The sequence below is a fragment of the Staphylococcus hyicus genome, from assembly GCF_000816085.1.
Classification (GTDB): domain Bacteria; phylum Bacillota; class Bacilli; order Staphylococcales; family Staphylococcaceae; genus Staphylococcus; species Staphylococcus hyicus.
Genome location: NZ_CP008747.1, coordinates 1 through 115,343, shown reverse-complemented (window position 1 = coordinate 115,343; position 115,343 = coordinate 1). Strand labels below are relative to the sequence as shown.

At 34.8% G+C, this 115,343-nt stretch carries 94 protein-coding genes, 2 tRNA genes, 1 pseudogene, 1 riboswitch and 1 other annotated feature (1 of these 99 running past the window's edge); of the genes and pseudogenes, 17 read left to right on the top strand and 80 right to left on the bottom strand.

The window, feature by feature from the left end; genetic code table 11:
- The 3 genes from SHYC_RS00470 to SHYC_RS00460 form a co-directional block, all read left to right on the top strand.
- Positions 1-600, top strand: partial view of an exotoxin beta-grasp domain-containing protein gene (locus tag SHYC_RS00470; RefSeq protein WP_039643540.1) — the 3' portion only. It extends 87 nt beyond the left edge of the window; the window shows 600 of its 687 coding nt (coding positions 88-687); the start codon falls outside the window, past its left edge; its stop codon occupies positions 598-600.
- A gap of 182 nt (positions 601-782) precedes the next feature.
- Positions 783-1,493 (top strand): exotoxin beta-grasp domain-containing protein, encoded by a 711-nt coding sequence (locus SHYC_RS00465; protein ID WP_052257754.1) that lies wholly within the window; start codon positions 783-785, stop codon positions 1,491-1,493.
- 204 nt (positions 1,494-1,697) lie between these two features.
- Positions 1,698-2,411 (top strand): exotoxin beta-grasp domain-containing protein, encoded by a 714-nt coding sequence (locus SHYC_RS00460; RefSeq protein ID WP_039643538.1) that lies wholly within the window; start codon positions 1,698-1,700, stop codon positions 2,409-2,411.
- A 410-nt stretch (positions 2,412-2,821) separates the two neighbouring features.
- Here SHYC_RS00460 and SHYC_RS12210 read toward each other — a convergent pair whose 3' ends face one another.
- The 4 genes from SHYC_RS12210 to SHYC_RS00445 all read right to left on the bottom strand — a co-directional run bounded on the left by SHYC_RS12210 (position 2,822) and on the right by SHYC_RS00445 (position 6,572).
- The gene (locus SHYC_RS12210; RefSeq protein WP_158484605.1) at positions 2,822-2,989 is read right to left on the bottom strand and encodes a hypothetical protein; all 168 of its coding nucleotides are present in this window, start codon (positions 2,987-2,989) and stop codon (positions 2,822-2,824) included.
- A 29-nt stretch (positions 2,990-3,018) separates the two neighbouring features.
- The gene (gene nrdG / locus SHYC_RS00455) at positions 3,019-3,552 is read right to left on the bottom strand and encodes an anaerobic ribonucleoside-triphosphate reductase activating protein (RefSeq protein WP_039643535.1); all 534 of its coding nucleotides are present in this window, start codon (positions 3,550-3,552) and stop codon (positions 3,019-3,021) included.
- Positions 3,539-5,401, bottom strand: coding sequence for an anaerobic ribonucleoside-triphosphate reductase (nrdD, locus tag SHYC_RS00450; protein WP_039643533.1), 1,863 nt, complete (start codon positions 5,399-5,401; stop codon positions 3,539-3,541). The genes nrdG and nrdD overlap by 14 nt, the downstream gene beginning before the upstream one ends.
- A gap of 244 nt (positions 5,402-5,645) precedes the next feature.
- Positions 5,646-6,572, bottom strand: coding sequence for a lactate/malate family dehydrogenase (locus tag SHYC_RS00445; RefSeq protein ID WP_039643531.1), 927 nt, complete (start codon positions 6,570-6,572; stop codon positions 5,646-5,648).
- Between the two features lie 157 nt (positions 6,573-6,729).
- On the opposite strand from SHYC_RS00445, the gene SHYC_RS00440 reads away from it, so the two are divergent.
- Positions 6,730-6,927, top strand: a complete 198-nt coding sequence (locus SHYC_RS00440) for a DUF6440 family protein (RefSeq protein WP_039643529.1) — start codon at positions 6,730-6,732, stop codon at positions 6,925-6,927.
- Positions 6,928-7,444: 517 nt separating this feature from the next.
- On the opposite strand, the gene SHYC_RS00435 is transcribed toward SHYC_RS00440, so the two are convergent.
- The 3 genes from SHYC_RS00435 to SHYC_RS00425 all read right to left on the bottom strand — a co-directional run bounded on the left by SHYC_RS00435 (position 7,445) and on the right by SHYC_RS00425 (position 10,392).
- The gene (locus SHYC_RS00435; RefSeq protein ID WP_039643527.1) at positions 7,445-7,816 is read right to left on the bottom strand and encodes a membrane protein; all 372 of its coding nucleotides are present in this window, start codon (positions 7,814-7,816) and stop codon (positions 7,445-7,447) included.
- Positions 7,817-7,842: 26 nt separating this feature from the next.
- A complete protein-coding gene (locus tag SHYC_RS00430; RefSeq protein ID WP_052257753.1) occupies positions 7,843-9,237 on the bottom strand; it encodes a DHA2 family efflux MFS transporter permease subunit in 1,395 nt (464 codons plus the stop codon).
- A gap of 261 nt (positions 9,238-9,498) precedes the next feature.
- Positions 9,499-10,392, bottom strand: coding sequence for a 5'-nucleotidase, lipoprotein e(P4) family (locus SHYC_RS00425; RefSeq protein ID WP_039643525.1), 894 nt, complete (start codon positions 10,390-10,392; stop codon positions 9,499-9,501).
- Positions 10,393-10,747: 355 nt separating this feature from the next.
- On the opposite strand from SHYC_RS00425, the gene SHYC_RS00420 reads away from it, so the two are divergent.
- The 4 genes from SHYC_RS00420 to SHYC_RS00405 all read left to right on the top strand — a co-directional run bounded on the left by SHYC_RS00420 (position 10,748) and on the right by SHYC_RS00405 (position 16,277).
- Entirely contained in the window at positions 10,748-11,248 is a 501-nt protein-coding gene (locus SHYC_RS00420; RefSeq protein WP_039643523.1) for a hypothetical protein, read from the top strand.
- A gap of 93 nt (positions 11,249-11,341) precedes the next feature.
- Positions 11,342-13,570, top strand: a complete 2,229-nt coding sequence (aryK, locus tag SHYC_RS00415) for a transcriptional regulator AryK (protein WP_052257752.1) — start codon at positions 11,342-11,344, stop codon at positions 13,568-13,570.
- Between the two features lie 138 nt (positions 13,571-13,708).
- Positions 13,709-14,896, top strand: coding sequence for a M20 family metallopeptidase (locus tag SHYC_RS00410; RefSeq protein WP_039643521.1), 1,188 nt, complete (start codon positions 13,709-13,711; stop codon positions 14,894-14,896).
- Entirely contained in the window at positions 14,889-16,277 is a 1,389-nt protein-coding gene (locus SHYC_RS00405; RefSeq protein WP_039643518.1) for an MFS transporter, read from the top strand. Before SHYC_RS00410 ends, SHYC_RS00405 begins: the two co-directional genes overlap by 8 nt.
- Before the next feature lie 40 nt (positions 16,278-16,317).
- On the opposite strand, the gene SHYC_RS00400 is transcribed toward SHYC_RS00405, so the two are convergent.
- Together SHYC_RS00400 and SHYC_RS00395 are read right to left on the bottom strand one after the other, a co-directional pair.
- The gene (locus SHYC_RS00400; RefSeq protein WP_039643516.1) at positions 16,318-17,265 is read right to left on the bottom strand and encodes a S41 family peptidase; all 948 of its coding nucleotides are present in this window, start codon (positions 17,263-17,265) and stop codon (positions 16,318-16,320) included.
- A 15-nt stretch (positions 17,266-17,280) separates the two neighbouring features.
- Complete coding sequence (locus tag SHYC_RS00395; protein WP_039643514.1) at positions 17,281-18,135, bottom strand: GIY-YIG nuclease family protein; 855 nt, start codon at positions 18,133-18,135, stop codon at positions 17,281-17,283.
- A 222-nt stretch (positions 18,136-18,357) separates the two neighbouring features.
- Here SHYC_RS00395 and fabG point away from each other — a divergent pair, with 222 nt between their 5' ends.
- Positions 18,358-19,116 (top strand): 3-oxoacyl-ACP reductase FabG, encoded by a 759-nt coding sequence (gene fabG / locus SHYC_RS00390; protein ID WP_039643512.1) that lies wholly within the window; start codon positions 18,358-18,360, stop codon positions 19,114-19,116.
- Positions 19,117-19,225: 109 nt separating this feature from the next.
- Here the strand turns inward: fabG and sbnI are convergent, their stop codons facing one another.
- From sbnI to SHYC_RS00335, 11 genes are all read right to left on the bottom strand, one after another.
- Positions 19,226-19,990 (bottom strand): bifunctional transcriptional regulator/O-phospho-L-serine synthase SbnI, encoded by a 765-nt coding sequence (gene sbnI / locus SHYC_RS00385; RefSeq protein ID WP_039643510.1) that lies wholly within the window; start codon positions 19,988-19,990, stop codon positions 19,226-19,228.
- Positions 19,950-21,161: a type III PLP-dependent enzyme gene (locus SHYC_RS00380; protein ID WP_052257858.1), complete on the bottom strand. Its 1,212-nt coding sequence runs from the start codon at positions 21,159-21,161 to the stop codon at positions 19,950-19,952. The genes sbnI and SHYC_RS00380 overlap by 41 nt, the downstream gene beginning before the upstream one ends.
- 71 nt (positions 21,162-21,232) lie before the next feature.
- Positions 21,233-22,006 carry an HpcH/HpaI aldolase family protein gene (locus SHYC_RS00375; RefSeq protein ID WP_039643508.1) on the bottom strand — a complete coding sequence of 258 codons (774 nt, stop codon included), beginning with the start codon at positions 22,004-22,006 and terminating at the stop codon, positions 21,233-21,235.
- A complete protein-coding gene (gene sbnF / locus SHYC_RS00370; RefSeq protein ID WP_039643506.1) occupies positions 21,987-23,756 on the bottom strand; it encodes a staphyloferrin B biosynthesis protein SbnF in 1,770 nt (589 codons plus the stop codon). The genes SHYC_RS00375 and sbnF overlap by 20 nt, the downstream gene beginning before the upstream one ends.
- Positions 23,743-25,428, bottom strand: a complete 1,686-nt coding sequence (locus tag SHYC_RS00365) for an IucA/IucC family protein (RefSeq protein WP_039647408.1) — start codon at positions 25,426-25,428, stop codon at positions 23,743-23,745. The genes sbnF and SHYC_RS00365 overlap by 14 nt, the downstream gene beginning before the upstream one ends.
- On the bottom strand, positions 25,418-26,686 hold the full coding sequence (locus SHYC_RS00360; RefSeq protein WP_039643504.1) for an MFS transporter: 1,269 nt from the start codon (positions 26,684-26,686) through the stop codon (positions 25,418-25,420). The genes SHYC_RS00365 and SHYC_RS00360 overlap by 11 nt, the downstream gene beginning before the upstream one ends.
- A complete protein-coding gene (sbnC, locus tag SHYC_RS00355; protein ID WP_039643502.1) occupies positions 26,679-28,439 on the bottom strand; it encodes a staphyloferrin B biosynthesis protein SbnC in 1,761 nt (586 codons plus the stop codon). Before sbnC ends, SHYC_RS00360 begins: the two co-directional genes overlap by 8 nt.
- 43 nt (positions 28,440-28,482) lie before the next feature.
- Positions 28,483-29,493, bottom strand: coding sequence for an N-[(2S)-2-amino-2-carboxyethyl]-L-glutamate dehydrogenase SbnB (gene sbnB, locus SHYC_RS00350; RefSeq protein ID WP_039643500.1), 1,011 nt, complete (start codon positions 29,491-29,493; stop codon positions 28,483-28,485).
- Positions 29,494-29,605: 112 nt separating this feature from the next.
- Positions 29,606-30,592, bottom strand: coding sequence for a 2,3-diaminopropionate biosynthesis protein SbnA (sbnA, locus tag SHYC_RS00345; RefSeq protein WP_052257751.1), 987 nt, complete (start codon positions 30,590-30,592; stop codon positions 29,606-29,608).
- Between the two features lie 251 nt (positions 30,593-30,843).
- Positions 30,844-31,545, bottom strand: coding sequence for a response regulator transcription factor (locus SHYC_RS00340; RefSeq protein WP_039643498.1), 702 nt, complete (start codon positions 31,543-31,545; stop codon positions 30,844-30,846).
- Positions 31,542-34,055: a sensor histidine kinase gene (locus SHYC_RS00335; RefSeq protein ID WP_039643496.1), complete on the bottom strand. Its 2,514-nt coding sequence runs from the start codon at positions 34,053-34,055 to the stop codon at positions 31,542-31,544. Before SHYC_RS00335 ends, SHYC_RS00340 begins: the two co-directional genes overlap by 4 nt.
- A 272-nt stretch (positions 34,056-34,327) precedes the next feature.
- Between SHYC_RS00335 and SHYC_RS12580 the strand changes: the two genes are divergently transcribed.
- The 5 genes from SHYC_RS12580 to SHYC_RS00315 all read left to right on the top strand — a co-directional run bounded on the left by SHYC_RS12580 (position 34,328) and on the right by SHYC_RS00315 (position 40,631).
- On the top strand, positions 34,328-34,405 hold the full coding sequence (locus SHYC_RS12580) for a potassium-transporting ATPase subunit F (RefSeq protein ID WP_082021564.1): 78 nt from the start codon (positions 34,328-34,330) through the stop codon (positions 34,403-34,405).
- A gap of 17 nt (positions 34,406-34,422) precedes the next feature.
- Entirely contained in the window at positions 34,423-36,093 is a 1,671-nt protein-coding gene (gene kdpA, locus SHYC_RS00330) for a potassium-transporting ATPase subunit KdpA (protein WP_039643494.1), read from the top strand.
- Positions 36,090-38,084, top strand: coding sequence for a potassium-transporting ATPase subunit KdpB (gene kdpB / locus SHYC_RS00325; protein ID WP_039643492.1), 1,995 nt, complete (start codon positions 36,090-36,092; stop codon positions 38,082-38,084). Before kdpA ends, kdpB begins: the two co-directional genes overlap by 4 nt.
- Before the next feature lie 14 nt (positions 38,085-38,098).
- A complete protein-coding gene (gene kdpC / locus SHYC_RS00320; RefSeq protein ID WP_039643491.1) occupies positions 38,099-38,680 on the top strand; it encodes a K(+)-transporting ATPase subunit C in 582 nt (193 codons plus the stop codon).
- A gap of 517 nt (positions 38,681-39,197) precedes the next feature.
- Positions 39,198-40,631 carry a C3-binding domain-containing protein gene (locus SHYC_RS00315; RefSeq protein WP_039643489.1) on the top strand — a complete coding sequence of 478 codons (1,434 nt, stop codon included), beginning with the start codon at positions 39,198-39,200 and terminating at the stop codon, positions 40,629-40,631.
- 391 nt (positions 40,632-41,022) lie between these two features.
- Here the strand turns inward: SHYC_RS00315 and SHYC_RS12205 are convergent, their stop codons facing one another.
- The 18 genes from SHYC_RS12205 to SHYC_RS00230 form a co-directional block, all read right to left on the bottom strand.
- Positions 41,023-41,199, bottom strand: coding sequence for a hypothetical protein (locus tag SHYC_RS12205; protein ID WP_158484603.1), 177 nt, complete (start codon positions 41,197-41,199; stop codon positions 41,023-41,025).
- Positions 41,200-42,504: 1,305 nt separating this feature from the next.
- Positions 42,505-43,767 carry a salicylate synthase gene (locus tag SHYC_RS00310; protein WP_231912787.1) on the bottom strand — a complete coding sequence of 421 codons (1,263 nt, stop codon included), beginning with the start codon at positions 43,765-43,767 and terminating at the stop codon, positions 42,505-42,507.
- Positions 43,768-43,861: 94 nt separating this feature from the next.
- Positions 43,862-44,905 carry a saccharopine dehydrogenase NADP-binding domain-containing protein gene (locus SHYC_RS00305; RefSeq protein WP_039643485.1) on the bottom strand — a complete coding sequence of 348 codons (1,044 nt, stop codon included), beginning with the start codon at positions 44,903-44,905 and terminating at the stop codon, positions 43,862-43,864.
- Positions 44,906-44,908: 3 nt separating this feature from the next.
- Entirely contained in the window at positions 44,909-46,642 is a 1,734-nt protein-coding gene (locus tag SHYC_RS00300) for an ABC transporter ATP-binding protein (protein WP_039643483.1), read from the bottom strand.
- Between the two features lie 34 nt (positions 46,643-46,676).
- Positions 46,677-48,431, bottom strand: a complete 1,755-nt coding sequence (locus SHYC_RS00295) for an ABC transporter ATP-binding protein (protein ID WP_039643481.1) — start codon at positions 48,429-48,431, stop codon at positions 46,677-46,679.
- 29 nt (positions 48,432-48,460) lie between these two features.
- Positions 48,461-49,915 carry an ABC transporter ATP-binding protein gene (locus tag SHYC_RS00290; RefSeq protein ID WP_039643479.1) on the bottom strand — a complete coding sequence of 485 codons (1,455 nt, stop codon included), beginning with the start codon at positions 49,913-49,915 and terminating at the stop codon, positions 48,461-48,463.
- Positions 49,908-50,639: an energy-coupling factor transporter transmembrane component T gene (locus tag SHYC_RS00285; protein ID WP_231912786.1), complete on the bottom strand. Its 732-nt coding sequence runs from the start codon at positions 50,637-50,639 to the stop codon at positions 49,908-49,910. Before SHYC_RS00285 ends, SHYC_RS00290 begins: the two co-directional genes overlap by 8 nt.
- A complete protein-coding gene (locus SHYC_RS00280; RefSeq protein ID WP_039643477.1) occupies positions 50,636-51,214 on the bottom strand; it encodes an MptD family putative ECF transporter S component in 579 nt (192 codons plus the stop codon). Before SHYC_RS00280 ends, SHYC_RS00285 begins: the two co-directional genes overlap by 4 nt.
- A gap of 11 nt (positions 51,215-51,225) precedes the next feature.
- Positions 51,226-54,006 carry a condensation domain-containing protein gene (locus tag SHYC_RS00275; RefSeq protein ID WP_231912785.1) on the bottom strand — a complete coding sequence of 927 codons (2,781 nt, stop codon included), beginning with the start codon at positions 54,004-54,006 and terminating at the stop codon, positions 51,226-51,228.
- Entirely contained in the window at positions 54,003-54,695 is a 693-nt protein-coding gene (locus tag SHYC_RS00270; RefSeq protein ID WP_039643474.1) for a VOC family protein, read from the bottom strand. The genes SHYC_RS00275 and SHYC_RS00270 overlap by 4 nt, the downstream gene beginning before the upstream one ends.
- 2 nt (positions 54,696-54,697) lie before the next feature.
- Positions 54,698-56,812, bottom strand: a complete 2,115-nt coding sequence (locus SHYC_RS00265) for a bifunctional Gfo/Idh/MocA family oxidoreductase/class I SAM-dependent methyltransferase (RefSeq protein ID WP_039643472.1) — start codon at positions 56,810-56,812, stop codon at positions 54,698-54,700.
- 3 nt (positions 56,813-56,815) lie between these two features.
- Positions 56,816-62,824, bottom strand: coding sequence for a non-ribosomal peptide synthetase (locus tag SHYC_RS00260; RefSeq protein WP_231912784.1), 6,009 nt, complete (start codon positions 62,822-62,824; stop codon positions 56,816-56,818).
- 21 nt (positions 62,825-62,845) lie between these two features.
- Positions 62,846-64,435, bottom strand: a complete 1,590-nt coding sequence (locus tag SHYC_RS00255) for a (2,3-dihydroxybenzoyl)adenylate synthase (RefSeq protein ID WP_039643469.1) — start codon at positions 64,433-64,435, stop codon at positions 62,846-62,848.
- Complete coding sequence (locus SHYC_RS00250; protein WP_052257750.1) at positions 64,428-65,129, bottom strand: 4'-phosphopantetheinyl transferase family protein; 702 nt, start codon at positions 65,127-65,129, stop codon at positions 64,428-64,430. The genes SHYC_RS00255 and SHYC_RS00250 overlap by 8 nt, the downstream gene beginning before the upstream one ends.
- Positions 65,119-65,853, bottom strand: a complete 735-nt coding sequence (locus tag SHYC_RS00245) for a thioesterase II family protein (protein ID WP_052257749.1) — start codon at positions 65,851-65,853, stop codon at positions 65,119-65,121. Before SHYC_RS00245 ends, SHYC_RS00250 begins: the two co-directional genes overlap by 11 nt.
- A 323-nt stretch (positions 65,854-66,176) precedes the next feature.
- Positions 66,177-69,299: a type I restriction endonuclease subunit R gene (locus SHYC_RS00240; protein WP_039643467.1), complete on the bottom strand. Its 3,123-nt coding sequence runs from the start codon at positions 69,297-69,299 to the stop codon at positions 66,177-66,179.
- Positions 69,283-70,482: a restriction endonuclease subunit S gene (locus tag SHYC_RS00235; RefSeq protein ID WP_039643465.1), complete on the bottom strand. Its 1,200-nt coding sequence runs from the start codon at positions 70,480-70,482 to the stop codon at positions 69,283-69,285. The genes SHYC_RS00240 and SHYC_RS00235 overlap by 17 nt, the downstream gene beginning before the upstream one ends.
- On the bottom strand, positions 70,472-71,983 hold the full coding sequence (locus SHYC_RS00230; protein ID WP_039643463.1) for a class I SAM-dependent DNA methyltransferase: 1,512 nt from the start codon (positions 71,981-71,983) through the stop codon (positions 70,472-70,474). The genes SHYC_RS00235 and SHYC_RS00230 overlap by 11 nt, the downstream gene beginning before the upstream one ends.
- A gap of 160 nt (positions 71,984-72,143) precedes the next feature.
- Here SHYC_RS00230 and SHYC_RS00225 point away from each other — a divergent pair, with 160 nt between their 5' ends.
- Positions 72,144-73,538, top strand: coding sequence for a PIN domain-containing protein (locus tag SHYC_RS00225; protein WP_039643461.1), 1,395 nt, complete (start codon positions 72,144-72,146; stop codon positions 73,536-73,538).
- Positions 73,539-73,791: 253 nt separating this feature from the next.
- On the opposite strand, the gene SHYC_RS12430 is transcribed toward SHYC_RS00225, so the two are convergent.
- The 13 genes from SHYC_RS12430 to SHYC_RS00160 all read right to left on the bottom strand — a co-directional run bounded on the left by SHYC_RS12430 (position 73,792) and on the right by SHYC_RS00160 (position 83,904).
- Complete coding sequence (locus SHYC_RS12430; RefSeq protein ID WP_039643459.1) at positions 73,792-74,016, bottom strand: hypothetical protein; 225 nt, start codon at positions 74,014-74,016, stop codon at positions 73,792-73,794.
- Between the two features lie 400 nt (positions 74,017-74,416).
- On the bottom strand, positions 74,417-74,809 hold the full coding sequence (locus tag SHYC_RS12425; RefSeq protein ID WP_082021508.1) for a hypothetical protein: 393 nt from the start codon (positions 74,807-74,809) through the stop codon (positions 74,417-74,419).
- 227 nt (positions 74,810-75,036) lie between these two features.
- On the bottom strand, positions 75,037-75,516 hold the full coding sequence (rlmH, locus tag SHYC_RS00210; RefSeq protein WP_039643457.1) for a 23S rRNA (pseudouridine(1915)-N(3))-methyltransferase RlmH: 480 nt from the start codon (positions 75,514-75,516) through the stop codon (positions 75,037-75,039).
- Positions 75,517-75,912: 396 nt separating this feature from the next.
- Positions 75,913-76,311, bottom strand: a complete 399-nt coding sequence (gene arsC, locus SHYC_RS00205) for an arsenate reductase (thioredoxin) (RefSeq protein WP_039643455.1) — start codon at positions 76,309-76,311, stop codon at positions 75,913-75,915.
- 17 nt (positions 76,312-76,328) lie between these two features.
- Positions 76,329-77,618 (bottom strand): arsenite efflux transporter membrane subunit ArsB, encoded by a 1,290-nt coding sequence (arsB, locus tag SHYC_RS00200; RefSeq protein WP_039643452.1) that lies wholly within the window; start codon positions 77,616-77,618, stop codon positions 76,329-76,331.
- Entirely contained in the window at positions 77,615-77,935 is a 321-nt protein-coding gene (locus SHYC_RS00195; RefSeq protein WP_039643450.1) for an ArsR/SmtB family transcription factor, read from the bottom strand. The genes arsB and SHYC_RS00195 overlap by 4 nt, the downstream gene beginning before the upstream one ends.
- 112 nt (positions 77,936-78,047) lie before the next feature.
- Entirely contained in the window at positions 78,048-78,830 is a 783-nt protein-coding gene (locus SHYC_RS00190) for an MBL fold metallo-hydrolase (protein ID WP_039643447.1), read from the bottom strand.
- A 25-nt stretch (positions 78,831-78,855) separates the two neighbouring features.
- Positions 78,856-79,632 (bottom strand): two-component system regulatory protein YycI, encoded by a 777-nt coding sequence (locus SHYC_RS00185; protein ID WP_039643445.1) that lies wholly within the window; start codon positions 79,630-79,632, stop codon positions 78,856-78,858.
- Positions 79,629-80,966 carry a YycH family regulatory protein gene (locus tag SHYC_RS00180; RefSeq protein WP_039643443.1) on the bottom strand — a complete coding sequence of 446 codons (1,338 nt, stop codon included), beginning with the start codon at positions 80,964-80,966 and terminating at the stop codon, positions 79,629-79,631. Before SHYC_RS00180 ends, SHYC_RS00185 begins: the two co-directional genes overlap by 4 nt.
- Entirely contained in the window at positions 80,956-82,788 is a 1,833-nt protein-coding gene (walK, locus tag SHYC_RS00175) for a cell wall metabolism sensor histidine kinase WalK (protein WP_039643441.1), read from the bottom strand. The genes SHYC_RS00180 and walK overlap by 11 nt, the downstream gene beginning before the upstream one ends.
- Before the next feature lie 12 nt (positions 82,789-82,800).
- Positions 82,801-83,502, bottom strand: a complete 702-nt coding sequence (gene yycF / locus SHYC_RS00170) for a response regulator YycF (protein WP_037565202.1) — start codon at positions 83,500-83,502, stop codon at positions 82,801-82,803.
- 247 nt (positions 83,503-83,749) lie between these two features.
- Positions 83,750-83,823 (bottom strand) — tRNA-Asp (locus tag SHYC_RS00165).
- A 6-nt stretch (positions 83,824-83,829) separates the two neighbouring features.
- A tRNA-Glu gene (locus tag SHYC_RS00160) sits at positions 83,830-83,904 on the bottom strand.
- Positions 83,905-84,205: 301 nt separating this feature from the next.
- Between SHYC_RS00160 and SHYC_RS00155 the strand changes: the two genes are divergently transcribed.
- The gene (locus SHYC_RS00155; protein WP_039643439.1) at positions 84,206-84,472 is read left to right on the top strand and encodes a YrhK family protein; all 267 of its coding nucleotides are present in this window, start codon (positions 84,206-84,208) and stop codon (positions 84,470-84,472) included.
- A 95-nt stretch (positions 84,473-84,567) separates the two neighbouring features.
- On the opposite strand, the gene SHYC_RS00150 is transcribed toward SHYC_RS00155, so the two are convergent.
- The 22 genes and pseudogenes from SHYC_RS00150 to hutH all read right to left on the bottom strand — a co-directional run bounded on the left by SHYC_RS00150 (position 84,568) and on the right by hutH (position 104,399).
- Positions 84,568-85,854, bottom strand: a complete 1,287-nt coding sequence (locus tag SHYC_RS00150; RefSeq protein ID WP_039643437.1) for an adenylosuccinate synthase — start codon at positions 85,852-85,854, stop codon at positions 84,568-84,570.
- Positions 85,855-86,158: 304 nt separating this feature from the next.
- Positions 86,159-87,559 (bottom strand): replicative DNA helicase, encoded by a 1,401-nt coding sequence (gene dnaB / locus SHYC_RS00145; RefSeq protein WP_039643435.1) that lies wholly within the window; start codon positions 87,557-87,559, stop codon positions 86,159-86,161.
- Positions 87,560-87,857: 298 nt separating this feature from the next.
- Positions 87,858-88,304 (bottom strand): 50S ribosomal protein L9, encoded by a 447-nt coding sequence (gene rplI, locus SHYC_RS00140; protein ID WP_039643433.1) that lies wholly within the window; start codon positions 88,302-88,304, stop codon positions 87,858-87,860.
- Positions 88,301-90,268 (bottom strand): DHH family phosphoesterase, encoded by a 1,968-nt coding sequence (locus SHYC_RS00135; protein ID WP_039643431.1) that lies wholly within the window; start codon positions 90,266-90,268, stop codon positions 88,301-88,303. Before SHYC_RS00135 ends, rplI begins: the two co-directional genes overlap by 4 nt.
- A gap of 11 nt (positions 90,269-90,279) precedes the next feature.
- Positions 90,280-91,218 (bottom strand): DUF2232 domain-containing protein, encoded by a 939-nt coding sequence (locus SHYC_RS00130; RefSeq protein WP_231912783.1) that lies wholly within the window; start codon positions 91,216-91,218, stop codon positions 90,280-90,282.
- Between the two features lie 304 nt (positions 91,219-91,522).
- The gene (metX, locus tag SHYC_RS00125; RefSeq protein WP_039643427.1) at positions 91,523-92,488 is read right to left on the bottom strand and encodes a homoserine O-acetyltransferase MetX; all 966 of its coding nucleotides are present in this window, start codon (positions 92,486-92,488) and stop codon (positions 91,523-91,525) included.
- Positions 92,489-92,561: 73 nt separating this feature from the next.
- Positions 92,562-92,663, bottom strand: a riboswitch (SAM riboswitch).
- A gap of 58 nt (positions 92,664-92,721) precedes the next feature.
- Positions 92,722-93,051 carry an AzlD domain-containing protein gene (locus SHYC_RS00120; protein ID WP_039643425.1) on the bottom strand — a complete coding sequence of 110 codons (330 nt, stop codon included), beginning with the start codon at positions 93,049-93,051 and terminating at the stop codon, positions 92,722-92,724.
- The gene (locus tag SHYC_RS00115) at positions 93,048-93,740 is read right to left on the bottom strand and encodes an AzlC family ABC transporter permease (RefSeq protein ID WP_039643423.1); all 693 of its coding nucleotides are present in this window, start codon (positions 93,738-93,740) and stop codon (positions 93,048-93,050) included. Before SHYC_RS00115 ends, SHYC_RS00120 begins: the two co-directional genes overlap by 4 nt.
- A gap of 298 nt (positions 93,741-94,038) precedes the next feature.
- Positions 94,039-94,422 (bottom strand): gas vesicle accessory protein GvpU, encoded by a 384-nt coding sequence (gvpU, locus tag SHYC_RS00110; RefSeq protein ID WP_039643421.1) that lies wholly within the window; start codon positions 94,420-94,422, stop codon positions 94,039-94,041.
- 18 nt (positions 94,423-94,440) lie between these two features.
- Positions 94,441-95,754 carry a hypothetical protein gene (locus SHYC_RS11770; protein WP_052257748.1) on the bottom strand — a complete coding sequence of 438 codons (1,314 nt, stop codon included), beginning with the start codon at positions 95,752-95,754 and terminating at the stop codon, positions 94,441-94,443.
- A 5-nt stretch (positions 95,755-95,759) separates the two neighbouring features.
- Positions 95,760-96,611 carry a hypothetical protein gene (locus tag SHYC_RS00100; RefSeq protein WP_039643419.1) on the bottom strand — a complete coding sequence of 284 codons (852 nt, stop codon included), beginning with the start codon at positions 96,609-96,611 and terminating at the stop codon, positions 95,760-95,762.
- A gap of 70 nt (positions 96,612-96,681) precedes the next feature.
- A pseudogene (locus SHYC_RS00095) lies at positions 96,682-96,993 on the bottom strand (gas vesicle protein); the annotation flags it as partial.
- Between the two features lie 25 nt (positions 96,994-97,018).
- Positions 97,019-97,309: a gas vesicle protein K gene (locus tag SHYC_RS00090; protein ID WP_371129317.1), complete on the bottom strand. Its 291-nt coding sequence runs from the start codon at positions 97,307-97,309 to the stop codon at positions 97,019-97,021.
- Positions 97,248-97,553, bottom strand: coding sequence for a gas vesicle protein (locus SHYC_RS00085; protein ID WP_037565174.1), 306 nt, complete (start codon positions 97,551-97,553; stop codon positions 97,248-97,250). Before SHYC_RS00085 ends, SHYC_RS00090 begins: the two co-directional genes overlap by 62 nt.
- An 18-nt stretch (positions 97,554-97,571) precedes the next feature.
- The gene (locus SHYC_RS00080) at positions 97,572-98,381 is read right to left on the bottom strand and encodes a GvpL/GvpF family gas vesicle protein (protein WP_039643415.1); all 810 of its coding nucleotides are present in this window, start codon (positions 98,379-98,381) and stop codon (positions 97,572-97,574) included.
- A 1-nt stretch (position 98,382) separates the two neighbouring features.
- The gene (locus SHYC_RS00075) at positions 98,383-98,637 is read right to left on the bottom strand and encodes a gas vesicle protein GvpG (protein WP_037565170.1); all 255 of its coding nucleotides are present in this window, start codon (positions 98,635-98,637) and stop codon (positions 98,383-98,385) included.
- On the bottom strand, positions 98,637-99,404 hold the full coding sequence (locus SHYC_RS00070) for a GvpL/GvpF family gas vesicle protein (RefSeq protein WP_039643412.1): 768 nt from the start codon (positions 99,402-99,404) through the stop codon (positions 98,637-98,639). The genes SHYC_RS00075 and SHYC_RS00070 overlap by 1 nt, the downstream gene beginning before the upstream one ends.
- Before the next feature lie 98 nt (positions 99,405-99,502).
- Positions 99,503-99,781, bottom strand: a complete 279-nt coding sequence (locus SHYC_RS00065; protein WP_231912782.1) for a gas vesicle protein GvpO — start codon at positions 99,779-99,781, stop codon at positions 99,503-99,505.
- 84 nt (positions 99,782-99,865) lie between these two features.
- Entirely contained in the window at positions 99,866-100,213 is a 348-nt protein-coding gene (gene gvpJ, locus SHYC_RS00060) for a gas vesicle protein GvpJ (RefSeq protein ID WP_039643410.1), read from the bottom strand.
- Positions 100,214-100,304: 91 nt separating this feature from the next.
- Positions 100,305-100,793: a gas vesicle protein GvpQ gene (gvpQ, locus tag SHYC_RS00055; protein WP_039643408.1), complete on the bottom strand. Its 489-nt coding sequence runs from the start codon at positions 100,791-100,793 to the stop codon at positions 100,305-100,307.
- 515 nt (positions 100,794-101,308) lie between these two features.
- A complete protein-coding gene (gene serS, locus SHYC_RS00050; protein ID WP_039643406.1) occupies positions 101,309-102,589 on the bottom strand; it encodes a serine--tRNA ligase in 1,281 nt (426 codons plus the stop codon).
- Positions 102,590-102,645: 56 nt separating this feature from the next.
- Positions 102,646-102,831, bottom strand: a binding site (T-box leader).
- A 65-nt stretch (positions 102,832-102,896) separates the two neighbouring features.
- Entirely contained in the window at positions 102,897-104,399 is a 1,503-nt protein-coding gene (gene hutH, locus SHYC_RS00045) for a histidine ammonia-lyase (RefSeq protein ID WP_039643404.1), read from the bottom strand.
- A gap of 272 nt (positions 104,400-104,671) precedes the next feature.
- Here hutH and SHYC_RS00040 point away from each other — a divergent pair, with 272 nt between their 5' ends.
- Positions 104,672-105,484, top strand: a complete 813-nt coding sequence (locus SHYC_RS00040; RefSeq protein ID WP_039643402.1) for an NAD(P)H-hydrate dehydratase — start codon at positions 104,672-104,674, stop codon at positions 105,482-105,484.
- 43 nt (positions 105,485-105,527) lie between these two features.
- On the opposite strand, the gene gyrA is transcribed toward SHYC_RS00040, so the two are convergent.
- The 7 genes from gyrA to dnaA all read right to left on the bottom strand — a co-directional run bounded on the left by gyrA (position 105,528) and on the right by dnaA (position 115,343).
- Positions 105,528-108,200 carry a DNA gyrase subunit A gene (gene gyrA, locus SHYC_RS00035; protein WP_039643400.1) on the bottom strand — a complete coding sequence of 891 codons (2,673 nt, stop codon included), beginning with the start codon at positions 108,198-108,200 and terminating at the stop codon, positions 105,528-105,530.
- Positions 108,201-108,236: 36 nt separating this feature from the next.
- Positions 108,237-110,168, bottom strand: a complete 1,932-nt coding sequence (gyrB, locus tag SHYC_RS00030) for a DNA topoisomerase (ATP-hydrolyzing) subunit B (protein WP_182736139.1) — start codon at positions 110,166-110,168, stop codon at positions 108,237-108,239.
- Between the two features lie 12 nt (positions 110,169-110,180).
- Positions 110,181-111,296 (bottom strand): DNA replication/repair protein RecF, encoded by a 1,116-nt coding sequence (gene recF / locus SHYC_RS00025; RefSeq protein ID WP_039643396.1) that lies wholly within the window; start codon positions 111,294-111,296, stop codon positions 110,181-110,183.
- A complete protein-coding gene (locus SHYC_RS00020; RefSeq protein WP_081858172.1) occupies positions 111,293-111,532 on the bottom strand; it encodes an RNA-binding S4 domain-containing protein in 240 nt (79 codons plus the stop codon). Before SHYC_RS00020 ends, recF begins: the two co-directional genes overlap by 4 nt.
- Before the next feature lie 101 nt (positions 111,533-111,633).
- Positions 111,634-112,332 (bottom strand): DsbA family protein, encoded by a 699-nt coding sequence (locus SHYC_RS00015; RefSeq protein ID WP_039643395.1) that lies wholly within the window; start codon positions 112,330-112,332, stop codon positions 111,634-111,636.
- A 356-nt stretch (positions 112,333-112,688) separates the two neighbouring features.
- Complete coding sequence (gene dnaN, locus SHYC_RS00010) at positions 112,689-113,822, bottom strand: DNA polymerase III subunit beta (RefSeq protein ID WP_082021506.1); 1,134 nt, start codon at positions 113,820-113,822, stop codon at positions 112,689-112,691.
- Between the two features lie 180 nt (positions 113,823-114,002).
- A complete protein-coding gene (gene dnaA / locus SHYC_RS00005; RefSeq protein WP_039643393.1) occupies positions 114,003-115,343 on the bottom strand; it encodes a chromosomal replication initiator protein DnaA in 1,341 nt (446 codons plus the stop codon).

The following is a 115,343-nucleotide window of genomic DNA, read 5'->3' as shown; positions in this document are numbered from 1 at the left end:
GCTGCAGAAAGCTTTAACTCTGGCGTACATATTATCAATAACGATACTGCCTCATTACATTCATATTATCAACAAGCTTATTATGAATTTAATAATGTTTCGGGTACGAAAAATGGTAAATCTCTCGTCGTGAAAAATGGAAATCAAACTATTGATATTACAATACCTGAAAGTGCACAACAATTTCAAAATGGTCAAGTTTCTAATATCGATGTGTTTGCCGTAAAAGAATACAATGATACAAAACTTCCATCTATCGGTGGAATTACACAAAACACAAAACCACTGATAGATGGCCCTATCACGCCTAAAATCTCATTACGCAAATCCAATGATACAGGCATTTTCACAGATGATGTCCATTTATCAATTGAAAAACAAAATGTATCTTTAAAAGAGTTGGATTTTAAACTTAGACAACAACTTGTTGAACATGATGGTTTATATGCTAACGGTTACAAGCGTGGCAACATCTTTATTAGAATGAAAGATAATGTAAGACATGACATTGATTTGAGCGATAAATTGCCTGTGTCTCAAATGGGCACAGTCATTGATGCCACACAAATTGATCATATTCACGTAGAAATGAAATCATAAAACCGGCACGCACACGTGTATTTCAACTATCGCATTTTAAATTTATCGGATTTTTTATAGTGACGTACATTCAATGTAACGCTATTTAAACACTTTCTCATAAAGGCACATGATGCGTGATTGGTCGTAGTATTCATATGCGTACCGCGCATCACTTGACCTATCATAAAGGAGCTAAAAATATGAAATTATCTACAATTGCTAAATCAGCATTGGCACTTGGTATTTTAACAACAGGAATCATGACAACAAACGTACAATATGCACAAGCAGAGCATCACGATGATGCACGTCCAAGAATTGTTAATTCAGAAAACAAATTCTTACATGAGTATTATTCACGTCCTTATTATGAATATAAAAAAGTATCTGTATTTAAAAAAGGCAATAAAGCTTTTCTTAGATCAAAAGGCCGTCTCACAAACATTTTGTTATCTGGAGATGAGAAAAATGCATACGCGAATGGCAAAGTACATAATTTAGATGTATTTACTGTTCAAGAAGAAGGCAATCAACGTGTGCACTACTCCGTGGGCGGTCTTTCAAGAACAAATTTTACAAGCAATCCGAATTGGATCACTAAAGTTGCCGTTTCATTATATAAAACGACTGAAACAGCACAATTGGATTACCACTATAATATTAGTTCAAACAAACAGCAACTGACTTTAAAAGAATTAGATTTTAAATTAAGACAAAATCTTATTAAAAATGCTGAGTTGTATGAAAATGGCTATAAATACGGAGACATTACCGTAAAAATGAAAAATGGAACACGCCACGTGATCGATTTAACGCAATCATTACAGTATAAAAGAATGGGCGTGTTAATTAGTCCAGAAGATATAGAGCATATCGATATCCATATAAAGAAAATCGATATCAAGTTGTAATTTCAGAGCATTACACACACGCTCTGTGATTGTTCTATAAGCTAACTTTTTTATATAATTAGTAGATTATTTAAATAAACGTTATGTATAGTTAAACGTTATTTAATTTTAAAAATTAAAGTCCTCGCTTATACTAAAGGGGATTGGTCGTATTTTAAGTTTTCCATTTACTATCACTTTGTACAACATAAAGGAGCTAAGAATATGAAATTATCTACAATTGCTAAAGCAAGTTTAGCATTAGGAATTTTAACAACAGGAATTATGACAACAAACGCTCAATCTGTAAGTGCAGCAACGCCAAAAGCAGAAACTACACAAAGTAAAGAGACAGCTTTCGAAAAAGTTAAAGCGTATTACTCAAATGGTTATACAGAATTACGTAACGTAAACGCTTATGCAGCACCTAAGCGTGAAAATGTGGTTGTCGTTAAAGACAATACAAAAACAACAGCGATTAAACTTAAAGGCATTGATCAAGATCTTTACACTGCGAATTTAACAGGTGTTGATGTATTCGTTGTAAACGAAAATAATCCTAATAGTAAAATCGTTAAAACGACTGGCGGTATTACGAAGACTAATAAAGCGCAATATTTTGATTATGTCGCAAGCCCTTCAATTACCGTGGCGAAAAAAGGCGCGAATGGTAAACCTGCTTTATTAGGTTCATTCCCATACCTTATTTCTAAAGAACAAATTTCGCTGAAAGAATTAGATTTTAAAATCAAAAAATTATTGATTCAGCAATACGGTTTATATGAAAATGGTCTCAGCAACGGTAAAATTCGAGTTGTAATGGATACTGACAAAAAGAATGACTACTACACATTCCAATTAAACAGAGTTTTAGAAGAACACCGTATGGGTGTTGTCATTGATCCAACTAAAATCAAAAAAATTCTAGTCACAATGTAAGATCAAGACTTAAACCATACCGTAAAGCAGTGCCATGCTATCAAGTTGCCCCCTTGATTGGCACATTTACAAGGTATACTCAGCAACACCTTTTAATACACATCAATCACATGTAAGAAACAAAGAACAAGTGATAGCACACTGGAACTGTTGCTTGATATTCACAAATCAAACAATTTAAGTGTATGAATAAACTTCTAATATAAATATAAATTGATAATGTTTTAAAAAGCAGTGCTATCGTTACAGAGCCCCCCCTCGTAACGATAGCCTGTTTTAACGTTATTCATGTCAAAAAGTCATCATTTTTATCTTGAGCACATTTGAAATGGCAACGTTATGACTAAAAATATAACCCAGGAAATTTCATGCATAGTCGGTGTACAGCTCATATAGTTTGATGCCTTCTATCAGTAACGCGACCCGCTATCCTTACTCATTTTAATAAATCTAAAGACATACACGATACCTACAATGAGAAAAATAATACTGAATAACCATGATTGTTTCACGGTAAACACTACTGCGCCAACGATAAACAATATACCTAATAATAATGTCAAATATTCTCTTTTCATAAAAATCTCTCCTTTTATATTATTTTATATTATTCAATATATATCGCTATGCGTTGGTTTTCCAAAGATTTCCGTACATCGATGACGCGCTGATTGAGTGAGCCTTTATACGCTAAATTAGGTTGATATAATGATTGTATAAATAATCCGTCGACCAACACATCGGTAAGGGACAATAATTGATGTCTTGGACCTGTATCATTTTTCAAATATTCGAATAGGAACCCCGTCCAGACCCATAATGTTTTACGATGTCCAAATTTTTCACGAAACGCACGCGCCACTTTTAACGTAATATCAATATTACAAAATGGCTCCCCACCTAAAATACTCAGGCCTGAAATGTAATCGGGTTCGCAGTAGGTCAAAATTTCTTCTAAAATCGCGTCAGAAAAAGTTTCACCATAATTAAATTTTTGAGCTGCAACGTTATAACAGCCTTCACATTGAAATGGGCACCCTGACACATACAGACTTACGCGTACCCCTTCTCCATCGACAAAGCTATGTTGTTCGATTTTCGCAATGTATCCTTGTCCATCTACAATATCAAGAACGGTCATGATCTTTGCCATCTTTCATATGTTTCACCCGAGCACTAATTTCTTTTTGACGTCCTTCAATGACAGGTCGTTGAACAGGATTACCTAAATACCCACATGTCCGTTTGACCACATCAATCGTTTTAGGGTCACTATTACCGCAATGTGGACACGTATAACCTTGCGCTGTCGTTTCAAAATCTCCTTCAAACCCACATTCATAACAACGATCAATAGGAATATTCGTTCCTAAATAGCCCACTTTATCATACGCATAATCCCATACCGCTTCTAGCGCTTTTAAATTATGGTTTAACTTTGGATATTCGCAATAGTGAATAAACCCACCACTTGCATAATACGGATAGTCTTTTTCAAAATCAATTTTCTCAAAAGGCGTTACAGCTTTTCGCACATCATAATGAAAGGAATTTGTATAATAACCTTTATCTGTAATGTCCGGAATCGCACCAAATTTTTCAAAATCTAATCGACAAAAGCGGTCAGTTAATGATTCACTTGGCGTGCTATAAATACTAAACCAAATATCCGTATCTTCAGTCCATTTTTGTTGATAATCTTTCATTTCCTTTAAAATATCTAGTGTAAAGGCTTTGGCTTCAGGATTTGTTTCCCAATCCGGACCGTAAAAGACCGTCGCCACTTCATATAAGCCGATGTATCCCATTGATACTGTAGCGCGACGATGTTTAAACACATCTGATACGGGTTCGTTATGCTGTAATTTATATTTAAACGCCCCACTCTTATATAAAATCGGCGCATTTTCTGGCGTTGCTTGAAGCACACGTTCTAAGCGGTAAAGTAATGCTTCATGTAGGACATCCATACGTTCATGAAATATTTGCCAAAAAGCCAGTTTGTCACCGTTTGATTCTATCGCAATACGTGGTAAATTCAGTGTCACAACCCCTAAATTACAACGACCATTATTTTCAAAATGGCCTTCAGCATCGCGCCAAGCTTGTAAAAATGAGCGACATCCCATAGGCGCTTTAAAATCACCTAATATATTCACTAATGCTTCATAATTTAAGACATCCGGATACATCCGTTTTGTTGAACATTCGAGTGCCAATTGCTTAATATCGTAATTCGGATCGTTTTCACTAAAATTCACGCCTTTTTTAATTGAAAAAACGAGTTTGGGAAAAATCGCCGTCATGCGTGTTTTACCTAATCCTTTAATGCGCGTTTTTAATATCGCTTGTTGGATTTTACGACTCAATGTATCCGTTCCAAGCCCAAATCCTAAAGTTACAAAAGGCGTCTGTCCATTCGACGTATATAACGTATTAATTTCATACTCTAAACTTTCAATCGCATCACCGATGTCTTTGGTCACTTGTTGGTCAACGTATGTTTCAATCGCATCGTCTTTAACAAATTGTGCTGCCACTTTTCTATGATGTGTTTCGTTATGACGTGCATATGTACTGAGCAATTCATCGACGCGGTCAACTGTACAGCCCCCGTACTGACTACTTGAAACATTCGCGATGATTTGAACCAGTTGTGCCGTCGCGGTTTGAATCGATTTTGGAGATGTCACATTCGCATTTCCAATTTCAAAGCCATGTTGTAACATCGATTTGGCGTCAATGAGACAACAATTTGTTAATGGTTGAAATGGATGGTAGTCTAAATCATGAAAATGAATGTCACCATTTATATGTGCTTCTGCCACACGTTTCGGTAATAAATGTTCTAATGCATAAGACTTTGACACGACCCCCGCTGTCAAATCGCGCATCGTTGAAAACGTGTTACTATCTTTATTCGCATTCTCATTCACGACTGTTGGATCTTTCGTGATGAGTCCTTGTAAAGCCCGTTCCAATTGTTTCATAACATCAACCCTTTCTATATATTGTGTCTACATACAATCTAAGACACTATATATTGTATTTCAAACAAAAATCAGACTGTTAACATAACTGTCAAAAGTTTGTTAATAATCATTGAACTTTGCAAAGCGAACAATTCAAAAATAATTAAGATTATAACAAGTGCTAAAAATAACTTTGACGTACAATATAAAAAAACAGTTAACATCCGAATCGTCGGTGTTAACTGTTCTTCTTTATAGAAAATTAACGTTGATTTTTAATATTTATCGTTGCTTTAATGTAATTTTTCGCAGCTTCAAAATGATGTTGTTCCGCTTCATCTAGGGAGATGTTAAACACACGGTCGACACCTTGGCGATGCGTTAATGTTGGTAAACTGATGGCCAGCTGATCGTGTTCATGAAGCGATGTAATTGGCATCACTGATTTTTCATTCAACATTAAACTTTTAACTAAGTTCACTGTCGTTTTAGAAATGGCGACATTGGTCCAACCTTTACTTTTCAACACATCAAAGGACACTTTATCAATTTGCTGAGAAATCGCTTCTTTATTTATCCGCGGTTTATCTGACAGTTTTTCAAATTCTTCAAGTGCCATGCCTGCAATTGTTACTTTACTCCAAACTGGTACGGCATGTTGCCCGTGTTCACCAATTACAAAACCTTCCACACTTTTCGGATCAATATCATAGTGATCGGCGATGAGTGTTTTGAAACGCGCTGTTTCAAGTAACGTTCCTGTACCCATTATTTTCTCATTTGGATACGCGTTCGCTTGTGTCGCAATATACGTCATCGCATCTACAGGATTAGATATAAAAATGACCAGCGGTTTCGTTGTCACACGATACAATTGATTCATAATATCTTCAATTAATGAAATATTCCCTTTTGTCAACGCGGTACGGTCAGGAATATCAGGATCCATTGGTACACTCGCAGTGACCACTACCACATCTGCATCTGATAAATCAGCATACGTTCCGTGGTGAATGTGAATATGATTCGTACTTGATAATCCTTGTGCATGGTGATGATCAAGAACTTCACCATCTGCCAATGCGGTATTAGCGTCAATCACGACGATACTCGAAAACAAATTCGCATATTGAATATCTGTCAGAAATTGACTCCCCACTTTACCAATTCCTATAATACCTAACTTCATTTTACCCTCTCCTTTATTTAACGATTTTAAGTGTTAAAGTACATTTTAATATAATATTGGTAGAAATTAAAACAAAAACATATCCTAACCGCTCATTGCTAGTTTCAGTATATGATACGATATTGTAGAGACGATACACGTAAAAGGAGGTATTAATATGTTTAAAAACGATAAAAACGAACGGTTTCACGTAGAAAAATGTAGTCACTCCAAAGGGAATAGCTGTTATATCTTAACGGATAAAGAAACCGGTATTCAGTATTTGTCCAATTGGACTGGAGCCGGTGGCGGCATCACTCCTTTATTGGACAAAAATGGACACATCTCAAAAGTAGATCCCTCCACTTTAACTTAATGTGCACGTTTACGACTTCAATCGCTCCAATTTCATGTCATAATATACGGATGAACGATTGTGTGACAAAGAAGGTGGTGCATGACTCGTCAAAGTACAGTATTGACTGTGTTTTACTTTTCCTCATACAAAAACGCCCTATAAAGTTTTCACTTTTTAAGTGACTGCTTTATAGGGCGCATATCATCCATCGTGAAATGAATGTTGTTTGCTCTTCTGATAACTGGAACTTCCTTGTCCCAACCCTTGATTTATTGTTACGATATTTCGAGTTTTTGCACGCTTCTTTAGCCATCTCTCGTGTGAATGATTTTATTTATTCAAGTCGTTTAATCACACTCGTCACCAAAACAGTGACGGTCTCCCCAATGTTTTCAACGTTTTAAATTTATTTACCCCTTTGGTTCAGTATACATCCCATCAATCGCCCTTGTGTGTTTAAAATAATGAGTCTATCGATATCATATATAGCGATGTGACACTTTAAGAATCGCCTTCTTTATTGAATCCCCTGAAATTAGTGCTTACGATTTAGTGCTAAAACTTCAATCAAACTCAGCACGTTCATCACAAAATATTTAGATGCTGCTTTTGCACCTTTAAAGCCGTGGCCAGCTTTGAAATGATGAAATATCGCAGCTCCCATTACGATATTGATCATAATTGTGCCAAGCGTTACTAACTTTCGACCTAATTTACCGAACACAGACGTAAATAAAAATATTGACCCTATTAATTCAAATAGACCGGCCAAATACATAGAACGACGAGATAAATTAAAGCCTTCTTTAAACTCCTTCGCCATATGGTCATCACCTTTAATTTTTGGCAAACTGCTTTTCAAAATATCATAACCTACCATAGCATTAACAACATGTCTTACTATCATTATAGTTCCTCCTCATATCAATACATTTATTTATTTTTATCAAGAAAAAAGGCAAGAATAGCCCCTAACAACGCGATGCCGGCTACAATGTAATATGTGACATTGAGCCCTGTTATCGCACCTTCTATACTACCCGTTGAGAATGACTTACCTAATTGTGTCATTAGCGTTACTAAAATACCGGTACCAATCGCAGCTGATACTTGTCTAATGGTATTGTTCATGGCTGTTCCGTGCGCCACGTACGCGCTTGGTAAGGCATTTAGAGCTTGTGTTGTCATAGGTGTCATAATCATGGCGTTACCTAACATAGTGATAGAAAATACCAAAGCAACATATAACTGATGTGTCTCTAAGTTGAATTGTGCAATCAGTAAAGCGCCTATCATAATGGTAACCATCCCCGCGATACTTAATAACCGGCCACCCAATTCATCAAAAAGCCGACCTGTAATTGGAGATAACAAACCCATCACTAATCCACCAGGTAATAAAATAAGCCCCGTTTCTAATGAAGACCATTTCATCATATTTTGCATATAAATAGGTAATATCGTTAAATTACCAATAAATAACATAAACATTAGAGAAACAAGAATCATTGAAACCGAAAAATCTTTATATTTAAAGATGCGAACTTCTAATAAAGGTGAACTTAATTTCAATTGGCGTTGAACGAATAACACTAGTGCAAGTACCGCAAGAATAATCGTCACATATACAGCGGGATGTAACCAACCTAAATTGCCAGCAGCACTAAAGCCATACAAAAGACCACCAAACCCTAACGTTGAGAACAACACCGATATCATATCCAACTTGGGATCACTCAACGTAGTCATATTTCGTAAAGAGACAAAACCAAAAATAATGTCAAAAATAGCAATGACTAAAACAATCACAAATAAATAACGCCAGTTGAATGTGTTTGCTAACCATCCGGCTACTGTAGGTCCAATCGCCGGTGCAAAGCCGATGACTAAACCAAACATTCCCATCGCGAATCCCCGCTTATCTTGTGGAAAAATCAAAAATAGTAACGTTTGTGTTAGAGGCATCAAAATACCTGCACCTAAAGCTTGAATACTTCTTCCAATCAGCAACATCGGAAAATTAAGACCAATCATACAAATCAACGTACCTACAATTAAAAAGCCGACTGCAGTAAAAAATAAAGGTCTTAAATTAAATTTATTGATTAAAAATGCAGTGATTGGAATCATAATACCGTTTACTAACATAAAAATAGTCGTAATCCATTGTGCTGAACTACTCGTGATACTAAAGTCTTGCATCAATTTAGGTAAAATCGTCGTGAGTAACGTTTGATTTAATACACCGATAAATGCCCCTATGAGCACCACTGACATCACGCGTATTTTTTGCCCTTCTTTTAACTGCAAACCACCCTCACTCTCCATACTCTCCCCCCTTCCCCTTAAAAGGAATCAACTATCACTTATTTCATTCGGAATCAATTCCGTTTGTCAAACAAATTATTTCACTATGCACTAAAAATTTCCAGCACATCGATTAAACGCTATTTTAATGCGTCACAAACCTTTTCACGAACTATAATGAAATTGTTTTTTGCAAAAAAAAGCATATAGCTGCTCCATTATGGAACAACTATATGCTTCTGAACGATAAGCTATTTAAGTATAAAGTTGTGATACTAACGCTTATTCACCTTGATATGTTTTAACTTTATTTGTTTTTACATCAAAGTATTGTAATGATTGCTTACGTTTTTCAACTTTTTGTTTCGCAGGCATGCTGTAGTCATTATTGTATAATGTCGCTTCCCAACTGCCATACATTGGATTCGGGAAAATAATGTATTTACTTCCAAAATCATCTTCATGTTGACGAACCAATTCATCACGTGATTTTTGAGTCGCTGCTTTCGGTTCTTCAAAATCGAGTAAATTATCACCAAATAACATGACTAAGTTATAGTCTGTGCGCACTTGATCACGACGTGCTTCTTTACTCTTATCGCCCGCTTTTTTCAACAATACATGCTTTTTATCTGCTTGAGGTAACTTTGCTTTTTTCAAATTCTTAATTGTCGCATCTAAATCTTTTTCATGTGAACGGTCAGACACGTAAAAGATTTCAACATCGTGTTTATCCGCATAAGTCAAAAAGTCTTTTGCCCCATAAACCGGTTTCGCTTGCGCACTCTTCACCCATTCATGCCAACCTGTTGGATAAGCTGTACCGTTTAATGCGCTCGCTGCTTGGTACGGCGAGTTATCTAGTACTGTTTCATCAATATCTAGTACAATCGCTAATTTTTTGCCACCTTTATGGTGTTTAATCTTTTTGCTTAATGTTTCTTTCGCACTATTATACCCCTGCGCATATAGTGCTTTAGCTTCTGCCGAATTTTGATACCAAGCGACACTCATCACATTTTGTTCGCTCAATTGTTTTACATAATCTGATTCAGTTTGCGTTTGTGTTTGTTGCGTAGGCGCCTGTTCCGCTCCCGCAAACGTATCGGTTGGAACAGTTGATGTCATCATTCCGAGTGCTAAAAGTACAGATGCTGTCTTAGTCCATTTGTTCATATTATCTAATCACCTTTTTATGTATATTGTATAAAAGTATAACAATTAATTATTGTCTTATACGCTTATATCATAAGTGTTTTTAAAATAAAGCTCAACAATTATGTGCGTATTTTTATTATATTTAAGAATACTGAATGGTTTCATATTTGAAGGGTATTTCTTACATTTCCTTTAAACAGGAATACAAGTGAAACTTCACATATCGATCTATATGATAAGCTAATAATGATAAAATGGTTTTGCTGTCATTTATGTTTTGATGAAATCTGTTCTGCCACACACATTAAACAACAAAACAGCCAAATTACATATCTTACCTTGATTTTACAACGATTGAGAATGGAGCATCCCAATGAATATAATCTTAAGAAATTTATCACTAACATTTGATTTAGAAAGCGAAACACCATTCTTTCAAGTTTCAATCCCTCATCGCATAAGGTTTGATGCTGATATGATTAGTAAACCTTTAGTGACCACAATCGTGAATCAGTTGTTTGACACCCCAGATACAACACATTGTTCATTCCTAAGTAAGTATCTTTCCCCGATTCATACTAGAGAAAAAACACGTGTAGGCCGGTTTTTTAATATTATAAATTGGCGTGAAGACGTCCACGTCGGTGAAGATACATATATCATATCAACCTTTTACAAACTTACGAATGAAGCTTTGATAGATTATCTACTATACGTTCCTCGTTCATTTATAAATCCTTATATCATTTTTTATAACAATCATCATATCGTATATATCAGTAGTGATGTATTAGATGTCATCAGCTGTTCAGAAGAAGTGATTAAAAACTATAAAGCTAAATATGCCGACATCATGGATACTGATTATGAATAATGGATTTATCATTTTTTATGAAGCATAACGATTCACTTCTTACAATCTACAACATGTTAAAATGAAAGTAACAAATAAAGAGTGAGTGATACGATGACTAACTACCATATTTCGTTCAATGCATTACATCCACGTACCCTGTATAAAAGTAGTGGAATCACATTTGTTTTTGTGCTTGAGGGACGTCTTCAATGTCTTTTTAACAATACTAATATCGATATTGAGTCCGGCAAAGTTTTACTTTTAAATCATCGAGATAAGCTTATTATTAATGATTTAGATGGCGACTTTATGCAGTTTAATATGAATTTACAATTTATCGATCATGTGATTGATGGACTTCCTCTATTTGAACCCGATCCATCTGACGATTCGATGAAATGGATTAAGAACTTTCTCGCTAAAATCGGCATTATGTACTTACGAAAAAACAAATATTTCAAACTGCTCATTGAACAACAAATGATTGAACTTTTGTTGTTAATGGTGAAATATATCCCTCAAAAAGATATGGAACACGGTATGGCGACGACTGAAGATATGCGCTTGAATCGCGTCTGCCAGTATATCGAGCATCATTTTAATGAAGAGATTACACTACATGATATGGCGGAATATGTGAATCTGTCTCCAGCTTATTTATCAAAATTGTTTACAAAAAAATTGAACATGGGCTTTTTACAATACTTAAACAAAGTACGCTTAGATCATGTCATTCTAGACTTAATTCATACGGATAAACCCATGATAGAGATTGCGCTTCAAAATGGTTTTAGTAATTCTGCACTCTTATCTCGTACGTTTAAAAAACAGATGAACACAACACCAACGCAATATCGTGAGGTACATCAAATTCATGTACAACCTAAGCCACACACGAGCGTCTCTAAAAAGGAACTCATTTTAAATTTATCTCGCTATGTTATGAATGATCAACAACATTTGGTTCAAAATCCTGAAATCGGTAAACATATTCAAATGACCCTTCACCCAACGGATGAAACGATTCATCATTTTAAACATATCATTCAAATTGGCAATATGGAGGCACTTTTAAGCGCGCACGTCCAACAACAATTAGTGACCTGTCAGTCTGACATCGGTCTGACGCACGTCTTAATTCATGACCCTTTGTCGAGTCCAAATTTGATTTTAAACGAAGTTATTACGGATGAATCTATTTCAAATTATCAGCGCTACAACAAGGTGGATGCGTGTATTGATTTTTTAAAACAATACCGTATCGGTTTAATTATGACACTATCACCGTTTGATGACTTAGATGCCTATCTCGATCAACTTAAAGCGTTTTTAATGCATATTGTGATGCGTGATGATTCCTTAGTGCACTTAAATTTAAAACTATATATTAAACATGTAGACTTACATGTTTATCAAAAAGTCATTCATTGTGTTGAACGTTTTATCCCGAATGTAAAACGTATCGTTCATCTAGACCTTTATTATCCGCAAAAGGCCCTGAATATTCTTCAATATGATACTTCGCATATTGAGCATGTGAGTTTCGATGCGAACCAAAATGATTTGGTTAATTTTGATATTACAGATGATGAGCTTTTTGAAAATACAAAACATCATATTATTGATAAGGCCAATGAAGTGAAAGCCTTTTTAAATCAACATCACATTGAAAAACCTCTTATTCTACTTAATTGGAATACGTTAACAGGTGATACGCATCTCACAAATGGTGAATATTTTAGAGGCGGCATTATTTTTGAACAGTTTTTACGCTTAAACAAAATGATTGATACGATTGGGTATTGGCTTAATTATGATTTACATACATTACATGTGAAAAATGAAAAAGAATATATGAATAGTATTGAACTTTTCCATCAATACAATAGTAAACGACCTGCGTTTTTCACAAGTCATTTATTTAAAAAACTATCATCGCAAGTGTTATTTCATGACCATAATTGTATTGTTGTAGGTCGGCCAGAACATTTTCAAATCATTGTTTATGATGCGGAACATTTTAATCCGTATTTATCACTCAACTCACCACTGCCATTTCTTGAAAATAAAGACGTCGCCTTAACAGTTAAACATCTTTATTCTGGACTTTATCGTCTCAAACATTACACTCTAGATAAAGAACATGGCGCCTTATACCAAGTTTGGCAATCGTATAATACACGTACAGGCATCGATGCGGAATCCATTGCCTATATCGACCGGTTATCTTACCCGAAATTAGAAGTTAGCGAAAAATTCGTCACCCAAGATTTAACCTATAATCTGAAATTATTAACAAATGCGATTCATCTCATAGATGTAAAAAAGTATATGGATTAGGACAAAAATAGTTTATCTGTTTTTGTCCTATCTCTTTTTTTATGTTGAAAACAATGAGAATAGTATAGTGAAATGATATATAAGGGAAATAAATATGATACTTAATCTTTTAAAATAGAGTTAAGGAGATGAACCATTATGTGTGAAAAATTAATTCAAAAATTGACCAAAAAAGAATCAAAAATGATTGAAATTCGTCGTTATTTACACCAGCATCCCGAACTCTCTTTTAAAGAAGAACAGACGTCTAAGTATATAGCCGACTTTTATCAAGATAAAGATGTGACGATAGAAGAAGGTATTGGTGAGCGCGGTATCAAAATCACCATTGATTCCGGACGTCCTGGTAAAACGTTAGCCATCCGTGCCGACTTTGATGCGTTACCTATCGAAGAAGATACCGGCTTACCTTTTGCCTCCCAAAATAAAGGCGTTATGCATGCCTGTGGTCATGATGCGCATACCGCTTACATGTTAGTGCTCGCAGAAACATTAGCTGAAATGAAAGACCACTTCACGGGCAAAGTGGTAGTCATCCACCAACCTGCAGAAGAAGTACCTCCAGGTGGTGCCATTGGCATGATAAAAGATGGCGTATTAGATGGTGTTGACCATGTATTAGGTGTCCACGTCATGAGCACGATGGAAACAGGTACTGTGTATTATCGTCCTGGTTATGTCCAAACAGGCCGTGCCTTCTTCAAACTCAAAGTAATCGGTAAAGGCGGTCATGGCTCGTCACCACATGCGGCAAACGATGCGATTGTCGCAGGTGCAGAATTTGTGTCTTCAATTCAAACGGTCGTATCACGACGCCTCAATCCATTTGAAACAGGGGTTATTACAATCGGATCATTTGACGGTAAAGGCCAGTTTAACGTCATTAAAGATCATATTACGATTGAGGGCGACGTGCGTGGTTTAACCAACGACACCAAACGCACAATTGAAAAAGAAATTAAACGCATTACACACGGCTTAGAAGTCATGTACGGGGTGACATGCGAGCTAGAATATCAAGATGATTACCCAGCATTGTATAACGACCCCGAATTCACAGAATATGTCGCAAAAACATTAAAAAACGCAGACTTAGATTTTGATGTCGCATTGTGTGAACCTCAACCCCCTTCCGAAGATTTTGCATATTATGCCCAAGAGCGTCCGAGCGCATTTATCTATGTAGGTGCTGCACCTGAAGAGGGTGAAATGTATCCGCACCATCATCCAAAATTTAATATTAGTGAAAAGGCATTACTTACATCAGCTCAAGCTGTAGGAACTGTCGTATTAGACTACTTAAAAGGGGATGACGACCATGAATAACGCGCAGCCATATAAAGGGAATAATAGATTAATTTTAGGGATTGTACTTGGTGTCATTACGTTCTGGTTATTCGCTCAGTCATTGGTGAATGTTGTACCGCCATTACAAAAAAGTTTTGACGCTGACATAGGAACAATTAGTATTGCCATTTCAGTCACTGCCCTTTTCTCAGGGATGTTTGTCGTAGGTGCGGGTGGCTTAGCCGATAAAATTGGGCGCGTCAAAATGACCAATATTGGCCTTTTACTCAGCATCATTGGCTCAACGTTAATTATCATTACAAACTTTCCATTGCTACTTATTTTAGGTCGTATTATTCAAGGTTTTTCAGCAGCGTGTATCATGCCATCTACACTTGCGTTAATGAAAGCCTATTTTGAAGGCGCAGAACGTCAACGTGCCTTAAGCTATTGGTCCATCAGCTCTTGGGGCGGTAGCGGTATATGTTCACTCTTTGGCGGTGCAGTTGCTACAACGTTAGGATGGCGTTGGATTTTCATCTTTTCTATTATTGTCGCAATTTTATCGTTTGTATTAATTAAAGGCACACCTGAATCTAAATCTGAATCCACTGCAATTTCAAAATTTGATGTTAAAGGCTTAATCATTTTAGTCGTGATGTTATTAAGCTTAAATGTTGTCATTACAAAAGGTGCCACTATTGGATTTACATCCCCATACTTTTATGGATTAATTGCGATCGTCATCGTTTCATTCTTGTTATTCATAAAAGCAGAAAAAAACGTAAACAACCCGTTAATTGATTTTAAATTATTTACCAATAAACCGTATACAGGGGCTACAATTTCAAACTTTTTACTTAATGGCGTTGCAGGCACACTGATTGTCGCTAATACTTTTGTACAACAAGGATTAGGTTATACATCCTTACAAGCAGGATACTTAACCATTACGTATTTAGTCATGGTCCTATTAATGATTCGTGTTGGAGAAAAAATTTTACAAAAAATGGGTGCTAAAAACCCAATGTTACTCGGTACATTTATCGTTGTGATTGGTGTGGGCCTAATTTCTTTAACCTTCTTACCTGAAACGATTTATATCATCGGTTGTGTCATCGGTTATTTATGTTTTGGTTTAGGCCTCGGTTTATATGCGACACCATCAACAGACACTGCGATTTCAAACGCACCTGTTGATAAAGTCGGTGTAGCGTCTGGTACTTACAAAATGGCCTCATCACTTGGGGGCGCATTCGGCGTCGCGATAAGTGGTGCCGTTTATGGGATTGCCGTCGCTGCAACAAACGTATTTCAAGGCGCAATGATAGCTTTATGGGTCAACGTTGCGATGGGTATTATCGCATTTATTGCGATTGTTTACGCCGTTCCAAATGATGATCCACGTAAAGTAAAATAATAGATAAAAACCAAGCGATGACCAAAATCATCACTTGGTTTTATTTTAATTTTAACCACTTTGTAGCATCTTCTTCAGGATTATTAGATTTTACATCAGGAATAATTGGATTATTTTCATAAACATTTCCTTGTTTATCCTCAAGGCGATGTGTTGTTAAATTCATTAATGTACCATCATATAATTTTATAGTCGTATTAGCTGATGTATATCCTCCAGAATTTTCACCAAAATATTTTATATTTTTAGCTCCTTTGAATGCTAAAGCTGTTATTTCACCTGAACTCGCAGTTTTTTTATTTATTAGAATAGCAATCGGTACGTTTTTAACTTTTTCTACATTATTTAATTCAATCGGCGTTCCCCCGTTTTCAGTCTGGCTACCGTCTAAATTAACATCTGTTTTATTATCGTCACCATCAACATACGTCAATAATGTACCATTTTTTAATAAGGGAGATATACTTGCTATCATCGGACCCATATCTCCGCCATAGTTATCTCGTAAATCAATAATAATACCTTTATAGTTTTCACGTTGAATTGCTTTGCTAACCTCATTAGCATAGCGTTTGCCCTCTTTTTCATTCCCCATAAAACCAGGTAATTTAATGGTCAAAATATCATTCTTAAGTGTAATCTTAGGATATTGGGTCTCACCACTTTGAGACATTTTTTCTTTTTTAGTATACAAAAATGAATGCTTAGCTCCAGCAACCTTCAAAGCTTCTTCTAAATATGTATGTGTGTCTTTATAATCTTGTGCCTTCTGGGTGTCATTTAAAGCTTTGTCTTTTGCACGTTCCCACTTGTCACCTTTCGCGTACAGACCATGTATATCCATTTGATTAATTGCGATTTTTACATATGATTGCGTGGAAGGCGCCACAATATATAAATTAAACAATGGACCAATTTTAAGTAATGCTATAAAAATCAAACTAAAAAATAACAATGTTGATAAGCCTATTACAATTAATTTTTTCACAGCACTTTCTCCTTGTTAATTATGATTCATTCCATGTTGTTTACTATCTAGCACATTTTTCCAGTAGTTTTCACGCTCTAAAATGACTTCAACTTTGGTTTTTGTATCGAAAATTTCTAAAATGGAATATTGAAAATGGTTTATAATATGATCTTTACTTTTATTTTCTAAAATATGATGGAATTCCTTGTTACCACCGGTTAAATCACTTAAATGCGCATAACACGACCATCGTTGCCATAACCCATCTGTGTTTCCGGATGCTGAACCGACATACAACTGACCATTACTTAAATCAGTAATGACATACACGCCTTTAACATAACTCAAGGCCTCTCTCCAACTTGGCTCATTATGTTGAATGATTTGTTGCAATTCTTTGTGTTTTAAGCACACATTTTGATACCCATTAAAATGCCCTAATTTAGTGCTAGGGGCAACTTCATAGACTTCTGGATTAAGTTGCTCTTGGATCGTTTCATAACGACGATTATACACATCACGCCCTATAGGTTTGTCTATTTTAACAATTAATCGCTTAATATACTGGCTATTTTCTTCCATTAATGTGAGATGATAACCGACATCATCAAACACTTCAGGTAGCTTCTTTTCAACTTTATAAAGTCCTCCGAATATAAAATATTGCGGCCCGTATGGATAATATTGTGCGAGCGCAACTAAATAATCGGCATGGTTTAAATTGTTGTTCGTTTGTTTCGTTTTCCATGCGTTCATAATAATCCACTCTTCACTATCTTCAAGGAGAAAATCCCATGCTCGTTTTGAAACGTCTGCCGCATTCATATTGAATTTTATTTTTGTACGTTTCTCATCTGGAATTTTTAAAAAATCTTTTAACTTTATCATGACCCATATACCCTTTCTGCAATATAAAACAAAATATTATAATATCATTCACTCCAATTATTTTATCAGATATATGACTTTCATCAATGATTTTTAAGGCATTTTCATTAGAAAACAACATAGAAATTCACGCAATATCCATACCATTTTTACCCTTTTTATTACATAATTTAAGTGTAGGTTACATGTGAAACAATGAATTAAAAAAGGAAGTGACTGAGGATGATAAGTTTATCACAACACATCGCGCTCGTTACGGGTGGCGCAAATGGGATTGGAAAAGGGATTGCCGAAGCTTTAGCGAAAGCCGGTGCAACGGTGATTATTGGCGACATTGATGAAGTCAACGGACAACAAACCGCACAATCTCTCAATGGGCAATTTTATCACTTAGATGTGACTGATAAGAAGAATATTGATACAGTAGTTGATACAATCATAGCGGAACATGGAAAAATTGATATATTGGCCTCAAATACTGGTGTATATCCACAAATTGAAATTGAAGAGTTAACAGAAGCGGATTGGGATAACATCCAAAATATCAACTTAAAAGGCACATTTCTTGTGACACAAGCGGTGCTCAAACAAATGAAACAGCAGAATTATGGTCGCGTGATTCTTACTTCTTCTGTGACGGGTCCAATCACAGGTTATCCTGGATGGGCACATTACGGTGCGACGAAAGCTGGACAACTTGGCTATATGCGCAGTGCCGCTCTTGAATATGCAAAGTACGGTATTACAATCAATGCGGTGCAACCAGGTAACGTACTTACGGAAGGTCTCAAAGCACAAGGTGAAGCCTATTTAGAAGGGACACGTAATATCATTCCAACCCATGAATTAGGAGAACCTGCAGATATCGGTTATGCCGTAGCATTCTTTGCAGCGCCTGAAGCGAAATTTATTACTGGTCAAAGTCTCGTTATTGATGGTGGGCAAATCTTGCCAGAGGAACCCGATGCCATTAAAGATTAATAAGTCATATTTTTACATCCTAAAGACCGTTAATTAAACACGAATCGTCTACACTACATGCGCGTTCAGCACCATTAATGTGTAGACGATTCGTCTCTCTTTATTTATATTATTGTTCCACAAGGTACACTTTTTCAGTGTAACAACGCGTGTTCATCATTTTGTTTTTCAAAAAGCGATACCACGCTAAATGGACGCTTCCTTTATCATGACTTTTTAAAATCTTTAGTGGGACTTGAAGGTTTAAGCACCGTCCCGAAATATTAAAGCGGGTCACACCCGCAGGAACTGTTTCTCCACGCTCCACAACGGTTTCTATTTCCTCAATGTCTAAGGGCTGATACTTCATCATCACATAAGCACCGTCTGCGCAAACCCCTTCACAATGTGCGACGCGTTCTACTGCACATGCATCGGTATAACTTTCAACTACTTTATCCCATGCCTTGAACTTTTCATTCCCAAGATCTTTGCGATATAAATACTGTTCATAGGAGCCTTTACACATCGTAATAAAAGGACGTTCAGAGCGAATTTCAGTCGTCCATGGTAACGCATCATCGTGCTGTAAATGAGACCACCAATTTCCAAATGGCACTTTATGATGCCATGTTTCAATTGAATATTGTGTTTCACTAATTATTTGCACGGGGACTAACTGACATCCTAATGCTTTCAAACTCGTATATCGATGCACACCATCGATGACCATATATTTACCGCTTCGAATTTGTATCGCTAAAATGGGATGACGTATAAACTGATCTGCTTCAATACTAGCTTTGGTCTTTTCAAGTCGACAAGGTTCAAATGTTTCATGTAAAACAATTTGGTCAATGGGAATGAGTTTTAAATTTTGATACATTTGCTTCATCTTCTTCCTCCTTTGTATCTTGCAAGTAGACGAATTCAGGGTGCGGATGGCTTAAAAAATCATGATGTGAAATCGACCAACCATATGCCCCAGCATATTGAAAGACAACCACATCTCCCATCCTTACTTGAGGCGTCATGCGATCTTTTGAAAACACATCTTTCGGGGTACATAACTGACCGACAAACGTCACTTGACTCTGTGTTAGCGTGGGTCGTTGGAAAGTATACGGAAAGGCGTCCACCTCACATATTTCTAATGGATGGTTATGTTGCCAAGAGACCGGCAGTCTAAAGTGCTGCGTACCTCCTTTTAAAATGGCATAATGTGTGCCGTGCACCTGTTTTATATCAATGACTTCAGTCGCATAATAGCCCATATGCGCGGTTAGATAACGTCCACATTCAAAGTTGACTGTTATGCTCGACATTGCTTCTTGCGCAATGACTTCGTGTAGCCCCTGATTGAAAGCGTCCCAATCAAATTGTGCCTCTAAATCTTGATAGTTCACCCCTATGCCTCCACCGACATTTAGGTGTTGCAATGGAAAGTGGTGTTTTCCCGCCCATTGTTTGGCCTTTGTAAAGTATAAACGCATCATTTGAACATGGAGTGACGCGTCTAAATTGTTAGATATGGAATGAAAATGAAAGCCTTCTAACGTGATACGTGGTAATTCTAGTGCACGTTGAATGACTGTATCCACTTCTTCTTCAGAAATTCCAAATTGTGTTGGACGCCCCGCCATATGTAAGGTCGCATTTGGAAATGGACCTGATAAATTTACACGTAATAAAACAGGCATGGTCATATCATGTTTCTCTAAACGTGCATTTAAGCGCTCCAATTCTTGTACACTCTCGATATGAAGTCGCTTAATTCTCCGGGTAATGGCTATATCAAGTTCTTCATCTGTTTTACCGGGACCACCGAAAATAATGCGATTAGGCTTTAATACCGCACACCCTTTGTCAATTTCTCCTTGAGAAGCAACTTCAAATCCTGCTACGTAGGGTTCAATGGCTTGTAAAATGCGTGACTCACTGTTCGCTTTCATCGCATAATACATGTCACAATTTTTAGGCAGTGACGCTGTAATTTGTGAAATATGGCGTTGTAGCGCATCTAGGTCGTAAATGTAATGACATACGGATGATCCGGATACCTTCATTTCTCTTAAAAATTGGTATATGTAGTCTTTTTTAAGTAATGTTCGGTTTTGATTTTCTACGTGTTTTGGGTTCACAAAGGTTCACCTCCTTTATAAGATAAAAGGTCTTGTTTTAAGTGACGGTAAAATTTGCCACGGTCATCACCTAATACAAAGGCTTTCACCCCTTTGTCTTTCCATGCCTTAAATTGAGCGTGTTCACGGGGTAGTGCGATAAATGCTTTATGATGATGTGTCGTAATTTTATACATATAGGCTGTCGCTTTTTGCACAACTTCATCTGTCGTTTGCCAAGGTTTACCAAAAGACTGAGATAAGTCTGCGGCGCCTTCGATGATCATGTCTATACCGTTGACACTGGCAATATCATCTAGTGCGTTGAGTCCTTTTTGACTTTCAATCATCGCAATCACCACAATACTATTATTGGCTTCAGCCATATAGTCTGTAAGCGACATTTCTCCGAAGCGCGGCATACGACCGCCATTTAAACTGCGCATGCCTTCTGGATAATAGCGACTTAGCTTAACAATTTCTTCAGCGCGTGCTTTACTCTCCACATGTGGAACGATAATGCCACGTGCACCCATATCCAACACTTTAATAATATCCCGTTCTATAGATTGCGTTACACGGACAATCGCTATGATGCCAGCTGTTTCAGCCGCGCGAATCATATGTTCAAGGGTTTCATCATTAATGGCCGTATGCTCAGTATCGATAATGACGAAATCATAACCACTCGCTGCTATCATTTCAATAACTAGCGGATGCGGAATCGAATTAAATAAGCCGTATACTGTTTCGCCTCGTTGCAGTTTCTCTTTAAGTGATAGCGCCATCATGGTGAATCACTCCTAACGGGTTCGTTACGTGATGAATGCGCAGTTCATTATCTTCACGGAGTCGACGTGTCGTTAATTTTTCAACTTGAATCGTTCGTTCAAATAAATCGAAATGCTGTTGAAGCGACAAGTTGGGATGTGTGCGTAAATAATCTTGGATGCAGTCATACACCATGTGCCACTGATCTGATTCAGATAGGTTGTATGCCTCATCCATAAATAAAATCTGCCCTGCGATATTGATAAAGAAAAAAGCATCCAGTACAAAATCTCTAACGAGTTGTACATCATCGGTTTCTATAAATGAGTTACGATTGATGCGTTGATGTGCTTCCGGTGTGTCTTGAAGTTGAGGGTTTTTAGCAATGTCGCTTAATAACGCACGTTTAAAACGCACACCATCATGGAAATCTTTAATGGCTACACGTGTTGGCCAACCCTTGTCATGAATAAGCATCATATTTTGCGCATGAGATTCTAAAGCTATACCATGCGTATACAACATATGTATTAATGGACGCACCGCAACGTTGATAAATTGTCGCATCCAATTATCAGCACCGTATCGTTGTATCCAACCATCGATGACCGGGCGTTCAACTGTGTCTTTACTATAAAGCGCATGAAATGGTATCGCCTCTTCACTTGCTTCTAAATAATGATATATATTTTCACGCCATATCACGCCTAATGCACCATAAGTTGCCGTTTTCTTGTCTTCTGGCAAATGCTGTTGATCATACGACATACCCAGTACCTCTCCTAGAAACACTGTACGTAATTGGTCTCGCAAATAGGGATCATGTGCTTGAATATGTTTCAACCAATCTGTAATATTGGCCGCATTTTCAATTGTATGCGGAGCAAGTACCCGCTTCGTTGACGTATTGGTAATATTAAGCGGAACTTTAATATAATATTTATCGGTTTCGACAGGTGACAACGTACGTATCGATTGCTGTGGCACATAGGCTTCTCGAGATTTCCCAAGAAATATAATGTCACCATTTAACCACGCTTCAGCAAAATGATTGGCGATCATATGGTCAAACTGCCACGGATGTACGGGTAACCATACATAATCTGAGACGTTTTCGACGTGTTGACGTAAAGTGTCAGTGAATTGATCAACCGTTTCTTGACCAAGCTGATGTTGCAAAATTTGCTCAGGCACAATAGCTTGAGAAATCGTTTGTTGGACGTGATGTTTAGGTACGGCAATCCATGTTAAATGAATCGTGGGTTGAAAATCAGGCCCATATTTCAAATTTTCTTCAAGGGTAAATCCAAGGCGTGACTTATAACTTGGATGATACGTGTGTCCTTCCATCGCATAGGATTCGAGCGCATTAAACGTTTTAGGTACGGCTTTATGATGGTTCAATTTATACGTAAGCGCTTGGCAATCTTTCAATTCTGTTTGTATGAGTTCACCGATAAATTGCTCGATTTTCTGTGTATCTTTTGTGAATGTATATTGGACATCTCTCAATAATTGCGCATAATTTAATGTCGGACTTTCGGTTCCATCTGCACACACTTTCATAATTTGAGACGTGAGTTGTAAACGATCAAAACTCTCTGTCACACGTACATCAAAATGATAAGATGCATGTTCACCTTTTATTTCAACATGATGCATATTGCCTTTAAGATGCGTCATAGTATACACGACAATCTTTTCATAAATTAACGACGTGATGAGTTGTGCCATGATACGTGTTTTTACACGTTGTTCAATTGAATGCATCAAATGATGAGACCTCCTCTACATGACGAATTGGATTCGGGATATTAATATAAATTGGATTTTCACTGCAATTTTTGATTTTACTCATAAAGTTCGCTTTAGCAGAAAACGTTTCAGAAGCTAATACATCTTCTACATAATGTTGTATCTTGTTATCTGTCGTCCAAGATTGGCATTGTGCGCGTACCACTCGCCATAATTGCGCTTCATTTCCAGTCGCCTTTCCAAGTGTCGACACCAAATGACCGAGATGGTTCACAATCACATAATATTTAAAGCGATGCCATGCAGTCTCATGCGTTTCGACAACTGGACTATTCGAATCTACAATTTGGGGAACGAGATGCGCTCCACGTGCGAGCTTTTCAGATAAACATACCCCTTCTAGATCACGTACATAGCACACTTTAGGGATACCTTCTTGAAACTGGATTAACGTATTTTGAACATGTCCTTCTAAACTAATACCGGCCGTCGCAAAAAGTGTGAGCATCGGTTGAATCATCACATCTAAATAGCGCTGTAACCAAGTTTCGACAGATAAACCACTTTGTTGAACGCGATCGTACAACATGGAATGTGTGGCATTTGGAATCGTTTCAAAAAGACTGGCAAGAACGTGAATGTCTTTGTTTTCGTCATAATCATTGATACCTTCACGGACGATTAACGCCGTTTCTGTAATCCAATCTTTGTCACTTGAAGACGTCTCGAGGTGTAACGCACGATAGCCTTGTTCAAACATTAATTTAAACGTTGGGGTCTCGAACATATTTTTAACGTGTGCAATGACTGTTGCGGCATCTAGCGTTCGTTCGATTTGTTCAAAATTATTCGTACGTATAAAGTTAGTGATTTTAACGTGTATCGGTAGTTTTAAATAAACATTGAGCGCTTTTTCAAATACTGTCCGAACGGAAGACGTCGGGTAGACCGACCGCCCTCTTTGCCCTAGATCTATGATGCGTCCACAATCAAGCTGTGCCTTAAATACGGGATCCTCTTGAAGGTGACGCATTTGATACGGATGAAGAGGCAATAACGTATGTCCTTGAGGTAAATCCGCTTTGTCCATGAATGCCAGTTCATATAACGTTTCCGTGACCGTATCCGTGAGTCCCTCTACATCACGTGCCAATATGAGCGAGGCGTCTACACTTAAATAATGAAGTTGAAAATGTGTATGACATTCTGGCGCATAGCGTTTTAAATCCTCTGATGTAAAACCTTTGGAGCTTTTTGGGGTCGGATGAAACGGATGCCCTAAATACAATGATTGTTCTGATTGTATATACTGATCCACTGTGCGTGTGTCATCTTTATCATTTAAGTAAAGCGCTGTGCGTCTCATACTGTTTTGTATATCAGCGTAAATTTCTTGCACACGCGCGTGATTACTTTCATCTTCAAAAATGGATAAGAGACGTTCAATGGCATGTTGACATGTCACAGGTGATATCACATCACCTTCCTTTATGAAAACCTGCTTTTGATACACATGATGCCCCATCATTGACCAATAAAGAAATGTGCCTATCAGTGTTTCATTATCATTTAAGTGAATGTGCCATTGCTGATGTTCTGGGGCATTGTGATACAATTGATGTTCTCTAAAATACACATTAAGCATGCGTTCTAGTGCTGCTTGTTCAGCTATAGCTTTATTTTGAATGTTTTGCACGTTGTACTTTCAACTCCCATAATTGATTCATTAATGATTGATCTTCTTTTATACATTTCAACTGTGAGGATTTCAGGACACAACTACTAGCGATAAAAATAATACCCATTACAATAAATGTCATCATGGGGTTATAGTGACTTGTAATGAGTGCACCGGTCATACTTCCAACTACTTGACCCAGTACCAGCATGCTGTTCGTTGATCCAATAAATGTCCCTTTTAAATCTTTATGACATGCATTTGCGACGACAAACATCACACTTTGAATCAATGCACTGTATGTAAAACCTTGCATCATTCGAAAAATTAACAACATCCAGAAGTTAGTGGCCACGCCTTGTAACACGACACTCAGACCACAAATTAACGTTGTTGCAATATAAACATATTTCACATATTGTTTGTCATTAAGCATGCCCCATAACGGTGCGCTTAATATTGAAGCTGTCCAAAAGACAGATTGAATCAAGCCTATAGCTGCCTTATCATCAAGTAGAGTTGTATTGGCGCCTGAAACGAGTGGAGCAAGTGCAGTCATCATGCCATACATGGCAAGATTGGCTAAAATACCCACGATTATAAATCTGCAAGTCACATGTGTACATAACAAACATTTAAATGATGTTCTCACACCGCATTGAATCGTTGGTGTCATACATTGCTTACGATGATGCGTTTCAACTAAAGTCACCATGCCTACACCGCAAATGATAAATGTGGCAATACCAATTGAAAGCAATAACGTTTGAAAGCCAATGACAGTGGCTAATACACCGCCGACTAAAGGTCCCACTAACGACCCTGCACTTACGGAACTTTGTAGATGTCCAAGCACCTTTCCTCGTTCATTCGCAGGTGCTTCGCTTGTCGCAAATGCATTCGAAGCGTCTACCACACCGCCGAATAGACCTTGTAATAAGCGCACAAGTACAAATTGAAATGCGGTCGTACACGTCGACATCAATATTAAACATATACCTAAACCGATTAAGGCACGTAACACCATCCATTTTCGGCTGATTTTATCGCCAAGTTTCCCCCATAATGGAGACGCAATCATCGTTGTCACAGCAGGTGCAGCGATAGCGACACCGCTCCACAGTTGAATTTCTGTTACAGATAGTTGTTCTAATGAGGCGATATAGATGGGTAATAACGGCACGAGTACCGTTAAACCCGCTATAGAGATAAATTGACTGCTCCATAAAATGCGAAAGTTACGCTTCCAAAGATGCGCACTAGTCATACGACATCATTGGATTCACAATCTCTCCAATACTTGATGGCATACTGCCACCCCCAGAATCTTTTTGATGTAATAAAGGTAAGAGAATGCGTTTAAATGGCCATGTCTCTTTATCAAAAAGCAGCTGTCGTACTTCCGCTGCACCATTAGGCCACTTTGTCTCATCGACCGCCTGTTTCATCGTTTGACGTAAAAAAGCCATTAATCGCTGTTCATCAAGCTGATAAAGCGACGCAAATGTATCGATGATGGCATACACATTCACTAAGATGCCAAGCGTTTGAAAATACGTGAAGAACGTTTCCAAATCGTCGTTAATTAAAGTATTCGGTGTATCTTTGCGAATCGCATATTCTGGCACATCCATACCATTCAGAGTCATCCAAGTCGGATAAATCCGAACCGTGTCGTGATCACGTAGAATGAATTGGCGTACTCGACCATTTTGAAATGCGACGAGCACATTTTGACCGTGCACTTCAGGCAATATACCGCGACGCATGCAGGCAAATAGCGTATGAATGAATGATGTAACGATATCTTGATAAATAGCTTCGACTTCCTCTGACGTAAAATCACAATGACCAAAGACAGGTTCAAGTACGCGCGTATCTGCCATCGCAAGCGCAGCCATAGAAATGACGACTGTGTCGGTCTCTTTGACAACTTCTGGATATTGGCGCAATTGCACAGTTAAATGCCCCGTACGATCTTCAAAAATATTTTTTGACGGTGCGATGAAGGACCACCATTGTTTTTCATCGCATAGTAAAAGGTGGGTTTTTAGATATTCAGATTGTTGTCTCACCTGTTCAAGTAATGCCTCTCCTTGTTCACCATTAAGCAAATAACGTGTCGGCGTGAGTCGTAAAGCACCTAACGATTGCATCGCAAAAGGAACTTTAATATGGTCAAAAGGACGCTCAATATCAATCAATGTGCGCATTGATGAGGATGAAACAAAACGACCACACTTCATATCAAGGGGTACAATCACCTTTTCTTTTATCTCTTGTTCAAAATAATGCGGTAACACATGGTTGAACTGCCAAGGATGCACAGGAAATAGCATATAGTTTTCAGGATTCAGACCTTGAGCTTCCATATATTGATGAAATGTATTATCAGTCGTTATGTTTAAAGCGCATTGTAAAGTTGCTTCATTGGCATGCTGACTTGCCATAACCCAGTTACGATGAAGCGCCACCACTTTCAATGACATCGGCTCATTGTATTCGGCTTGAAAATGCGCATAGTCGGACGCATTTAAGCCACGTTTTTCTTTTGCTAATGGATGAAATGGACGATCTTTGAGACTAGCGAATTGTTCTGATTGCACAAATGGATGTTCTGCAAGGTCTAAACCTTGATACTGCGCTGCCAATTGCTGACAGGCCTGTACGAGTCCTTCACGAAAACGCACACTATTCAGTTGTTTAGCCTCATCTGGATGCATCATTACAAGCGTGTCCCAAAGTGATACAGCATTTAAAGTAATCGTCTTATGTAATGTATAAAGTTTGACCTCTCCTTGAGAACGCGCAAACCGGTACACATTTAAACTGCTTAAATACACAGGAATTTCTAATCGTTGGTCTTCATGTTGATACACAAATAAAGTTTGTTCATCTTGATGAATCACGCGCCCTTTTGAGTACAGTTCAAAAACATCTTCAAAAAACAGTGCGTCTATCAAATCACTTAATATCACTTTTGACGCCAGTTGTTCATCATAGTTTGCTACATGGCTCATATTTACACTCCTTTATTCCATTACAATGTCGACTGCTTCATTTTTAATAAAGGCTTAGTGTCGTTCCAATCCCCTCAGCTCGCGCTTTTTTGTATATGTAATAGGCACTTGAAATGTCCTCTATTGCCATGCCCATCGGATTGAGTAAAATGATTTCATCATCATTTTCACGACCTGGTTTTTCTCCAGTTAACAATTGACCTAACTCAGCATGTAGCGCTTCTTCAGAAAAACGGCCTTCTAACACCAGTTGGTTAATCGTTTTTTTCTCACGATTCGCTTGAGACCAATCATCGACAAGCACTTTATCCGCTTTTAAGAACACTTCTTTTTTGACGTCCATAATCGAGATATTGCTTACGAACGCGCCTTTTTTCAACCAGTCATATTCGATATACGGTTGATCTGTGACCGTACATGTAATCACAACATCACCCTGTTCGATGGCTTCTTTTGCCGATGTACTTCGAATAAAATGAATATCTGGTCGTCGTGACTGCCACGTATCGACAAAAGTCGCACTGGCTGCGTCGAATTGGTCGTATACATAGACGTTTTCGATATGATCGAACTGTTCTAGCATACTTTGAAGTTGACGGTCTCCTATCAAACCACAACCAATGATTGTTAAATCAGTGAAGCCTTTTTTAGCTAGATGTTTGGCTGCAATCACTGAAACTGCAGCGGTACGCATACTACTAATGAGACTTGCTTCCATTACCGCGATCGGATAGTTTGTTTCTGGATCATTTAAAATAATGACACCACTTGCGCGTTCCATATGACGTTTCGATGGATTATCGTGCTTACTCCCAATCCATTTAATGCCAGAGATTGGGTCCTTAAGCCCAATATAACTCGGCATCGCAATGATTCTATCTGCAATATGTCCGTCTTTACCATTTGCACGCAAATAAGGTTTTAATGGTTGCACAAACTTTTGTTGTGCATGGGCTGTTAACGCTTCTGTTAAGGCTTCTACATAAATATTGGAATGATGACCTCCAACGTTTTCAATATCTGTTCGGTTTAAATACAACATCTCATGTTTCATCTTTGTATACTCCTCTTTTTTAATCGTTTTACATTATTAACACGCATATGTTCGCGGGTATTGATTGAGACGGTAGTCTCCCTTCACACTCCAGGAACACTTTCCTCAACTTTTATACGGAATGTAACACCGTATCGTCATCTGTATCGCGCGTTAAACGCTGTACCCATGTGTCTGAATACACCAAATCTAAATAACGTTCTCCTCGATCGGGTAATATCGTCACGATGGTTTGATCTTTATCTACATTCTCGATTAATTGTTGTATGGCTGCGACGATTGCACCAGTAGATCCTCCAGCAAAAATACCTTCCTTTTCTACTAATTCATGGCAACCTTTCGTAGATTGATAATCATCTATATGTATGACGTCATCTATTTCAGTTTTATTTAAAATCTCCGGAATACGGCTTGCACCAATGCCCGGCAGTTCACGATTTTTCGGCGTATCCCCAAAAATTACAGATCCTTTAGCATCTACCGCAATAATTTTAGCGTTTGGATGATGCGCTTTAATTTTGCGACTCATGCCCATAATACTGCCTGTGGTACTTACAGGTGCCACAAAATAATCGATCGGACCTTCAATCGCCTCAACGATTTCAGTACCTGCGCCGTGATAATGGGCTTGCCAGTTTAAATCATTCGCATATTGATTGATCCAATAAGCATGTTTTGATTCATTGAGCAGTTCTTTTACACGTGCAATACGCGTCTTTAAATAGCCACCATTTTCATCTGGTGTATGAACCATATCCACATGTGCACCATAACTTTTTATGATTTTTAAATTCGTCTCAGAAATTTTAGGATCAACCACACACGTTAACTTCAAACCTTTAATTTTGGCTACCATCGCAAGCGCTATGCCAAGGTTCCCTGATGTACTCTCAATCAAATGCGTATCTTTAGTGATGTCACCGCATGCGATACCATGTTCGATAATGTACTTGGCAGGGCGATCTTTCATACTGCCACCAGGATTCATATATTCTAATTTGGCAAAAACCTTATGATTCTCAAAAAGTGATGCTAACTGAACCATAGGTGTTTGACCAATACACTCTAAAATAGAATGATTGTGCTGATTTGAATTCATTTTACTGCCCCCTATTTCAGGATATATCGCATTCTCAATTTAATTGATAATGATTATCATTATCAATGTTGCTATTATATAAATGATACTTTGTAAATGTCAAATAATAATTAAATCAAAAAATTAAAAAATTCTATTGGAGTGCACAGGGCCTATAACGTCAAAAAGCACTCAACCATCTTAAAAAGATGATTGAGTGCTAAAAATGTTCGAGCTATTTTTAGAATTTAAATTACTTTGTTACACATCCATCAAGAAGATGATGAATGTTCTTGTTTCATCATTTGATAGCCAACTGAAAGATGTGTCCGAATATATTGTGGGTTTTTAGGATCATGTTCAATTTTTTTACGTAAAGTCGTCATAAACACGCGTAACGAAGGTAAATCAGATTCCAAAATATGTCCCCAAACGGCTTTTAAAATAAATTTATACGTTAAGACTTTGCCTGTATGTTCCGATAAAAGCACGAGTAACTTATATTCAATTGGCGTTAAATGTATTGCATTACCATCAACAGTCACTTGATGGCTATCGAAATCTATCCACAACCCACCGTTGTGATAAACGTTAGAAGGGCGTGTGCAATCGTTGTATTTTCTTTGAAGTACACGGACGCGTGCTAACAATTCATCCGAATTAAAAGGTTTTGTTACGTAATCATCCGCCCCATTATCAAGACAAATTACTTTTTCCTCAGCATCCTCTCTTGCACTGAGCACGAGTATTGGGGTCTGATAGTTTTGTTTCACCTTTTGAATCACACATAGCCCTTCCATATCTGGTAAACCTAAATCAAGAATGATGATATCTGGAAGTACGTTTTCAAACTGAAATAGTGCTTCTTTACCGTTACCTGCAAGGTGTACCCGATAATTATTTTGTTCAAATAACCGCTTCAATAAGCGTTGGACAGAGGCATCATCTTCTACAATTAATAATTGCGTCTTCAATTAATCACCTTCTCTATAGGGAGTTTAAAGCCGAAAATCGCGCCCGTAGGATCATTTTTCTTAATGTACAGGCTCGTATGATGTCGCTTTAAAATCATTTGGCATAAATATAAACCTAGACCCAATCCTTTACGTGAGCGATCTGATGTATTGTCACTCGTATAATACTGATCAAATATGCGTTCTTGCATCGCTTCATCGACCCCGTATCCATTATCCTGAACTTCAATCACTGCACTCGAGCCTTTATGACGCACACTCAAAGTAATGACCGATTGTTCAGGTGTATATTTAATCGCATTTTCAACTAAATTAATAAGAACTTGCGTCATCATTTTCTCATCAATATGAACGAGTAAAATTTCGTCAGGTTCCTCAATGCGAAAGGTCCGTGTCCCTGCTCGTTTCACTGTCAATTGGTAGGCCGTATATATCACTTCAGATAAGACAATGGTCTGCTGATTACTGATTTCATCATCATGATCTATTTTCGTGATTGTCAAAATGTTATTGACCATATTATTCAGCCACGTCGCGTCTTCCTTAATACTTTTCAAAATCGGACGTTGTCCCTCACTCATCTCTTTATCAAGCACATCAAGATTACCTATCATCGCCGTCAAAGGCGTACGAATGTCATGTGAAATTGACTTTAAAAATGTACTTCTTGCTTGTTCCCGTTCCTTTTCTTTTTCTTGCTGTTTATTCTCTTTATACAAACGTATTTTCTCAAGCGTATTTGTCATATCAATCGCCATCGATAAAATGATTTCTTTTTCAAACGTTAATTGATCTGACGCTGGAATCACGATGATATAAGTACACACTTGCGCATTCACTGGTAAGAGATAGTACGGTAATCCTGGAAACGTATCTGTAGAATAGCCCGCTTCTTGTTGATGATATTTCACCCATTTTAAATGAGCTGCCAATTTAGGAAATAACTCAGTTTGATCAGAATGGATAATCCTCACATCTTCATGTGTTAATTTTGAAAATTGTTGTTTCATCGTTTTAATGACCGCTTGTTCATCCACGCTTTGTATAAGTAACTTGTTCGTTTCAAGTAACACTTCTGTACGATATATTTTTTCTTTTGCCACTTTTGTTTGTTGCTTTACATTTCGTACGAGCGCACTCATGATGATGCCGCAAACAAACATAATTGTAAATGTCGCAGGGTAGTCTGCCCGGTAGGCTTCAAATGTAAATCGCGGTGTAGTAAAAAAGTAATTAAACAGCAGTACCGCTGCCATAGAAGAGAATATCACGTTCAGTCTCGAGCGTATCCATAAAGCACTCATAATAACGCCGAGCATATAGACGGTAATTGTATTAGACTCATTTAACTGATGCTGAAACATCGTTAGACTAATCAACGTACATACAGTCATAATGACAACCAATTTCAGCAAATCGACCATTTGAAATTGGAGCCACGGTTGAAACAAAGGTTTTGACGCTTGTTTTTGTACCGCACTTGGAATGATATACACATCGATATGCGGATAGCGCGCATTTAACTCTGAGATAATGTCTTTACGCTGAAAGATACGCGACTTATGTGGGCGGCCGAGCACCACTTTATTAACGCGATTGGCAGAACACCATTCTCCTAATTGTTCACTCTCTTCCCCATAAAGACTAATAAAATGACCACCAAGTGACTCGAGTAACTGTCGATTCAAGTTCAGCTGGTGTATCGCTTCAGGTTCAAGTGTACTACTTTCAATATAAATCCCCGTTAGACTGCATTTAAATGCTTGAGCTAATCGTGCTGCATGTCGAATAACTTTCATATTTTGGGCAAAAGGTGAAATCCCAACCGCAATGACTTGTTCTTCGTTTTCAAGACCGACTTCTGTCATCTTGGCATCCACCAAATTGGCGAGTTCTCTTAACGCGAGTTCTCGGAGCTGTATCAAATGATCCAGCTGGAAGAAACCTTCTAACGCCCGCTGTGCTTGACGTTCCTGATAAATTTTCCCTTCTTTCATACGTGTTTGAAGATCGACTGGCTCGATGTCTACGAATTCAAACGAATCTGCTTGTTTAACAATTTTATCCGGGACACGTTCATTAATGTCTACTTTCGTATAGTGATGAATGGTGTGATACAACGATTCAATATGTTGAATATTGAGCGTCGTATACACATTGATGCCCGATTGCAATAACTCTTCTATATCTTGATAGCGTTTTTCATGACGACTCCCTGGCGCATTGTGATGGGCTAATTCATCTATAAGTATCACATCTGGTTGTGCTTCAATAATGGCATCGATATCTGGCTCATGAAATGTATGATGGTTGTAGTGCAACGTTTTAAGTGGAATGACTGGAATTGACTCAGTTAAAGCGGTTGTTGCCGGCCGTTGATGAGGCTCAATATAACCGATACGCACATCAACCCCTTTTTCAATCAAATCATGTGCATCTTTCAACATACGATACGTTTTACCCACACCTGCAGCATATCCGATATATATCTTCAACTTGCCTTTCATCATTCTGCCCCTCCTATTCTTCATCAGTGTAGTCCTTTCACATGAGTAAAACCAGTGAGAACCACACACTCACCCAAATCTTAATACGATATTAATATCATCAACGGACATGTTAACGTCCTCTTAATACCAATCGTGATATAGTTTTCTCATCTTATAAAGGGAGGCAAAAAAATGGAAGATATTCTTTATATCCTTTTGTTTCTTGGCATGTTCGGCTTACCTATTTTAGGGTTAGACATTTTAGAAAAATATTTAACAAAAAAGGAGCCTAAATGATGGTGCTACTTTTCATTATTATATGTATTTTTATATACCTGATACATGTGCTTATTTACCCAGAAAGATACTAATAAAGGAGTAATGGTTAATGGATTGGTTACTTTTAATTAGCATATTTATAGTGCTCGCCACTCTCTTAGCGTGGTACCTCTATCACATCTTTTTCAACAGTAAAAGTTATATCTATACGCACTATGCAAAGTTAGAAAATACGTTGACGCATGTTCTAAAAGTAAAAACATCTGCGCAAACCGGTAAAGCATATCTTAAAAGTTTACTACTCACCAATGGGATTGCGACAGTAATATGTTACGCCATATTACGTTTACAACATGGCTTATGGCTCAACCCAAATCATATTGATAATATGACACCGGACATGGTATTTCACACTGTCATTTCCTTTATTACTAATACCAACTTACAACATTACGCTGGTGAAACAAGTCTAAGTTATTTATCACAAATGATAGTGATTACTTTTTTGATGTTTCTGTCCGCAGCTTCGGGTTTATCGGTGGCACTTGCCTTTATCAGACGAATGACGGGCACTAGTGATTGCGTAGGTCACTTTAACTCCGATGTCATCAAAGTCATTGCATTAGTGTTACTTCCGCTTTCATGTATCATCAATTTGCTTTTGATGCATGAGGGTGTCATACAAACGTTGAACAAAAACTTATATATTTCGACAATCGACCATCGCATCCAAGCGTTACCTTTAGGTCCTGTCGCCTCACTCGAAAGCATTAAACATCTCGGTACGAATGGGGGCGGTTTTTTTAGCGCAAATAGTGCGATGCCTTTTGAAAACCCTACCGTTGTGACAAATATGGTAGACATGATTTCTATGATGATTCTGCCAGGGGCAATGTTCATTTTATTTGGCATCATATTATATAAAAAGAACTTCCCTTCTAAAAATCAAGCGTTTTATTTCGTTGGCTTACTATTACTCATTTTCACACTTTGTTTTATCGTACACATTACTGCAGAGTATATGGGAAACCCTCACATTCCGGGTGCCAATTTTGAAGGGAAAGAAACGCGTTTTGGGATGACGCAAAGTGCCCTTTTCGCTATAGTCACTACGAGCTTTACCACTGGTGCTGTCAATCATATGCATGATTCTTTAACGGCACTCGGCGGAATGGTACCACTGATGCTCATGATGATTAATGCTATTTTTGGAGGGGCGGGTGTAGGCTTTTTAAACTTTATGACGTACGTGTTATTAACGTTATTCATTGCAGGACTCATGATTGGACGTACACCACAACTTTTCGGAAAACGTCTTGAAAGTAAAGAAATGACACTCATTTCTATTATCCTTATTATTCATCCATTCATCATCTTGGGGCTAACATGTCTAACTTTCATTTATCCACAAATGATGCATGCCATGACTAATCCGGGTGCCCATGGTATCTCACAAGTCCTCTATGAATTTACGTCAGCGAGTGCAAATAATGGATCAGGATTTGAAGGATTACAAGATCACACTCGACTTTGGAACATCACTACAGGTTGTGCCATGTTTTTCGGGCGTTATCCTGCGATGATACTTCAACTCTTCGTAGCCTCATTACTTGTCAGAAAACCCGTACAAAACACAGCCAATGAAATGGCTATAGATACTACAGTCTTTAATGTACTTTTAGTTGTCATTATTTTGACAATAAGTGCACTCACATTCTTACCTGCTCTCGTACTAGGTCCTATTGGTGAGTATTTGACGTCTCTAGGAGGAGTATTATGAAACAAGAACTTTTAAAATCCGCCGTTGGACAAGCGTTTGTGAAACTTAATCCAACAAAAATGATTAAAAACCCTGTTATGTTTGTCGTCTTAATGACCTTTTTTGTGACGGTGTTGGGTGGCATCTTTCCATCCTTATTTTCTATGAAACCTGCAGGCCCTTACCACTGGACTATTGCAGTCGTTTTATTAATAACGATATTGTTCGCCAACTTTGCAGAAAGTCTTGCAGAAGGACGTGGTAAGGCAGAAGCCAGTGCCCTCCGTATGAAGAAAAAAGAGATGACTGCCAGACGTCTTAAAGATCACCAAGAACATACCATCCCTGCAACCAAGCTTAATAAAGGGGATATTGTACTTGTAAAAAATGGCGAAACCATTCCTTGTGATGGTGAAATCATTGAAGGCATTGCAATGGTCGATGAATCCGCCATCACAGGAGAATCTGCACCTGTCGCAAAAGAATCAGGCGGCGATTTTTCGAGTGTCATTGGGGGAACGGTCGTTGTCAGCGATCAGTTGAAAATCAAAGTTACAGCCGCAGCGGGCGACTCCTTTCTCGATAAAATGATTGCATTAGTCGAGGGCGCTTCGCGTCAAAAGACACCAAATGAACTTGCTTTGTCGACCTTGTTAATCAGTTTGACGCTCATATTTTTAATCGTCATCGTTACTTTAGTCCCCATTGCACGACACTTACATTATGATTTATCGACGACGGCTTTAATTGCACTATTTATTTGTCTAATCCCGACTACCATTGGGGGATTACTTTCAGCGATTGGCATTGCCGGGATGGATCGGGTTACCCGCTTCAACGTCATTGCCAAAAGCGGGAAAGCCGTCGAAGCATGTGGTGATGTGGATATGATGATTCTCGATAAAACCGGGACCATCACCTTTGGTAACCGTATGGCACATGCCTTTTACCCTGTCAGCGGGGTGACACAAGACGTATTAACACAAGAAGCCGTACTCAGTTCTTATGATGATGATACGCCAGAAGGACGTTCTATCGTCACATTTGGCGCATCACAAGGCACGCACATTACACCCCCTAGTCGTTATACAGTCATTCCATTTACTGCTGAAACGCGAATGAGTGGCATTGAGATAGACGGTCAACTTCACCTTAAAGGAGCTGTAGATGCCGTTATAAAACGCGCTAAAAAATGGGATATTGCGATACCTGAAGATTTATTGTCGTTAACAGATGAAGTGGCACATCAAGGAGGAACACCTCTTGTCGTCATGGATCATACACAAATTTATGGTGTCATTTATTTAAAAGACATCGTTAAACCAGGGCTACCTGAACGCTTTACTGTATTGCGTAAAATGGGCATCGAAACCGTAATGTGTACCGGGGACAACCCACTCACAGCTGCGTCCATCGCACAAGAAGCCGGAGTAGACCGTTTTATCGCCGAATGTAAACCTGAAGATAAAACACGCGTTATTAAAGAGGCGCAAGCACAAGGCAAAGTCATCGCAATGACAGGGGATGGTACCAACGATGCCCCTGCCCTTGCACTCGCTAACGTAGGCGTGGCGATGAACTCTGGAACCATCGCCGCGAAAGAAGCAAGCAATATGATTGACTTAGATTCTGATCCAACAAAACTAATTGAGATTGTAGAAATTGGGAAACAATTATTAATTACACGTGGCGCCTTAACGACTTTTAGTATTGCTAATGATATTGCAAAATACTTTGCAATCATCCCAGCACTCTTTTTACCTTGGATGCCCGCGATAAATAGTTTAAACATTATGCATCTACAAACGAGTCATTCAGCTATCCTATCGGCATTAATTTTCAATGCTATCATTATTCCTTTATTAATCCCTATCGCCTTAAAAGGGGTTAAATTCAGACCAACAACTCAAAGTCGTTTGCTGTTAAACAATACGTTGATTTTTGGACTTGGCGGCATCCTTACACCATTTATCGGTATCAAACTTATAGATATCATCATCAATCTATTTTGAGAGAAGGTAATACTATGTTTAAAAGTTCAATTTTGACAACACTATTGGTGTTCGTCATATGTGGTTTTGTGTACCCTATACTTACAACCGCAGTGGGTCAAACGTGTTTTCATTATCAAGCGAACGGGAGTTTGATCAAAGACAATGGTAAAATTGTCGGTTCTGAACGCATTGGTCAAGATTTTACATCGCCATACTACCTACATGGACGACCATCACCTCACCATTACAGTTCATATCCGGTCACCGATAACCCAGACCATATCCAACCAGTGACAGGCGGTACAAACCTTAGCAATCAAAATCAAACGTTACTCGACCGCGTCGCTAAAGACCGTAAAATATTCAGTCAAAACAACGGGGTTCAACCTAACGATGTCCCGGTAAATATCTTAACTGCATCAGGCTCAGGATTAGATAGCCAAATTACGAAACAAGCAGCAAATATGCAAATACACCGTATCGCCAAACATAGTGGCTTATCCATAACAACGATACAATCTATAATTGACAATCATACGCTACATCAATCCGAATCAGATATCGTCAACGTACTCGCTGTGAACCTAGACATCAAGCACGCTATGCATCGTTAAAAATCAACGCCCTTCCTCACGCTCATCCGTCAAGGTAGACTGAGGGAGGGCTTAACTTTTCGTATACCCCTATGTATCTTCTACATAACATTGACACTACCGCTTTTCAACCTCGCTTGACATACACAATGAATGGTGACTAAAGAATGTATACAATAAGAGTCACATTTACAACCACAATATAGAAGAAAATATATATCATATTGTTCATGTTTAATTCACTTTCATATAAACACAACTTTCATAAGATGCAGTCTCTTTTAAGGATCACTTAAATAAAGGCACCCTTCTTGCCATCATTGTCATAATGACCACTTACTTTGTGACGTCACATCACTACACAAATTTATATTCAAATGCATAGCACCCCAAAAAAGTGTCGAATTATCAAATATTTTATAAACTTTGATTACAACCTCTATATTTAAGAAATATTTAATGTTACTCAAATTGGTTGCGTGTTATACTTTTTTACGTTAATAAAAGTTATTCTATTTAAAAAAAGAAAGGGATAGTTATGAAAAACAAAAATATTTCTAGATTGCTAATGGGAGCAGCAACAATCACACTTGCAACAATGGTAGCTAATGGGGAAGCGAAAGCAGCAGAATCAACAGAAACAACACCTGCACAACACACACAAACGAGCGACGTGACTGACGCACAACGCGCATTTTACAAAGTATTGCACTTAGAAGGTATCACAGAAGAACAACGTAACCACTATATTCAAACATTACGTACACAGCCTGAGCGCGCACAAGAAGTTTTCTCAGAATCCATCAAAGACAGCAACAATCAAGAGCGACGTGCTGGACAACAAAACGCATTTTATGAAATTTTAAACAATGAAAATTTATCTGAGAACCAAAAAACAGAAGCACTCGCAGAAATCCAAAAGAATCCAGACAAAAGCCAAGACGTATGGTACCAAACATTACACACTGAAACACACACAAACAACAACTTAGAATCTACAACTCCAGAACACACTCCAAACTTAAATGAATCAACGCAAAACACAGGGCACCTCACAAGAGAACAAGCATTCGCACGTCATAACGAACTAACATCAGACGCAAACACATCACTATCCGAATTATTAAAAACAGACTCAATCGATAACCGACGCAACGCACAACGTAACGTTAATAAAGCGCCATTAGACGTTAAAGAACAATTACAAAAACAACTCGATTTAATCATTGCACAACACGAAGCAAATGCTCAAAAAGCAGCTGACACAACTCACAATAGCATTCAAGATGCCTATGCACGTCAAGACGCACAAGTCCGTAAAATTAACGAAGCATTAACAACATTGGAAAAAGCAGACACTGTTAAAAACCGTCGTCAAGCACAACGTGAAGTGAACAAAGCACCACACTATATGCAAGAGCGTTTACAAAAACAATTAGACTTAATCATTCAAAAACATGCGACTTCAAAAACAACAGTAGCGACAGAAACATTATCATCTAATCAAAACACAGAAGCACCAAAAGTAGAAGCACCAGCGAAAACAGAAACAGCACCAAAATCACCTGGTTACTATCAAGCATTTAAAAACTACATCAGTGAAACATTCAATAACGGTTATAAATACGTAACAGATACGTACAACAGTTATAAAACAAAATATGACAATGCTAAATTTTATGCTGACAAATACTTTAAATATAAACGTTTAATTGATCCAATCGTATTAGCAACTTTAGGTGATGGATGGAAATCGCATATTACTCCAATTAAAATTGAAGGAAAAAATGGAGCTCTCTACAACTCATACGCTAAAGTAAGAAACTACGTTACTGAAGGCATTAATACAGGTAAAGTTTTATATGCATTCTATAAAAACCCAAGTTTCGTTAAAACAACTATCGATACAGCAAATACAGTAAGTTCATTGAGCAAATCATTTACAAGCTTTATTTCATCGCTTTGGAAATAATTAATTGAAAATCAAAAAAACTAGGACATAATTCCTAGCCGAAAAAGAGAATCAATCAGGTAAAATCATTTTTACTTAATCGATTCTCTTTATATTTTATTTCGAAAATAAAGCCCTAATGTGTAAAAAAAATATCCACAAACAAAATAGTACTTTAAGGAATCTGAAAGCTAATTAAGACTTCAATAGATTGTCGTACGTACTCCATCTAAAGTCGAATGTGAAAATATAATATTTTCATGACACTCAACCTAAGTAAATTAGCATGATTAGTGCTAATTTTAAACAGAATTAGAGCGCAAAACACCACAAAATCCTTTGAAATGAATTTTGCGGTGTTTTTTTAATAGCTAAGATTCTATATCCCAGCCCCTATTCCAATATCTATATTTTACGCATGATAGCGGCCAATCATTACTTTCTCAACATATTTTCCATTATATGCAAAGCTAATTTGTTGTCCGTTCACATTGAACATGATTGCTCCGTGTAACTTATCTTCTGTCATTTTATATCCCGCATATGCTTTTTTTACATCAGCCACTTTTAAATGTTTGGATTTTAGCATCTACTCTCACTTTATTCATTGTAATGTTATTGTATCTTAGCGCATTAATAAAATTTTTCTCAGTAACAAATTTCGCATTATATCCAGCAAATATTTAGAATCACATTTACACTATCCAGAATGTAATCTGAGCGAAAGAACATTCCTAATGCAAAAATCGCGAAATAGATGATATTATACCTAAAAATATTATTAATGAAATTTTGTTATTAACAAGATAGTGAAAAAACTACAAGAAAATCCACCCTATTTATACATTTAGAAAGTGGTTTAGATTGAGGCGAATATGACCTATTTATTGTTAATACAACAATAAAAGTTACATATATGATAAATGCTATACATATGAATAGAAATCTAGATTATTTACACAAATTAAAACCACCCGTTCGCATGGATGGTTTTAATTAGCTTTGTATTTTAATACCCTAGGACTCTAAATATTTACATAATATATTTCTAGGCTTATTATCTTTTATAACTGTAAATAGAACCCTTGATGAATTTTACATTAAATTGGAAGACATTATTATTAACAACAATTTTGTTTATATAAATTACAATAAAGATACTATTTACACCAATACGAATAAATATAATCCTTCAAAAGAAGAATTGTATTTAAAAACACTTTCCCATAAAAATATGACAGACGACATGTTTAATTGGGCTTTTCACAATACAAATATTGATATAGAAACACTTAAAAAAATTAGAAACCTCAATTTAACTTTCGTAAGGAGGCCTGATATTAATAAAAGGAGAAAATTAACAGTAATTCTAGACCAATTTTCTTTAAATTAGAAAATGGTTATACTAGATATTAATGTTATTCAATCATTAACGGTTTTTCTGAGTTTATTGATTATTCATGAGGTTTATAATTCTACTTTAACTAATGATTTTGTATCTCGTAAACAATCTGTACGCTAATTGGGACTTATTAATGAATACCTTACTACCTTTTAGTTCCTTCAAAGTAGCATTCTCATAAGATACGCTTAACTATTTTTCTTGGTAATTATAAATAAAACGCGCGCTATTTTCATGGATTGAATCATAAGTTGATTCTATATATGATTATAAAGGTGATTTCTTAATTTATTCATTATAATTGATTATCAGTTGATAAAATTACTCATTTCACAACATAGTCCTCAATAGTTATTGTCGCCAAAAACACTACTTTATTAGTCAATCATTATCAATCAAAATCTATAATTTGCTCCTCGTTCTTGACTTTATATAAAGCAAGTTGCGAAAAGTTTTATAATGGACACTTATAGATGTTTATCTCTAAATAATTTATAAAGTCAATGCTGTTATAATTGAATTTAACTTTTCACGAGTCTCTTCTAATTCTCTATCAGGTTCTGATTTCTCAACAATTCCTGCTCCAGCTCTTGCAAATGTTTCATGTTTATCTTGAAAGACAGTTCTCAATATTAAGGCCACATCAAATCCGAAATCTTTATTTATTAGAAACACTCCTCCACTATATAGATTTCGCGGTGTATCTTCATATTTTTCAATTGCTTGTATGCTTTCTTTTTTAGGAATTCCTGAAGCTGTTACAGCAGGATATAAAGCTAAAAGTGCTTCCCAATAATTTTTGTTCTTAAGAAAACCTGATACAACAGAACCTAAATGTTGTACTGATCCCCTCTCATAAATGTTCATGAATTCATCTACTTTGATAGTATCTGATTTACACACATTTTTTAGTTCTTCTATAGCTAATTTAACTGAAACAGCATGTTCTCCAACTTCTTTGATATCAGTCAATAATTCTTTTTTTAAATGTTCTTTGTTTTTTCTTGTACCAGCTAATGGGAACGTGAGGACTTTGTTATTATTATCTACTTGGACGATGGTTTCAGGAGAAAAACCAAATAACTCCATGCCATTGATATTATATAAATATGAACGTGCAGGATTGTTAATTTTAAGACCTAAAAAATAGCTATGTAGCATATTGATTTTTTCTGATATATTGATTTTTCGAGAAAGAATTACCTTAGAGTAAATTTTATTTTTTATATCTTCCACTGCTTTATCTACATTCTTTTTATACAAATCACTTTTTTGATTTAACAACGACTCTTCTGTATCATGTTTAAGCGGTAAATGATTTACCGTCATTTCTTTATATATTTCATCCAAGTCATTAAATGGATTTTTGTTTAAATAACTCACACTCATATTCCCTTTACTTAGTTTCACTTCTATAGTTGGTACAAAAAAATACAATAATTCTTCATCTTTATCAGAATCATTACACTGATATAAATATTTTGCTAAATTATAATTGATATATCCAAAATTACTTATATTATTTTCTTCAAGTGCTTCTTGTATTTGTTTCAACAAATTATTCAATGATGTAAAATATTCGACTTTTTTTACTTTTGATTCTCTACATTCAATAATAATTTTTTTACTAGTCACCTTAACCTCTATTGCTTTGCCAATACCTATATATGTTAAATTATTCATTTCATACATCATAAAATCTTCTTTTAAAACGCTTTTAGAACTACTACATATATTGTATTTCAAGTTATTCAAGTTATTCAATTTATAACCATATATATCATAATTGCACACTTCATACTTAAGGTTATTTATTAAATTATATAAAGTATTCTTCAAATCCTTCACCTCATTTGTAAACTTCTATAGTTATTTTCGGATTTTTCTTCATATCTAGCAGTAAGTCTTTAGAATCTATAACTTCATATAAATTTTTAATTCCATATCCATAAATCCTATCTCTTAAAAGTAAAATTATTGTATGATAAACAACTGAAGCCGTTATTTCAATCCAATCAAGCGAACTTCGAAAATTGATTCCATATCTTTTATTTCTAAGAATTTTTATTAGCGTATATGGCTTATTATCATTACTATACTTTTTAAATGACTCCACTAATTTTGATATAGCTTTTTCAGTTTGATTATTCTGATGCAAAATTTTCGCTTCTACCATGTTAAATATAATATTTTTATCAGTAAAAGTATTGAAAAAATATGCCTTTGATATATTATTTTTCTGTATGCAATTTATAAAGTGATGGTTGATAATAGGAACACTATAGAATTGAGTATCATCATCCAATAAATTATCTTCTTTTATCATATACTCTAACTTTTCAGGTTTACCATTTAATATGTACATTTGACTATAGGAATATGGAGGTTCTGAGGTTTCAATCATTTCTAGAACAGCTGACTTCGATAATTCACCAACACCTGAAAAGTATAGTTCTAATTCGTCTACATTTAAATACGCTTTACTATATGCAACTAGCACTTCCGTTAACCCAGGATTTGCCCCAACAAATTGTACTGAACTCAACCGTTTTTGTTGCAATTGATCATTCAATATTCTCTCACTATGAGCCAAATTCAACTCACCAGAAGTATCAATATAATGTGAATGATATTCTAAACAGCAATCTATTATATTCTTATTGAAAAAACCTGTACAGTTTACAACAATATCACATCCGTTAATAAACCTTTTTAAATCATCTCTACTTTCCAAACTTAATATTTCATATTTAGTCTTATGATGTACTACTTTATTAAAAACACCTGCTCTGGTGCTGATTTTGATTTGAATATCTTTATGTCTGGATAATAGTTCTGTTAAACTTCTACCTATCGCACCATTTCCACCTAAAATCCCAATTTGTTTAGTCATGATTTACAATCTCCAACCTTCTGATTGTGTCTTAATTTGGATAAAGTTTTGATACGTACCAGATTGATTTACGAGTGTTTCGTGATCGCCTTTCTGAATTATTTCACCTTCATTTAATACAATGATTTCATTTGCATTTTTGATTGTTCCAATTTTATGCGCGATTGTGATAACTGTTTTACCTTCACTTAATTCATCAATCGCACTTTGGATGAGATGTTCGTTCTCTGGGTCAATACTAGCAGTCGCTTCATCTAAAATGATAATCGGTGCGTCTTTCAATATCGCCCTTGCTATAGAGATACGTTGTTTTTCACCACCAGATAAATTATTACCTTTCTCATTAATCATTGTTTGATAACCGTCCGGTAGTGACATGATAAATTCATGACAACATGCTTGTTTTGCAGCCCTGATAATTTCTTCTTTAGTTGCGCCTGGCTTACCATATAATATATTATTTTCAATCGTGTCATTAAATAAGTATACCTTTTGAAACACTGCACTAATATGCGACATTAACGTGTTAAGTGTCATATCTCGGATATCGATTCCACCTATTCGAATAACACCTTCATCTACATCGTAAAACCTTAACAATAAATTACATAGGGTGGATTTACCACTTCCTGATGGACCAATAATTGCTGTTGACGTATGCCTTCCTACTTTAAAGCTCACATCTTTAATTACTCGGTGTTTTCCATATGAGAAGCTCACATGATCAAATTCAATATCACAATTATCGATTTCGAAATCTCGGCCAGTTTCATCTAATACAGGTGCGTTCTTAATTTCTTCAATATCATCTAGTGTCACATTGATTATCTCTAAAACATGTGCTGCATTATTTACGTTCTCCACACTTTCAAATATCACAAATGAAAAGATAGAAATCATGACGAGCGTTGGTAAATCGATGCTCTGATTTATATAAAGTAAGCATGCGATTAATACTATGGCAATTGAAACCACTTTTAAACTCAACAAATGTAATAAATTAAACGGTATGTATTGTAATTCAATTTTTGAATTTACGTGTTTACTTTCGTCTACTGCCTTGTTAAAACTTTGAAGGCTTGTATTTTCTTTTGAGAATGATTTAATAACCTGAATTCCTCTAATAACTTCAAGCACTTTTTCAACAAGTTGATTTTGAGCATGATGATAATAAGGTGCGTTTTGATGACTTTTCTTTTCTAATAAATGAATACTTAGTAAAGATAGAACTACACCAATGAGTGCTAGTAGTGACACTTCCCAAGATACAACTAATAACGAAAAAATTAATACAGCAATTAATATATAACCATTTACAACAATGTCGATCATTTTCATCGCATAATTTTCTAAGAACGTTAAATCTGTTGTAACAATGGTTGCAAGTTCATTTGTATCGTGATTTTCAAAATATCCTAGCCTAACTTTTTTAATTTTATCACCAATATTTAAACGTTCTTTCGTGCTCATTTCATAGGCAATACTTTCTTGAAGCCTATTCTTTACATAAGCTGTTATAAATCTTGCTAATACTAATAAAATCATAATGCCTAACACACTCATGATTTCATACATCTCAATTTGTGTATGAGATAGTACTCGATTGAACACTTGGGCAGCTAAAAAGATAGGTAGGGCAATAAAAATTGAGTTAATAAATGACATTATGAAACCTAAAATCATTCTCAATCTATAAGGTGACGTCCACTTTAAAACCTTAAATGTAATCCGAAACATGTTAATCCTCCTTCGTATTTGAATTTATTACAAATTAAGAAGAGACTCCCCATTCTTTCGCACCGATGTGCAAATCCCACATTTTCCTATAATGTCCGTTCATATTCAATAATCTTGCATGGTCACCTTTTTCAAGAATTTGTTGATGACCTAGTACGATAATTTGATCTGCTTGTGTAATGGTAGATAATCGATGCGCAATCACGATAAGCGTTTTGTTATGAGTTAGTGCATTTAATGCAGTTTGAATTTTTTGTTCATTATTAGGGTCTACATAAGCTGTTGCTTCATCTAATACAATAATAGGCGCATCTTTCAAAATCATTCTTGCTATTGTGACACGTTGTTTTTCACCACCTGATAATTTATCTCCAACTGAACCTACATTCGTATTATAGCCCTCTGGCAATTTCGCAATAAATTCGTGACATTGCGCTAATTTAGCTGCTTCTACAACCGCTTCATCCGATGCATTTGGATTACCTAATTTAATATTTTCTTTAAATGTAAGATTCAATAAGAAGTTATCTTGTCCGACAAAACCCACTAATTCGTTAAGCTTCTTTGATTCAATATCTTTAATATTTACGCCACCAATATCAATTTCACCTGATGTTACATCCCAAAACCTTAATAGTAATTTTGCAATCGTAGACTTACCACTACCAGATGCACCAACAATTGCTGTAAAATTTTTCTCGGGAATTTCAAAAGATATATGGTTAAATACTAAGTTATCCTTATCGTTGGAATAAGAGAAACCAACATCCTTAAATGAGATTTTATGATTTTTAGGTTCTTTATGTACTTTCGAGACTTCAAGTTCTTCTAAATTTAAAACTTTTCGCACTTCTGTAATGGCGTATTGGATTGATTTTAATTGATTTACATAATTAGTAAAGTTCTTAATTGGAGCAACTACACCTAAAGATAGTACTAAGCAAATAAAAAATTCTGCATAGTTCAACTGGTTAATTGAAATCAAATACATACCTAGTGGTAACACCCCCAAAAAAGTCGAAGGGAGAATATTCGCACCCAAGTTCATATAAAACCATGTACTTTTAAACCAATTTAACGTATGTTCCTTATATGCATTAACAGCATCTTTATATTTTTTATAAGAATTTTGAGATTGATTAAATGTTTTTATGACTTCTATACCTTCTATGTATTCAACAATTGAACTATTCATATAATTATTCGAAGTCATTTGTTCTTCATAAGTCTCATTGAACCCGGACATTAATTTTTTGAAAGAAAAAAATGCTATCGGAACTGTAATCAGCAGGGCACATGCCATACGCCAATCAATAATGACAATATAAAGAAATATCGAAATAGAAAGTAATAGATTACCTATTACTTCTGGAATAACATGCGCTAATGGTAATTCAATAGTTTCAACTTTATCGACAAATATATTTTTGAGTTCACCAATTTTTCTAGATTCTATAACACCTAGAGGTAAGCGCATTAATTTATGCGCGAGTTGCTTTCTAATATTAGATAAAATATCATAAGCCGTCACATGCGATAACATTGTTGAACTACCAAAACAAATAAGTTGCAAAACATAAGCACCAACAGCGATACCTATATAATAAACAACTTGATTTACTTCTGTTTCCCCATCAATCATTAGCAATATAATTTTATAAACTGTCCAATAAGGTACTAATCCTGAAAACACACTAATTATAGATAATAAAACAGATGAAAAAATCTTCCATTTAGCATCTTTTCCAAAGAATAATAATGATTTTATCCAATGTTCATCAGTTTTCATTCTTAACTGACTCCTCTCATTGATGCGATTTATACATCGAAATAGTAATTCAATTGATCGATACCTCGATGATTTAATGCGAATTGATTAATAAGACGACCCTCTTCTATATGTAAAACATATGTACATATTTCTAATATCAACGATTTATCATGTGTAATGATAAAAATTTGCTTTCCTTTCTCATGAATATCTTGAATCATTTTTGCTACTTTTCTCATATGATATAAATCTAATCCTGAGGTAGGTTCATCAAATATAATTATTTCTTTATCACTCAAAATTGCCGTAGCAATAGCCAATCTTTGCTTTTCACCACCAGAAAGCGATAATGGGTGTTCATGCTTTTTATCTAATAAATTTATACTTTTTAAAATGTTATCAACTTGTGTTTCTGTTACATGAATATTTAACAGCTGTAATTCCTTTTCTAAGCTTTCCGTAAATAATTGTGTGTTTACATCTTGGAAAACCATGTAGCTCTTCTTTAATAATTGTTTCTTTTTGAATTGCTTATGGTCATAGGAAACATAACCTTTAAAACCTTTCAATAAACCACATAAACATTTAGCAAAAGTAGACTTACCACTTCCGTTATTACCTATAATCGCAACCACTTCATCTTTTGGCATTGTTATTTTGTCTATATCTAAATGATTTTCTTTATTAAATTTTTTATAAGCATAAGTAAAGTTATACATGTGCATAACATGTACACCATTTTTTGGCGCAAGTGGTAACTGCTCTTTTTGTCCATATCTAATACCCATACTTTCTAATTCATGACGATTCAGCATCTTAAATGTATTTGCCTGATACTGTGTGTGTAACAAACCATTTTCCATATAATAAATACTATCCGCCACGTCCATAATATAATGCAAGCGATGTTCTATTAATACGACCGTTTTGCCACTTTTTTTTAAATAGCAAATCATTTCTTTTAATTTCCTAATGCTATACATATCTAAATTAGATGATGGTTCATCTAATACGACAACATCCGGATTACTAATAAGCACTGTCGCACACGCAATGATTTGTTTTTCGCCACCTGATAACTCAAATATATTCTGATTCAATAAGTGCTCAATCTTAAATTGATTCATGACTCTTTTAATTTTTTTCTTAATGACTGATTCATCTATACCTTGATTTTCCAAATTAAATGCAAGCTCACTTGTTGTATCAACATTATAAAATTGTGTCTTCGGATTTTGAAAAACACTACCAACCATTTGTGATAATTGATACATTTCAATTTCTGATATATTGCGTCCATCCAAATAAACATCTCCAATTATGTCGCCATGCTGAACTTTAGGAATCAAGCCATTTATCAATTTGGCAATAGTTGACTTTCCGCTACCTGATTTACCACAGAACACGACTAATTCACCTTGTTTAATTTGAAGTGAGACATTTTTAATTGCCGGTTTATCTGAAGAAGCATAGTTAAAAGTTACATTATCAAATTTAATCATGAAACAACTTCTCCTTAAAATAAACACTCCATAAAATAATCATAATAATCATTATCATTATATCGAGTAGTTTAAATTTCAAATTGCATACATTCGTACGTTTAAATGGTGAATCAATCCCTCTCGTCATTGCTGTATAAGAAAGATCATTCCCTATTTGTACAACAGATATAATAAGTGGAATCGTTCTATATTCAATCAATCTAAATAAATGATTTGGAAAATGAATACCTCTCATTTTCATAGCATAATTAATATTTCGATATTCCTCAGCAATCGTTGGGAAAAATCTAAAAATTACAGATATTGGAATAATAATATTTCTAGGTAATTTCAATTTTTCCATAGCTGTTATAAATTCACTTACTTTCGTAGAAGATAAAGTATAGTAACCAACTATAAATCCAGGAAATATATTCATAAAAATACCAATAAATGCTAGAAGGATAAATTTAATCATGCCTTCTGTAAAAGGGAGCACCCAATATTGTAGGCATATCAACACTAAAAAAATAACAACACATTTGATGAATAAACTTATCTTATGAATAGTTAATAATAATGTGAGTGAAAATAGCGTTAAACATACTCTTAAAACACTTTGTGAACTACCGCTTGATATTAATAACGTGCTAATGGTGATGGTTAAAGCAATTTTAGTTCTAGGATCTAATTTTAAGATGATATTCATATAATCTTTTACTGAACTACCAAGTGCCTTCACACAAGCCCCGCCTTTTTGAAATGTTTATTAAACATTTTCTTACCTAACCAAGCCCCGATAAGCCCTCCTACTACAGTTAAAATAAACATCACAGGTAACGACCATAAAGGAGTAATAGATTCCAATACGTTTACATAGTCTTGACCATAAGACTCCCCGACCTCTTTAAAGTATTGTTCCCTTGCAATAAACATCCTTAAGACAAACCCCATCATCCATAAAGAGAAAATAGCATATCCCCATGTAATTGATTTCCATTCAATATATTTACCAGACTTCATAATGAAATCACCTATTATACCGAAAATCATACCGAACGGAATCATAATTAAGCCACTTCCCATAACTGTAAATGCAATACCTAAAATTGTTCCAGTTAATGTCACCAATCCAAATTTATTTATCTTCATAATATATAAAATAAATGGAATTCCACATACTATCGGACAAAAGAATCCTAGAAACGGTATTAAAAATGGTATGTAACCGATCATTGAAGTAACAAAGAATAAGACTAAATATATCGCTGTAAAAACACCTACTGTAATTAAATCTTTCACTGTTAGTTTATTCATAATTTAACTCCTCATCTGTTAAAATTTTTTATTAACAATTTCGCAACATATGATGCATGAACATTGTCCTCGACACAATTATAATGATTACCTGGTATAGTTATTTCAGTAAAATTACCGATACAACAATTTCGCCAAAATTCAGTATTGTCTTGTGCTGGCAATATATCGAAGTCATCCTTATCTTGTGCTTTTAAGTAAGTTACATCGCCAATATATGTAGTAGGTGTCATATGGGCCCCTTCCCAACTTGCCATTTGCGTTTTATAAGAAGAAATTAAGAAATCTTTACTTGCAGTAATGCCACTATTTTGTTTTGAATTTATAACATCCTTATATATTTCAAATCTTTCGTTTAATGAGTTATTTTTGAAAAATTCCTCTAATTCTTTTTTTAATAGATCTTCTTTACCATATTTATTGGTGATGAAATTTAATAAATCATATTGTGAATTCGTATTAATTTTGGAATACATCTTTCTAATACTATCGTTTAGTTTGTTATTATTAATTTGGGGCAGAACATCTTTAATCGTGATAAAGTGATTTTGTATAAATGCCATTTCAGAAACCATATAATCTATTTTTGATAATGGTGACGGTGAAGTATCAATTAAGGTAACGTTTTCAACATCCACATCATTGAGAATGAGTGTGCTCGCTACTTCTAAAGCGATCAGACCTCCAGAACAATATCCCACTAAATGAACGGCTTTATATCCTGATTTCTTAATTAGCTCTGCATATTCTTCACTAATTTTCTTAACTAGTTGATTTTTCTTTATATGACAATATTTTTCTTGGTCTTGAATTGTAATACCTGCAATTGAATCTTGATCATTCTTTTTTAATTCATCAATCAAATATCTTAAACAATTCATTGTTCCTAATCCTGCATGGAAAAATATTTTAAGCGTTTCTCCTCCCTTTTTAAAAATTGTTAATTTACCTATATAATTATTCTCATTTTTCTCGTCAGTCTTACTATCTGTTTTTTTATTATTAATCTCTTGTAGTATGTTTTGTAGAGTTGGCTCAGCTAACAGGGATCTTAATAAACTATCAAAATTTATTTCTTCTAACTGATGTTGTTCACATGTAGTGATTATATTTGTTGATAATCTTGCTAATATTAACGAATCTGCGCCGTATTTATAAAAATTATCATTTTTACTAAGTGAATCTACTTTTAATATGTCTTTACATCTCTCAGTAATTTCATGAATTAATTTATCTGACAGTCGGTTTTTAATATTTTTGTCATTAGTATCTACGGTCTTTTCAATTTCATCACAATTAGTAATAATTTGCTTAAAGTTGTCTTTATAGCGTTCTTTACGGTACCAATGTATCAATGTAGAACTTCTGGCTGAGTTAGTTAAGACGTCTAATAGAAAATGTTGATAATCTTTTGTAAAAATTTCTAAAAATTCATTATCAAAAATACCTTTTCTTGTATCTATATTGATATATAATTCATCATTTAACTCCATAATTTGACAATCCATAAATACTTGAGGAGATTGACTTATACCTATTTTCCCTAGTTCCATATATTCATAATTCATAACACCTGTACCTAATGAACTAGTAAAAACAATTGGAAATATGCAATTTGAATTTGATTTCCTAATTTCCCTTATTGTTTCTACACCTGTAAAATAATTATGTTCTAAATCTTTTAATAATTGATTTTGTATCTTTTCTGCGTTATAAATAAATGATTTATGTTCATCAATTTCTACATTCAATAAATTTGTTGAAGTAAAATCTCCTATAACATTTTGTATATCCTCAAATTCTGACTCTCTATTCATAGTTGTTAAGTTTATTACAAACTTCTCTTGATCAACCCACTTTTTTAAAACACATGCAAATGCTGTTAAAGCCATAGTATTATGAGTAAGAGCGAATTTTTTTGAGAGTTCCTTAATAGCATTCCAATTATTTTTATTAAGAAGGAATGATTTTCTAATAAATTCATCTTTAATTTCACTCATTTTTACTGGTAACTTAGGATAATCTCCTAATTCTTCTATTTTGTCTGTCCAATACATCTCGTCATGCAAATATTTAGAACTTGCTTTTTTTAGTTCACTACCTAGATAAATATCCCTCAGATGTGAAATTTTATGATTTTTTGTTTGTAAATTACCATGAAAATACTCATATTCAAATTCTTTTAATAAAATCCAAATACTCATCCAATCTAAAATCAAAAAATCAAACGACAAATGTAAAAGTGATTGATTATCTGTTTGAGTTACTTCAATATCGAATAAAGGCCAAATAGATGGATTGTAATATTTATTCATCAATCGATTTCGTGTTTCATTACAGTTTTTTTCACCCTTTTTTACCAAAACTTCATATTCAATATCTGAATCTACTATTTTCTGTGTGTCCCATGAATCAATAACTGTTCTTAAAGCTTCATGTTTAGATATTAAATTATTCCAAATCTTATTTATTTTTATTTCATCTAATGTTGGAAATGTAACTTCAAAATAGACATGACTTGAAACTGATCCGAATACACTCTTCTCACCTATAATATAAGCACTTTGTATATCTTTTAATGGAAATCGATTAATATCTTTAAAATATTCATATTTACTATTTGATTTAAATAGCTCAATGATTTTAATTTTATTTTCTTTTAAGAAGGCTACATCATCCTGTGACAACTTTCCTAATTTACTTTTATAATGTAATCGATCATTTTCAAACCAGATATTTATACCATTTTGATATAGCCTGATTAATTCTCTTTTTATTTCCAACCTACTCACATACTTTCTATCGTCATATAGTTCGTTAATCTATATAACTTTCCAAATTTATTTTTAAGAAGTACTTGATCAATTTCCGCATTTAATCCTAGGGTTAATTTTAAATATTCATCATTTTTCAAAACATTTTTCAAAATTTCATATTCCTTTTCTTTACACGTAAAATTTACACTTTGAATTTTCTCTATGTTATTTTTGTGTACAACATAATTTGGACGTTGATTCATACTATAATCTGAAACTACAAATGGTAATGTTGCTGGTATTAAAGGTAAATAACTAAATGAAACTTTTTCATTTTTTGAATTTTTTCTATTCCAAGTTATTATTTTATTTGATTCAACACCAAAATCCTTTAAAATTATTTTGTTTTTCGGAAAATTTTGAATACTTCGATATTTAGCATCTTTATTTTCTATTGCAAAATCAACAAATCCTTTTTTGTTTCCACACCATTTCTTCCACCTTTTTTTCATCGCATCTCCATAAATCCATCTAAATATATAAGCAAAGGGGATTAAATTATTGTTCATTTCTATGAGCTCTATATGTGGACCGGTTTCAAACCAAATAAAAGCATTTTTAGAGTTTTTATTAGCTCTTTCAACATCGAAACCTAATTGTTCAAACTTATTTATAGCATTTTCGAGATCAATAACTTTATATTGTAAATGACCAATCTTATACATTATTACCTCTTTTCTAATATAAAGAGCGCCTGATTAAATGAGGACAACTCATCAGTTTGATGTGGCATTTTTTTAAGAACATTAAACCCAGTTTCATCAAAGATTTCATACCAACTTTTTAGTGATAAAAAGGTCATATTTTTATACTTTCTTTCATCTTCAGGTTCTGTCATCATGAAGGCTTGAGATATAAGCATAACTGAAGATTCACCATATGCTTCTCCTATAATGAGTTTGCCATTTTTGTTTAATGTATCATTTAATCTTTTTAATAAGCTTCTTATATCTTTTGAATTATTAATAACTCCAACTGCAACAATGACATCAAATTTATTTTTATTAATAAAATTATTATCATCCATTTTGTCTATATTTAAAATCTTGTATTTCATAAATTGATGACGTCCAAACAATTCTTCACCAGAGATCAAGAAAAATTTAGATATATCTGTGAAAATGTACTGTCCAGTAAACGTATCAGCTACTTTATCCAATATTTTTTGCGTTGTGGCGCCAGTACCAGCTCCTAATTCTAAAATTGATAATGAATTATTTTCCGATAAATCCTTAATATACTGTCCAATCTGATCATTAATGTATTTAGAAATGGCTGTTTGGCTGTACAAATCTTTTGCGATATCATTTTTACCTTGATTGAATAACAACAAATTTACAGATTCATCACCTTTTAATATTTTATCCATAAGTTGAATATGTGATTTGAAATATTTTATTACAGAAATTGGCATAATATTTTCATGCCATTTCCTTTCAAGTTCATTCCATTCAAATAAAATATTTGAGTGTGATTTATCTAATTGATCAAATATATATTTTTCCGGTTCAGTCTCTATAATGTAATTATTTCTTGATAAGTAATTTAACCAACGTTTAATAATATTTCTATAATTATCTTGAACATTTAGGTTTCTAATAATACTTTGGTAAGAGCACGCGACCTTTAAACTATTAATGTTCCGACTTAGTATCCAAAGCATTGATTTAGCACAAATTCGCTCTAATTTTCCCATTTCATCATTAATACTTTCATATGTTTTTTCATTTAGAACAAGTCGATCAATATCATATAAGGTATATTTATCTTTTATTACTAGCGTCGGATAGCCTAATGACTGCATTAATTTATGCCATATTATCGAACTATTAATCTGATTTTGTGCTAATACATTGAAATAAAGTTCACCATGTTGATTCCTTTTTAAATATAAATATATTTCCTTAGAAATAGTCGTTGGCCACAAATCTGTAAATATCGTTTGTTGAGTTAAATCTGGATTAACATATAGCAATTTTATATGTTTACGTGTCATTCCTTTGGGTGGATTATCAATAAAACTAGACGGTATTCTATATCGATTTGGAAACTTAATATATTCTCTCCAAAACACATATCCCTGAGGATCTAATAAATTTAATTCTCCACCTTCAAAGCCAATTTTTATACTAAATAGTAACCTCATAAAATTATCTATTTCATTATCTACAATTTCGTTATAGGCAATTAAGTTTAATTGTGTTTCATTTATATTTGTGGATAAGTATTGAAAAGGGCCATTCTCTTTTCTTGATTCATTAAATTCAACATTTTTAATTTCAGGTATTAATATTGATAATAATTGTGCAACTGGATAAGATAACTGTGTTGCAAATTCTACATTAATATATTTTACGGATTGATCCTTTCTTATACATCTATAATTATCAATAAAATTTTGAACGCTGGGTAGTTTACAGTATAAATTACAAACACTAAAATATCTTTTTTCTTTTTTAGCTAATTTATACAGTGATATATATTCTTTTTCAGAAAGAGGTTGTTCAAAAATGACATCTATACCTCTTTTTAGCAATGATTCTGCTATTAAATTACCTTTCCCACCTTGCACTTCAGATTTAATAGCAATACATGCCAAATCAATGTCACTAGGTAAATCATCAACATCATTGTATAACTTAATTTGATAGTAATTAGCACAATCAATTGACCTCTCACTTCCTGATGCGAGTAACCCATGAAGTTTAATGTTTGGTATACTTTTCAATGCCTCTATATAAAATTGACCGAACCTACTTCCACAAACTATACATTTTTTCATATCTTAGATAGCACCTTCTTCTCCGTTTGTGTTTATAACTTCTTCAATTTTATTTGAGATATCTTTAATAGTAGGATTTGAAAAGATAAAAGCCAGTTCAAGTTCTACATCAAATACTTCTCTAATTTTATTAGTTAGTGCAATAGCTTTAAGCGAATCACCACCAACTTCAAAAAATCTACTTGAAGAACTAACAATATTGTAATTAACAATTTGAGATAATATTTCTTTAAGTTCATTCACATTAATTTCATTCATGTTGTCACTATCGTCTTCTTCAACTATTTCATTTTTTTCAAAATATAAATCTTTTTTATCAATATTATCATTTAATTCTTTGAATAATATTGATTTGTCTTTTGATATATCTAGTAAAGTGGTAACGAAATAGTTGAACATATTATCCAAATTCTCTACTCCGAGTTGACTATCGACACTATCCCAATAGATATCTAAACCCTCATCACGTTCAATGACTTGGTTGTCTAACCAAACTTGTGGTGTTTGACTGATATTGTAAATTATTTTTCCAAAATGATTTCTACTATTCAAAGCATGTATACCCAATCCACTTGTAAAGACGAAGGGCATTAATATATAATCATCAATTTCACAATATTTTCTTAAATCTCTTTGAAATTCAACACCTGAATATTTACTATGCTCTAAATCTTCCATAAGTTGTGATTGTATTTTTTTAAATCGCTTACTTAGTTGTTTTTCATCATTATTTTTAATTTCTAATAAAGTTAAAGTTGTAAAGTCACCAATTACTTTATTAATCTCTGGACTAACAGGAAGCCTATTAAATTGTGTTACATTTAAAGAAAAGTTATAATTTGAACTTACAAGTCTAATTGCTTCGGAATATACTCCGATAAGCAATGTTGTTGGTGTAACTTGTAATTCTTCGGCTATAATTTTTAAGTTCTGCCAATCCTCATGCTCAATATGATATGATCGCCTTGTGAAAACATTAGATAAAGTTTTAGATTTTGCATCATATTCTATTTGTGGTGATTTTAAAAATCCTGATATTCTTTTAATCCAATATGATTTATCAATTTCGTAACGACTATTACTTTTCTCTTTATTTAAATAAATTACATAATCCCTAAAACTCAAATCAGTTATTTGATCATCTATAGACTCATTGAAGTAAAGTTTATTCCATTGTTCTAATAAGGCAAACATGCTCCACCCATCAAATATTAGGTTATCAAAGCTAATATGAATTCTAATTTTTTCATTGGTAATCACTGAGACGTTTATATTGAATATTGGCCATTGATATATATCAAGAATTTGATGAGATAAATTTCTTCTTATTTCCATAAGACTACTTTCTAAAACATCTCCACTTTGCCCTCGTAAATCATTGATATTAAATTTATAATAAGGTACTTTTTTTAGAATCTTTTGCATTCCATTTTCTGTAATAATAGATCTCATCATGCCATGTTTTATAATCAATTGATTCCACGCATTTTCAAGATTATCGATATTAATGTTGTTTCCATCAATTTCAAAGTAACAATGTGTAGCTACATTATTTTCTTCTAAATCTTTTTTACGACCAACAAAATATGAATACTGAACATCTGTTAACTCAAACGGTTTATTTATATTTTTAACATCTTGTATGAAATCATTTTGCTTTCCATTAACATTGATCTTACTCATTTGAGCTACTTTTTCTGCTTGTAATTTAATGGTTGTATAAGTCATCGCATCTTTTATTGTGAAATTCACTTTAAATTTATTCTTAATTTCTGTTGCAATACGTGTAGCTAATAAAGAGTCTCCCCCATTTTTGAAGAAATTCGTATGAATATTGGATATTTTCTCTTTAAATTCTGATTCCCAAATGTGTAATATTTCTTTCTCAACATGATTTAGCTTCACTGCGTTTGATAAGTGTGATTTTACATCATCATTTTTTATTAAACTAGCTAGTTGTTTATTGTCAATTTTCCCATTTTGATTTAATGGAAATTCATATACCTTTTTAATTTTTGTTGGAATCATATATTGTGGCAACGTTTGTTTTAATGTTTTTTCTACCTTTAAATCATTTATATTATCTTTAGATATATAGAAAATATTTGAATAAACGGGGTCTTCACCTATATATTGAACTTTTTTACACTTAAGATTTTGAAAAGTAAATGTATTCATCCATTCGCCGCAAGTTTTTCTAATCTTCTCTCCACCTGTATAAGTGTTTAAAATGTCAACAGTAAATTGTTCAATAAATAAATTTATATTTGGTTCTACTATAATAAGTTGTCCATCATCTTTCAGCCTATCTATAAGGTCATTTAAAGTATGATTTATATTATAACTTCTATGCAAAGCATTAATAATTAAAATTGCATCATATTTTTTATACTCTAATAGATTAGAAGATTTTATATTGATACCATTATGAGCATTAGAGTATTCATCTTTATATATTGCTGTGTTGTCAAAGTAATCATAATTTTCTACCTTTTGTTCTATTCCTTGAAATATCACATTACTTATACCAACATTTCTTGTCTCATATTCTAATATATTCAAATTACCCTTTTTAATGTGAGATATTTCTTTTATTAGAGTATCTAAAACAATATCTACCCATGGCATTAACGAGGCTAAATAAGTTGGAGATAGTTTTTTTTCATTTTTATAAAATAGATCTATTGGACTTATTTTATTGGTAAGTATACTGGGGATGTATTTTTCAAGTTTTTTTATATAATTTACGATAGACTCTTGGTTTTTAAATGGTTTAATAATTTTGTTATCAATTATTCTGCATCTATATTTGTTACCTTCTTTTTCCAAGTACCCGGAATCTACTAGTCTAGTTAGCCATCCTTGTATGATTTTCTCATATCTTTCATTAACATTTAATCGAATTAATATTTCCTGAAGGGGTATATAATCAAATATATTTATAGCATTTTTTGAGTTTAATAGATTTACTACATATTGATAGAGTAATCTATCCATATTTTCTATGTATTGATGGGTTTGATTTGATACTTTCAAGCTTTCAATTATTTCCTCATTTTTAACTGGTACTATAAATGCAGTAAGATTTTTATTATCTTCAATGACTTTAACTTTATCAATTCCATCAATTTCAGATATAGCATATTCAATTTCTCCAATTTCAATTCTATGCCCTTTAACTTTAATTTGATTGTCTATTCTACCTAAAAATTCTATCGTGCCATCTTCCCATATCCTTCCATAGTCGCCAGTCTTATACCATCTAATACTATTACTATCCTTATAGAATTTATTATTCGTTAATTCAACATCCCCTATGTAACCTTGAGCTACACCAATACCACCAATATGTAACTCACCTATAACATTTTTAGGACATTCTCTTCCAAACTTATCAACAACTTTATATAATTGTCCTTTTAATGGAACACCATAAGGTATAGAAGACCAATATTTAGGTATTGTACGGGGAACTTTAATATAATTAGACCATATAGATGCTTCAGTAGCTCCACCCATTGCTATAACATTACTATTATATTTTGAGATATTATAAAATCTATTAGGTAATTTAAGGTCTATCCAATCCCCTGATAGTAACACTGTATTTAATGCTAGTCGCTCTTTTTTTCCTTCGATATGAGTTACTAACATATCAAAAAGAATAGGAACTGAATTCCATATTGTTACATCATATTCTTTTATCATAGATAACCATTGAGTGGGATCTTTATAATTATCTTCACTCGTTAATATAAGTGAACCTCCACTACCAAATATGCCAAAAATATCATAAACTGATAAATCAAATTCTATAGATGACACCATAATTAAACTGTCCGTTGACGTGATATTAAATTTACTATTTATATCCAAAATTGTATTCACGGCATTGTAATGTGATATTTCTACTCCTTTAGGTGTACCAGTTGAACCAGAAGTCATAATAACATACGCAGTCTCTTCTGAAGAAATATCCGTTATCTCAGTTAACATTCTGTTGTCAATTGCTTCTATGTCCAAAATAGTCATATTATCTTTATGAAGATTATTATGATTTATATATTCGGAATTGCTTACTATAACATCAATGCCTACTTGATTATAAATTTTCTTTCTTCTATCATTAGGTTGTTGTATTCCGATTGGTACATAAGCTGCACCTACAAATTGAATAGCAAATATTGAGATGATTTGGTGATATCCTCTCGGTAAAATAATTCCTACATAATCACCTTTTTCAACTCCACTAGTTCTTAATGTTTCACCTAATGCCATTGCTCGATTAAATAACTCTTTATAACTAATTTTAATTTTTGTATCCGTATCGATTAATGCAATTTTCTCTGGATTCTTTTTTAAGTTTTTTAAGAAACCATCATATAACTTTTCTTTTGGTAAATCCGTTTGAATATTATATTTATTCTGGCTGGTTTGGATTGTAACTCCTATCTCATTCCAGTTTGAACTTTTACCTAAAGATTCAAGAAGTCTACAATAATCATTTAACATTCTTGTTATCGTTTCATCGCTGAACAATTCATCCACTTTATCCCAACAAATTAATAATTCACCATTTTTAATATAAGACTGAAAATCAAGCCATATACCAGGTGTTTGTGTGACCATATAAGTCATATTTCCTAACACACTTTTAGTGATTTCATCCTCTAGTTCATAATCTATATTACATGCGAATACAACAGGCGCAATATTAATATGAGTACCATTTTGTTTGGATATATCTCTCTGAACATTTACACCACTGTATTCTGAATGAGAAATGTTTTGAATAAAATTTTCTTTAACCCTTTCTAAGGTCTCCAAAAATTTCTCATTAGGCATCGGAATATGCTCAACTAATAATAAGTTTGTAAAGTCTGCTACTATATCCCTTACTTGAGTGTTGTTGTGATTTCTATCAAATAAAGGCACATTTACATAAAAGGCTTCTTGATCACTATATCTTTCTAGTGTAATCATGTAACATGTTAATAATACAATTGCGGGTGTTGTATTGTATAATTTCGCTTTCTCTTTAATTTGATTCCATAAATTATTATTTATCTTTCTTAAATGTCGCGTAAATTTTACCTCTTTAACATCGGTTGGTTTTTTTAAAGTGGGTAACTGAATAGGGTTAATATTTAAGTTTTCTATCTTATCTAACCAAAATTTTTTACTCTTATTAAGATCCTCTTTATCTATTTGAATATTTTCAATATAATCTTTAAATGTGTATTCTTCACTCTTGCCTGAATCTGTACCATTGTATATATGTGAAAGTTCCTTAATAATCATACTAATACTTAAAACATCGGCAACAAGTAAGTCAATATCAATACTTACTATCATTTGATTATCAGGTAGTATAAACACGGTTAAACCAGCAACATCACCTTCTGTGACATTTCTTTTTAAATGTGATACATTTTCTCTATATTTTTTCAATTGAATTTGAATATCTTCGCTATTAAATGAATCTAAATTAATAACTTTTATTTCTTTATTGAGTGGGTACTGCATAAAATATTGTTTACCATCTTGAGTGAATTTGGCCCTTAACATTGGATGTCTCATTTGAACTTCATACCATGCATGATTAAGCTTATTTATATCCAATTTTTCTCCTGTAAACTCAAAATAAGCATGACAACCTATACCGCCTAATTCTTGATCATCTTCTCTACCAATTAAATATGCACTTTGTACATCTGTTAAATCAAAAAGCACTCCATTTTGTTTTTCACTTTTCCTATCATTTAAAATATTTATTTTTGAAACTCTTATAAGTTCCTGCCAATGATTCAAAGTAGGTTCTTTAATTAATTGTGAAAATTTAATTTTTAAACCTTCTCTTCTTAAAATACTTGCTAATTCCATGACATCTAATGATTGAATACCTAAATTAATTAAATTTTGGTTAGGGTCTATATTACTATCGCTTAGCTTCTGATTAATCCATGCGTTCAATATATCTAATGCTTTATCCTTAAATATTAGTTGATTCACATTAGAACCTCCCATCTTTATTTAAATCATTGTCTTTAATTTTTTAATATCTATTTTCCCAAATGAAGTTAATGGCCATTCTTTTACAGTTTTAATACAATCAGGTAACTTAAATTCTGCTAACCCATGATTCTTCAGATAAGTTCTGAGTTCAATAATATTTAAATTTGTTTCATTTTTTAAACACACGCAGATCTTTTCACCTACAATTTCATCTTCAATACCTATAACTTTTACATCATCAATATGATTATGTGTTAATAAAAGATTTTCTATTTCAGAAGGTAATATTTTTTCACCTGATTTATTTATCATTTCTTTAATACGCCCAACTATTTTATATCGACCATTTTTATATTTACATACTTTATCACCTGTCATAAAATACATATTATCGTCTACGCATTTAATATTAGGAGCATTATAATAACCGTATATTGTATAAGGACCTCTAACATAAAGTTCACCAAATTCTCCTTCTGCTACTTCGTTTCCATTTTCATCAACAATTTTTACTTCATCATATTCTGAAATAGGTGTGCCTTGAGTCTCATAAATAATTTCATCTTCATCTTTTGGAGACGTCATACATATTAAGCCTTCTGCTATGCCATATACCTGTTGCAAAGTACATTTTAATGTTTCAACAATCTCTTTACCTGTATATGAATCTAATAATGAGCCACCAATCTGAATTAGTTTTAATGAACTAATATTATAATCTGGATTATTTTTATAAAAATCTATACACATTTTAGCGACTGACGGTACTAACGCTGTATGAGTAACAGAATTATCTTCAATCAACGGAAATATTTCATCGGGACTTGTTACATTGCAAATTATTACGGTTCCACCAACCGAAAATGTTCCAATGATTCCTGGACACCCTAATGGGAAATTATGCGCCATTGATAAGGAAGCTAAATAAATAGTATTTTCATCTAATAAACATCTTTTCGCACTTTGTTCCGCAACATATATATAATCACAATGTCTTCTTGGTATTAACTTAGGTATACCAGTAGTACCTCCAGAAAGTAATAGTAAAGCAGTATCTTTATAATGATTAATAGAGTGAATAAACTCTTGTTGATAAAAGTAATCATTACGCTTTAGATTGTAAAAATTTTTATATTCATTGGTGTCTCCTAGAATATATTTTTTTATCTTATAATTCATTTCTGATTCTATTTCTCTAATAAAATTTTCATAGGAAAAGCCTAGATAATTTGATTTAGCAATATAAGCAACAGCTTGAGAATTTTTAATAACTCCTTTAACTTCTAATTTTCTATGATTTGCCAATGTTAAAACAGGTTTTGCACCAATTTTAAATAGAGCGAATATTACAAAAACAAACTCTAAACAGTTAGGTAATTGGACAACTACAGTATCCCCTTCTTTTATACCATCTGAAACCATTCTATTTGCATAATTTTTTATTACCTTTGTTAATGTTTCATATGTAATTTTTATATCACCATCAATAATTGCTAAATTTTGAGGGTATAATTTTGACTTTTCTTCTAGATACTCGTCAAGAGTATAATTTCCCCATACCTCTTGATCATAAAAATTTTCTAGTTCTTTCTTTAATATATTATTCATCTTTTATCTCCTCGGTAGTTATACCAATAACAAATCGAGAGTATATATACTCGATTTTAATTATATGGTTTGTGTATTTATTATCATTAATAATTTCAAAATAATTTGATTTTATAACGTTAATTTTTGCGTTCTTTAATCCTTTCAATAAACCATAACCTTTACATTTGAGGTATGCTTCTTTAGCAACCCATACCTCAAAAAATTTAATAACTTCACTATTAATATAGTTTTTTTCAAAATTGCTAAAATGGTAATTTACTATATTTTCAAATTCTATTTTTCTTTCGGTATTCTCAATATCTACTCCTATATTTGCATATGAAAAAGCAATTACTGAACAACCAGTAGTATGAGAAATGTTAAATTTTATATTACCCTTATTTGTTATGTATGGTTTGCCGTAAGGATTATAATAATAATCTAACTCGTCAATACTACAATTCATCAGCTTACAATAAAATATATTAATAACGGAATGGCTTATTAAATAATTCACTTTGTCACTGAGTACTGCTATGTTCTTAATGTGTTGAACTTGCTCCCTAGTTAAAAGTTTATAATCTGATTCATTAAGTTCTATTTTTTCAGTCAATATAATCACTATTGAAGAATACCCTTTTAATAAGTCTATTAATATTTTAATTGGATTAAATGATTCAACATTAGAAATCTTATTTATTTTATAAATCATTCAAATATTCCTTAATCTTACAAATAACTTCATCTGGATTATCATTAACAAACATATGCCCACCATTAACATATTCATATTTAAAGTCAGAAGTTGTATATCTTCCCCATTCTAATAGTTCGGCTAGTTCAATTTGTGAGTCATGTGTGCCCATTAATGCAAATATAGGACTTTCTAACTTTTCGTTTAATTTATCTTGATACTCTTCATCTATGATAAAGTCAGCTTTTAACATTGGCAGAAACAAATTCATCAAATCTTTATTTTCTAACACTTCTTTGGGGGTTCCACCGTATAATTTTAAGCCTTCAATGAAATCTTCTTTATCAAGATGGTATATTGGATTTTTTTCTTTATAACATGGTGCTCTGCCAGCTGAAATAATAATACCTTTTGGATTAGGTAATTTTTCATTATGTTTAATTTTTAATGCAAGTTCATAAACCACTTTAGTTCCCATACTGTGTCCGAATAGATAATACTCATTATCGAAATTATATGTTTCTAACATTTCTTCGTAAATTTCAAAAACTAAATTATTTATATCATTTAAAGGTTGTTCGCTAAAACGATTTTCTCTTCCAGGATAAAGTATACGCAACACATTAAAACCTTTAAACGCAGATGGCCAATTCTTATAAATATTGGTTCCACCACCTGCATATGGGAATAATATAATAGATTTATCAAATTTATTATGGTTATCGATCAAATACTTACCCAATTGATCATCCACTCCTTGTGCAATTTATTATTCAATTGGTAAACTTACAATATTATAGTACACCAAATGATAATGATTATCAATCGCATTTGTGTAATAAATTACCAATATACTTCTAATATATAATTGTTTTTAAGTAACTAACTTTATAAACACTTTCGTATTATAACGATTTATTAATTGGTGCTTTTTAACGTAAAAATACTAAGATTAGCGTGAAGAATTTTATGACGATAGAATTCTTCACGCTAATCTTAGTATGTTTTATATAAAATCATAGCATCCCTCACTTTGCGGTGAAGGATGCTATGATTAATTTATTTTTATTGTTGGCTGGCCATTAGTTCTGCTTGTTCTACAACTTGTTCTACAGCCATTTTTTGAAGATCAGGTGGGTAACCATATTTCTTTAATAGTCGTCTTACTTGGACTCTCATTTTAGCCTTTGCGCTCTCACGTTTTGACCAGTCTACACTCATATTATTCTTGACCGTTTTTGTTAATTCATGTGCAATAGCTCGTAATTCTTTATCCCCCATTGCTTCTTTTGCAGTTTCATGAGAGGCTAATGCATCATAAAAAGCAATTTCCTCCGTGCTCAGACCTAAGTCTTTTCCTCGTTGTTTTTCTTGATTTATTTCTTTCGCCATTTGAATCAATTCTTCTATAACTTTTGAAGCTTCAATAGAACGGTTATTGTATTTTTGTATTGATTTACTTAGCATCTCAGAAAACCTCTTAGATACAGTAGTATTTGTTTTCATTAATGATTTAACTTGTCCTTTAAGTAATTTGTTCAACAATTCAACCGCTACATTTTTTTGTTGAAGTCCTTCTACATCTTTTAAGAATTCATCTGACAATATTGAGATATCTGGATTTTCTATTCCAAGTGTTTGATAAATATCTACAACTTCTTCAGTCACCACTGATTTTGAAATTAATTGATTTATTTCTGCTTCTATTTCAGCAGATGTCTTTTTACGCTCACTTGCATCAGTAGGTGGAGCTAACAACTTAACAAGACCAGATTTTACAGCTTTTAAAAATGCAATTTCGCTATTCAGTTCTTGTGCTGCTTCCTCTGTCGCACATAATGCAAATGCCTTAGAAAGCTCTGTCACTGTTTTTATAAATCGCTCTCTTTCTTTCTCACCTAATCCAATGATATAATCCATCGTATTTGAGATAGCATTATAGCGATTTAATTGATCTTCTGACTCAAAGTCAGAATAGTCATGGTTATATAGCATATCTTGTATGATATCGTATTTCATTAACATAACTTCAAGAGCTTTATCTGTGTCTATGCCTGTTTGTTCTCTATCAGAGTCCGTATACTCTTTTAATGCTTCCTTCAGACTTTCAGCAATACCTACATAATCAACAATTAAGCCGCCTGGTTTATCTTTAAATACTCTATTAACACGCGCAATAGCTTGCATTAAATTATGACCTTTCATCGGTTTATCTATGTACATTGTATGCATTGAAGGTACATCAAATCCTGTTAACCACATGTCTCGCACAATTACGAGTTGCAATTCATCATTAACATCTTTCATGCGCTTCTCTAGAAGGTTTCTTCTCTTTTTCGGACCTATATGTTTTTGGAAGTTTTGAGGATCGCTTGATGAACCTGTCATAACCACTTTGATAACACCTTTGTCATCATCGTCTGAATGCCATTTTGGTTTTAGCCTTACAATTTCATCATATAAATCGACTGCAATACGACGACTCATTGTGACAATCATACCTTTACCTTTCATTGCCTTCTGCCTTGTTTCAAAGTGATTAATAATGTCAGTTGCTAAAGCATGTATACGTTGCTCTGCACCAGATAGTGCTTCTATACGTGACCATTTAGATTTCAATCGAGATTTAGTATCTTCTTCTTGGCCAGAGGTAATGACATTATATGCTTCATCAATATCTAAATCGCTTGGTAAATTTAATGGAATAATACGACTTTCATAGTATATTTTAACCGTACTACCATCTTCTACAGATTGTGTCATATCATATACATCAATATAATTACCGAATACCATTTGTGTATTCTTATCTGTTGAAGATACAGGTGTTCCAGTAAAGCCAACAAATGAAGCGTTGGGTAAAGCATCTCTTAAATATTTTGCATAACCATATTTAATACCTTCACCTTTTTCATCGTAAGTTGCTTTAAAACCATATTGTGTGCGGTGTGCTTCGTCCGCCATAACAACTACATTTTTACGGTCTGTTAAAGCATCCATTGTCGCTCGGCCTTCATCAGGTTCAAATTTCTGCATAGTTGTAAATATGATACCACCGGATTCAACCGATAATAGTTCTTTCAATTCTTTACGTGAATTTGCTTGTTTAGGTGTTTGTCTTAGTAATCCTTTACCTGAGCGCCCTTTGGATTTAACAAAAGTACCATACAATTGATTGTCTAAGTCATTACGGTCTGTTACGACCACTAATGTTGGATTATTTAATTTTTGAATTAACTTTCCTGAGAAGAAAACCATTGTCAAACTCTTACCAGAACCTTGTGTGTGCCAAATAACGCCCCCCTTGCCATCTCCATGTTCAGATGTTGCTTCCATAGCACGATCAATAGCTTTATTCACTGCATAATATTGATGGTATGCAGCTAATATTTTAACTATATGTCCTTTACCGTCATCTTGGAACAAAACAAAATGACGTATTAAATCTAATAGTACTTCTTTGTTTAACATCCCATGAATCAATATATCTAAACTACGAAACGTTGATGAATCTTCAGTCTTTCCATCTTTAGTGCGCCAAGTCATAAAACGGTCATAATCAGCAGTTATAGAACCAGCTTTTGTATTAACACCATCACTTGTTACTAATACTGCATTATGATTAAATAATTGTGGAATTCTCATTTTATAAGTTTCTAACTGATGATACCCGTCTTCAATACCAACAGATTCATTTGTAGAATTTTTCAGTTCAATGACCACTACTGGTAATCCATTTATGAATAACACAATATCAGGTCGTTTTTTATAATCCCCATTCACAACAGTTAACTGATTAACCGCTAAAAAATCATTATTTCCCGGGTTATCAAAGTCGAATACATACACCAAATCATTAATCGTTTCACCGTCATCATTATAGTGTTCAACCTCAATACCATTTGTAATCATTTCATGGAAAGAACGGTTATTCTCTAATAAACTAGGCGACTTCTCAATAGAAATTTCACGAATTGCCTGTTCAATTGCACTATTATTTAGTTCAGGATTAATACGTCTCAAAGCCGCTTCCAAACGATCATCAAGCACAACATCTTTGTCGCTCTCCCGTTCATTCATAATCCCATTTTCACCACTATCTCGACCATTCTTAACAGAATAACCAAGACCCTCAAACCACTTCAATGCCACCTGTTCTAAATCATCTTCACTAAATTGAAAGCTCATCTTCCATCACCTCAATGTCATCAGGTATCTCAATTTCACCTGACATTAATTTTGGCAGTAATGTGTCACGGAGTTGGGTTAAATAATTATTCTCGCTATGTAATTCAACTATTTTTTCATAATTATTTTTTGTTAATTGACAATATCTATCTATTATTTTTTTATCAGCACATATTATCTTTATATTTCCAAACTTAACAGGTGATATATTCGCTTGGGCACTACCAATTGCTTGTTCAAGAGTTAATCTTTTAATTCTATCACTATTTAACAAATGGTAAATATACACATTATCAACATTTGATGTGATAAGTCCTACGCGTTGATTAACAAAAGCTGTCTGTTTAAGCTTTGGAACAACGCCCATTTTACCTGCTGTTGCCCCTGTTAAAGCTATTAATATTTCACCACCATAAACTTTAAATTTAGATGCCTTTTTTACATAATACTCTTTTACTTTATCCAATCCATTGACATCTATTGATTTATTATTAATATCTTTAATTTTAATGACATTACAGCCATTATCATTCCACCATTTACTTTTAAAGGCATAACCTGAGTGTATTTTAAATAAATCCTTCATTTTTATTATGCTCCATAGTTCAGGGATATCACCTAATTCACTATCAATCAACTCTCCACCACTTGATTTGTATGGATTACCATTTTCATCAGGGAATTCAAAATCAACAAACCAACGCTTGAATAGTGTTTGTGAAAGTTCTTCGAGGTTTGCTATTATTTTTTGATTTAATTCAATCTTCCAATCAATATTACTTAATACTTTTACTACATTTTTTTGTGTTTTAATATTCGGTATATCTATACTTATTTTGTATAACGTTTCAGTTCTTAAACTAGGTATTGTAGTTCCTTCATTATAATAATTAAAATCTATTTGACTTAATTTATAATATAAGTATTTAGGTAATACAAGATTTTCTTTAACCACCGTATAAAATAATGTATCTATTGTCCAAAATGGTTTTTCTATATATTTTACTTTGCCAATGCTTCCTTTTCGTCCGATTAAAACACTAGGTTTATCATATAAAAAATCATCAGCATAATCCATAACTCCACCTGTGCCTAAAATTGGATATACTCCATTAGAGTTTTTCACATTCTTTTGATTTTTACCATACTTAATTTCTACTAAATCTTTTAATTTATACTCCATAACCTAATCCCTCCAATGATTTTCGGATTTGGTCTTCGAGCTCCTTTGATTTCGCAAATTGTTCGCTTAAATCTGCTGTGATTCTTTCCATTTTCTTTTCAAATGGTTCTGAGTCTTCTTTTACTTCTGCTAATCCTACATAACGTCCTGGTGTTAAGATATATTCGTTGTCTTTTATTTCTTCTGTTTTTGCTACTTTACAGAAACCTGCTTTATCTTCATATTGATTATCGTTTGTACCTCGCCATGAGTGATAAACATTTGCTATATCTTTTATTTCATCATCTGAGAATTCTTTTAATGTTCTTGATACCATACTTCCAATATTTCTAGCATCTATAAATAGTACTTCTCCACGTCGTTCATTCTTACCGTTTTTAGCTTTATTTTTTGTCACGAACCACAAACATACTGGAATTTGAGTTGAATAGAATAGTTGACCTGGTAATGTCACAATACACTCAACTAAATCTTGTTCAATTAAGTTTTTACGTATCTCTAATTCATCTTTACCACTTGTTGACATTGAACCATTCGCTAATACAAAACCAGCTGTACCGCTTGGTGCAAGTTTAGAAATCATATGTTCAATCCATGCATAGTTGGCATTGCCTTTAGGAGGAATACCAAATTTCCAGCGATAATCATCTAATAATTTTTCTTGTCCCCAATCACTTGCATTGAATGGTGGATTAGCCAATATAAAATCAGCTTTCAAATCTTTATGTAAATCATTATGAAATGTGTCTGCATGATGCACACCTAAATCATTATCTATACCTCGAATAGCCAAATTCATTTTCGCTAATTTCCAAGTAGTCGGATTAGATTCTTGACCATAAACAGCAATATCACCTATACGACCTTGATGGCGTCCAATAAAATGCTCACTTTGTACAAACATCCCCCCCGAACCACAACACGGATCGTAAATACGTCCTTTATAAGGTTCAATCATCTCAACTAATAATTTTACTATTGATACTGGTGTATAGAATTCTCCCGCATTTTTACCTTCTGCACTTGCAAATTTAGCAATAAAATATTCATATACTCGCCCTAGTATATCCTGTTTACGACTTTCAATATCACCAACTTTAAAGGTAAACAAATCAATAATTTCTCCTAACTTTTCTTTATCCAAATCAGGTCTTGCATACTCTTTAGGTAATACACCTTTTAATGATTCATTTTCCTTTTCAATCGCAATCATCGCTTTATCGATAATTTGTCCGATATCAGGATTTTTAGCATTATCATTGATGTATTGCCATCTTGCTTCTTTTGGAACCCAAAATATATTTTCTGCTTGATATTCATCTTTATCTTCTTCATCAGCTAATTCATTATTTTTTAATTCATCATATTTTTCTTCGAATGAATCTGATACGTACTTTAGAAATATAAGTCCTAACGCCACATTTTTATATTCTGATGCATCCATACTTCCTCTTAATTTATCTGCCGCTTGCCATAATTTCTCCTCGAACTTAAGTGTCATAGCATTCCACTCCCTATATTTGATTGCTTAAACAAAACATTGTTATGAATTATAGAATAGTTTATTGTTTTACATAATTTTGGTTTACAGTTGTTTCACGTATAACCATCATATAGTATTAAATTAGGTAAATCCATAATATTTTAAAGGGGCAAACATTTTGAATTACATTATATTAGATACAAATACACTTCATATAAGTAGTTTTAATGCTTACAAAGGCTTCAAACTCAACAGTTTTTTTGAGGATTTAAAAGGTAAAATTGAGTTAAATGATGTTGAAGAGTCATTTCAAATATTAATTCCAGAAATCGTTTTTAATGAATTACTTCAACACCAAGTTCAGGAATTTAACAAAGATATAGAAATTTTAAAATTACTTAAAGATAAGTTTATAGGTTTGAACAACTTTACTATTAAAATCCCTGATAAGATAGACTATGATAAACATTTGAACATAGCAATGTCAGAATTCAAATCACGATATGGTATACAAACAATAAAAATTCATTCAGATAAGAATTCATTTGATAATATCATTGAAAAAGCACTACAAAAATTACCACCTTTTGAAGGTAAAAACAAACAATCTGATAAAGGTTTTAAAGATGCATTAATATGGGAATCAATTATGCAATATGCTAGCGAAAATGTTGGTGATTATTATTTTCTTACATATGATAAAATTTTTAATAATGATTTAACAAAGAAGACATTACTTCAAGAATTCAATTCTCGAAATTCTAATAGTTCTATAGAATTTATTAATAATAAAGATGAAATAATTCAACAAATAGAAAAATTTTCCGGAGAACAATATAAATTACACCGTAAAAATAACATTGAATCCCAATTAAAAGATTATTTACCGGAATTAGAGACACAAGTTGTAGAGGAAATCTTTAATGATTTCAGTATAAATAGCATTACAAATTATAAATATGATTCTTATGAATTTGTTAATACCTTTCCATACCTATCAAAAGTTAATGACATCTCTTATGAATTTAGCTTAGTATGTATATTAAAAGCAGTCAAACCAAGTAGTAAAATATCATTAAATGTAACAATAAACTTTCTGTTAACTACTGTAAGTAGCAAAGATAATAATATTAATATCATTGAAATAGACAATATCGATGCTTCTACTGAAGATGGAGATAATTTAGATTTAATAACAAATCCATTTAAAAAAGAGTTAACACCAGTATCTAATGAATTATTTGAAGAATGTGAAACTACTAATAACTCCACAACTAAAATTAAGGCTAATTCTTTAGAAAATAATGATACTATATGTAATTTGAATGATTCAGATAAAAAAGTGGTTGAACACATAATATTAAATGGTAATTTTAATTCAAAAAATGCACAATTATTAGATAAGTTATATCTCGTTATTTCAGATCATTTAACCGTAGATTGGTCACATTTTGAAAATAAAACCAAGGCTTTAAAAATTGCAGTAAAAAAAGAACTCAAAAAAAATAACCTCTCCAACGCTGAACATATCGCAGTCGAAATTGTAGATAAATTATTGAATAATTATAGGTAAGGCAAAAATAACATATAGTAACTTTTATAACAAAAAAATACATCATAACTACTTAAAAAGACACATATTAATAACAGTGTCTTTTTAAGTTTATATTAAAATTTATTGTCACTTGAGCGATAAGCTGCATATTATGATTCATAGAAAGATAACCTACATACATTTGAGATTTTAGGTATTGATTGTATATACAACTACCATGAAACCCTTCAATAATAAGATGTCAAAAGAATTTTTAAAACTAATATTGTTACTAGTGATTAGAATCAGCTACTTCAATACAAGTAAATCTATAAACTTTTATCCTTTCTATTACCATTAAATTTGTTGCCAAATCTTGAACTATAAATTCATATTCTTCCTTTTCTATTTCACTATTCGATATAAGAACTTCCCTTTTTAGTTTAGTAATATTTTGTTTGGCTTTCTCTTTCTCCCTATTATTTAAACCTATAATGATTTCTTTCTCTTCTTTCACTTGAAATAAAGGTATATATGAAATATTCTTCTCGCATAAATAACCTATATTATGTAAATTCAATAGTTATATCAAAAATTTACTTAATTATATTTTTATTAAAATATAATTATGAAAAAAATTAGCAAACAAACTCCTTGGATTAGCAATATTGAGTGATACAATTTCTGTATAAATTACAATACCCCTAGTTGCATCTACATATCTAGCATAATCCCAATATAAAATAGTCGAATTGTACTTAATCTTAACTCTCAATAAAGAATTTCGATTATTCATTATGAATAAATGCAAAATTAGGTGGAGATAAATTTTCATCATTTGTTATCATTTCTATTGTAAATTCAGGGTGCAATAAGTAGTACCGTCATATAACATCTTCTTTAGAACTTATTAATTACTAATTCTCTACATCACATATATAACGTCTAACTCTTTCAATAAGATTTGGCAATAAACCTAATCGATATTTCATTAGTATTTCAACTTCAGAAATTGTAGCAGCCCTATCATGAGGTGTATTACTATCTTGATTCCTCGTATAAACTGTATGGCTTCTTAAATATATATTTTTTTGACCTTTAGGTTTGATATCTTCAGCCAGAGTAAATGGAACATGACTAGATCTTTTAATAACGTCTATTTCAACCTCACTAATTAAAATCGTTTTCATTTTAATATCAGAATACCCATTTCCTTCCCATTTCTTATCACGTACTATATTAATTAACTGTTGCTGATTTCTTCTAAATTGTTGTTCACTTATTCCAATAACTTCTCCATTATCAGCCACTCCAATTATAAGGTATGCTCTTTATTTTCTAGATTATTGGCTAAACACATAACTTCATGCAACAATTTATGATTGTCTTCAATTGAGTGATGTTCTTGTTTGTAGTCCCAATAGCTACCTTCATAATTTAAATCAATCAACTCAGAAACTTGTTGTTTTAAGGGATTGTTTTCTCAAACTAAGACACTCCCAACATTATATATAATAGCCTTATTTCAAAAATCTCATCATTTATGATACGCTTCGCCTCTATTTATCTTAAATGCACGATACACCTGCTCTAACAATACGACGCGCATCATTTGATGTGGAAAGGTCATTTTACTGAATGATAGCGCAATGTTGCTACGATTCATGACGTCTTGATGTAAGCCATTCGATCCTCCAATAATGAAAGTAAAGTCGCTTGTACCTTGTGTCATACGTTGATCTATTTCTTTTGCGAGCGCTTCGGAACTTAACATCTTTCCTTGGATTTCTAGTGTAATGACTGTGGATTGTGGTTTGACTTTGGCTAGGATGCGTTGGCCTTCTTTTTCTTTTACTTGCTCAATTTCTTTGTCACTCATATTTTCTGGTGCTTTTTCATCTGGCACTTCGATGATTTCGACTTTTGTATAAGCACTTAAGCGTTTTTCATATTCTGCAATGGCCTGTTTCCAATATTTCTCTTTTAATTTTCCAACTGCGATGATGGTTATTTTCATAGTTTCCTCCATTTTGTTTATAAGTAGCAAGTTATCCACAGGTTGTTCAGTTACTCACATATTTATCCTCATTATACCGAATTTGTATAAATGATTTAAGATAAAATGTGGATTATTTCTATATAATTGTGTATAAGTTTGTGAATATGTGTATAACTTTGTTGGTAATAACGTTATTAACATGTGGATTGTTAATAATTCGTTCGTTTTGTGCACATGTTTGGGGATAACTTCCAACTCATTTTGCACATTTATGCATGTAAATATTTGAAAACGTATTGCGTATATCCCTCAAAATTTTCAGTTATTTATATCATAAGTGATTCATAAATGGTTGCCAATGTTTTGTAAATCTATTAAAAAACGTTACGCATCGATCGCGTAACGTTTTGATTATTATTGTCTATGTTTAAAGTGTTCGATAGCACTTTTGATTTCATCTCTCACGCGTTGAAATTCTGACCATGGTTGTCCTGCCGGGTCGTCGAATCCCCAATGTTCTTTATGAACGTGTGGCGGCATGATCGGACAATGCGCATCGGCATGGCTACACAATGTGACGACTAAATCTGCTTTATTCACAATATCAGGATTGATTAAGTCTGATGTTTGATTTGAGATATCTATACCGACTTCGTGCATCGCTTCAATGGCATTAGGATTGACGCCATGCGTTTCTATACCGCCTGAATAGACATTCCAGTCCTTACCAAGTATGGCTTTTCCCCATCCTTCTGCCATCTGGCTACGGCATGAATTCCCCGTACATATAAAATAAATCGTTCGTTTTTCCATATTGCTCCCCCTAGTTTTTAAAATAATATCAATGTCAGATAAAGTCCGAGTAATGTAATGACTAGCACAGGGAATGTGATGATGATACCTATTTTGAAATACATTCCCCAAGAAATTTTGACGCCTTTTTGTGCTAACACATGAAGCCATAATAACGTTGCAAGTGAACCGATAGGCGTGATTTTGGGTCCTAAATCTGCCCCAATTACATTCGCATAAATCATCCCTTCTTTTAGACTGCCCGTCACACCTGCTTGATGTATCGCAAGCGCATCGATCATGACGGTCGGCATATTGTTCATAACCGCAGATAAAATTGCAGACATCAAGCCCATCCCCATGACACTCGCAAACAATCCGTGCGCTGCAACCATGGATAACGTGTTGCCAAGTAATGTCGTAATGCCGACATTTTTTAATCCAAAGACGACAAGATACATACCGATAGAGAAAAATACGATATTCCATGGCGCGCCTTTAACGACAGCACTTGTATGAACTGCTGGAGAGCGCCGTGCGACCACAATAAAAATGGCAGCAATCGTACATGCGATGAATGAAACAGGCACTTTCACCAATTCGCTTGCGAGATAACCTATAAATAAAAAGCCTAATATCCACCATGACAGATAAAAGAGTTGCCAATCTTTAATGGCATGTGTTGGTTTTTTCAAATGATTAATATCAAATGATTTGGGTATCGCTCTTTTAAAATAAAGCCATAATACAACAATGCTTGCACCAAATGAAAACACATTCGGAATCCACATCCGACTTAAATATTCAACAAAGCCGATGTCGAAATAATCTGCTGAAACGATATTCACAAGGTTACTCACGACAAGGGGCAAAGACGTTGTATCCGCAATAAAACCACTTGCTATAATGAAAGGGAAGACTGCCCGCGCTTTAAATCCTAAGTGGCGCATCATTGCGAGCACGATTGGCGTTAAAATTAAGGCAGCACCATCATTCGCAAAGAATGCAGCAACGATTGCGCCAAGTGTCATAATATATAGAAACATTCTAAAGCCATTACCTTTTGAAGCTTGTACCATATGAAGGGCGGCCCATTCAAAGAACCCTATTTCATCAAGGATTAATGATATCAGAATAATCGCAATGAAGGTGAGGGTCGCATTCCAAACAATTCCCGTCACTTCACCGACATCACTTAAATCGACGACACCCGTCAGTATTGCGACGACAGCGCCGACACACGCCGTAATACCAATATCTAAACCTTTGGGTTGCCAAATCACAAAAACAAGCGTCAACAAAAATATAGTTATCGCAAGTATCATCATCCTTCACAATCACCCATCTTTAAAGAATGACATGCACACGTTGACGTTGGCGTCGTAAGGTATTTTAACGCCTCTTTGAGTTCATTGAAAACGTGATGATTCAGTTGATACATGCGTTTATTACCTTCTTTACGCATATTGACCATATTACCTTCAACAAGGATTTTCATATGATGACTCAGTGTGGGTTGTGAAATCTGAAAGTGTTCGAGTAAGTCACATGCGCATAATTCACCGCATGATAACATGTTGATGATTTCTAATCGGTTCACATCAGAGATCATTTTGAGTTGTTGTGCTAACTTTTGATAAGTCATTGTCATCCACTCCTAACAAAACATAGATTAACATCTATATAGATATACATCAATGTAGAAGATTAAAAAAAGGGTTAAAAACGCAATATGTCGTTTTTAACCCTTAATGTTGTTATAGCGTATAGATGGGTGTCGCTAGTGCTTTATCTGTATCACATAATTTCACTTCATTGACCGTATCAATATCATGTTCGCGTAAAATTTGACCGACACTCATGCGTGCTAAATCTTTCATATTATTGTCTTGTGAGAGATGTGATAAATAGATGCGTTTCGTTTGGCCTGTAATGACGTCTGCCATCGCGTGTGCAGCGTCTTCATTTGAGACGTGACCCATATCACTTAAAATCCGTTGTTTCGTTTTCCATGGATAGCGACACATGCGTAACATATCAACGTCGTGATTACTTTCAAAAATAAATGCATCGCTACCACGAATCATGCCTTTCATACGGTCAGACACATAGCCTGTATCCGTAATCAGTGTCAGTTTTTTATAGTCATTATGGAAAATGTAAAATTGTGGATCTATCGCATCATGAGACACGTTAAAGGATTCCACATCAAACCCAGCGATTGATTTCGTTTCGTATGGATTGAAAATAAATTTTTGTGCACTTGGAATACGCGAATCTTTCTTCTCTATGCACGTCCATGTTTTTTCATTCGCATAAACTGGCAAGTTATATTTTCTCGCCAAAACGCCTAAACCTTTAATATGGTCGGAGTGTTCATGCGTCACTAAAATGCCATTTAAATCAGAAATTTTTCGGTCGATTTGATCGAAAAGTGTTTCCATTTTCTTACCTGTTAAACCGACATCGACTAACAGGCTTCCTTTATCACTCTCTACATAAGTGGCGTTACCTGTACTGCCACTTGCGAGGACACTCATTCGTATCAAGTGACCACCCTTTCTATTATTCTGTAATTTGCGGATTTGAGGACACCGCTTCAACGTAATACGTATGTTTTTTTCCTTTTTTACTTACGGTAATCTCCCAGTTTGCTTGTAGTACTTGAACATTGGTTTCTTTTACTACCGTGTAGTAACCGAGTCGAATGCTATCTACTGACTGACCCGCTTTTAAATATTGATTATAATACAGTGTTTCAATTGCTTCACGTGCACTCATGACGTTACGAGGTTTATTATTTTCACCTTTAGACGGACGGATGTCTTCCATTGTCGATTGTGTAAAAGATTTTGTCTTATTACCATCAACATCAAAAGACAACCGTGCACGATTATTATTCATAATCGGAAAGCCATCATACGTTTGTTCATAAATGATTTTACCGTCTCTTGTTTCATGATATTGATATTGACTGCCACCATAAATATTGGCATTGATGTACGGTTTTAATATCGAAATGGGGTCTTGACTCACGTTAACAGCATGCGTCATTTTTTGAGTTAATGTAAAGCCATCTTTACTGGTTTCTGCATTATCATCATCTTTAACGTCTTTTTCAAAATCATGAGAGTCACCTGTAATGAGCTGCATTTTTACCCCATTCACATTCGGCATATCTTTAGGCAGTTTAATATCCTCTTGTTCAAAATTAACGGCATTGTCATTTTCTGAATCATTGACTTGTGATTTATTCACTTTATCAACATAAATATAAATTAAACAAATATTTGTGAGGAAGAAGACGACGATGAAAAGGGTTTTTGCTTGTTTCCAGTTCACGGTTTAATCAACTCCCCATCTCGAAATTCATACCAATCATTATCATATTTGATATACCATGTTGGTACAAATTGACTATTATGTTGGATTTCAATCCCATCATTTGAAGATTCTTTCGTGTTCATACGATAGCCCACTATCATTTGATCTACTTTAGAAAAATCCACGCGACCATTACTTGCCAGCTTTGATCGCACGTCTTCTGCAGGTAGTAATGCTCTAGGTTTTTCACCATTATCTACGGTCACATTCGTTTTTAATAATCCACGACTATATTCGAAAATGCCGCGTTCACCCCAAATTACACGTATTTGATTACGTATCGTTGAATCAAAAATCGGTCTACCGTTAATGAACATTTGATAAATCATTTCACCTTTTGCGCCATTCGCTTTAAATAATCGGAAATCGTCGGTAAACCCGCCGTGCTTATTAATATAATCAAAAGTTCTGGGAATACTAATATTCATATCACGCGTACTATGTTCATCTTCTGATAAGTTTGTATAACTGTATGTTTCGTTATTCGCATCATAATTCACCATACCGGTATTGTTGTTGTACGTCGTTGTACCGCTTCGAGTTGTGCGTACAATTGGCGTATCGTCAAAGAGAATTGAATTAAGATCTTCAACATTAATGTTATTGAAAATTGTCCGATACGTACGTAAATCTTTCGGTGACTTAGGCGCATATAAATACGTCGCTTTATTCACAGTCGTTTGATCTGTCAAAATATCTGTGTACGGTTCAAGGTTTGACGACATGTCATCAAGGTGTCCTTTCACTGTGCGCACAGGTACATCCGTCGTCATTTTGATTGCACGTTGACGATCCGCATCAATCGCATAAACATCAATGTCATGACGACTATTCATATCTAAAATGATGCGATTAAATTTAAAATTAGAAGGCACTTTTGCAGGGACATTCATCACTTCATTTAAGTACATCGCAAGCGGTGTGTCTGTCGGGTAGTCTAAAACGACCAGATCATCACTTAATGTCTCTAACGATAACACATGCTCATTTGAAAATTCTTCTACTTTAGATATGTGATGTTTGCTGAATAGACGCGCTAACTCATTCACAGCAGGTGTTGCTGATGTCCCTTCAATTTTATCTTGATTCACATGGACCATTTGATTCGGCGTCATGACTTGTGATGCTTCTTTATCATACCGTGCGCCAATTGCCTTCGTATTTTCATGATGTGGATCACTGTATGTATCTGCCACATCAGGTGAGAAATTCCATATCATCACAGTCAAAATAATACTCATTAAAACAAGAAGTCCTAAGATGATGGATTTGATGAGTTCTTTAGTCTGCATCCCAATCACCATCTTCTATAATTTCACATGGTAGCGTAATGAAAATGGATGTGCCTTGACCTTCGACACTATTCGCCCATATACGTCCATTATGCGCTTCGACAATCTCTTTAGAAATCGCAAGTCCGAGACCTGTACCACCCATTTTACGGGTACGTGCTTTGTCGACACGGAAAAAGCGATCAAAAATCTTATCGACTTTATTAATAGGGATACCTATCCCATTATCTTTGATTCGAACGGTCACACGATTATGTACCGCATTTTGTTTCACGTGAAACTCGACACGTTTTTCACCACGAGAATATTTAATCGCATTCGTAATGACGTTATCGAATACTTGTGTCATCTTATCTGGATCTATTTCTGTGAAAATGGATTTATGTGGAATATCACGGACGAATGTCGTGTCTTTCGCCGACATCTCATGACGATTGATGATTTTGTTGACGAACATATTAAAATCAACAATTTCTTTTGTGATTTGTTCTGTTTCATTATCCATTTTTGATAAGTGAAGTAAATCGTTGACGAGACGAATCATGCGTTCTGTTTCTTCTCGCGTTACCGATAAGAATTGCGGCGCAATGGACTCGTCTTTCCAAGCTCCTTCTTCTAAGGCTTCAATATAACTATTCATTGATGTTAATGGTGTACGTAATTCATGGGACACGTTCGCCACGAATTCACGACGTTCTTTTTCCACTTGTTGTTGCTCGGTAACGTCGTGTAGCACAGCGATATAGCCGGTAACAAAACCCGTGTGTTGAACAATATTACTAAAGTTCACACGTGCAATAATGCCTTCGTCTTCGTTAATATCGAGAAGAAAACTATCGTGGTTATCGCTTAATTCTTCTAACGTATATGTGTCACGTAAATCTAAAATATCAAAAATATGTTGTCCCGTGACATCTTCTTTCATCTTACCAAGCATTTTCAGTGCCATATCGTTAATAATGCGCACACGTCCTCGACGGTCTGTTGCAATAATACCGTCACTCATGTGGGTAATGACAGAGTCTAGACGACGCTTTTCACTCTCGGTATTGGCTTGTGCTTCTTGTACACGTTTTGACAAGTTATTGAAGGCAAGCGCCAACTCACCAATCTCGTCATTGCCGTAAATTTTCACACGTTGTGTGTAATTCCCTTTTGACATTTCTACCGTTTGGTTACGCATATCGGTAATCGGTTTGGTAATGGTACGTGCGATAAAGAATCCCAATATCACAGTAATAATAAGAGAAATTAACGTTCCGACGATAAAGATTTGATTGATGTTGCTCAATTGATCATAGACTTGGTTGATATTCGATTCAATATAGATATCACCGATAAGTCCTTTACTCGTCGTTACAGGCATGTTTTTTACCCACACCCGTTGTTTGCCTTCACCATAATCTTTAAGTACGGTATCCGAATTTTCTTGACCGAGAGAAAGTGCTTTTTGAATCGAGCTTTCATTCGCTTTTTGATTAATCATATGACGATTAGATTGTTTAGACGTCGCTAAAATGATTTGATCCGTATCGATGAAGCGTATTTCAATCATTTCATTGCGGTTGGCATATTCATTTAAAAGATTTTGAATATCTTTTTGAGTGTTGGTCGTGCCATTTTCATCCGCATAGATTTTCTCTATACTGAGCTCAATTTGTTTCGCATTTTGAGAAATATTGGTTTTAAAGGTATCCGTCATCTCTTTCTCAAGACTATTTGTAAAATAGAGACCGATAATTTGCATTCCGATAATGATAAGTAACACATAAACAATAACGAGCTTTGTGTGAAGGGATTGAAATTGTTTTAACCACTTCATATTAAGCATCCTCTAATCATGTTGTTGTAGAAAATAGCCTACACCACGACGTGTTACGATATAGTCTGGGTGAGACGGATCGTCTTCAATTTTTTCACGCAAACGACGAATCGTGACATCTACGGTACGTACGTCGCCAAAGTAATCATAACCCCACACCGTTTGTAGTAAATGTTCACGTGTCATCACTTGACCCATATGATTTGCTAAATAATGGAATAATTCAAACTCACGATGTGTTAAATCAATGTCTTCCCCACGCTTCTTAATAGAATACGCGTCTGGATAAATGACAATATCTTTAATCGTGATGTCATTTGATTGAACTTCTGTATCTTGTGTTGGTTGTGTATAATGACGTCGTAAATTCGCTTTAACACGCGCAATCAATTCACGTGTACTAAACGGTTTTGTAACGTAGTCATCTGCGCCAAGCTCTAAACCAAGAACTTTATCAATTTCTGAGTCTTTGGCAGTTAACATAATGATTGGCATTTCATATTTTTTACGTACTTCACGGCATACTTCCATACCGTCTCGACCAGGTAACATAATGTCTAATAATACGATATCTGGTTCTTTTTCATAAATTAAGTCCACGGCATCATCACCGTCGTAGGCTACATAAACCTCGTAACCTTCTTTTTTCAAGTTAAATTCTAATATATCCGCAATTGGTTTTTCATCGTCGACTACGACTACTTTTCTCGCCATATGCTTTGACCCCATTTCATATTAAAGTGCAAAATTATACGTTTCCAATTGGCATAATCCTATACCTTATAATGTATCACTTCTAAGGGGCAAATTCTATCATTTACTTTATACGTCAATGAGAGAAAGAAAAAGGCAACACTATGATAAACATATCGATATCATAGGTTGCCATTAAGATATAAATAACTGGTGTACGTATTCCTAGCATAAAAAAATGCCCATCCATATTTGGATGAGCAAGTAGCGGTCCCGACGGGAATCGAACCCGCGATCTCCTGCGTGACAGGCAGGCGTGTTAAACCGCTCCACTACGGGACCATATCATGGTGACTCCTACGGGACTCGAACCCGTGTTACCGCCGTGAAAGGGCGGTGTCTTAACCGCTTGACCAAGGAGCCTCTTTTGAACACAAGATTGATTATAGCACCCCATTTTCACGTTGGCAAGATAAATTTTAAATTTTTTTCAATAATTTTTCACACACGCTTTACAAAAGTAATATAGCGGTTGAAAACCCTTTAATATCAGGGGTTTAACTGTATAAATGTGGTATGTTCATCCTTTTAATTCTCGAATAAATGGCATTTAAATGAAAAAAACATACAGCATATAGGTATATAAATTCTTATTTTATTCACACCTTTTCTATAACACAATTACGGGTAAAGTATATTACAAACTTAAGGGAGAGGTGCACGTATGCCTAAAAAAACACAACCCAATATTAACTTTAGAGACCAAAAAAATAGAAAATCATTTGTCTATAAAGCGCTATACCAACTTAATGACGTCGTAATTGGCCTCATTTTTCTCATCGGTAGTTTTTTATTTTTCTCCGATTCTACCGTATTTCAAGGCACTGTATTATTCGTTATTGGGAGTATTCAGATGATCATCCGTCCACTCATCGCGATGATTCACGACCTTCATATGGCAATGATAGACCGAAATGAACATAATCAATAATATACAAAAAAGCCAGCAAAATCTGTGACTTTGCTGGCTTTTATATCATGCGTCAGTCTTACCGTAATATTGCGGTAAGTCTTACCTCTGATGGATTATACCCATAATTTTTCAACAATATTTGTTTGGTTGCGGTCTGGACCTACTGAGAAGATAGAAATGTGAACGTTACATAATTCTGAAATACGTTCTAAGTAACGACGCGCATTGTCAGGTAATTCATCTAAACTACGCACACCTGTAATATCTTCCGTCCAACCAGGTAGTTCTTCAAAAATTGGTTTACAACGTTTTAAGTCATTTAAGTTAGCAGGGTATTCTGTAATTTCTTTACCATCAAGCTCATACGCTGTACAAATTTTAACTGTATCTAAACCTGTTAACACGTCGATAGAATTAATTGATAAATCCGTAATTCCACTTACACGGCGAGAGTGACGTAACACGACCGAATCAAACCAACCTACACGACGCGGACGTCCTGTAGTCGTACCGTATTCACGACCAACTTCGCGAATGTGGTGACCTTCTTCATTAAATAATTCTGTTGGGAATGGACCATCACCTACACGTGACGTATATGCTTTACATACACCTACCACTTTAGATACGTGTGTAGGACCAACACCTGTACCTACTGTAACGTTACCAGCAACCGGGTTACTTGACGTTACAAAAGGATACGTTCCGTGGTCGATGTCTAACATAACACCTTGTGCACCTTCAAATAGAACTTTTTCGTCAGCTACGAATGCATCATCTAATACTTTAGCTGTGTCTGTCACATACTGTGCAAGACGTTGACCAGCTTCGTAATACGGTTCGAAAATATCATCAAACGATGGTGCATCTTGTTTAAACATACCTTGGAAATAGTCATTTTTATATGCTAAATTTTCTTTTAAGCGTTGTTCGAAAACCTCTTTGTCTAAAAGATCTGCCATACGAATGCCAATACGTTGTGCTTTATCTACGTAAGCTGGGCCGATACCTTTTTTCGTAGTACCGATTTTATTATCACCACGACGCTCTTCTTCTAATTCGTCTTGTTTTAAGTGATACGGTAGAATGACGTGTGCACGGTTAGAAATGCGCAGATTATCAGTCGCAATTCCACGTTCATTTAAGCCATCTAATTCTTTTAATAAAGCAACAGGATCTACGACTACACCGTTACCAATAACTGATAATTTTTCTTTATAAAAAATACCTGATGGCACCAAATGAAGTTTGTAAGTTTCACCATCGAATTTAATTGTATGTCCTGCATTATTACCGCCTGAAAAACGTGTAATCACATCTGCTTGTTCTGCTAAAAAGTCTGTAATTTTACCTTTACCTTCGTCTCCCCATTGTGTCCCAACTACTACGATTGATGACATAAGAGCACCTCCAACGTTTTCTCAATTAACCAAAGTGTATTTTACCAGTATGCTTGGTGGAATGCAAACCAAAAAACGAACGTTAAAATCTATGAAAATTTTCATGACGTTGTTGCGTTGAATGTCTCCTCAAGCTTATGACTGCGCATTATTATAGCGTTTATAGTAGAAAATAAACATTTCAAAATCCATACTTAACACAAAATACAATCGAAAAATCAATTAAAAAACCGTACATTAAAATCATTTAATCGTTTAATGTACGGAAAAATTATTTTTTAGACTTAAATTTGTCACATTTTATTTAACCCATATCAGCATGTGCATAATCAATATCTGTAAATTTATTATATTGTTTCATGAAGTGCAATTTCACTGTCCCTGTAGGGCCGTTACGTTGCTTGGCGATAATGATTTCAATCTCACCATTTTCATTATTTGTTTGAGGTTCAAACCCTGCGTCGTCATCATCTTCATCGCCATCACCGCGATTATAATAATCATCACGATATAAAAAGGCAACAATGTCGGCATCTTGTTCAATTGATCCAGATTCACGAATATCACTCATCATTGGTCGCTTATCTTGACGTTGCTCCACACCACGTGATAACTGACTCAATGCAATTACAGGACACTCTAACTCACGGGCAATCCCTTTTAGCATACGTGAAATCTCAGAAACTTCTTGTTGACGGTTATCAGATGCACGCGAACCACTTCCTTGAATCAACTGTAAATAGTCAATCACAATCATATCAAGTCCATGTTCTTGCTTCAATCGACGACATTTGGAACGCAAATCGGTAATACGGATCCCTGGTGTATCATCGATAAATATTTTTGTACGAGAAAGTTTACCGACCGCTACTGTAAATCGATTCCAATCCTCTTCCGTCATAGTACCTGTACGTAAACGGTTAGAATCAACATTTCCGGAACTACATATCATACGTGTTGCCAGTTGGTCCGCACCCATCTCGAGCGAGAAAATACCGACCGTATATTGATCTTCATGGGTTGCAACTTTTTGTGCGATGTTTAATGCAAAGGCAGTCTTACCTACCGATGGACGTGCCGCTAAAATGATTAAATCGTTACGGTTAAATCCTGCTGTCATTTGGTCAAGATCACGATAGCCTGTAGGAATCCCTGGCGTCTGACCGCTATTTTGATCAAGCGCTTCCGCATTATCATACACTTGTCCTAGAACATCACGAATATCTTTAAAACCATCACTTTCACGCGTAGAAGATAATTCTAAAATACGACGCTCTGCATCATTTAAAACGGTATCAATGTCTAACTCTTCATTATAGCCATCATTTGCTATACTATCTGCTGTGTGAATTAATTTTCGTTTAACCGCATTTTTAAAGACAACATCCGTATAGTATTGAATGTTACGCGTCGTCGGAACATTTGATGTAATTTCAGCAAGATATTCTGGTCCCCCGGACTCACTGATGACCCCATCTTGAGTAAGACGGTCTAACACCGTAACAATATCGATGTCATTGCCATCCTCATTAAGGTTCATCATCGCACGGAAAATATGTTGATGGGCAGTGCGATAAAAAGATTCAGGTAATAAAATTTCTTGTGTTGACGACATCAATTCAGGATCTAAAAATATCGCACCTAAAACGGATTGTTCCGCTTCATGACTATGTGGCATTTGTTGATGCTCATACATTCCATCCATGCGATTAACCTCCCTACGTGCTTTTATATACTTTACATATTTTAACACTAGTTAGGGTTCATTCCTAGAAAATTAATAGATGTCATAAAGGATTTGAAAAATAAGACTGTAAGTTACGTATATAATGTAATAAAACCAAAGACGTTTTAATGAACAGTTGAATTTGCTAAAACATACTTTGTTTATAATGAATAACTTCTATTCATTAATCATTAATTAATTGAAGTATGTTTACTTTCAACATTTCAATTTAATAAAAATAGGACTGAAACATTTGTTTCAGCCCTAAGTAAAATATTTATTTCTCCACCGTATGCACGCGAATAACGCCTTCTACTTCTTTATGCAGTTTAACTGGTACGTTCGTATAACCTAATGCTTGAATACCGTGTGAAAGCTCCATTTTACGTTTATCAATTTTAATGCCATGTTGTTTATTTAATGCTTCTGCAATTTGTTTTGTACTCACAGATCCGAATAATTTGCCACTTTCACCTGATTTGGCAGTAACTTCAACTTCTAATGATTCAAGTTTTGCTTTTAGTACCTTCGCATCATCAAGTTCTTGTTGTTTATCTTTTTCAATACGTTTATTTTGTTGTTCTAATTTTTTCAAGTTACCTGGTGTCGCTTCAACAGCATAATTGTTTTTAATTAAAAAGTTATTGGCATATCCAACAGGTACGTCTTTGACTTCACCTTTTTTACCTTTACCTTTAACATCTTGTGTGAAAATTACTTTCATGCATTGTCACTCCTATCGATTTGTTCTTGGATGGCTTGTTTTAATTGTGCAATGGCTTCTTCGACTGTGACGTCTTTCATTTGTGTAGCCGCATTCGTTAAATGTCCACCACCGCCAAGTGCTTCCATTGTAAGTTGCACGTTAAATTCGCCTAATGATCGTGCTGAAATCCCTACAAGGTCATCTTCACGTTTAGCGATGACGTAAGAGGCTTCAACACCATCTAAACTTAATAGCTCATCTGCAGCTTGTGCCACCGTTACAGGATGATATATTTGATGCTCTTCACCGTGTGCAATGGCTATACCATTATCTTGTAAATCTACTGTACGAATCAACTCTGTCCGTTTAATATACGTTTCAATATCATCTTTTAAGAAATGTTGCGTTAAAATGGTATCGGCACCATGGGCACGCAAATAGCTCGCAGCGTCAAATGTTCGTGAGCCTGTACGTAATGTAAAGTTACGCGTATCAACAATAATACCGGCGTACATCACTGTTGATTCTAAACGTGTTAAACGTTGTTCTGTCGTTTGATATTCTAATAACTCTGTCACAAGTTCGGCTGTCGAACTTGCATAAGGTTCCATATAAACGAGTAAAGGATTAGAAATAAATTCCTCTCCACGTCGATGATGATCAATAACGACCTTACGATTCGCTTTATTTAATATATCTTTATCAATGACCATTTCAGGTTTATGCGTATCGACAATGACTAATGTCGTTTTACTCGTCATCATATCCCAAGCTTCATCAGACGTAATAAAACGCTCTTTAAGCTCTGGCTTTTGATTTATTTCGTCCATTACGCGTCGTAAAGTCGGATCTATGTCAGATTCATTCAATATGATATAGGACTCAAGATTATTCATCATCGCAAAACGGGTCACACCAACAGCCGCACCAATGGCATCTAAATCTGGACGCGTATGGCCCATTACAATGACTTTATCACCTTCAAGTAAAATATCTTTTAAGGCGTGTGAGATGACGCGTGCCCTTACACGTGTACGTTTTTCCATCGGGTCTGTTTTACCGCCATAAAACCTTACATTTCCATTCATCGTTTTAATCGCAACTTGGTCGCCACCACGACCTAACGCAAGGTCTAGCCCGGATTGAGACATTTCACCTAAATCGATGAGATTTTCAGAACCTTCACCTACACCAATACTTAACGTAAGTTGCGCACGATACCCAACACTTTTTTCGCGCAATTGACTTAAAATGTCAAAATTGGTTTCTTCAATTTCGCGTAAAATACGACGATTTAAATAGGCCACGAATTGGTCTGAACTATAGCGTTTAAAATATACATTATGCTCTTGTGCCCATCGGCTAATAACGCGCGTCACCATAGAGTTAATTTCTGAACGCTGTGTATCATTCATATTTTGCGTAATCTCGTCATAGTTGTCTAAAAAGAGTGTCGCAATGATTGGTTGCTCATCGTCATATGCTTGTTTGATCTCAGCTTCTTCAGAAACATCGAGAAAATAAAGAATTCCTTCATCTTTTGAATATTTTACACGATATGTATATCCATTATTTTCCATTTCTATTTCTTTCGCCTTATCAAGTTGCTTTAAAATATTAGGATATACCTCATTAATAGGATCAGAAATCACGTTACGCTCCGTACGTTCTGTTAAAAATTTGTTCATCCATTCAATTTGATCATGTTGATTTAACACAATGATACCAATAGGCATATTTTTAATTGCGCGGTCACTCGCTAAAGTCACTTTACCACTCAACTCATCTAAATACGTATCAAATCGTTTAAAAATCCATCTAAATAGAAAAACACAAATAATCAATACGATAAATAACGATATTGCAGCGATAAAACCGTACACAACACTAAAGAAAAAGCTCACACCGACACTCGCTATTGCAATTAAGGTAATGACTACAAAAGGGAGGAGTAACGATTTCTTTACCGACTGACGTTTCATTTTGTCACCTCTTAACGTTTTTTAAGCATGCTTTTTAAATTTAATCCAAGATCCAACAAACCAATTAAACGTGTTAACGGGTAAGCGATAACACCTACGACAATGAATAAAACTGAAACACCTTTTGGAAATTTTTTGATCATGCAAGCATAATGAATAAAACTTAAACCTTGGATGACAAGTAAGAATCCAAGCACAATAATAAAGTTTTGACTGATGCTGTTAGCGGTCGTTAATGGTTCTGTCAAAATGCTAACTAATAATGCAATAGCGTATATGATAAAAATCGATTTTCTTAATTGCCATAAATATAATGGTCGATATACAGGCGTGGCCACTTTAAATTTGCGTAATATTGGAAATAAAATAAGCAATGACAACATGAAAAATAATGTGATGCTTATTACAATAAAACTCGGCATTTGAACAGCCATTTGTTGCACAGAGGTTTCCAACACTTTCGCTGATTGGGCATCTAAATTTTGCATGCGAATCGTTTCATCCACTACATTTTTGTATGGTGCGATTAATTCATGCGCATATGGTAGTTTTTTAATGCTTTGTAAAAGAATCATTGCACCTAGTGTTACTAGACTTGTAACCAATGACACAATATACAAAATACGTTCTTTTGAAGCTTTATGCAGTAATAATTGACTGATGATTAAACTCGCAAGTAATAAAACAATCATAAAGGTTTGCACAAATAAACTTCCTGTTATTGTTGCGACCATAATTGAAATCAGTGCAGCAATCCCAAATGAATATTTAGAACGATACCAAAGAATGATTCCTGGAAGCGGTGCAAATAATATTATAATAACTCCCAATATAGGTATAAAATGCAGCACTAAAGCGACCAAAATTAATGCAATGGTGCCTAATATGGTATCTTTAGGTTTAATTTTTGAAAACAATAATGCCACTTCCAAACTTAAATTTATAGTCACTATTTTACAGGCTTTGAGAGTGGTTTACAACAGACGTCATACGCTTAACTTTAAGCTTATCTTAACAATTTGAACGCGCTAAACATCTTCTTTTTTATCTAAAAAAATACGTTAAAAACCTTCGCCAAGACACATTTAAAATAGTTTTGAGATCACCTGAACAATTTAAATAACTTTATATCGCCTTCAGTCTAGTTCATACAATAGGTAAGCTGTATTTCAGTTATCACAACTCAAATACAGCTTAACTCATGCGTATCTCATTTACATAATTATAACAAAAATGTAACATATTCGTCTAAATTTAGCGTCTAAATCTTGAAAGTTCTAAGAAATGGTATAAATAAGGTGCCCAATCATTAAAATTAAGTAGAAAGCCATCATGCCCGACATTATCTGGCACAAAAAAATGACGGTGATATTTGAAATAATTACCTATAGCGGCAACTTGATCGTCTGGATATAATAAATCATCAGTAAACCCCATCGTTAACACTTTCGTATTTAAATTACGAAATACGTCATCCACATCGTGACGCGCTCTAAAAATATTATGACTGTCTAAAACATCGAGCAGTGTGAGGTAACACTTTAAATCAAAGCTTGTTTTAAATTTATCACCTTGATGTTTTTGATAGGTTACTACTTCATCCGGCGTAAATCTCGCTTCATAACTTTTAGACGACCGGTATGTTAAAAAACCTAATTGTCGCGCAATACTTAAGCCTTCCCTTCCTCCTAAATGTATCGCTTGACGTGCGATTTCATTAAATGCACGTGAATAAGAAGACGTTTTTACGGTAGAAGCCAGAATGACTGCCTTTTTCACTTTAAATTTTTGGTTATACAAGAGTTCTAGTACTTGCATACCACCGAGAGAGGCGCCTATCAACACTTCTATCGTTTCAAATTGAAGCGCTTGTAACCCTAATTCAATAGCACGAACGATATCACGGATTGTTAACCTCGAAGGGAATTGTGAATCTGTTAGCCGCGAACTAGATCCAAATGGACTTCCAATCACATTAAATGTTAAAAATTGGTAATCATGTAATGGCATATAGCCTCCATCAATAATTTCACGCCACCATCCAGGGTTATCTTCTGTACCATAAGTTAAATGGTTTCCTGTTAATGCGTGACATACTAATACCAGAGGTTGTCCTCGATATCCTACATGTTCATATCTCAATTTTAAATCTTGAATCATTTCACCTGATTCTGTTTTAAATTCACCTAAATGCAGTGTATCAACTGTATAATGTGTCAATTTAGCATACCCTCCCTCTAAACAAAAAAGTTGTACTACCGTCTGTACGGCAATACAACTCATGTTAATCATTGACTTATCACTCGAAACATTCGTTGGTTTTAGCACCGTACTTATCACTAAGTGGTTGCTGAAGCATCACAGGGCCAAATCCCTCAACTTCTCTTAATAAGCTTTCAGTATTCAATTCATTAATTCATATCATAACGTATTCAGAATATTCATGCAAATGTTTACAGAGGTAGAATAAGTCTTAAACATGCAACACTTACCATACCTATAATAACAGCAATGGTTAAACTCCTTGATATCAAAGTAGCGAGAAGTGTTGGGATAACTGCGAATACATAAATCCAGTTTAAGCGAAATCCAAAGTGACCAGTTTCTTGAATGATCAATCCATCAACAACTAAGGCAGCAAACAATGTAATTGGTATAAAAGATAACCATTGAATGACTTTTTCAGAAAGTTGTAATTGTGCGATTGCGATGAAAGGCGTAATACGTAATAATAATGTGCCTATACCAGATAGAATAATGGTCCAAAGAATATACATTGTCATCGGTCCATCACCACCCCTATTGCAGCTGTAACCATTGATGTAATTAAAATGGCGATATAAGATGGCATTACAAGACTGAATACCATCATTTGTATAACGACAATACATACCAGTTTTAAATAGAGATGTAACTTGGGTTTCGTAAGACCTTCAAATTGACTTAACATAAGGAAAATAAACATGGCGATAATCGCATAATCCAATCCTAACGCTTCAGGATTCGAAAAGATATCACCGAGTAACGCACCAAGAATACATACAAAAATCCAAAATATGTAAGCTGTAATATTGATGCCATGCATCCAACGTCTCCCGATTACAGCTCCTTTTGAATGTGGTGTAATTGCGATACCAAATGTCTCATCCGTTAATAACGATCCGATACCTACACGATGAGGTAAAGATGTCGCTTTAAAGTTTGGGGCGAGAGTCATACTTAATAAAAACATACGACTGTTAACGACAAGTGCTGTGAGTACAATAATCCATATAGGCGTTTGAACAGCCATTAATGCAATAATGATAAATTGAGCAGCACCTGCATAAACGAGTATAGATAGTAACGCGATGTCTAAAATACTAAAGCCAGAGGCAATACCTACGATACCGAAAGAAAAACCAACACCTGCATAACCGAGCAACGTAGGAATACAATCTTTGACACCTTGCCTAAACGAATTGTAAGCCATTGCACCTCACCCCTCCTTAAAATTAAAACTATTTTAGTATAAATCAATAAAAATTACCATAAGGTTAGTCTGAGGTGTGAGTGACGTCAGACTATCGTTTGTCTTAAAAATACTGAATTCTTGCCGTTGATGGATAATTAGTTTTTCCAAAAAAGATACCTTTAATATCATAAATACGCGCTATGTCATTAAAATCCCCTCCCCTACACATTTACGCATAAAAAAACTGGATGTATCTTAATAGACCCATCCAGCTACTCATTTATTAAAACGTGCTTAGCATTAACTTTTGTCAAAATTATTTTGCTTCTGTAATTTTACCTAAGAAGAAACTATCCACTTCAGTTAAACGCCCTCTCCATAATGTCGAACCTACAGATGGAATTGGGTGACTACCATTTAAATAAACGCGTGCATCTTTGAGATGAATAAAGTTCGCGCCACCTTTGCTTGATTTCGCAGATTCACTCGCATCTGAAAATTGTTCACTAAATTCTTTAGCAACATCATTGCCATCTTTAAACGATTCACTTAAAGATTTGTAGTAATCCTCAGCAGAAACTAACGTCCCTGAAACAATTGATCCATTAACAAGTAAAGAAATATCTAATGCAAAACCATTTTCATTCGTAGCCTCTACAAAAGATTCTAAAATACCGTCTTTATTCGTCGCTTCACTCATATTGATACCCCCACACGATTATTTTTTAGAAACCGTATCATCATTGATTTCTATTTTAGTTTGAATGCCTTTAGCTTCTTTAGAAACCTCATTTTTCTTGATTTTCACTGATTTTTTGTTTTTCGTCAGTTTATCCCAAAAACCTTTTTTCGGCTCTTTAACAGATAATGTGGTGTCTTGATTTTCTTCTTTATCTTCTTCCGTATCTTCAGAGTCTTCTTCTTCAGTTGATTCTTCTTCCTCTGTTTCTGAAGTGTCCTCTTCATCCTCTTCTTCTGAGTCCTCGGAGTCTTCTTCTTCAGCTAATTCTTCTTCCTCTGTTTCTGAATCTTCCTCTTCGTCCTCCTCTTTTGAGTCCTCGGAGTCTTCTTCTTCAGCTGATTCTTCCTCTGTTTCTGAATCTTCCTCTTCATCCTCTTCTTCTTTTGAGTCCTCGGAGTCTTCTTCTTCAGCTGATTCTTCCTCTGTTTCTGAATCTTCCTCTTCATCCTCTTCTTCTTTTGAGTCCTCGGAGTCTTCTTCTTCAGCTGATTCTTCTTTTGAGTCCTCGGAGTCTTCTTCTTCAGCTGATTCTTCTTCTGTGTCCTCAGTGTCTTCTTCCTTGTCTTGGGCGTCAGATGCTTCTTTATCATCCGCATCGTTCGCTTTTTCTTTGTCATCAACAGTTTCTGAATCCGAAGTCTCCGCGTCGTCTTCTTTTTCTTGTTTAGACGCTTCTTCGGTTGCTTCTTCCTCTTTTACCTCATCATCTTTTTTCTTAGTAGTCGCTTGAGATGACTTGGTAGATTTATGAGTTGTTTCATTATTTTCATCTTTAGTTGAATCATCTTCTGAATTTTTTGTTGTTCTACGACGACGTGTCGTTTTTTTCTTAGTTGCATTCTCTTCTTTATCTTCGCTATCATTATCATCTTTAGTGTCGTTAGCGTCATCAGATGTTTTTTTAGTAGATTTTCTACGACGTGTCGTTGATTTACGCTTAGGTTTTTCTTCTGTCTTGTCATCATCTTCAGATGCGTCTGTTTTTTCTTTATTTTCAGCTTCTTTTGTCGATTTTTTTGTAGTTCTTCGACGTCTGGTTGTCTTCGGTTTGTCTTCTTTTTCTTCTTTCTCATCTACTTTTTCACTGTCTTTAGAAGCTGCATCGTCTTTTTTAGAGGATGCAGCTTTCTTCTTAGTTGCAGTAGATTGAGATTTAGTGCGTGTAGTTTTCTTTTTTGAAGTTGAATTTTTAGACGTCTCTTCTTCAGAGTCTTTTTCTTTTGTTTCATTTACTTCAGTTTGATGGTCGCTTTTTGTACTTCTAGGTGAGGTTTTTTTACTTTGTGGCATATCAATCACTTCCTCATTTTCCCGAGAAGCCCCTTGTTCTCTTTCTGCTTCTTCTTCTTTTTTTTTAAATCCTTCTTTTTGTTCACACCATTTTTTCCTAATTTATTTAAAATTGAATCTTTTATAGAGTCATCTTTGTTTGATTTCTCTTTTTTCTTACGTGTTTTTTTAGATGATTGATCATCTTTTTTAAAACGGTCCAACAAAGAAGATTTCTCTTTTTCCTTTGTTATTTTAGCTTCTTTTCCATTCTTTTCAGCTTTTTTCGCATCTTTTTTGCGAGCTTTTTCATTTTTTGTTTGATCACCATTTTTTTCACTTTTCTCGGACTTTTTGAAAATAGTTTTCCCTTTGTTCTTTTTCTCATGATTAGATCCCTCTTCTTTCACTTTTGCTTTTGCCTTTTTCGCATCTGTGCGCGGCGTTTTAGACGCTGATTGTGTTTTCTCTTTTTTGTCTTTTTTCAAACTGCTTAATACATTTCCCTTGTTATCTGAGTCTTTCGTTGACGTATCATCATTATGAAAAATACGTGAATTAATTTTCGTTTTTTTCATAGACTTCTTGTCCTTTCTATCGCCCTTGTGATCTTTTTTGAATTTATCCCATAAAGATCCTTTACGCTTTGTCGCTTTGTTTTTAGTAAATGTACTAAATAATGAGGACTTAGACTTTTTAGATTGTGATTGTTGATTTAAAAGTTGTGACGTTAAAGATTTCATATTTTCTAATCGATCTTTCGTCATCGTTCCTGATTTCGGGTTACTTTTAGACGTAGACAAATAGCCCATTGTAGCGCCTAATATGCCACCAACAATCGTTTTCTTAATTATCTTTTCCTTCTCCTTTTGCTTCATCTTTTTGTCCCCCATTCTTTGCTGTCGCTGGTTCTTCTACCTTAGTGTCTTGACTTAACGCATTTTCATTAATTTTACTTTCAAGTGCTTCAATTTTATTCAACAATTCTTGATTTTCGGATTCTAAATCTTTTTGTTGATTCATTTTATTTTCCGTCGCTCTTGAAGTGAGATATGGATCTGTTTCCCACCAATCTAAACCAATTTCTTTCGCTTTATCTACTGAAGCCACAATTAGACGTATTTTAATGGAAAGGAGCTCGACATCAGCAATTCCAACACGAATGTCACCTGCGATTACGACACCTTTATCAAGTACTTTTTCAAGTACTTCCACTAAGTTACTTGATCCATTTTGTGGTAAATTTGGGTCATTTGCCATTGCATTTCACTCCTTTTTGTTGGTATTACATCAATCTGCCTAATGGTCCGAGGTCAATATTTAAATCTTCATCGTCAAAGCCGAAGTGATCTTTAAGCTCGTCCATTTTCTCCTCTAAGTCCATCAATGCTATGCCTAATTCTTCAATTTGTTCATCCGTTAAAGTTCCACTTTCAACGCGACGAATGGCATGACGTTCAACAATTTCACGTAACAATTCGATAACAGTTAATACAAGTTGTGCTAATCCATCTTCAGCTTCGTCCTGATTGAAGTTGATGCGTCCGTTTTGGTTCACTTGATTCATCTGTGGCATCGAGCAATTCCCTCCTTTGTCTTTCAAAATCTTCTGATGTTAAATCTCGACGTTCTGTTTCTTGAGTTTGAATTAGTTTTTCAACAGAAGAGATGAGTACACGTAAATCCAAGTAAACTAAATCAATATTAGCTATTGAAATGATTAAATCTCCGCGGATAACGACACCTTTATCTAAAATGACATCCAAAACATCAATGAGACCGACTTCTTTGTTTTCTATCGTTTCTTTCGTAGATGGCATACGCACATCACCTCACTTCTAGTAAAAAACAGAAAAGTGATAAGCTGGCCAAGGCCCATTCGCATCAATTCTCAGTTCTTCACCGTTATTATTTTTCTCCCATTCTGCAATATCAGTTTTGAACTGTTCGACGTGATCTTTCGAAAGGAGATAGACACTATTTAAAATCATATCTTCTTTTAATCCAGTGACATCTTTACTCCAATTCTTTTTTACTTTTTGTTCAATAGCATAGGATTTGACTTGATTGTGAAGTGATTCGCTCATACGATCTTTTTCGTTTTCAAGTTCTGTATCAATTAGTTTGTCTATTTTCTTTTCTTCAAAGAAACGGCGACCTTTTGGTAAATTACTGATTTCTTGACGTTTTGCTTCAACTTTTTCGTTATTAACGCTCAATTTTTCACGTAATTTGTTATCATCGCAATAAACTTTAATTGTCCATTCCTCTTTACCTTGAAGATATGCAAACGTTTCTGTTACTTTATCTTTCACTTCATCAATCGTTTCTCTTAAATTATCTTCACTTTTGTAAATCGTACAGAATTTAAGTGGAATTAACGTGTAATGTTGATTTAATGTAGAAATAGTTTCATGGTGATGGAATGCTTTTTCTTGAAGCCATTCCATGTCATTATCCACTTTGTCTTCAATAATAGATTCGGAATACGCATCACCATCTAATGACGTTACAATTGCCACAATGTCATCATTTACTTTTGAGGTGAATAATTCATGTTCACCATCAAAACCGGTAATTGACGGTAATGGTTCTTTATCAATTTCTGATGCAGGTACTAATGCGTATAAATAAGTTAAGTTTTCCATGTTATCTCTCTTCTTTCTCATCGATTAATGCTTCCCATTTATCGATTTCTCGTTGTTTTGCGATTTCATATCGTGCTAATAACACTTCTTCTTGTTCTTTATAAACATCCTCTGGAATTTCACCTAGTTCAGCCATCATTTGTAAATGAATTAATTTCTTCTCAATGGTAGGTAAATCATAAAGTTCTTTATCGGCTTCCTCTTTAACCTTGCGTGCTATAGAAGTCAACATTTTAATTGACCCATATGCTAACATTAAGATCCCTCAATATTTAAACGGATATTCACAAAGTTATATGCTGGCCATGGACCTGTATATTTAAAGTCCACTTTATCTTTATATTTTTCATGAAGTTCATTTACTTTCGCATCGAACTTTTCATCTTGATTGCGATCGACTAAAAAGGCAGCATTTAGTAACACTTTTTCACCTTGTGGATCATTGACGCGTCCAGCAGTACTTAATTTTTCAAGTGGTTTATAAATATCCGTCTCGATTTCTTTTCTGAGACTCTCAATAATTTTTTGAGTTGCCTCACCAAGTTTCATGCGATCAAAATAGCCAGCATCTTTAGATTTACCCTGAACATTTTTACTCATTGATTGGATGTTTGCATTACTTTTAACGGTTGACTCTAAATATTCTTGTTTACCGATGACTTTAAGTCCTAGTTCAAATTTACCCTTAATTTCAGGAAATAATTTCTCAAATTGAGGATAAAGTTTTTCAAGCAAGATTTTGACATCTTCTTTTGATTTAAAAACATTACCAAAACTTACAGGAATTACGGATTCATTTTCTTCCATCACTTTTGCAACTAATGATTGATGCATCATTAAGTTTTCTTGATTTGGTGAGTAAATCTTCATTGGCACTGTTGCTGCAACAAATGCCGCATCTTTATAGCGAACAAGATACGTGTCTCTTTCTTCGCCTTCAACTTCAACTGTGCCAAAATTACTGTCATCTTCGGTTTGGATACCACAAAAGATGTAAACGCCCATTTCTTTTTCTTCTGCCATGTGTATAGCCTCCTCTTAACATTGCTACAACTCAATCGTCTTAGAATGAGGGTAGTCTAACCTGGTATGAAAATGTACGTAATTCCACACCTCAATTTTTATTGATCAACCTTACTGCGATAACGGATGCCTTCACGTTTAAAAGAAGTCACTTCTTTATCATCATCTAAAAGCACTGTGTACGTACCAATCATTTGGTCTTTAGCGTAGCGTTTCATATATTCTTTTTCTTCAATCACTTCTACCGTCGCTCTCCATCCAGACTTACCTCCTTCATCTGAGTCACTATCTTCACGACGCTCAACAGACGTTATTTTATAGGGTGGTGCGACATGCTCGTTAAAAAATGATTTAATGTTTTCAAGTAATTCCTTCATAATGTGCAATCCCTCCATAATGCTTTCTAAAAATAACGAGAGGGCGACAAAAATCAATTTGCCGCCTCCGAGTTAATGTTCAATTTAAACGCCAAATGAACCTTCTTTTTGTTTCGCTTCCTCTTTGTCGGCTTCTTTAGATTGACTATCTGACTCGATGCGTTCTCTTGATTGATTTTCACTTGCTAATTGTTCTTGAGACTGACCAGGTAAGCCTTCCTCTTCAACTTCATCTCTCAGTAAACCAACAGCTTCAGCATAACGTAACCATGTGTCTACACTTGCGATAACAATTCTTGCTTCAATTGTTAAGATTTCAATACCTACAACTGATACTCTTACATACGCATCAATAACAATACCTTTATCTAAAATACGATCGATAACTTCCGCTAAACTTGCTGTGTCAGCACTTCTTTGTACACTACTCATAATAAAATTCCCCTCTCAACTTAAATAAATAATTTGACCAATGACGTTGTCGTCATTTAAAACTGCTTAAACTGCTTTTCTTGGCTGACTTTTAGTTTGTATATAACGATTGATTATCTTCAATATTCTTGATGTCGGACGCATGCTTGATGTCGTCGTAACTTTTCAGATTTGAAACGCCTTTAATATTGCGAACGCTTTTAATATCTTGCACACCTTTAACTTTTCGTTTGGATTTTGAAGATTTGCCTTGGCTAGAAGCAATGTTTTCTTGAAACTTTTCTCCCGCTTCTTTGAAGTCTTTTAACTTTTCTCTAGTAGTAAGTAAAGCATCCTGAACTTTTTCTTTTGCTTCGTTAGCTTTTTCAGGAACGACTTCTTGATTTTTCTTTTTCACTTTTTGTAATTTTTCTGCCGCAGTATCTGCTTGTGATTGAACACTATCTTGAATTTTTTGCTCAACCATTTCATGTGCTTTGTCTTTCAGTTTATCTTTTGCTTCGTCTTCAACCTCATCTGGTAAAAATTCCAATGTTTTCTTTGTCGCTTTTGTCGCATTTCTCGCGAGTTTAAAAGCCATGTTAACTTCTCCCTTAAAAGTTAGTTATATCTATATGCTTGAGTTCATTGAGAAACCATACATGAAAGTTGAAACTTTAAAATGTTGCTTAATCATAAAAACATCTTTTTTATCACTGATATCAACTTCCTTCCCTACAGAAGATGATGTCTGAAAACATTTAATAACCATATAAATGATTTATAGTCATAGTTGAATAACCACTAATTTCTGTATTTTTAAATTTCTGACCTTTCGTCAGTTTATAGTGTAAGATTTACCACGTATGTTACCCCTAAAACCTAATTAGTGTTACAAGTTATTTTTTTGTGCAAAAGAATAAACTAAAATTTATTTTAATTTTATATGTAATTTTTAATCGAACTTTTAACAGTTTTGAGTATATTTTTAATTAATTTGTAAACAATTTAAATAACGTATGCGTATGTATATTGAGCAGGCGTTACGAACATGTTAAAACACAAAAAAGCTGAACCTCATGAGGCTCAGCTTAATTAAACGATTTAAATTTCCTATTACAATGCTTCAATAACTGTTTGTCCACCCATAAATGGTACGAGTGCTTCTGGTACAGTGATTGAACCATCTTCATTTTGATAATTTTCAATGATTGCTGCAAACGTACGTCCTACCGCTAAACCTGATCCATTTAAAGTATGTGCATATTCTGGTTTAGCATCTTTATCACGTTTAAAACGAATATTTGCGCGACGTGCTTGGAAGTCAACACAGTTTGAGCAAGAACTAATTTCTTTATAGTCATTATAACTTGGTAACCATACTTCTAAGTCATAAGTTTTACTTGAACCAAAACCAATATCACCCGTACATAAAATCACACGGCGATATGGCAATCCTAATTCTTCTAAAATGGCTTCTGCATGACCTGTCATCTCTTCTAAAGCATTCCAAGAATCCTCAGGCTTTTCGATACGTACCATTTCAACTTTATTAAATTGATGTAGGCGGATAAGACCACGCGTGTCTCTACCAGCTGATCCCGCTTCACTTCTGAAACAAGCTGTTTGTCCAGTGAATTTCTCAGGTAAGACACCTGGCTGAATAATTTCATCACGGTAATAGTTGGTAAGCGGTACTTCTGCAGTTGGAATTGTATAAAGACCTTCTTTTTCGACTTTAAACAAGTCTTCTTCAAATTTCGGTAATTGACCTGTGCCGTACATCGCTTTAGGATTTACGAGTTGTGGTGCAATCATTTCTCTATATCCATGTTGTGTCGTATGTTTCGTTAACATATAGTTCATTAAAGCACGTTCTAATTTCGCGCCTTCACCTGTTAAGAAGACAAAACGTGCACGTGCAATTTTAGCTGCGCGTTCAAAATCAGCCATCTTCAATGATTCTAATAAATCCCAATGTGCTTTAGGTTCAAATTCAAATGTACGTGGTGTCCCCCATTTTTTTTGTTCAACATTTTCAGTATCGTCTGCACCTTGAGGCACATCATCATGAATCAAGTTCGGTATGCGAGATAATGTATCATTTAACGCCTCGTCTACTTCTTTTAATTCAGTATCAATCGCTTTAATCTTTTCGCCAACTTCACGTTGTGCTTTAATCGCTTCATCCGCATTTTCTTTATTACGTTTCTTTTGTGCAATCGCTTCAGACGCTTTGTTTCGTTCTGATTTAAGCTCTTCTGTTTTTTGAATTAACTCACGGCGTTTTGTATCAAGATTTAAAATATCATCGACTACAGATGTGTCGTCACCACGTAACGCAATTTTTTCTTTTACGTACTCAGGGCTTGTTCTAAATAGTTTAATGTCTAACATGTTTATCATCCTTTCTATTATTGCGAGTAACAACAAAAAACCACGCCCCCTCTACTACAAGGGACGTGGTTTGACGTGTTGCCACCCTATTTAACAGAATTCAATCTGCACTCTACAAAGTTAACGGTTTGACCCGAATTGTTCATCACGTGGGTAGATTTCATATGTTACGTATTATTTGTTCGCACCAACCACAAATTCTCTGAAATCGATACATATTACTTAGTCCACAAACAATTGATTATTAATTTAACTTCAATATAGCAAATTCATTTTCAGTAAGCAAGTGCAAATTTTGTGAACACTATTAAGCATGATATGCAACGTCTTTTAATGCTTGTGCCATTACGTTGATATCTTTGTGAAATTGACGGTCTTCTGTAATAGAAGGGATGTAAGTTCGGTAATGATCATATTTTTCACGTGTTTTAGGAGATAACCCTTCGATTCCTTTTAATTCGACCGCTTGTAATGCAATGATCGCCTCTATCGCAATTACACGCCGCACATTTTCTAAAATTTGATACCCATGACGTGAAGCAATCGTGCCCATTGACACGTGATCTTCTTGGTTTGCTGATGACGGAATAGAATCGACACTGGCTGGATGTGCCAACGTTTTATTTTCCGATACTAAACTTGCAGCCGCATATTGCATAATCATCGCACCACTTTGTAGTCCGGGTTCCGGGCTTAAAAAGGCTGGTAGTCCCCCATTCAGCTGTGGATTGACTAGACGTTCTAGACGTCGCTCAGCAACATTGGCCAGTTCGCTTAAACCAATTTTTAAAAAGTCTAACGCAAATGCTACCGGTTGACCGTGGAAATTCCCTCCAGAAATGACTAACGTTTCGTCTCCCTCATCAAAGATAAGCGGGTTGTCATTTGCTGCGTTCATTTCAAATTCTAACTTTTCTTTTACGTAGTTAAACACTTGAAAACTTGCACCGTGAATTTGAGGAATACAACGCAATGTATAAGGATCTTGAACGCGAATCTCTCCTTGACGTGTCGTGAGTCTAGACCCTTCCAACCAGTCTGACATCCGTCTTGCTACAGCAGTTTGTTCTTCAAAATTACGCACAATATGAACTTTTTCATTATAAGCATCGGTAATTCCATTTAACGCTTGATGTGTTAATGCGGCAATCCATTCTGATTCATATCCTAAAGATTCCGCTTCAATAAATGTAATGACACCTTGAGCAGTCATCGCTTGTGTTCCATTGATTAACGCAAGACCTTCTTTGGCTTGAAGTATTAAAGGTTTTCGGTTAAGTATTTTTAAGACGTCCGCGCTGTCTAAAATATCCCCTTTGTAAGACACGCGACCTTCTCCAATTAACGCGAGTGCCAAATGTGATAACGGTGCTAAATCACCCGAAGCACCTAATGAACCTTGTTGTGGAATGACTGGGATAATACGTTGATTTATAAAAAAAGTTAGCTGTTCGACAAGATCCATTGTCACCCCTGAATGCCCTTTCAGTAACGTGTTTAAACGTAAAATCATCATTACTAAAGAAACGTTATCCGCAAATGGTGATCCGATTCCACATGCATGAGAACGAATTAGATTCACTTGGAGTTGATTATATTTTTGTTGATCAATTAACACATCACTGAATAATCCAAATCCTGTCGTAATGCCATAGATTGTTTCTTTATTTTGAATAATTCGTTCGACCGTAGTACGGCTTTGTTTCACACGTTGTACTGCGTCATATGTCACTTCTACTTTGTCATTTTGGGCTAAAAAGTCTCGTATAGCTTGAATCGTTAACTGTTCCCCTGTTAATTGTAATGTCATAATATGTCCCCCTTTGTTTATCTCTCATCCCATTTAAGTATAATTGTCAAAAAATTCAGTGACAATAGATGTTACGATATCCGTAATGTATTATCGAGGCAGTCTTTTAATGCGTTAAAATATTCAAAGATTAGCTATTGACGAAAGATATATACAGGTATAATATATCTTGTTGTATTTAAACTATTTTAGTGAAGTAAATAATAGGTTCTTAGTTTTAAAATATAAAGCTTATATGTAAATAAAAAATTGTAAAAAAGGAGGGTCACAACGTGCAAACATTATCTAACGTTAAAATCCCCAAGCGAAAGCAAGAAACACATAAAGGGGATTATGGACGTATTTTGTTAATTGGTGGAAATGCCAATTTGGGAGGCGCCATTATTTTGGCAGCACGTGCGTGTGTCTATAGTGGTGCTGGTCTTATTACGGTTGCGACACATCCAACCAATCATGCGGCGTTACATTCCCGTTGTCCAGAAGCAATGGTTGTCGATATCAATGATACGAAAAAATTAACAAAAATGATTGAGTGTTCGGATTGTATCCTTATTGGTCCAGGGTTAGGACTTGATTTTAAAGGTAACAACGCTATGACATTTCTACTTCAAAATATATTGCCGCATCAAAAATTAATTGTTGATGGCGATGCAATTACAATTGTGAGTAAATTACGTCCTGAGATACCATCATGTCACGTGATCTATACACCGCATCAAATGGAATGGGAACGTTTAAGTGGTATTCCTATTGAAGATCAAACGTATGAACGTAATCGTGAAGCAGTGAATCGTCTCGGTGCGACAGTCGTATTAAAAAAACACGGTACTGAAATTTTCTTTAAAGAAGATGAATATAAACTACAAATTGGCAATCCTGCGATGGCAACTGGTGGCATGGGTGATACACTTGCAGGTATGATTACAGGATTTATTGGTCAATTTGATAATCCGATTGATGCGATTACTAGTGCAACGTATACGCATAGTTACATCGGTGAAAAATTATCTGAAACAATGTATGTCGTACCACCATCGAAATTAATAGATGAAATTCCTTTTGCGATGAAAGCATTAGAAAAATAAAAAACAGGGCTGGCCTTCATAGCCAGTCCTGTTTTATTTTATATTATTCATGATCATCTTCGTCTTGATCAGCTGTTGCGATATCTTCATTTACACGCTCCATGAAGTCTTGTCTTAAGTCTTCACGTTCATTGGTATTTACAACCTGATGGTCTTCCGTCTCAGTGACTTCAGTATGAATGGTGTCTTCGGTAGGTTGGTCATCAATGACATGCTCAGTTTGAGTTTCCATACCATCTTTATTGATATTTTCCTCAACATCTACAATATCTTCAGGTTCACGCTTAACTTTTGCAACTGTTGATACAAATTGATCTTCTGCCATTTTAATTAAGCGTACCCCTTGTGCCATACGACCATTTTTAGAAATATCTTGAACTTCCATACGAATAATGACACCGTGGTTTGTAACAACCATAATATCTTCATCACCTGATACTGTACCAATACTAATCAGTTGGCCATTACGCTCAGTAAGTTTTGCTGTTTTAACACCCATACCGCCACGATTTGACACGCGATACTCACTCACTGATGTTCGTTTGCCGTAACCTTTTTCCGTCACAACAAGTACTTCATCTTCACTATCTTCATCTGCTACACCGAGACCCACAACTTCATCCTCTTCTCGAAGTCTAATGCCTCGTACACCTGAAGCAATACGACTCATTGCACGTACATCACTCTCTTTAAAGCGGATAAGGGATGCATCTGACGTACCTATGAGAATATGTTTCTGACCATCTGTTAAACGAACAGCTACTAATTCATCATCATCGCGGAAATTGATTGCGATTTTACCATTTTTATTAATACGGTTAAAGTTACTAAGTGCTGAACGTTTGATTAAACCTTTCTTCGTCGCAAATACGAGGAAGTTCTCTTCAGAGTCTAAATCTTTCACCGCTATCATCGTACTGATTTTTTCGTCGCTATCAAGTTCAATGGCATTGACGATTGGAATCCCTTTAGACTGACGTGAGAGTTCCGGCACTTCATAACCTTTCAATTTGTAAACGCGACCTTTATTCGTAAAGAATAGAATATGGTCATGCGTACTTGTTGTCACAAGTTGACTAACAAAATCGTCTTCTAACGTATTCATACCTTGAACACCACGTCCACCACGATGTTGTGAACGATACGTTGATGCAGGTAAACGTTTAATATAATTTTTATGACTTAATGTAATGACAATTTGTTCTTCAGGAATTAAATCTTCATCTTCTAGATTATCCACGCCACCAAGTTGAATCTCAGTACGGCGTTCATCTCCAAATTTGTCTCTAATTTCGATGAGCTCTTCGCGTACTAAATCCAATAACTTTTCTTCATCCGCTAAAATGGCTTCTAACTCTGCAATGTATGCAACAAGATCATTGTACTCTTGTTCAATTTTATCGCGCTCTAAGCCAGTCAGACGTCTTAAACGCATGTCTAAAATCGCTTGTGCTTGACGTTCTGAAAGGTTAAAACGTGATTGTAAACTTTCCATCGCAATTTTATCTGTATCAGACTCACGAATTATTGTAATAATTTCATCGATATGATCAAGCGCAATACGTAAACCTTCTAAAATATGCGCGCGGTCTTTCGCTTTACGTAAGTTATATTCCGTACGACGACGCACGACTTCTTTTTGATGTTCTAAATAATGGTATAACGCTTGTTTCAAGTTAATGAGTTGCGGACGTCCTTTGACGAGCGCAATCATGTTCACTCCAAATGACGTTTGGAGTGGCGTTAATTTGTATAAATTATTTAAAATTACGTTTGCATTGGCGTCTTTACGAACATCGATGACTACCCGCACACCTGTACGTAGACTTGTTTCATCACGTAAATCCGTAATGCCGTCAATTTTCTTATCACGCACAAGCTCTGCTATTTTTTCGATCATACGTGCTTTATTCACTTGGAATGGAATTTCTGTGACAACGATACGTTCACGTCCACCACCACGTGATTCGATTTCAGCTTTGGCGCGCATAATAATTGAGCCTCTACCCGTTTCATACGCACGTCTTATGCCACTTTTACCTAAAATCAAACCAGCAGTAGGGAAGTCTGGCCCCGTAATATCTTCCATTAATTCATTAATAGAAATATCAGGATTACGACTTAGACTTAATACACCGTTAATCACTTCTGTCATATTATGCGGTGGAATATTTGTCGCCATACCTACCGCAATACCAGAGGCACCGTTGACTAAAAGGTTTGGAAAACGTGAAGGTAACACACTTGGTTCACGTTCATTGCCATCGTAGTTATCGATAAAATCAATGGTGTCTTTATTAATATCTCTCAATAATTCAAGTGCTAACTTTGTCATACGTGCTTCGGTATAACGCATCGCTGCTGCACCGTCGCCGTCCATTGAACCAAAGTTTCCTTGACCGTCTACGAGTGGATAACGATAGCTGAAATCCTGTGCCATACGTACCATTGCTTCGTAAATAGAAGAGTCACCGTGTGGGTGATATTTACCCATTACGTCACCAACGATACGTGCAGACTTTTTATAAGGTTTATCTGGTGTCATACCTTGTTCATTGAGGCCATATAAGATACGACGATGTACTGGCTTCAAGCCATCTCTGACATCTGGTAAGGCACGAGACACAATGACACTCATCGCGTAGTCTAAAAAGGACTCACGCATCTCGTTACTTATATTTCGTTCATTTATTCTTGATTCAGGTATTTCAGCCATCAAGATATCCTCCTTCTAATTGAACCGTTTGCCATTTTAGAAATCTAAATTAGCGTAAACAGCATTATCTTCAATGAATTGACGACGGTTTTCTACGACGTCACCCATTAACATTTCAAACGTTTGGTCCGCTTCAATTGCATCATCAAGTGTCACTTGAAGCATCGCACGGTTTTCGGGATTCATAGTCGTCTCCCAAAGTTGGTCCGCGTTCATTTCGCCAAGACCTTTGTATCGTGCGATTGACCATTTTGGTGATGGATTTAAACGTTCTTTTAATTTGTCCAATTCTCGATCATTGAAGACATAATATTTTTGCTTCCCTTGTGTTAATTTGTATAGTGGTGGTTGCGCAATGTAGACATACCCCGCTTCAATTAACGGACGCATAAAACGATAGAAGAACGTCAATAAAAGTGTACGGATATGTGCACCATCGACATCCGCATCAGTCATGATTACAATTTTGTGATAACGTGCTTTAGAAATATCAAATTCGCCACCGATACCTGTACCAAATGCAGTAACCATTTGACGAATTTCGTTATTGTTCAAAATTTTATCTAAACGTGCTTTTTCAACGTTTAAAATTTTACCACGTAGCGGTAAAATTGCTTGCGTACGTGAGTCTCGCCCGGATTTTGTAGACCCCCCGGCAGAGTCCCCTTCGACTAAGAAAATTTCACTTTCCGACGGATCTTTACTAGAACAGTCGGCTAATTTACCTGGTAAGCTTGAAATGTCTAGCGCAGATTTACGACGTGTAACTTCACGTGCTTTTTTAGCGGCAAGGCGTGCACGTGAGGCCATAATTCCTTTTTCAATGATGACACGTGCAACTTGAGGATTCTCATATAAGAAACGCTCAAATAGTTCAGAAAAGACACGGTCTACTATTTGACGTACTTCAGAGTTACCCAGTTTCGTTTTTGTTTGACCTTCGAACTGAGGATCACCATGTTTAATGGAAATGATAGCCGTAAGCCCTTCACGCGTATCTTCACCAGATAAACGCTCTTTTTCATCTTTTATAAGCTTATTTTGCGTTCCATAACTGTTTAACACGCGCGTTAACGCACGTTTAAAACCATCTTCATGTGTGCCACCTTCGTATGTGTGAATGTTATTAGCATACGTAAGCAAGTTCGCCGCATATCCACCGTTATATTGTAAGGCGATTTCAACTTCAACTTCATCTCTGGTTTCATGAACATAAATCGGCTCAGGATGAATTGCCTCTTTATTCTCGTTTAAAAGCTCCACATACGACTTTATTCCACCTTCGTAGTGGTAAGTATCCTCACGAGGAGATTCGCCGTCACGTTCGTCTCTGAGCGTAATTTGAATCCCTTTATTTAAGAACGCCAATTCTCGAATACGAGATTGTAGTGTTTCATAGTTATATACTGTTGTTTCTTGGAAAATCGTACCGTCTGCTTTAAAACGAATGACTGTACCTGTTTTATCTGTATCATCAATTTGCTTAAGGTCAAATGCAGGCACACCTTTATGATAGGCTTGGTGGTGAATGCGTCCATCACGATGAACATAGACTTCTAACGTATCACTGAGCGCGTTTACAACAGATGAACCTACGCCATGAAGTCCACCTGAAACTTTATAACCGCCACCACCAAATTTACCACCTGCGTGTAAAACAGTCAGGATGACTTCAACGGCTGGACGTCCCATTTTCTCTTGAATATCTACAGGAATGCCTCGACCATTATCAGTGACTTTTATCCAATTATCTTTTTCAATTACTACTTCAATTTCATTCGCGTATCCTGCAAGTGCTTCATCGATACTATTATCGACAATCTCCCATACAAGATGATGAAGTCCGCGTTCTGAAGTTGATCCAATATACATTCCTGGGCGCTTACGTACAGCTTCTAGTCCTTCTAAGACTTGAATCTGACTGGCACCATAATTTTCTGAGTTGTTCACATCAGCCAATGCTTCCACCTTCACTTTCTACTATTTCTCAATATTTCCTTGCGCAATTTGATATACTTTCGCATTTTTCATAATTTCATGATCAATACCATCTACAGAAGTCGTTGTCACAAATGTTTGTACTTTATGTTGAATTGTACTAAGCAGATGCGTTTGTCTTGAATCATCAAGCTCACTTAATACATCATCAAGTAATAAAATGGGATACTCTCCCACCTCTTGATGCATCAGTTCTATTTCTGCAAGCTTTATTGAGAGCGCTGTTGTCCGTTGTTGTCCTTGAGAGCCAAATGTTTGGGCATCCATACCATTCACTTGAAAGGACAAATCGTCTCGATGCGGTCCGAATAAACTATTCCCACGCTCAATTTCTCGATCCATTTGCTGTTGAATAAAGTCATACGTTTCAGTAGTTAAGACGTCCTCAGACTGCGAGACGTCTTCGTATTTAAGACTTGGTATATATTTTAATGTCAATGTTTCTTTCCCATTCGTGATGCCGTTATGAATAGGTTGTGCTAAGGTTTCTAATTCTTGAATGAAATGACGTCGTCGTTGTGTCACTTTGACAGCGTATAACGCAAATTGTTGATTTAGAACCTCTAACATTGTAGTATCTTTTTTTTGTTTAAGTTGGAGCTGCTTTAAGTAATGATTACGCTGTTTAAGTATACGTTGATATTGTGAGAGATCATTTAAATATAAACTGGAAATTTGGCCTAATTCCATATCTATAAAACGACGTCTAATTTGAGGAGAACCCTTCACAATATTTAAATCTTCAGGCGCAAATAATACGACATTTAGATGTCCAATGTATTGTGTCAAACGACTTTGCTCCAAATGATTTACCTTTACTTTTTTACCTTTTTTCGTAATGAACATCGTTAGTGGCATCGTGCCATGACGAAAATGAAGCTCACCCTCTATTTTAGCATATTCTGCATCAAAGCGAATGAGCTCTCTATCATTAGACGTACGATGACTTTTAGCCAAAGCGAGTACATATATTGATTCAAGTAAATTTGTTTTACCTTGCGCATTCTCGCCAATTAAAATATTGACGTCTGGATGACATTCAAGTAAAACAGAAGCGTAATTCCGATAATGCTCTAGTTGGAGTGTTGATAATTTCATTGCTCACCAAATTTAATAATAAATGAACCCACTTCTGGAATGTCGAGTTGATCACCATCACTAAGTTTTTTTCCACGACGTGTTTCATGTTCACCATTGAGGTAGACGTCATACTCTTTTAAAAACCATTTCGCTTGGCCACCTGACTCTACTATGCCTTCATAATTTAAAAATTGACCTAAAGTTAGTTCGCCATCAACGATTATTTCCTCAGCCAAATCCATCACTCCATTCATATTTGCTCACTTATATATTATACCGTTTTACGCGTAAAATTTCATGTGCAAACGTGTATAAATATCAGGATTGAACATGTAAACGTTTTACGTGAAACATTTCATCTATTTTCTTCATGTAGTGCTGTATCAATCGCTTTTTTAATGCTTTGATAATCCGTAACATCTTCTACACGTTTGCCATTGACGTATAATGCTGGTACTTGTTTCACATGATATTTTTCAAAAAGGTGATTGTCCGCTTTGGCATGTGTTAACGACGCATCTGTTTTAGCTTGATACGCGTGTAAAATATCTTCTTTTTGTTTAGATGTCACTTCAAGTTGATTGACACCCTTTTTTATCAAGTCATCCGTCAACCATGTCTGATGCGTAACGGCTTTTTTTGATTGTGGTTGGTGCGCATATAAGTAATGGTGAAAGTCCCAGTAAGCTGCTGGAGCGATCCGATTCACAGCTAAGGCGGCGCGTGAACCACGCAGAGATTCTTTACCATGAAGTAAGACATTCACATAGCGAAATTCAACCTTATCCGTATCGATATACGCTTTTTCTAACTTAGGTTTGATGTTTTTCTCAAAATCACCACAATAGGGGCATTTGTAATCTCCAAATTCAGTAAGAATCACTTTATTGTTATGCCCTGCTGTTGGACTTTTTAAAGTGTCTTTATGAAATGCTTTCACGTTCTCTATATTTTGACCGTCATTGTTAGAAGACCATGTCATGATGAGTGTTGCGATAATTAAAACAATAAATGACACGACAATAATGACAGTGATTGATTTTTTTAGGCTCATAGTTTCCCTCCGAATTGTCATACTTATATTTTACTAAAAAAGAGACCCTTTTAATATTACACGTACGTTAAAACAACATTTCTTTATTTTCTTAAAAAAAGGGTGCTAGGACATAACTACCCTGTTAATCAAAAAACCAACAAAATTCTACGCACATGAACTTTGTTGGTTATAGTTATATATAAATTTAGTCTTTATGAGGGGAAGGATGATGCATTAACACATCGCTTTGCTCGCTTCCTTAGCCGAGACTTATGAGGCAGCAGCTGATTGGATTGCGAATGCGTTTAGAAAAGCGAGGCGCTAGGAGCAATCAAAATTGAAATGATACATGTCCTCCCCCTTTTTTCTGTTAATTAGTATGTGCGGATTGGTAAGATGAGTTGCGTTACTGTGTCGTCATCTTTCGGTTTTAAAATAAATGGCTTCATAGTACCGAAAAATTCAACTTCAACTTCGTCATTATCAATGGCTTTTAACGCATCCATCATATATTTTGAGTTGAAAGAGATTTTAAGGTTGCCCCCTTCAACATCGTTTGCTGTCACTTCTTCTTTCACTGTACCAATTTCTGGTGATGTTGATGAAAGTTCAACAAGCGAATCCCCTGTACTTAATTTAATGACGTTGTTACCACCTTCACGTGCTAATAATGACGCACGATCAATTGCATGATAAAAATCATTGTTGTTTAATCCTAATTTGATTTCGTAGTTTTCTGGGAACAAACGTGATGTATCTGGATAATGGCCCTCAAGTAATCGTGAAATGAAATTAATGTTTCCTACACGGAATAATACTTGGTTTGATGCGAAGAAAATATCGATGTGATCTTCATTTTCAGTCATAATTTTGTTTAATTCTGCTAAAGCTTTACCTGGAATGATGACATTTTTGTCTTCAATTTCTTCGTCTAACTTTAACTTTCTTACAGCCAAGCGGTGTGAATCGGTCGCTGTGCATATTAATTCATTTTCTTGTATAAGCCAGTTTACACCAGTAAGTACAGGGCGTGTTTCTGAGGTGGACACTGCAAAATTTGTTTGTGCAATAATATTTTTAAGCACTTTAATTGGTAATTGTAGCGCATCATCACTAGAAACTTGCGGTAATAATGGATATTGATCTGGATCTAAACCACTTAAGTTAAACTCAGAATGACCTGAAGTAATTAATGTTTGGAATTGTTCATTCGTTGATAATTTAACTTCTTTACCTGGTAGTTTTTTAATGATATCCACAAAGAAACGTCCTGGTAATACGACTGAACCTGGTTCTTTTACTGCTACGATTTCTTCTCCATCTACGTCATTAGGAATCGTAATTTCGATTGAGATTTCAGAGTCAGAGCCTGTTAAGACAATACCTTCATTTGTGGCTTCAATTTTTATACCCGTTAAAATTGGTAAGGTTGTTCTTGGGGATATCGCTTTTAATGTATCGTTTAATTGCGTGATAAAATAATCTCTCTTAATAGAAAACTCCATCATTCAATAAACTCCTTTCAGTCGTTTATATAGTCTTAGTTATATTAAAAATAGTATTAATAGTCATAGGTGCTGTGGATTAGTGGATAAGTCAAAAATAATGTGATGTTTCAAGATTGTACACATGTGGATAAACTGTGCATGATGTGTATAATCCTTCAACATTATCCACAATGACCTTTTCTAAGCATTTCGTATTTCTTTTTCAAGTGATTCAATTTCTTGCTTAAGTGTTGGATCATTTTTTATATCTTTAATAATTTTGTCATGCGCATGAATTACAGTAGTGTGATCTCGACCACCAAATTCTTCACCAATTTTAGGAAGTGAAAAATCGGTTAATTCTCGAGATAAATACATGGCAATTTGTCGTGGATATGCAATTGATTTTGTGCGTTTTTTCGCTGCAAAATCTTCAATACGTACGCCGTAATATTCGCCAACTACTTTTTGAATATCTTGAATCGTAATTTTTTTAGACTTTGGTAGTTGAATAATATCTTTAAGCGCATCAGCTGTAAGTTCAGTTGTAATCGGTTTACCTTGAAGTTTTGAAAATGCGAGTACACGCGTCAGTGCCCCTTCAAGTTCACGAATGTTCGTTTGAATTTGATTTGCAATATACGTCAGCGCTTCAATAGGTATATCCAAGTTTTCCTCTTCTGTTTTCTTCTGTAAAATGGCCATTCGTGTTTCAAAATCAGGCGGCGTAATATCAACGATAAGTCCCCATTGGAAGCGAGATTTTAACCGTTCTTCTAAAGTTGAAATTTCTTTTGGTGGACGATCACTGGAAATTACAATTTGTTTGTGATTTTGATGTAAATCATTAAACGTGTGGAAAAATTCTTCTTGTGTTTGTTCTTTCTTTTGAATGAATTGAATATCATCAATAAGTAAAATATCTATGTTTCGATATTTTTCACGAAATGATTCTGTATCATTATTTCGAATTGATTGGATAAATTCATTCGTAAATTTTTCACTTGAGGTATAAAGTACTTTCGCATTTGGATTGTTTTCTAAGACATAATGCCCGATCGCATGCATCAAATGCGTTTTACCCAGCCCTACGCCACCATAGATAAACAATGGATTGTAGGCTTGAGCTGGTGCTTCAGCCACTGCTAAACTTGCAGCATGTGGGAAGCGGTTGCCTGGGCCTATAACGAAGGTTTCAAATGTATTATTCGTGTTGAATTGTTCACCATTTGTTTCAGGATTTGTCGCAGGCGTTGTTGCCTGTGCTGATGAAGGTGGTTTCAGTTCATCAAAATCTGCTTCTGTTAAAAAGCGTACGTGTTTCACGGATTTTCCAGTTACAGTTTTGATAATGGCTTGAATTAATTCCGTATAATTGGTGCTCAACCAACTTGCTACGAAGGGTTGATTGACTAATACAATTGCTTCTTCATCAGACAGAGTATGCAACATTGTGTCTTTAAGCCAAGTTTGATAAGAAATATTTGATACTTCCTCTTTAGATAAGTTGAGAACTTTGTCCCAAATTTCTTGTTCTGACAT

Excerpts from the sequence above, each read along its gene's own strand:
- SHYC_RS00465 (WP_052257754.1), top strand. The coding sequence starts at position 783 with ATGAAATTATCTACAATTGCTAAATCAGCATTGGCACTTGGTATTTTA.
- SHYC_RS00460 (WP_039643538.1), top strand. The coding sequence starts at position 1,698 with ATGAAATTATCTACAATTGCTAAAGCAAGTTTAGCATTAGGAATTTTA.
- SHYC_RS12210 (WP_158484605.1), bottom strand. The coding sequence starts at position 2,989 with ATGAAAAGAGAATATTTGACATTATTATTAGGTATATTGTTTATCGTT.
- nrdG (WP_039643535.1), bottom strand. The coding sequence starts at position 3,552 with ATGACCGTTCTTGATATTGTAGATGGACAAGGATACATTGCGAAAATC.
- nrdD (WP_039643533.1), bottom strand. The coding sequence starts at position 5,401 with ATGAAACAATTGGAACGGGCTTTACAAGGACTCATCACGAAAGATCCA.
- SHYC_RS00445 (WP_039643531.1), bottom strand. The coding sequence starts at position 6,572 with ATGAAGTTAGGTATTATAGGAATTGGTAAAGTGGGGAGTCAATTTCTG.
- SHYC_RS00440 (WP_039643529.1), top strand. The coding sequence starts at position 6,730 with ATGTTTAAAAACGATAAAAACGAACGGTTTCACGTAGAAAAATGTAGT.
- SHYC_RS00435 (WP_039643527.1), bottom strand. The coding sequence starts at position 7,816 with ATGATAGTAAGACATGTTGTTAATGCTATGGTAGGTTATGATATTTTG.
- SHYC_RS00430 (WP_052257753.1), bottom strand. The coding sequence starts at position 9,237 with ATGGAGAGTGAGGGTGGTTTGCAGTTAAAAGAAGGGCAAAAAATACGC.
- SHYC_RS00425 (WP_039643525.1), bottom strand. The coding sequence starts at position 10,392 with ATGAACAAATGGACTAAGACAGCATCTGTACTTTTAGCACTCGGAATG.
- SHYC_RS00420 (WP_039643523.1), top strand. The coding sequence starts at position 10,748 with ATGAATATAATCTTAAGAAATTTATCACTAACATTTGATTTAGAAAGC.
- aryK (WP_052257752.1), top strand. The coding sequence starts at position 11,342 with ATGACTAACTACCATATTTCGTTCAATGCATTACATCCACGTACCCTG.
- SHYC_RS00410 (WP_039643521.1), top strand. The coding sequence starts at position 13,709 with ATGTGTGAAAAATTAATTCAAAAATTGACCAAAAAAGAATCAAAAATG.
- SHYC_RS00405 (WP_039643518.1), top strand. The coding sequence starts at position 14,889 with ATGAATAACGCGCAGCCATATAAAGGGAATAATAGATTAATTTTAGGG.
- SHYC_RS00395 (WP_039643514.1), bottom strand. The coding sequence starts at position 18,135 with ATGATAAAGTTAAAAGATTTTTTAAAAATTCCAGATGAGAAACGTACA.
- fabG (WP_039643512.1), top strand. The coding sequence starts at position 18,358 with ATGATAAGTTTATCACAACACATCGCGCTCGTTACGGGTGGCGCAAAT.
- sbnI (WP_039643510.1), bottom strand. The coding sequence starts at position 19,990 with ATGAAGCAAATGTATCAAAATTTAAAACTCATTCCCATTGACCAAATT.
- SHYC_RS00380 (WP_052257858.1), bottom strand. The coding sequence starts at position 21,161 with ATGAAGGTATCCGGATCATCCGTATGTCATTACATTTACGACCTAGAT.
- SHYC_RS00375 (WP_039643508.1), bottom strand. The coding sequence starts at position 22,006 with ATGATGGCGCTATCACTTAAAGAGAAACTGCAACGAGGCGAAACAGTA.
- sbnF (WP_039643506.1), bottom strand. The coding sequence starts at position 23,756 with ATGCATTCAATTGAACAACGTGTAAAAACACGTATCATGGCACAACTC.
- SHYC_RS00360 (WP_039643504.1), bottom strand. The coding sequence starts at position 26,686 with ATGACTAGTGCGCATCTTTGGAAGCGTAACTTTCGCATTTTATGGAGC.
- sbnC (WP_039643502.1), bottom strand. The coding sequence starts at position 28,439 with ATGAGCCATGTAGCAAACTATGATGAACAACTGGCGTCAAAAGTGATA.
- sbnB (WP_039643500.1), bottom strand. The coding sequence starts at position 29,493 with ATGAAACATGAGATGTTGTATTTAAACCGAACAGATATTGAAAACGTT.
- sbnA (WP_052257751.1), bottom strand. The coding sequence starts at position 30,592 with ATGAATTCAAATCAGCACAATCATTCTATTTTAGAGTGTATTGGTCAA.
- SHYC_RS00335 (WP_039643496.1), bottom strand. The coding sequence starts at position 34,055 with ATGATGAAAGGCAAGTTGAAGATATATATCGGATATGCTGCAGGTGTG.
- SHYC_RS12580 (WP_082021564.1), top strand. The coding sequence starts at position 34,328 with ATGATGGTGCTACTTTTCATTATTATATGTATTTTTATATACCTGATA.
- kdpA (WP_039643494.1), top strand. The coding sequence starts at position 34,423 with ATGGATTGGTTACTTTTAATTAGCATATTTATAGTGCTCGCCACTCTC.
- kdpB (WP_039643492.1), top strand. The coding sequence starts at position 36,090 with ATGAAACAAGAACTTTTAAAATCCGCCGTTGGACAAGCGTTTGTGAAA.
- kdpC (WP_039643491.1), top strand. The coding sequence starts at position 38,099 with ATGTTTAAAAGTTCAATTTTGACAACACTATTGGTGTTCGTCATATGT.
- SHYC_RS00315 (WP_039643489.1), top strand. The coding sequence starts at position 39,198 with ATGAAAAACAAAAATATTTCTAGATTGCTAATGGGAGCAGCAACAATC.
- SHYC_RS12205 (WP_158484603.1), bottom strand. The coding sequence starts at position 41,199 with ATGCTAAAATCCAAACATTTAAAAGTGGCTGATGTAAAAAAAGCATAT.
- SHYC_RS00305 (WP_039643485.1), bottom strand. The coding sequence starts at position 44,905 with ATGACTAAACAAATTGGGATTTTAGGTGGAAATGGTGCGATAGGTAGA.
- SHYC_RS00300 (WP_039643483.1), bottom strand. The coding sequence starts at position 46,642 with ATGTTTCGGATTACATTTAAGGTTTTAAAGTGGACGTCACCTTATAGA.
- SHYC_RS00295 (WP_039643481.1), bottom strand. The coding sequence starts at position 48,431 with ATGAAAACTGATGAACATTGGATAAAATCATTATTATTCTTTGGAAAA.
- SHYC_RS00290 (WP_039643479.1), bottom strand. The coding sequence starts at position 49,915 with ATGATTAAATTTGATAATGTAACTTTTAACTATGCTTCTTCAGATAAA.
- SHYC_RS00280 (WP_039643477.1), bottom strand. The coding sequence starts at position 51,214 with ATGAATAAACTAACAGTGAAAGATTTAATTACAGTAGGTGTTTTTACA.
- SHYC_RS00270 (WP_039643474.1), bottom strand. The coding sequence starts at position 54,695 with ATGTATAAGATTGGTCATTTACAATATAAAGTTATTGATCTCGAAAAT.
- SHYC_RS00265 (WP_039643472.1), bottom strand. The coding sequence starts at position 56,812 with ATGAAAAAATGTATAGTTTGTGGAAGTAGGTTCGGTCAATTTTATATA.
- SHYC_RS00255 (WP_039643469.1), bottom strand. The coding sequence starts at position 64,435 with ATGAATAATATATTAAAGAAAGAACTAGAAAATTTTTATGATCAAGAG.
- SHYC_RS00250 (WP_052257750.1), bottom strand. The coding sequence starts at position 65,129 with ATGATTTATAAAATAAATAAGATTTCTAATGTTGAATCATTTAATCCA.
- SHYC_RS00240 (WP_039643467.1), bottom strand. The coding sequence starts at position 69,299 with ATGAGCTTTCAATTTAGTGAAGATGATTTAGAACAGGTGGCATTGAAG.
- SHYC_RS00235 (WP_039643465.1), bottom strand. The coding sequence starts at position 70,482 with ATGGAGTATAAATTAAAAGATTTAGTAGAAATTAAGTATGGTAAAAAT.
- SHYC_RS00230 (WP_039643463.1), bottom strand. The coding sequence starts at position 71,983 with ATGACACTTAAGTTCGAGGAGAAATTATGGCAAGCGGCAGATAAATTA.
- rlmH (WP_039643457.1), bottom strand. The coding sequence starts at position 75,516 with ATGAAAATAACCATCATCGCAGTTGGAAAATTAAAAGAGAAATATTGG.
- arsC (WP_039643455.1), bottom strand. The coding sequence starts at position 76,311 with ATGGAAAAACGAACGATTTATTTTATATGTACGGGGAATTCATGCCGT.
- arsB (WP_039643452.1), bottom strand. The coding sequence starts at position 77,618 with ATGATGATACTTGCGATAACTATATTTTTGTTGACGCTTGTTTTTGTG.
- SHYC_RS00195 (WP_039643450.1), bottom strand. The coding sequence starts at position 77,935 with ATGACTTATCAAAAGTTAGCACAACAACTCAAAATGATCTCTGATGTG.
- SHYC_RS00190 (WP_039643447.1), bottom strand. The coding sequence starts at position 78,830 with ATGAGTGTCCTCGCAAGTGGCAGTACAGGTAACGCCACTTATGTAGAG.
- SHYC_RS00180 (WP_039643443.1), bottom strand. The coding sequence starts at position 80,966 with ATGCAGACTAAAGAACTCATCAAATCCATCATCTTAGGACTTCTTGTT.
- walK (WP_039643441.1), bottom strand. The coding sequence starts at position 82,788 with ATGAAGTGGTTAAAACAATTTCAATCCCTTCACACAAAGCTCGTTATT.
- yycF (WP_037565202.1), bottom strand. The coding sequence starts at position 83,502 with ATGGCGAGAAAAGTAGTCGTAGTCGACGATGAAAAACCAATTGCGGAT.
- SHYC_RS00155 (WP_039643439.1), top strand. The coding sequence starts at position 84,206 with ATGCCTAAAAAAACACAACCCAATATTAACTTTAGAGACCAAAAAAAT.
- SHYC_RS00150 (WP_039643437.1), bottom strand. The coding sequence starts at position 85,854 with ATGTCATCAATCGTAGTAGTTGGGACACAATGGGGAGACGAAGGTAAA.
- dnaB (WP_039643435.1), bottom strand. The coding sequence starts at position 87,559 with ATGGATGGAATGTATGAGCATCAACAAATGCCACATAGTCATGAAGCG.
- rplI (WP_039643433.1), bottom strand. The coding sequence starts at position 88,304 with ATGAAAGTAATTTTCACACAAGATGTTAAAGGTAAAGGTAAAAAAGGT.
- SHYC_RS00135 (WP_039643431.1), bottom strand. The coding sequence starts at position 90,268 with ATGAAACGTCAGTCGGTAAAGAAATCGTTACTCCTCCCTTTTGTAGTC.
- SHYC_RS00120 (WP_039643425.1), bottom strand. The coding sequence starts at position 93,051 with ATGACAATGTATATTCTTTGGACCATTATTCTATCTGGTATAGGCACA.
- SHYC_RS00115 (WP_039643423.1), bottom strand. The coding sequence starts at position 93,740 with ATGGCTTACAATTCGTTTAGGCAAGGTGTCAAAGATTGTATTCCTACG.
- gvpU (WP_039643421.1), bottom strand. The coding sequence starts at position 94,422 with ATGAGTGAAGCGACGAATAAAGACGGTATTTTAGAATCTTTTGTAGAG.
- SHYC_RS11770 (WP_052257748.1), bottom strand. The coding sequence starts at position 95,754 with ATGCCACAAAGTAAAAAAACCTCACCTAGAAGTACAAAAAGCGACCAT.
- SHYC_RS00100 (WP_039643419.1), bottom strand. The coding sequence starts at position 96,611 with ATGAAGCAAAAGGAGAAGGAAAAGATAATTAAGAAAACGATTGTTGGT.
- SHYC_RS00090 (WP_371129317.1), bottom strand. The coding sequence starts at position 97,309 with ATGCCACAGATGAATCAAGTGAACCAAAACGGACGCATCAACTTCAAT.
- SHYC_RS00085 (WP_037565174.1), bottom strand. The coding sequence starts at position 97,553 with ATGCCATCTACGAAAGAAACGATAGAAAACAAAGAAGTCGGTCTCATT.
- SHYC_RS00080 (WP_039643415.1), bottom strand. The coding sequence starts at position 98,381 with ATGGAAAACTTAACTTATTTATACGCATTAGTACCTGCATCAGAAATT.
- SHYC_RS00075 (WP_037565170.1), bottom strand. The coding sequence starts at position 98,637 with ATGTTAGCATATGGGTCAATTAAAATGTTGACTTCTATAGCACGCAAG.
- SHYC_RS00070 (WP_039643412.1), bottom strand. The coding sequence starts at position 99,404 with ATGGCAGAAGAAAAAGAAATGGGCGTTTACATCTTTTGTGGTATCCAA.
- SHYC_RS00065 (WP_231912782.1), bottom strand. The coding sequence starts at position 99,781 with ATGAAGGAATTACTTGAAAACATTAAATCATTTTTTAACGAGCATGTC.
- gvpJ (WP_039643410.1), bottom strand. The coding sequence starts at position 100,213 with ATGAGTAGTGTACAAAGAAGTGCTGACACAGCAAGTTTAGCGGAAGTT.
- gvpQ (WP_039643408.1), bottom strand. The coding sequence starts at position 100,793 with ATGGCTTTTAAACTCGCGAGAAATGCGACAAAAGCGACAAAGAAAACA.
- serS (WP_039643406.1), bottom strand. The coding sequence starts at position 102,589 with ATGTTAGACATTAAACTATTTAGAACAAGCCCTGAGTACGTAAAAGAA.
- hutH (WP_039643404.1), bottom strand. The coding sequence starts at position 104,399 with ATGACATTACAATTAACAGGGGAACAGTTAACGATTCAAGCTATACGA.
- gyrA (WP_039643400.1), bottom strand. The coding sequence starts at position 108,200 with ATGGCTGAAATACCTGAATCAAGAATAAATGAACGAAATATAAGTAAC.
- recF (WP_039643396.1), bottom strand. The coding sequence starts at position 111,296 with ATGAAATTATCAACACTCCAACTAGAGCATTATCGGAATTACGCTTCT.
- SHYC_RS00020 (WP_081858172.1), bottom strand. The coding sequence starts at position 111,532 with ATGAATGGAGTGATGGATTTGGCTGAGGAAATAATCGTTGATGGCGAA.
- SHYC_RS00015 (WP_039643395.1), bottom strand. The coding sequence starts at position 112,332 with ATGAGCCTAAAAAAATCAATCACTGTCATTATTGTCGTGTCATTTATT.
- dnaN (WP_082021506.1), bottom strand. The coding sequence starts at position 113,822 with ATGATGGAGTTTTCTATTAAGAGAGATTATTTTATCACGCAATTAAAC.
- dnaA (WP_039643393.1), bottom strand. The coding sequence starts at position 115,343 with ATGTCAGAACAAGAAATTTGGGACAAAGTTCTCAACTTATCTAAAGAG.